Below are 113,669 nucleotides of genomic sequence, written 5' to 3'. Positions count from 1 at the left end.
CGGGGTACGAGGTGGAGCCGACCGCGACGGTCCCTCAGAAGGACCCGGACGCGCGGGACCGGGTGGACCTCGTCTGGCACGAAGAGGCGGACCGAGCGGGACTCTTCGACGAGAACGGGGAGTTCCTCCTCTTCTTCTGGGTCCCGGAGAACCCGGCCGGATGGCTCAGGGTCAGGGACACGACCGGCACCCGCCTCCCCTCCCGCATCGCCGCCGCGACCGGGAACCAGGAGTTCATCGCGGCCTCCCTGGACGGCAGGTCGATGTGCGCCGTCTCGGTCGAGGAGTACGACGACTGGATCATCACGCACTCCTTCGAAGCCGACCGGTAGGACCGGAGGGAGAAGCCATGACGAGCCGCTTCCAACGGGCCGGCCGGGCGCTCGGCCTCCTGGGCCCCCTGCGCGGACTCGTCACCCCGGAGGACGGCCCGGCCCGGCGTGGAGGAGCATCGTCACCATGACGGCCGTCCCGACCCTGCTGAATCCCGAGGACCTGATCCGCCTGTACGGAGAGGTCCCGCCCCTCGACACGTTCCGGCTGCGGGGTCTCAACCTGTCCTGGATGGGGCCGACGGTCACGCTGCGCGTGGACCTCTCGACCTTCCCGGCGACGGCTCCGCCGGAGTGGGAGGGCGCGGACGTCGACACCGTCCAGTGCCACTTCCAGTTCGTCGCGGTGGAGGACTTCGCCCTGGAGGACTGGGATCCGCCCGTACCTTGCGCGTCCTTCACGACGGAGCCCCTGGGCCGGGACCGGCGGATGCGGGTGCGGGTGCGGGGCGCGGGGGTGGACCTCGGCTTCACCAGCCACGAGTCGGTGAAGACGGGACACGTGAGCGCCTTCAGAATCGCGCCCGACGGCACGGACGGCGGGCCGCACCTCTTCCTGAGGAAGCTCGACAGGAAACGCTTCACAACCGTCCCGGGCCCAGAAGAGAAGACCTTCCATGAGCGCATCTGACTGGACGACCGTCGTCGGAGCGACGGACGACATGACGAAGGCGTACACGACGCCGCCCGGCCTGGACGAATGCGGTCTCTACTACGTGCAGATCGACGAAAGGGACGCGTCGGTGACCTTGATGTTCGAGACCATCGCCCTCCCCGAACAGCCGCCCCTCGCCTGGGTGGACAGGGCGTACAACACCGTCGAGTTCTACCTGACGTTCACGGGCGTGCGGGGACTGCGGGTCAGCGGCTGGGAGTTCAGCGCCCGCGACGCGGGAGTCGCCCTGGCCCCCGGGGAGGGCACGGACGTCCGGGTGACCGTCGAGGCGGAGGGCTCGTACCTCGACTTCACGGCGTCCGGCTCCACCCTGGCCCGTTTCCGCTCCTACCTCTCCGCGGGCACGAGCTGTGGCTGATCCCCAGGAGCAGGCCCCAACCGTGAGCGACGCCCTCGCGGCCCTGCACGAGATCGTCCCGCCACCGGACACACCCCACCGAAAGGACTGGGCCGGGATCGAGCGCGTCCTCGGGACCGGCCTTCCCTCCGACTACAAGGAACTCGTCCGCGTCTACGGGGGAGGCGACTGGGACGACTACCTGTACGTCCTCGAACCCGGCTGCCCCAACGCGCACTACGACCTCCTCGTCTGGGCGGAGCAGCAGGCCGAGGACCTCGAAGACCTGTGGGCGTACGAGGAGAAGCCGGCGGAGCTGGAGGGCGAGGGGGCCCGGGTCGTTCCGTGGGCGGTCACGGACAACGGGGAGTGCCTCTACTGGCTCGTCCTCCCCGGGCTCGATCCGGACCGGTGGACCGTCATGGTGAACGAGGCGCGGGGCGCCCGGTGGGAGCACTTCTCCGTGTCCTGCACCCGGTTCCTCGCGTCCGTCCTTTCCGGGGAGCTGCGCTCGGACGTCCTCTCCTCCTCGTTCCCCCGCGCCGTACACGAGTTCCGCCGGCTCGGCCCGGCATGACGGGGCGGAAGGAGCCACCGGCCGTGATCGGGGTGAGGTTCTCGGTGCGGCCGGGGCAGGGCGAGCCCGATGACTTCGACCTCGGGGACATCGTGTGCGAGGGGCGAAGCGGAACGGTGGTGTCGGCAGGTCACGTACCCGACCAGGGCGTGATGATCCACCTGTCGGTGGTCCTCCTGCTCGACAACCTCAGGCAGCTGCTCTTCGGCGAACGGCGGACCCTCTCGTACACGGGCATCGGCTCGTCGTTCCGGCTCGATTTCGAGCGAGACGGGAAAGGGTTCGTCTCGGTCTCGTCGAAGAGGACGGCGGTGGGCAGGGTCCGTGTCGAAGACCTCGCGCGGGCGGTTCTCCGCGCCGCCGAGGAATTTGCGGAGGAAGGCCTTTCGAGCCTCCCCGCGGACAGCGGGGCACGGCGCGACTACGTCACGGCGGTACGGGCTTTCCGTGCGGCAAGGGACATGGGGGCAACGGAAGCGTGAGCCACGACGACGGCCGGGGCGGATTCCCCCGCACCTCGCCGGAGGGCTTGGAGGGCCTGCTGTCGGGACGCGAGGCGGAGCGCTCGGTCGCGGACTTCGTGTCGCTGACGTCGTCGTACGACGTGATGGGCCGGCTGACGGCGCAGGAGGTCACGTAGGCTCGGGGCGGCGGCCGCCTCCAGCACCGGGCGTACGACTACCGCCCGGACGGCGGTCTGGCCGCCGTCACGGACGACCTGTCGGGGACGAGCCGCTTCGACCTGGACGGGGCCGGACGGGTCACGGCGGTACGGGCGGACCGGTACGCGTACGACGAGGCCGGCAACCAGACGGAGGCGGACTGGCCGTCCGGGCACCCGGCCCATGCGGCGACGGGCCCGCGCGCGTACGAGGGCACGCGGATCACCCGCGCGGGGGCGGTCCGCTACGAGCACGACGCCCAGGGCCGGATCGTCCTGCGTCGGAAGACCCGCATATCCCGGAAGCCGGACACCTGGCACTACACCTGGAACGCGGAGGACCGTCTGACGTCGGTGACGACGCCGGACGGCACGGTCTGGAGCTACGCGTACGACCCGCTGGGCCGCCGCACATCCAAGCAATCCCCTTCCGAGACGGTCCACTTCACCTGGGACGGCACGCCCCTCTGCGAGCAGACGACCGAGAACGTCGTCCTGACCTGGGACCACGCGGGCCTGCGGCCCCTCTCCCAGACGGAACGCCGCACGGACACGGACGACGAACGCTTCTTCGCCATCGTCACCGACCTGATCGGCACCCCGACGGAACTCGTCGACGAGTCGGGCACCCTGGCCTGGCGCACCCGCTCCACCCTCTGGGGCACGACGACCTGGACCCGAGACGCCACGACGTACACCCCGCTCCGCTTCCCGGGCCAGTACTTCGACCCGGAGTCGGGGCTGCACTACAACTACTTCCGGTATTACGACCCGGAGTCGGCGCGGTATCTGAGCCAGGATCCTTTGGGGTTGGGTCCGGCGCCGAACCCGGCTGCGTACATCCACAACCCGCATACATGGAGTGATCCACTAGGGCTGAAACCATGTCCGCCCAAGGGGGAACTCGACAATAAATTCGAGAGGAGGGAGGACGCAGAGCGGGCCGCCTTCGAAGCCGCCGGCGTTCCTTACGGGACCACCCCTGATGCCGCATGGACTGTCAACGGAGACGTCACCCATGCCCATGTGCCAGGATATTTCTATTCCTCGAACCCCACGCACTGGGGAAACTTTAGGCAATTCGAAACAAGCGAGGGCTCCCGAGTCATCGTAGAGCATACGCACGACGAAGCCGGTCTACATTTCCACGCAGGAAGGCCGAAGGGCGACCCAGCACAAAATGGAATCAACTTCGGGTGGGATAATTCACGCGGCGAGTTCTTTCGATATACCGAATCCTGGGAAAGGTACGATGCGATAGACAAACCCGGAGGCGATCATCATTTCTTCTACGAGGGGAAGCCGGGAAAGCCGTGAACCAGAACAATGGCGAAGAATACAAGGTCTCGGAATTGATTGACGCTCTTGCGCGACAAGGGCTGGACGAAGAGGCAGACATCCCCGGAGAGGCTCCTGCCCCCAAGAAAGCATCCCTCGCCGTTTCAGGGGGAAATGTGCAGCCCACAGTGACAGTCCCCCACAAAGTCCCGAATGCGAGGGACCGGGTGGACTCCCTCTGGCATGAAGAGGCGGATCGGCTAAGGATCTTCAATGAGCGTAGAGAATTCTTGCTGCTCGCCACATACCCCGGTTCCCTGACCAGGGGATGGATCAGAATGCGGGATTCGATCGGCACCCACCTCCCTTCCCGAATTGCCGCCGCAACCGGACATCGAGGTTTCATCGCAGTCTCTTTGGACGGAACGTCATTGTGTGCCGTCTCGGTTGAAGAGTACGAAGACTGGATCGTCACCCACTCCTTCCAGGACGCACGGAAGAAGAATGCCGACACGACACCGGGTGATTCGTAGAGCGGAAGAGGCTCCTTAACCGGTGGTGCGGAGAAGGTTTCGGCAGCGCTGGATCGTGTTCGCGTGACGGACCGAAGCAAGAAAGAGAAGAGGCCCGGGATCCGAAGATCCCGGGCCCCTTCGTCAGCGCGACGTACTACTTACCGCGCCGCATCCGGATGCACAGCCTCCGTCACCGGGCGGCCCTCCACCACCTTCGACTCCACCGGCTTCCGCAGCTGGATGTTCAGCTCGCGCAGGCGGGTCTCCTCCAGTTCCGTGGGGGCGCCCATCATGAGGTCCTGGGCGTTGCCGTTGAGGGGGAAGGCGATGGTCTCGCGGATGTTGGGCTCGTCCGCGAGGAGCATGACGATGCGGTCCACGCCCGGGGCGATGCCGCCGTGCGGCGGGGCGCCGAACTGGAAGGCGCGGAGCATGCCCGCGAACTCGGTCTCGACGGTCTCGCGGGAGTAGCCCGCGATCTCGAAGGCCTTGAACATGATGTCGGGCTCGTGGTTCCGGATCGCGCCGGAGGAGAGCTCGATGCCGTTGCAGACGATGTCGTACTGCCAGCCGAGGACGTCCAGCGGGTCCTGGGTCTCCAGGGCCTCCAGGCCGCCCTGCGGCATCGAGAACGGGTTGTGCGAGAAGTCGATCTTGCCGGTCTCCTCGTCCTTCTCGTACATCGGGAAGTCGACGATCCACGCGAAGCGGAAGACGTTCTCCTCGAACTGGCCGGCACGCTTGGCGGCCTCGACCCGGACCGGGCCCATGATCTTGGAGACCTCGTCGAACTCGCCGGCGCCGAAGAAGACGGCGTGGCCGGGCTCCAGGCCCAGGCGCTCGGTGAGGACCTTGACGTTCTCCTCGGTGAGGAACTTGGCGATCGGGCCGGTGAGGGCGTTGCCCTCGCCGACGCGGATCCAGGCCAGGCCCTTCGCGCCGAGCGAGATCGCGAAGTCGCCGAGGCCGTCGAAGAACTTGCGCGGCTGGTCGCCGGTGTTCGGGACGGCGAGCGCGCGGACGTGCTTGCCGGCGAACGCCTTGAACTCGGAGTGCGCGAACACGTCGGTGAGGTCGACCAGTTCGAGCGAGGTGCGCAGGTCCGGCTTGTCGTTGCCGTACTTCAGCATCGACTCGCGGAACGGGATCCGCGGGAACGGCGAGGTGACGTGGCGGCCGCCGCCGAACTCCTCGAAGAGCTCCGTCATGAGCTTCTCGATCGGCTGGAAGACGTCCTCCTGCTCGACGAAGCTCATCTCGACGTCGAGCTGGTAGAACTCGCCCGGCGAGCGGTCGGCGCGGGCGTCCTCGTCGCGGAAGCAGGGCGCGATCTGGAAGTAGCGGTCGAAGCCCGAGATCATGAGCAGCTGCTTGAACTGCTGCGGGGCCTGCGGCAGCGCGTAGAACTTGCCCGGGTTCAGACGGGACGGGACGACGAAGTCGCGGGCGCCCTCGGGGGAGGTCGCGGTGAGGATCGGGGTCGCCATCTCGTTGAAGCCGAGCGCCACCATCTTGGAGCGGATGGCGGCGATGACGGCCGAGCGCAGCATGATGTTGCGGTGCATGCGCTCGCGGCGCAGGTCGAGGAAGCGGTACTCCAGGCGCCGCTCCTCGTTGACGCCGTCGTCGGCGTTGATGGTGAAGGGGATCTGCTGGGCGGCGCCCAGGATCTCGACCTCCGCGACCTCGACCTCGACCTCGCCGGTGGGCAGCTCGGCGTTGACGTTCTCCGCGCCGCGCGAGACGACCTTGCCGTCGACGCGGACGACGGACTCCTTGGTCAGCTTGTCGAGCGCCTCGTACGCGGCGGTGCCGGGACGGGCGACGAGCTGCGTGATGCCGTAGTGGTCGCGCAGATCGATGAAGAGGATGCCGCCCAGGTCGCGCCGATTGTGCAGCCAGCCGCTCAGCCGGACGTCGGTGCCGACGTCAGAGGCGCGGAGCTCGCCGCAGGTGTGGGACCTGTACCGATGCATCGTCGTTCATCCAGTCTTCGGGATCGATGGTGAAGGGCTTGACGGTGTCAAGGTTTCCCAGCCTACCGGCCGGGCCGGGATCGCTCCCCGGACACCGTCGGTGGCGGCTCGCGGTCCGATATTCATAAAGTGGGGCAATGCGCACCGAGGACGTCCTGGCCGCGATCGCGACCGGCCTGTGGCGCTGGGACAACGCGTCCGGGACCGTGTCGCTCGACGCCGAGGCGGCCCGGCTGCTCGGGCTGCCCGCCGAGCCCGTGCGGCTCGGCGAGGCGGCCGTGCGGGCCCGTTTTCATCCGGTCGACTGGAACGAGATCGACGGGGTGGTGAACCTCGCCGTCGCCGAGGGCACCCTCGCCGAGTCCCGGCTGCGGATCATGGACGAGCACGGACGGGTGATCCGTACGGTACGGACCCGGTCCAAGCCACTGGTGGAGGGGAGCGGCCACCAGCTCGTCGGCACGCTCCAGGAGATCGCCGGGCAGGCACCGGGCGCCGCCTCCCGCACCCCGGTCACCGGCGACTGGCGCCGCTCCCGCGAGGCCTTCCTGCTCGACGCGGGCCGGGCGCTCGCCGAGGCGCGGTCGACGGCCGAGGTGCTGCGGGTGGCCGCCTCCCTGTCCATGCCGGGCTTCTCGCCGGACGGGCTCGCGGTCTTCGGGGTCGCGGGCGACCGGCTGACGATCATCGGGCACCACGGGCAGAGCCGGGACGACGAGGGCCCCTTCGCGTCGATGTCGCTCGACACCGACTACCCGGCGGCCGAGGTGGTCCGCACGGGTCGGGCGATCTACCTGCCGTCGCCCGAGGAGTACCTGCGCCGCTTCCCCGTCACCTGGCCGCTCGCCCAGCGCTTCGGGCGCCGCTCCTGGGCCTTCGTGCCGCTGGTCGTCGCCGGGCGCACGATGGGGGCCTGGATGGCGGCCTTCAAGCACCCGGTGGCCTTCACGCCCGACGAGCGCTCGGTCCTGACCACGGTGGCGCGGATGCTGGCGCAGGCCCTCGCACGCGCGGGCGTGGCCGAGTCGGAGCGCGAGCTGTCGCTCGGCCTCCAGCGGACGATGATGCCGGTCCTGGGGCCGGGGATCCCCGGGATCCGGGTGGCCGCGCGGTACGTGCCGACCGGCGGCGGGCTCCAGGTCGGCGGCGACTGGTACGACGTGATCCGGCTGCCCGGTGGCGCCTCGCGCCCCGACGGGGGCGGCGCGGGCCGGATCGCCCTGGTCATCGGGGACGTGCAGGGGCACGACGTGCGGGCGGCGGGCCTGATGGGGCAGCTGCGGATCGCCCTGCGCGCGTACGCCTCCGAGGGCCACCGGCCGGACGCGGTCCTCTCCCGGGCCTCGCGCTTCCTGTACGGGATCACGGACGGCGACGACGGGGAGAGCGAGAGCGGCCCCCGGTTCGCGACCTGTCTGTACCTGGAGGTCGACCTGGAGACGGGGACGGTGGAGATCGCGCGGGCGGGGCACCCGGATCCCGCGGTGCGGACGACCGACGGGACGGTGCTGCTGCGGCCCACGGCCGGCGGTCTGCCCCTCGGCGTCGAACCCGACACCGACTACCCCACCACCCGGATCGCGCTCGACCCCGGCGAGACCCTGATGATCTGCACCGACGGCCTCCTGGAGACCGGCGGGCACGATCTGGACACCGGCTGGGAGCGGGTCCGGAAGATCCTGGAGTCCCACGACGGCGAGGACCTGGAGGAGCTTGCCGACACCCTCGTGGAGGCCGTCCACGGCCCCGGCTCGCACCACACCACGGGCCCGCTCGCGGACCGGCGCGAGGACGACATCGCCGTCCTGCTGCTCTCCCGCCGCCCCGCCGGGGCCGTGCGGGAGGCCCCGCGCCGCACCCTGATGACGATCGCCCAGGCGGAGCCGGAGCGGATCGCGGAGGCGCGGGAGCAGGTGCGGCAGCTGCTGCACGACTGGACGGACGGGGACCAGCTCGACTCGGCGGTCCTGATGGTCTCCGAGATGGTCACCAACGTCCTCGTCCACACGGACGGCGACGCGCTCCTGGTCGCGGAGGTCGCCTGCGACGGGAAGTCCCGCCGGCTGCGCGTGGAGGTCTCCGACACCAGCGACGAGCTGCCGCACCGGCGCCGGCCGGGCGAGATGGCGTCGAGCGGGCGCGGCCTGGTCCTGATGGAGATGCTGGCGCACGCGTGGGGCGTCGACCCGCGCGGCGAGGGCAAGTCGATCTGGTTCGAGCTGAACGAGCCGGGGACGACGGAGGGCTGCTGCGGTTAGGGGCCGTCCGGCGGATCGTGGTCGGGCGAGGCCCGGGGCCGCCCGGCAGGTCGAGCGGGGTCCGGCTTTCCCGGCTCCGTCCCCGACCCGTACCGCCCCCGCAGCTCCCCCAGCACCCCCGTCGCGGCGGCCGTCAGGGGGACGGCCAGGAGCATGCCGAGGATGCCCGCGACGGAGGCGCCGGCCGTGATCGCGAGCATGACGGCCGCCGGGTGCATGTGGACGGTCCTGCTCTGCACCATGGGCTGGAGCAGGTGCCCCTCGATGACCTGGACGGCGAGGACGACGCCGAGCGCCCACAGGGCGATGACGAAGCCCCGGTCCGCGAGGGCGACGAGGACCGCGACCGCGCCGGAGAGGAAGGCGCCGAGGTAGGGGATGTACGCGGTGACGAAGACGAGCGCCGCGAGCCCGACCGCCCCGGGCACCCGCAGGATCAGGAGCCCGGTGCCGATGAGGGTCGCGTCGACGAGGGCGATGAAGGTCGTGCCGCGCATGAAGCCCTCGACGGCCTCGAAGGCGCGGCGGGCCATGGCCTCGACGACGTCGCCGGTGTCGCCGGGCACGAAGGAGCGCAGGGCGCCGGCGGCCCGGTCCGAGTCGCGCAGGAAGAAGAAGATCAGGATCAGGGCCAGGACGGCGGTGGCGATCAGGTGGCCGACGACGCTGATCCCGGAGATCACCCCGGAGGCGGCGGTCCCGCCGAACCGCTTGAGGAGGGTCTCGGCGTTCCCGCTGAGGTCTTCGAGGGAGGTCCCGACCGCGCCGAAGTGCTTCGCGATGTCCTCGGCGGCCTGCCGGAGCGAGGCGACGATCTGGTCGCCGGTGTCGACGAGGGCGGCGACGACGATGTATGTGGCGCCGCCGACGACCGCGAGGACGGCGGCGACGGTGAGCGCGGCGGCGAGGGACTTCCGGACCTTCATCCGCAGCAGGCGGCGGTAGAGGGGACCGAGGAGGGCGGTGCCGAGGATCGCGAGCAGGGCGGGCGTGACGGCCGTCTTGAGCTCGACGCACAGCCAGATCCCGACGGCGGCGACCCCGGCGACGAGCAGCAGGACGGCGCACCAGGCGGCGGTCCGGCGGGCGGGTTCGGGAAGGAGCGGTCGTCCGGTGGTCGTCTGCACCCGACCACCGGACCACGCCGCCCGGCGCGCCGTCGCGCGCTGACGGTCCGTACGGGTGACGGCTCGTCAGGGGAGCGGTACGGGGCCGGGGAGCGCGCCCCGGCCCCGTACCCCTTGTTTCTTACTCGCCCATCCCGTGGACCGCCGGGATCGTGCCGAGGCGGCCCGCCTGGAAGTCCTCGAAGGCCTGGCGCAGTTCGGCCTGGGTGTTCATGACGAACGGGCCGTAGTGGGCCATGGGCTCGCGGATCGGGCGTCCGCCGAGGAGGACGACCTCCAGGTCCGGGGTGTTGCCGTCCTGCTTCTCGTCGGCGCGGACGGTGAGGGCGCCTCCCTTGCCGTAGACGGCGGTCTGGCCGGTGTGGATCGGGCGCCGCTCGGCGCCGACGGTGCCGCGGCCGGCGAGCACGTACGCGAGGCCGTTGAAGTCCTCCCGCCAGGGGAGGGCGATCTCGGCGCCGGGGCGCAGGGTGGCGTGGATCATCGTGATCGGGGTGTGGGTGATGCCGGGGCCCTCGTGGCCGTCGAGCTCGCCCGCGATGACGCGGAGCAGCGCGCCGCCGTCGGGGGAGGTGAGCAGCTGGACCTGGCCGCCGCGGATGTCCTGGTAGCGGGGGGCCATCATCTTGTCGGAGGCCGGCAGGTTCACCCACAGCTGGAGGCCGTGGAAGAGGCCGCCGCTGACGACGAGGGACTCCGGCGGGGCCTCGATGTGGAGGAGGCCGGCGCCGGCGGTCATCCACTGGGTGTCGCCGTTGGTGATGGTGCCGCCGCCGCCCTGGGAGTCCTGGTGGTCGAAGGTGCCGTCGATGATGTAGGTGACGGTCTCGAAGCCGCGGTGGGGGTGCCAGGGCGTGCCCTTGGGCTCTCCGGGCGCGTACTCCACCTCGCCCATCTGGTCCATCATGATGAACGGGTCGAGGTACTGGTGGTTGATCCCCGCGAACGCCCGGCGGACCGGGAAGCCCTCTCCCTCGAAGCCGGAGGGGGCGGTGGTCACGGCGAGCACGGGACGGGCCGGGGCGTCGGCGGGGGCGGCGACGCGCGGCAGGGTGAGCGGGTTCTCGACAGTCACGGCGGGCATGGCGGGACCTCCTTGGGCGACCTTGCACGTCCACTTTAGTTGAACGATGAACTTCCTGCCACCCGGAACGCGGAACGCCCGGAAGGAATTCCCCCCCGGGCGCCCCGGCCACGCGCCGGCCGCGCTCAGCCGTACATCCGCCGCACTCAGCCGTACATCCGCCGCATCGCGAAGTCGACCATCTGCTCCACGGCCTTCGCGTCGAAGACCATGCGGTGGTCACCCTCCATGTCGAGCACGAAGCCGTAGCCGGTCGGGAGCAGGTCGATCACCTCGGCGCCGGTGATCACGAAGTACTTCGACTCCTTGCCCGCGTACCGCCGCAGCTCCTTGAGCGAGGTGAACATGGGGATGACCGGCTGCTGGGTGTTGTGCAGGGCCAGGAAGCCGGGGTTGTCGCCGCGCGGGCAGTAGACCTTGGAGGTCGCGAAGATCTGCTGGAAGTCCTCGGCGGCCAGGGTGCCGGTGGTGAAGGCGCGCACGGCGTCCGCGAGGGAGGGCGGCGAGGGCTCGGGGTAGAGCGGGGCCTGCTGCCCGTACCCGCCCTGCACGCCCCCCGGCATGCCGGCCTGCATCCCGCCCTGCTGGGGCGGGATGTACTGCTGCTGGGCGGCACTACCGTCCGCGTGCTGGCCGTATCCGTACATGGGGGCAGCCTATCGAGCGGCGGGGGGCCGCCGGGGGCCCGCGCCCCTTACCCGCCGGTACGTCCGAGGCGTGGGACGGGCGGGGCGGAAGGGGCCCGCGAGGCCCGTGGGGCACGGGAGGAGGGCGAGGCGCGTCACAGATGCGCGCCAGGGGTTGCCCTTATTACTGACGGGTAGCATCATGGTGGAGAGCGTTTTGCTACTCACTGGTACGTGTACGAGGAACCTCCCTCCCCGAGCCTTACGGAGCCGTCGCCATGGGGCACTACAAGTCGAATCTCCGCGACATCGAGTTCAACCTCTTCGAGGTCCTCGGCCGCGACAAGGTGTACGGCACCGGTCCGTTCGAGGAGATGGACGTCGAGACCGCCAAGAGCATCCTCGACGAGATCCGCCGCCTCGCCGAGAACGAGCTCGCGGAGTCCTTCGCCGACGCCGACCGCAACCCGCCGGTCTTCGACCCCGAGACCAACACCGCCCCGGTCCCGGCCACCTTCAAGAAGTCGTACGACGCCTTCATGGAGTCCGAGTACTGGCGCCTGGGCATCCCGGAGGAGATCGGCGGCACCGTCTCCCCGCGCTCCCTGATCTGGGCCTACGCGGAGCTGCTGCTCGGCTCGAACCCGGCCATCTGGATGTACTCCTCCGGCCCGGCGTTCGCCGGCATCCTCTACAACGAGGGCAACGAGGCGCAGAAGAAGGTCGCGCGGATCGCCGTCGAGAAGCGCTGGGGCTCCACCATGGTCCTCACCGAGCCCGACGCGGGCTCGGACGTCGGCGCCGGCCGCACCAAGGCGGTCCAGCAGGAGGACGGCTCCTGGCACATCGAGGGCGTCAAGCGCTTCATCACCTCCGGCGAGCACGACATGGAGGAGAACATCCTCCACTACGTCCTCGCCCGCCCCGAGGGCGCCGGCCCCGGCACCAAGGGCCTCTCCCTCTTCCTCGTCCCCAAGTACGAGTTCGACTGGGAGACCGGCGAGCTGGGCGCCCGCAACGGCGTGTACGCCACCAACGTCGAGCACAAGATGGGCCTCAAGGCCTCCAACACGTGCGAGATGACCTTCGGCGACCAGCACCCCGCCAAGGGCTGGCTGATCGGCGACAAGCACGACGGCATCCGCCAGATGTTCCTCATCATCGAGTTCGCCCGCATGATGGTCGGCACGAAGGCGATCTCCACCCTCTCCACGGGCTACCTCAACGCCCTGGAGTACGCCAAGGAGCGCGTCCAGGGCACCGACCTGGCCAACTTCATGGACAAGGCCGCGCCCAAGGTCACCATCACGCACCACCCCGACGTCCGCCGCTCGCTGATGACGCAGAAGGCGTACGCCGAGGGCATGCGCTCCCTCGTCCTCTACACGGCCTCCGTGCAGGACGAGATCGCGATCAAGGAGGCGGCCGGCGAGGACGCCAAGGCGCTGCACGGCCTCAACGACCTGCTGCTCCCGATCGTGAAGGGCTACGGCTCCGAGAAGGGCTACGAGCAGCTCGCGCAGTCGCTCCAGACCTTCGGCGGCTCCGGCTTCCTGCAGGAGTACCCGATCGAGCAGTACATCCGGGACGCCAAGATCGACACCCTCTACGAGGGCACCACGGCCATCCAGGGCCAGGACTTCTTCTTCCGGAAGATCGTGCGCGACCAGGGCGCGGCCCTGAACACGCTGTCCGAGGAGATCAAGAAGTTCCTCGCGGTCGGCACCGGCAGCGAGGAGCTGGCCGGCGCCCGCGACGCGCTCGCCAAGGCGGCCGTCGACCTGGAGGCCATCGTCGGCACGATGATCACCGACCTCACCGCCACCGGCGAGGACGTCAAGAACATCTACAAGGTCGGCCTGAACACCACCCGCCTGCTGCTCGCCTCCGGCGACGTCGTCGTCGGCTACCTGCTCCTCAAGAGCGCGGCCGTCGCCGCCGAGAAGCTGGCCGCCGGCGCCTCCGGCAAGGACGTGCCCTTCTACCAGGGCAAGATCGCGGCCGCGAAGTTCTTCGCCGCCAACGTCCTGCCGGGCGTCTCCGCCGAGCGCGCGCTCGCCGAGGCCGTCGAGGGCTCGCTGATGGACCTGGACGAGGCAGCGTTCTAGGACCGCTGTCCGCAGCGGCCGGGAACACCTCTCGTCCAACACAGGAACGGCTCGTCCCCGGGGAGGGGGGCGGGCCGTTCCGCCTTCCCGGGGACCTCGGCCTCCCCATCAGTCCCCTGCGTAAGGTGAACCCATGAGCAGCGCAGCTTCCCGTACCGCCGCGGGCCCCTTCGACCGCGGGCACACCGACGACCTCATGGCCTTCCTCTCGGCCTCCCCCTCGCCGTACCACGCGGTCGCGAACGCGGCCGAGCGGCTCGAGAAGGCCGGATTCCGGCGGGTCGAGGAGACCGCGGCCTGGGACGCGACCAGCGGCGGGAAGTACGTGGTCCGCGGCGGCGCGATCATCGCCTGGTACGTGCCGGAGGGCGCCGCCGCCCACACCCCGTACCGGATCGTCGGCGCCCACACCGACTCCCCCAACCTGCGCGTGAAGCCGCGCCCCGACATGGGCTCGCAGGGCTGGCGGCAGGTCGCCGTCGAGATCTACGGCGGCACCCTCCTCAACACCTGGCTCGACCGCGACCTCGGCCTCGCGGGCCGCCTCACCCTCCGCGACGGCAGCCACCGCCTGGTGAACGTCGACCGGCCGCTGCTGCGCGTCCCGCAGCTCGCCATCCACCTCGACCGGCAGGCCAACGACGGCCTCAAGCTCGACCGCCAGCGCCACATGCAGCCGGTCTGGGGCATCGGCGACGTCCACGAGGGCGACTTGATCTCCTTCGTCGCCGACGAGGCCGGCGTCGACGCCGAGGACGTCACCGGCTGGGACCTGATGGTCCACGCCGTGGAGGCCCCCGCCTACCTGGGCCGCGACCGCGAGCTGCTCGCCGGGCCGCGCATGGACAACCTGCTCTCCGTGCACGCCGGCACCGCCGCGCTCGCCTCCCTCGCGGGCCGCGACGACCTGCCGTACATCCCGGTCCTCGCCGCCTTCGACCACGAGGAGAACGGCTCCGAGGCCGACACCGGCGCCCAGGGCCCCCTGCTCGGCAACGTCCTGGAGCGCTCGGTGTACGCCCGGGGCGGCTCCTACGAGGACCGGGCGCGCGCCTTCGCCGGCACCGTCTGCCTCTCCTCCGACACCGGCCACGCGGTCCACCCCAACTACGCGGAGCGGCACGACCCGACGCACCACCCGCGCGTCAACGGCGGCCCGATCCTCAAGGTGAACGTCAACCAGCGCTACGCCACCGACGGCAGCGGCCGGGCCGTCTTCGCCGCCGCCTGTGAGAAGGCGGGCGTGCCCTGGCAGTCCTTCGTCTCCAACAACGACATGCCCTGCGGCACCACGATCGGCCCGATCACGGCCGCCCGCCACGGCATCAGCACCGTGGACATCGGCGTCGCGATCCTCTCCATGCACAGCGCCCGCGAACTGTGCGGCGCGGAGGACCCGTTCCTGCTTGCGAACGCGCTGGTGGCGTTCCTGGAGGGCTGAGCCCGGCACTGTCCGGCCGGGACCGGTCCGCGAAACATCCGCGAAAGGTCCCGCCCGGCAGGCTCGTCCCCATGCACCGTCATGAGGGTCCGCCGCCGAGGAAGTTCGTCCCGTTCGCCGTCGTCGGCGTGCTCGCCGCCCTGACCGGGACGGGGCTGCTCGTCGGCGCGTACAACGACCGGCCGCCGTGGGGCACGGACATCGCGTACGAGGGCGGGTACGTCCTGGCCTCGCGGATCCGCGGGTACGACGTGGACGGGTCGCGGACGAAGGCGCTGATCGCCGGGGGGTGCGTGCGGATGGAGCGGGACGGCACGGGCGGCGACCGGGCCGTCCACGACCCGGCCGCCTGGGTGGCGGGGTGCCTGGACGGGGCCTCGGGGCGCCCGTCCAGGAACCAGGGACTCGTGCGTTAGACCGTCAGGCCTGCTCGTCCATGCCCGCCAGGATCAGCGGCAGGCGGGAGACGCCCGCGTCCGTGACCTTCACCGGGACGCCCCAGTCCTGCTGGTGGACGTGGCAGGCCGGGTACTCGTTGGCCGGGTCGTCGTCGCAGGAGGCCGCCATCGCGGATACGTGCAGCACGCCTTCCGTGACCTCGGGGTTCAGATCCAGCTCGCGGAACAGGTCCGTGCCCGTGCCCTCGCCGCCGAGCAGCAGCTCCGGCGGGGTCGAGGAGACCAGGAGCCGGGTCGAGGGGCCGTAGCGCTCGTCCAGCTTCTGGCCGGTCGGGGCGCGGAAGACGACGTCGAGGCGGAGGCGGCCGGGGGCGACCTCGGTGGCCTCGCGCCGGGTGCGGTGGGCGACCGCCTCGACCCGGACGGCCTCCTCGGGCAGCCGCAGCCGGGTCAGCCGGTGCCGGGCGGACTCGACGACCACGATGTCCCCGTCCACCAGGACCGCGTCGCTCGGCTCGCGCAGATCGGTGGCGAGCGTGGTGACCTCGCCGGTGGCGGGGTCGTAGCGGCGCAGGGCGTGGTTGTACGTGTCGCTGACGGCGACCGAGCCGTCGGGCAGGGCGGTCACGCCCAGCGGGTGCTGGAAGAGCGCCTGGCCGGCGTCGCCGTCGCGGTGCCCGAAGTCGAAGAGCCCGGTGCCGACGGCGGTGCGCACGACGCCGTCCGTGCCGATCCAGCGCAGGGCGCTGGTCTCGGAGTCCGCGATCCACAGCCGGTCGTCGGTGGCCGCGAGGCCGGAGGGCTGCGCGAACCAGGCCTCGGCGGCGGGGCCGTCGACGAGCCCCTCGTTGGTGGTCCCGGCCGCGACCCCGACGGTCTTCGTCTCCGGGTCGTACGTCCACAGCTGGTGGACGCCGGCCATGGCGATCCACACCTTCCCCTGCCACCAGGCCACGTCCCACGGCGAGGACAGGTCGACCTCCAGGGCGGGCCCCGAGGTCGGGGACCCCTGCCACCACTGCTTGCCGGTGCCGGCGATCCGCTCGATCGCGCCGCTCTCCGGGTCGTACGTCCGCAGGGCGTGGTTCACCGTGTCCGCGACGACGACCTTGCCGTCGGGCAGCCGCACGAGGCCCTGCGGCTCGCGGAAGACGCCCTCGCCGATGCGGCGCACGACGGTCTCGCCGTCCGCCGCCAGCTCGACCAGCTGGTGCCGGGTGGTGTCGGAGACCAGGAAGTTCCCGGAGGGGAGGGTGATCGCCTTGCCGGGGAAGCGCAGGTCGGTGGCGACGGGCTCCGGCGCCACGTACGGCCCGTCGCCGCGCCGCAGCGTCCCCTTGGCCTCGTGCTCGGCCTCCAGCTCCTCCACGAGGGTCCGGATGGCGTTGGCGTGGCCCTCGCCCGCGTGCTGGGCGACGACGTACCCCTCGGGGTCGATCACCACGAGCGTCGGCCAGGCGCGCACGGCGTACTGCTTCCAGGTCGCGAGCTCCGGGTCGTCCAGTACGGGGTGGTGCACCTCGTACCGCTCGACGGCGTCCACCACGGCCTGGTGCTCGGCCTCGTGCACGAACTTCGGCGAGTGCACCCCGACGATCACCAGGGTGTCGCGGTGCTTCTCCTCCAGGTCGCGCAGCTCGTCGAGGACGTGCAGGCAGTTGACGCAGCAGAAGGTCCAGAAGTCGAGGAGGACGATCTTCCCCCGCAGGTCGGCGAGGGTCGGTTGTTCTCCGCCGGTGTTCAGCCAGCCGCCCTTGCCGATCAGCTCGGGGGCGCGGACACGGGCACGTCGGGGCGCGGAGGTGGGCGCGGGATCGTTCATGGTTCCAAGGGTGCCGTACGGGTGGAAAGTAGGGGTCGGGCGGGGGCGGAGGGCGTGTCCGGGGGCGGGTTCCGGGGCGGGGGCCGGTCAGCATGGCGGGCATGGCGGAGCACGTGGGCAGATCATCGGACTATTCCCGCTGTCGGGTGAGTGCCGGGTTACTCGTGGCGGTGCTGCTCGCGTCCGCCCTCCTGGAGGGTTCCGTGTGGGCCGGCGGGGTCGGGGACGGCGACCTGCGGCTGACCGTGACCGTGAACGGCCGGTCCGACAGCGACCGCCGGCCCCCGGAGGTACGGGTCGGGACGTGGGTCGTGAAGCGGTACCGGCTCCTGAACCTGAGCGAGGCGGACCTGCACCGGGTGCGGGTCCTCGACCCCGGCGCCCCCGCCGGGTCCGTGCGGTGTCCGGCGGCGCCGCTCCCCGCGGCCGAGGAGGTGGAGTGCACGGCCCGGTTCCGGGCCGTGGCGGGGAGACACGTGCATCCCGTACGGGCCGAGGGCGACGTCCCCTCGCTGCACACGCGGCTCACCGCGACCGCCCGCGCCGGGTACGTCGGGGTCGCCGGGGTTCTCCAGCTCACGGAGGAGGTGGTGGTCGCGACTCCGGGGGTGGGGTCGGGGCCGGGGACGGGGGCAGGTGTGGGGCCGGGTGCGGGGTCGGGGTCGGGGACGGGGGCAGGTGCGGGGCCGGGTGCGGGGACGGGGTCGGGGTCGGGTGCAGGGTCCAGTACGGGTGCGAGCGCGGGTTCGGGGTCGGGTGCCGGTGCCGGTGCGGGGTCGAGTGCGGGTGCAGGTGCGGGTGCAGGTGCGGGTGCCGGTGCCGGTGCGGGGTCGAGTACGGGCGTGGCCACCGTGACGTACACCGTCACCAACCAGGGGAACCTTCCCCTCTACGCCGTGCTGGTCGAGGACCCCGGGCTCGCCCTCGCGTCCGGCGCGCCCGACTGCGGGGGACAGGGCGGGACCGTGGCCGTCCTCGCCCCGGACACCTCGGCCCTGTGCCGGGCGACCGTACGGCTCCGCCCCGGGACCTACCGGAGCGCCGGCCGCGCCTCCGGGAGCGACCGGGCGACCACGTTCGGGGCGGGCGGCGAACGGGTCTCGGCACCGGTGCTCACGGCGGGGGCCTCGGCCGTCTTCGTGGTGAGGGAGGCGGCGGCGGTGAGGACGGGCGGGACTCCGGGAGCGGGCGGGACTCCGGGAGCGGGCGGGGCTCCGGCTCCGAGGGCTTCAGGGTCTTCGGGGGCGGCCGGGACTTCGGGGGCTGCCGGGACTTCGGCGACGGCCGGGACGGCTCCCGGCGCTCCCGGCGCTCCGGGGGCTCCAGGGGCCCTCGCGGGAGCGGGTTCGGGAGCAGGCGCGGGAGCAGGCGCAGGTGCAGGTGCGGCCGGAAGGCTCGCAATTCCCGCCGTTCCCGGCGCGGGTGCCGTTCCCGGAGCCGTACCCCCCGGAGCCGTACCGCCGGACGGCGTGCCCCCCGGAGCCGTACCGCCCTCCTCCGTCTCCCCCGGAGGAGCCGTGCCCCCCGTCCCCCCTCCCGGTCTCCGGCGGGCCGACGGGCTCGACGACGAGGGGTTCCTCGGGCGGGTGCGGCGGCGGGGGCGGGAGGCGGGGGAGTTCGGGGTGGCGACGACGTTGCTGTTGCTCCTGATCCCGGCGGCCGTCGCCGCCGCGCTCCTCGGCAGTAGGAGGAAGTGACCGTGGTCCTGCTCGAAACCCTCGTCGTCGTCCTCGGGGTCGCGCTCGTCTCCGCCCTCTGCGTGTTCGCCAAGACCAGGCTCTTCCCGGTCGGGGAGGACGAGGAGCCGCGCGAGGACGTGGCCGAGTACATCGCCATGATGGTGTCGGTCCTCTACGCCGTCGTCCTCGGCCTCTGCCTGGTCTCCGTCTGGGAGACGCGTTCGGCCGCCTCCGACCACGTGCAGGCCGAGGCGAGCGCCCTGCACCAGACGTACCTGCTCGCGGACGCGCTCCCGCTCGCCCAGCGGCAGCCGGTGCGCGACGCGGCCCGGACGTACGCGAGCCACGTCGTGGACGTCGAGTGGCCCGCGATGGCCGGCCGCGAACCGCTCGACGCCTCGGGCTGGACGCTGCTCGACCAGTTGCGGCGGGCGGGCGAGGTGACCCGCTCCGACCGGGTGTCCGAGCAGATCGCGGCCCAGGAGCTGCTGGCCCAGCTCGGTTACGTGGACGACGCGCGGCGCGGCCGGGAGGCGGCGGCGCAGGAGCGGCTCTCGCCCGTGCTGTGGACGGGGCTGCTGATCGGCGGCGTGCTGACGCTCGCGTTCATGTTCCTCTTCGGGATCAAGCGGAGCACGACCCACGTGGTGATGGTGATGGGCCTGTCCGGGTTCATCGCCTTCACGGTGCTGCTGATCCATCAGCTCGACTCGCCGTTCGGGGAGATGCTCGGGGCGAGTCCGGACGCGTTCACCCGCTACTTCGGGTGAGAAGCGGCTCCGACCGGGCAGGAGTAACCGGGTGAAATATCTCGTACGGGACAAGATCTTCGCGATCGGCGACGACTACTGGATCGAGGACGAGGACGGCCGCCACGCCTTCCTCGCCGACGGCAAGGCCATGCGGCTGCGCGACACCCTGGAGCTGAAGGACCCCGACGGGCAGGTCCTGATCACCCTGCGGCAGAAGATGTTCAGCCTGCGGGACGCGATGACGATCGAGCGGGACGACCGGCCGCTGGCGACCGTCCGGCGCAAGCGGCTCTCGCTGCTGCGCAACCACTACCGGGTGACGCTGGTCGAGGGCACGGAGCTGGACGTCAGCGGCCGGATCCTGGACCGGGAGTTCACCGTCGAGTACGAGGGCGAGCTCCTGGTCCACGTCTCCCGGCAGTGGTTCCGCGTCCGCGACACGTACGCGGTGAACGTGGTCCGGGAGGACGCCGACGCCGCCCTCATGGTCGCGGTGGCGGTGTGCGTGATCCGGATGGCGGAGCGGGAACGGGAGGACTGAGGGGCCGTCAGGCGGCCTTCTTCAGGACCTGGTCCAGCGCCTGCTCCAGGTCCGCCCACAGGTCCTCGACGTGCTCGATGCCGACCGAGATCCTGACCGTGCCGGCGCCGATGCCCGCCGCCGCGAGGGCCGCCTCGTCGAGCTGGTGGTGGGAGGTGGAGGCCGGGTGCATCACCAGCGTCTTCACGTCCCCCAGGGAGACGCTGAGCGAGACGAGCCGGACCGCCTCGACGAAGGCCCGGCCCGCCTCCCGGCCGCCCGCGAGGTCGACCGAGACGACCCCGCCGCCGCCGGCGGGCAGCAGGCGCGCGGCGACCTCCCGGTCCGGGTGGTCCGCGAGGGACGGGTGGCGGACGGCGGCGACCGCCGGGTGCGCGGCGAGGCGGGCCGCGAGCTCGGCGGCGTTCGCGCACTGGCGCTCCATGCGCAGGGAGAGGGTCTGCAGGCCGCGCAGGGTGAGCCAGGCGGCGAACGGGTCGGTGGAGGCGCCCTGTTCGACGGCGTGGCGGCGGACCCGCCCGTACAGCTCGCGGTCCTTGAAGACGGCGATCCCGCCGAGGACGTCCGCGTGCCCGGCGAGGTACTTGGTGGCGGAGTGGATCACGACGTCGGCGCCGTGGTCGAAGGGGCGGCAGAGCAGCGGGGAGGCGAAGGTGTTGTCGACGGCGACCGGGATCCCCGCCTCGGCGGCGACGGCGGCGAGGGCGGGCAGGTCGGAGACGCGGGTGGTGGGGTTGGCGATGGTCTCCAGGTAGAGCAGGCGGGTCTCGGGGCGCAGGGCCGCCCGCACCTCCTCCGGGTCCGTGCCGGAGACGTACGTGACGTCGACGCCCCAGCGGGCGGCGAGGTCGGTAAGGACCGCGTACGTGCCGCCGTACAGGCAGGTCTGGGCGACGACGTGGGCGCCGGAGCCGAGGAGGGAGAGGAGGACGGCGTTGACGGCGCCCATGCCGGAGGCGAAGGAGAGGCCGGAGGTGCCGCCTTCGAGGCGGGCGACGGCGTCCTCCAGGGTGCGGACGGTGGGGTTGCCGAGACGGGCGTAGAGGAAGGCGTCCGGGGAGGTGAAGCCCTCGGCGAGGGCGTCGGCGGAGTCGAACGCGAAGACGTGGCCCTGGTGGAGGGGGACGCCGAGGGGCCTGCTGCCGGTGAGCTCGACGTGGGGCGGGTGGACGGTGAGGGTCTCGGGGCGGGATTCGGTGCGGGGTTCGGGGCGGGTCATGAACCCAGTCTGGGAAGGGGCGGCTTGCCTTCCCAGGTCCAATCCCGGCAGATTGGTCCGGCGATGGAGCCAATCGATCCCCTTCTGCCTGCCGAGCCCCTTTCCCTTCCCCCTTCCGGGTCCCTTCCTCCCCCTTCCCTCGACGTCCTGGTCGCCCGGCTCGGGCGCTGGTCCGCCGGGCGCGGGCCGCTGTACCTCCTGCTCGCCGCCCGGCTGCGGCGGCTGATCGACGAGGGGGCGCTGCCGCCGGGCACGCTCCTGCCGCCGGACCGGCGGTTCGCGACGGCCCTGGCCGTGGGCCGTACGACGGTGGTCGCCGCCTACGACACGCTGCGGCAGGAGGGACGGCTCGTACGGCGGCAGGGCAGCGGCACGCGGGTGTCGCCGGCCGCGCTGATGGCGAAACGGCTCCGGGCGGCGGGGACGGGTGCGGGCGCGGGGGTGCCTCGGGTGCGGGAGACGTCGAACCCGCTCTTCCTGCACCTCCTGGAGGCGCCCGACGACGTGATCCTGCTGAGCTGCGCGGCCCCCGACCGGGCGCCGGACGAGCTGACGGAGGCGTACCGCTCCCTCGAACTGCCCGTCGGGGACCTCGGCTACCACCCGGCCGGGCTCGGGGTGCTGCGCGAGGCGGTCGCCGCACGGTACGCGGCGCGGGGCGTGCCGACCGGACCGGAGCAGGTCCTGGTGACCACCGGCGCCCAGCAGGGGCTGGCGCTGCTCACGCGACTGCTGCTCGCGCCCGGGGACGGGGTCCTGGTGGAGGCGCCGACGTATCCGGGGGCGCTCGACCTCTTCCGGGAGGCGGCGGCCGTGCCGCTGCCGGTGGCGGTGGGTCCGGACGGGGTCGACGTCGCGGAGGCGGTGCGGGTGATGGAGCGTCACCGCCCGGCCCTGGCCTATCTGGTGCCCCGTTTCCAGAACCCGACCGGGACCGTGCTCCCGCCGCTCGCCGGACGCCGGCTCGTCGAGGCGGCGAACGCGCTCGGGGTGCCGCTCGTCGACGACGAGGCCCTCGCCGACCTGGCCTTCGACGCCGGGGCGCCGTGGACGCCGCTCTCGGCGTACGGGGAGGTGGTCGCGGTCGGGTCGCTCAGCAAGGTGGTGTGGGGCGGGATCCGCATCGGCTGGGTGCGCGGCCCGGCCCCGCTGATCGCCCGGCTCGCCCGGCTGAAGGCCCTGCACGACCTGGGCAGCGACGTCCCGGCCCAGCTGGCGGCGGCCCGGCTCCTGGGCGGTTTCGGGCCGGTCCTCGCGGCGCGGACGCGGACGGTCCGGGCGGGCCACGCCCATCTGCGGGCCGAGCTGGCGCGGCTGCTGCCGTCCTGGTCCTCCGTCCCGGCGACGGGCGGCCAGACCCTGTGGGTGCGGCTCCCCCACGGCGACGGCGTCTCCTTCGCGCAGCTCGCCCTCCGGCACGGGGTCGCCGTCCTGCCCGGCGCCACCGCCGACGCCCTCGGCGGCAGCGTCCGCCACCTGCGGCTGCACTTCCTGGCGTCCCCGGAGGTGCTGACGGAGGCGGTGCGGAGACTGGCGGCGGCCTGGGCGGAGTACGCCCCGGGGCCGGAGCCGGCGCGGGCGGCCCTGCACGCGATCACGCTGTGACCGGCGGGCGGTGACGAGCACGGGTGTGTCCGGGCCAGTCCAGACCGGGCCCGGCCCGGCCCCGCGCCGGAGGCCCGCCCGCCCGCGCCCTCAGCCCGGCCCCGCGCCGGAGGCCCGCCCGCCCGCGCCCTCAGCCCCGCTTCGGCGTCTCGACGCCCAGGACCCGGTCCTTGAGGGCCGGGAAGTCCTCGCGGGTCGTGGCGACCCGGCCGGGGTCGAGCTCGACGCGCAGGACCTCCTCGCCGGGTCCGGCCTCCGCCAGGACCTCGCCCCAGGGGTCGACGACGATCGAGTGCCCGGCCTGCTCGACGCCCGCGTGGGTTCCGGCGGTGCCGCAGGCCAGGACGTACGCCTGGTTCTCGACCGCGCGGGCCCGGGCGAGGAGGGTCCAGTGGGCGCGGCGGCGGGCGGGCCAGCCGGCCGGGACGACGAAGGCCTGGGCGCCCGCGTCGACCAGGCCGCGGAAGAGCTCGGGGAAGCGCAGGTCGTAGCAGGTGCCGACGCCGACGGTGAGGTTCGGCAGGTCGACGGTGACCAGGTCCTCCCCGGCGGCCATGAGCACCGCCTCGCCCTTGTCGAAGCCGAAGCGGTGGATCTTCCGGTAGGAGGCGGCGAGTTCGCCGTCGGGGGAGAGGACGAGCGAGGTGTTGTAGAGGGCGCCGGCCTCCGTCTCGACGAAGGAGCCGGCGTGCAGCCAGACCCCGGCGTCCCGGGCAGCCCCGGCCATCACTTGGTGCGTGGGGCCGTTCAGCGGCTCGGACTCGGCGGCGAAGAGGTCGGACGCGAAGGCGCCGACGGTCCACAGCTCGGGGAGGACGACGAGGTCGGCGCGGCCGGATTCCTCCCGTACGAGGCGCGCCGCGCGGGCGCGGCGGGCGTCGACCGGTTCGTCCGGGTCTACCGCGATCTGGATCAGCGAGGCGCGCACAGTACCACCGTCCTGGCATTCGAGCCGTCAACACCGGCCTACGATCGTCACACGAAAGCACTGCCGGGGTGCCTTCGGGCAGCGTAACTTAGCGTCCGAGCCTCCCACCCAGTCGTGTTTTCAGCCCGCGCACCGAAGAACCGCCGAGGGGTCCCGTGACCGTCCATCCCAGCCTCCAGAACCACGCCGACGCCTGGACGCACGCCGTCGAGGCGATAGCCGAGCTGGTGCAGCCGCTCGTGGAGGGCGAGTGGAACCGGCCGACCCTGTGCCCAGGCTGGTCGGTGCGGGACATCGTGTCGCACGTCATCGGCATGGAGACGGAGATGCTCGGCGACCCCCGGCCGATCCACTCGCTGCCGCGCGACCTCTACCACGTGCGCAGCGACTTCGCGCGCTACATGGAGGTCCAGGTCGACGTGCGGCGCCACCACACGGCGCCGGAGATGACGTCGGAGCTGGAGTACGTCCTGATCCGCCGGGCGCGGCAGCTCCGCAACGAGAACCGCTCCCCCGAGCGCCTGATCCGCGCCCCGCTGGGCGCCGAGCAGACGCTCGAAGCGGCCTACCGGGAGCGGGCCTTCGACGTGTGGGTGCACGAGCAGGACCTGCGGGCGGCGCTCGGGGTGCCGGGGAACCTGGACTCGCCCGGGGCGCACGTGGCCCGGGACGTGCTCCTGGAGGCGCTGCCGAAGGTGGTCGCCAAGGACGCGGGCGCGCCGGCCTCCTCGGCGGTGGTGCTGGACGTGACCGGTCCGGTGGAGTTCCTGCGGACGGTGCGGGTGGACGCGGAGGGGCGCGGTTCGATCGACGGCGCGCCCTCGCTCGGTCCGGCGGTGTCGCTCGCGACGGACTGGGAGACGTACGTGCGGCTCGCCTGCGGCCGGGTCCGGGCGACCGACGTGGCCGACCGGGTCAAGGTGGAGGGCGACGAGCGGCTGGCGCGGGCGATCCTCGACAACTTCGCGGTGACGCCCCGCTGACCACGCGCTACACGGGTACGTGCACGGCCTCCACGCGGCTGGCGACGAGCCGTTCGCGTTCCCTGCGGTGGGTGCGGGCCTTGAGGCGCAGGATCTGCACGACGCCGAGGGCTTCGAGGACGAAGACCGAGGAGAACGCGATCCGGTAGTCGTCGCCGGTCGCGTCGAGCAGCACGCCGACGGCGAGGAGCGTCGTCATCGAGGCGACGAAACCACCCATGTTGACGATGCCGGAGGCGGTTCCCTGACGCTCCGGCGGGTTCGCCGGGCGGGCGAAGTCGAAGCCGATCATCGAGGCGGGTCCGCAGGCCCCGAGGACCAGGCAGAGGGTGACGAGCAGCCACATCGGGGCGTGGTCGCCGGGGTAGGCGAGGGTGGTCCCCCACAGCAGGGCGGTGGCCGCGACCGTGCCGAGGGCGAGCGGGGCGCGGGCCGCGTGGTGGCGGGCGATGATCTGCCCGTACGCGAGGCCGACGACCATGTTCGAGAGCACGACCAGGGTGAGCAGCGTCCCGGCGGTGGACCGCGACAGGCCCTGCGCCTCGACGAGGTACGGCAGCCCCCACAGGAGCAGGAACACCATGGCCGGGAACTGGGTGGTGAAGTGCACCCACATGCCGAGCCGGGTGCCGGGCTCGCGCCAGGACTCGGCGATCTGCCGGCGGACGTAGGCCGCGCCCGCGTGCTGGGCCGGCTGGGGCTCGTACCCCTCGGGGTGGTCCTTGAGGAAGAGCAGCAGCAGGACGAGGACGAGGACGCCGGCGAAGGAGCTGCCGACGAAGGTGGTGGTCCAGCCGAGGCCGTGCAGGGCGCGGGCGATGAAGACGGTGGAGACCAGGTTCCCGGCCATGCCGAAGAGGGCGGCGACCTGGCCGATGAGCGGGCCGCGCCGGGCGGGGAACCAGCGGCTGCCGAGCCGCAGGACGCTGATGAAGGTCATGGCGTCGCCGCAGCCGAGGAGCGCGCGGGAGGCGAGGGCCGTGCCGTACGACGGGGAGAGCGCGAAGCCGAGCTGGCCGGCGGTGAAGAGGACGACGCCGAGGACCAGGACCTTCTTGGTGCCGAGCCGGTCGACCATGAGGCCGACGGGTATCTGCATGCCGGCGTAGACGAGCAGCTGGAGTATGGAGAAGGTGGAGAGCGCGGAGGCGTTGACGTCGAAGCGGTCGGCGGCGTCGAGTCCGGCGACGCCGAGCGAGGTGCGGAAGATGACGGCGACGAAGTAGACGGCGACGCCGACGCCCCAGACGAGGGCGGCGCGGCGGCCGCCGGGCGGGTCTCCGGGGAGGGAGACGGCGGAGCCGTGTCCGTTGCGGTTGCTCACCGGTCCTCACCCCGGACCAGGACCTTGACCCAGCTGAGGTGCTGACGGACGCAGTGCGCGGCGCCCTCGGCGTCGCCGGCCTTGATGCGGTCGAGGATCTCGGCGTGCTCGGTGATGTTCTTGGCGACGCGGTCGGGCTGGGACTGCATCACGGCGACGCCCATGCGCAGTTGGCGGTCGCGGAGCTGGTCGTAGAGCCGGGCGAGGATCTGGTTGCCGGCGTACTGGACGATCTCGGCGTGGAAGCAGCGGTCGGTGACGGCGACCTCCGCGAGGTCCCCGGCCTCGGCCCGCCGCTTCTGCTCCTCCAGGAGCTCTTCGAGGCGGGCGATCAGGGCGGCGGGGGCGGGCACGGCCCGGCGGACGGCGAACTCCTCGACGAGGAGCCGGGTCTCGACGACGTCGGCGATCTCCTGCGCGGAGACGGCGAGGACGAGGGCGCCCTTCTTCGGGTAGAGCTTGAGCAGCCCTTCCATCTCCAGCTTGAGCAGCGCCTCGCGGACGGGGGTCCGCGACACCCCCACGGCCGTGGCGAGTTCACCCTCGGTCAGGAGGGTGCCCCCTTCGTAGCGCCGGTCGAGCACGGCCTGCTTGACGTGCATGTAGACGCGGTCGGCGGCAGGGGGAGCTGAAGGCATGAACACAGCATAGATACAACAGGGGTGCAACAGAGGGCCCCGTCCACATCGTGGACGGGGCCCTCCGGCCGTTTTCGCCGGTTTCACGTGAAACCGTGCGCGTCGGGCGTTACGCCCGGGCGATCACGCCGGGCGTCACGCCCAGGTGATCAACCGCTTCGGCTGCTCCAGGATCGCGGCGACGTCCGCCAGGAACTTGGAGCCCAGCTCGCCGTCGACCAGGCGGTGATCGAAGGAGAGGGCCAGGGTGGTGACCTGACGCGGCTTCACCTTGCCCTTGTGGACCCACGGCTGGAGCTTGATCGCACCGACCGCGAGGATCGCGGACTCGCCGGGGTTGAGGATGGGCGTACCGGTGTCGACGCCGAAGACGCCGACGTTGGTGATGGTGAAGGTGCCGCCCTGCATCGCCGCCGGGGTCGTCTTCCCCTCGCGGGCCGTGGCGACCAGCTCGCTCAGGGACTTCGAGAGCTCGGGCAGGGTCCGGTCGTGCGCGTCCTTGATGTTCGGCACGATCAGACCGCGCGGGGTGGCCGCGGCGATGCCCAGGTTCACGTAGTGCTTGAGGACGATCTCCTGCGCCGCCTCGTCCCAGGCCGCGTTGATCTCCGGGTTGCGCCGGACCGCGACCAGGACCGCCTTGGCGATGAGGAGCAGCGGGTTGATCCGCAGGCCCGCCATGTCCTTGTCGGTCTTGAGCTCCTCGACCAGCTTCATCGTGCGCGTGATGTCGAAGGTCACGAACTCGGTGACGTGCGGGGCGGTGAAGGCCGAGCCGACCATCGCCGCCGCCGTGGCCTTCCGCACGCCCTTGATCGGGACACGGGTCTCCCGGGCGCCGGACGTCTCCGTGGTGGGCGCGGCGGCCGGGACCGCGGCAGGAGCCGGGGCCTGGACCGGGGCCGGAGCCTGGGCCGGGGCCTGGACGGCCGGCGCGGGCGCCGGGGCGGCGGCCGCGTGGACGTCCTCGCGGGTGATGATGCCGTCCGGGCCGGTCGGGACGACCGTCGTCAGGTCGACGCCGAGGTCCTTGGCGAGCTTCCGGACCGGCGGCTTGGCCAGCGGCCGGCCTGCCCCCGACGCGTGCCCGTTGAGCTGCTCGGGCACGGAGACGGCGGCGGGCGCCTGCTGCGCGGGAGCGGTCGGGGCCGCGTCCCCGGACGCCTTGCGGGGACGGCGCTTGGTGGAGCTGGCGGCCACGCCGTAGCCGACGAGGACCGGCTGGCGGCCCTGCGGCTCGTCCTCCTCGGCCACCGGCTCCGCCGGTACGGCCTGGGCCGCGACGGACTCGGTCACCGGGGCCGCCGGGGCGGCGGGCGCGTCGCCGCCGACGTTCACCGAGATGATGACCTGGCCGACGTCGACCGTCGTGCCCTCGGGGAAGCACAGCTCGTGGACCGTGCCGTCGAACGGGCTCGGCAGCTCGACGGCCGCCTTCGCCGTCTCGACCTCGCACACGACCTGTCCGTCGGTGACGGTGTCACCGGGCTGGACGTACCACTTGAGGATCTCGGCCTCGGTGAGGCCCTCGCCCACGTCGGGCATCTTGAATTCGCGGATCGTCACGGTGCTCTCCTCAGTACGCCAGCGAGCGGTCGACGGCGTCGAGCACGCGGTCGAGACCCGGCAGGTACTCCTCCTCCAGGCGCGCCGGCGGGTACGGCGCGTGGTAGCCGCCGACCCGCAGGACGGGGGCCTCCAGGTGGTAGAAGCAGCGCTCGGTGATGCGGGCGGCGATCTCCGCGCCCGAACCGAAGAACACCGGGGCCTCGTGGACGACGACCAGGCGGCGGGTCTTCTCGACCGAGGCCTGGACGGTGTCGAAGTCGATCGGGGAGATCGAGCGCAGGTCCACGACCTCGATCGACCGGCCCTCCTCGGCGGCGGCCGCGGCCGCCTCCAGACAGGTCTTCACCATCGGGCCGTAGGCGAGGAGGGTGAGGTCCGTGCCCTCGCGGGCGACCCGGGCCTTGTGCAGCTCGCCGGGGATGGCCTCGGTGTCGACCTCGCCCTTGTCCCAGTAGCGGCGCTTGGGCTCGAAGAAGACGACCGGGTCGTCGCTCTGGATCGCCTGCTGGAGCATCCAGTAGGCGTCGGAGGGGGTCGCCGGGGTGACCACCTTGAGGCCCGCGACGTGCGCGAAGAGCGACTCGGGGGACTCGGAGTGGTGCTCGACGGCACCGATGCCGCCGCCGTACGGGATGCGGATGACGACCGGCACCTTCACCGTGCCGAGCGAGCGGGCCCGCATCTTCGCGAGCTGCGTGACGATCTGGTCGTACGCGGGGAAGACGAAGCCGTCGAACTGGATCTCCACGACCGGCCGGTAGCCGCGCAGCGCGAGGCCGATCGCGGTGCCCACGATGCCGGACTCGGCGAGCGGGGTGTCGACGACCCGGTCCTCGCCGAAGTCCTTCTGCAGGCCGTCGGTGATCCGGAAGACGCCGCCGAGCTTGCCGACGTCCAGGCCCATGACGACGACCTTGGGGTCGGTCTCCAGGGCCGTGCGCAGCGACTCGTTGAGCGCCTTCGCGAGGGGAAGCTTCTGAACAGCCATGATTACTCGGCCTCTCCGTTCGCGAAGGACGCCTGGTAGGCGGCGAACTGCGCGCGCTCCTCGTCGACGAGCGCGTGCCCGTCCGCGTACACGTTGTCGAACATCGCCATGTGCTCCGGCACGGGCATGGCGCGGACGACCTCGCGGACGTGCTTGCCGAGGGTCTCGCTCTCCGCCTCCAGCTCCTCGAAGAAGGCCGCGTCGGCGTGGCCCTCGTTCTCGAGGTAGGCCCTGAGGCGCAGGATCGGGTCCTTGGCCTCCCACTCCTCGCGCTCCGCGTCGCGGCGGTAGCGGGTCGGGTCGTCGGAGGTGGTGTGGGCGGCCATCCGGTAGGTGAACGCCTCGATCAGCGTCGGGCCCTCGCCGCGGCGGGCGCGCTCCAGGGCGGAGCGGGTGACCGCGAGGCAGGCCAGGACGTCGTTGCCGTCGACCCGGACGCCGGGGAAGCCGAAGCCCTGGGCGCGCTGGTAGAGCGGGACGCGGGTCTGCTTCTCGATGGGCTCGGAGATGGCCCACTGGTTGTTCTGGCAGAAGAAGACGACCGGGGCGTTGTAGACCGCGGAGAAGACGAACGACTCGTTGACGTCGCCCTGGCTGGAGGCGCCGTCGCCGAAGTACGCGATCACGGCGGAGTCCGCGCCGTCCTTGGCGATGCCCATGGCGTAGCCGGTGGCGTGCAGGGTCTGCGAGCCGAGGACGATCGTGTACAGGTGGAAATTGTTGCTGTTGGGGTCCCAGCCGCCGTTGTTCACGCCGCGGAACATGCCGAGGAGGTTCGTCGGGTCGACCCCGCGGCACCAGGCGACGCCGTGCTCGCGGTAGGTCGGGAAGACGTAGTCGTCGTCGCGCAGGGCGCGGCCCGAACCGATCTGGGCGGCCTCCTGGCCGAGCAGCGAGGCCCACAGGCCCAGCTCGCCCTGGCGCTGGAGGGAGGTGGCCTCGGAGTCGAAGCGACGGGTGAGGACCATGTCGCGGTAGAGGCCGCGCAGCTCCTCGGCGCTCAGGTCGATGTCGTAGTCGGGGTGCTGGACGCGCTCCCCTTCGGGCGTCAGGAGTTGGACGAGCTCGGGCTCCGTCGCTCCCGCCGCGGCGCGCGTGCTCGTCTTCTTGGTGGTGCTCTGGCTCGCGCTTGCGGTGCGCTTGGTGCCGCTGCTGCGTCGCGTCGTCTTGCGCGCGGCAGTGCTCTCCACGGTCACGTGCGTGCTCCTCCGTCGGTCCGGCCCCCGGGTTCGCCGGTGAGGCCAGTGCGGCTCTCCGCCTTATCCGTACCCTTCGCACGGGGTGGGTGCGACGCGGCCGGGGTCGGGCGTGACAAGTGCCCCGGCGAGCGCCCTGTCATAGGCACGTTACCCACAGCGCCGCATTCCCGCGAAACCCTTCTTGACCTGCGATTTTGCTTGGATTTCCAAGTAAATCGAGAAAAGTGGGAACAGCGGCTGGTCAGCGCGTCGGCAACGGCCTGGAGGGCCGCCGGAACAAGCGGCACGTTATCCCGCGCACCCCGGGCGCGGGAAGAGCCAATATGTGAGACTGACCGGGTGCGCGAAGAAGGAAAAATCCGGGTATTCCTGCTGGACGACCACGAAGTCGTCCGGCGCGGCGTCCACGAGCTGCTCTCCGTGGAGGACGACATCGAGGTGGTCGGCGAGGCCGGCACGGCGGCGGACGCGCTGGTCAGGATCCCCGCGTCCCGTCCGGACGTCGCGGTGCTCGACGTGCGTCTCCCGGACGGCAGCGGCGTCGAGGTGTGCCGGGAGGTCCGCTCCCGGGACGAGGGCGTCAAGTGCCTGATGCTGACCTCGTTCGCGGACGACGAGGCCCTCTTCGACGCGATCATGGCCGGGGCCTCGGGCTACGTCCTCAAGGCCATCCGGGGGAACGAGCTCCTGAACGCGGTGCGGGACGTGGCGGCCGGCAAGTCGCTGCTCGACCCGGTGGCGACCGCCCGGGTCCTGGAGCGGCTGCGCGACGGGAACACCCCCAGGAGTGACGACAAGCTCGCCGCCCTGACGGACCAGGAACGCAGGATCCTGGACCTGATCGGCGAGGGCCTGACCAACCGGGCCATCGGCGAGCGGCTCCACCTCGCGGAGAAGACCATCAAGAACTACGTCTCCAGCCTGCTGTCGAAGCTGGGCATGGAGCGGCGCTCGCAGGCGGCGGCGTACGTGGCGCGGAGGCAGGCCGAGAGGCGCTGAACCGGTCCGCTTCGGGACCTACGTCCCGCCCCGAGGGGGGCGGGGGCCCCTTTTCGGACACCCGGTGGTGACGGAGAGTGGAAGACATGTCCACCGACGAGATCCGCGCCATCGAGCTGCTGAACCGCGTGTCGTACGGCCGGGTGGCGACGAGCATGCGGGCGATGCCCTTCGTCGCCCCGGCCCGCCACGTCGTGGTGGACGGCCGGGTCCTGCTCCGGATGCACGAGGGGCTCGGCTACCACCGCGCCTGCAACGGCGGCGTCGTCGCGTACGGGGCGGACAACTTCGGCACGGGGGCCGAGCACGTCTGGTCCGTGCAGTTCTGCGGCACCGCGCGGGTCGTCGAGCCGACCGGGGAGGAGCGCGCGGCCTTCGGTCCCGAACCGGAGCTGGTGGACGGCGAGCCCTTCGTCGCGGTCTACCTGCGGATCGAACCCCGGTTCGCGACGGTGCACGCGCTCGACTACGCGAGCGAGGCCCCGGAGACCCTGCCGACGGCCCGTTCCGTACGGCGACACCTTCACCACGTAGCGTGATCTAACATCTGGCGGGTGCCGCGCTCATCTGAAACCCTCTCCCCGCCGACCGGCGCACCGCCACCGCCCGCCCGCCCGGCCACCGCCCCGCCGCCCCGGCCCGCCGGCGTCCGACCTACCGGTGTCCGACCCGTCGGCGCCCGGCTCATCGACGTCCGACCCGCCGCCGTCCGTCCCGTCGGCGTCCCGCCCGTCGACGCCCTGCTGCGCCGGCACCGGCACGCCGGGGAGCCGCTGGCCTGCGTGCCGGTCACCGAGGGGCTGCTCAACCGCGGTTTCCGCCTCACCACCACCCGCGGCACCTACTTCCTCAAGCAGCACCTGGACGCCGCCACCGCCGACCGGGCCACGGTCACCCGCCAGCACCGCGCCACCCAGCGGCTGCACGCCCTCGGCCTGCCCGTCGCCCCGCCGCTCGCCGACGCCCGGGGCCGTACGGTCGCCGTCGTCGGCGGCCACTGCTACGCCCTGCACCCCTGGGTCGAGGGCCGCCACCGGCACGGCGGCCAGCTCTCCACCGGCGGCTGCCGCCGCCTCGGCACCCTCCTCGGGCAGGTCCACACCGCGCTCGACCGGGTGATGGGCGCCCCGGGGCCCGACGGCCCCGGCGGGACGGACGCGGAGGCGTGCGCGAGCGCGGACCCCCAGGACACCTTCCGGGCCATCGACGAGCTGATCCGGCTCGTCCGCGCGCACCGCCCCCGCGACAGCTTCGACGCGCTCGCCGAGCACCGGCTCAGGGAGCGCCGCGGGCTGCTCGCCCAGCACGCCCACCACCGGCCCCCGGCCGCCTCGGCCGCCGGCTGGGTGCACGGCGACTTCCACCCGCTGAACCTGCTCTACCGGGGCGCGGAGCCCGCCGCGATCGTCGACTGGGACCGGCTCGGGCTCCGCCCGAGGGCCGAGGAGGCGGTCAGGGCCGCCGCCATCTTCTTCGTACGGCCGGAGGGCGAGCTGGCCCTGGGAAAGGTACGGGCCTACGCGCGCGCGTACCGGCGGGCGACGGGCGCCGACGGCGCCGAGCTGGCGGCGGCGGCGCACCGGGTGTGGTGGGAGCGGCTCAACGACTTCTGGACCCTGCGCTGGCGCTACCAGCTGCACGACCGGAGGGCCGACGCGCAGTTCCCCGCGGTGTCGGCCCTGGCGGTCTGGTGGACCCGCGAGTACGAGGCGGTGCGGGAGGCCTTCGCGGGGTGAGGCCGGCGCTCGCCGGGCCCCGTGGTGGGTCCGGCGGGCCCCGGAGGCCTTCACGGGGTGGGGCCCGGCGCTTTCGCCGAGCCCCATCCGTCAGTACGCCTGGCCCCGTCAGCCTGCCGAGCCAACCTGTCGGCCTCTCGGGCCCCGTCAGCCCACCGAGCCCACCCGTCAGCCTGTCTCGGACCCCGTCAGCCGGAGGTGCCGGTGGTGGCCGTCGGCTGCGTGCCCGTGCCGCCGTCGCCGCCGCCGTCGCCGCCGCCGTCGCCGCCCCCGGAGGGGTTGCCGTCGGTCGGCTCGGAGGTCGCCGTGCCCGTGGGACGGGTCGTCGGCTCGCCCGTCTTCGTGGGCGTGTCCGTGGGCTCGACCGGCGGCGTGGTGGTCGGCTCGGTCGGCGTCTCGGTGGTCGGCCGGCCCGTGGGCCAGTTCGGCTGCCGCGTCGGCTGCTCGGTCCACGGCTCCCGCGTCGAACCGCCGGTGGACGTGCCCGGGTCCTGCGTCTGGTCCTGGGAAGGCTCCTCCGAGGGCGTGGGCTCCTCCGAGGCCTTCGTCGACGGCGAGGTGCTGACGGTCGGCGTCTTGTTCTCCGTACCGCCGCCGCCGTTCCCGCCCGCCTTGCTGAGGGCGAACGCGACTCCGGCGACCACCGCGACCACCGCGAGCGCGGCGAAGAGCCACATCTTGCCGCGGCCGCCGCCACCGCTCTGCGACCCGTACGAGCCGCCCTGGCCGTAGCCCCCGCCGCCCGCACCGCCGTCGTAACCGCCGTCGTCGGGGTTCATCGGCGGGAGGATCGGGCGCTGCGCGGTCTCCCCGTGCGTCGGGTGACCCATCGCGGTCGTCGCGGCCACGCCGCCGGCCGGGGTCCGCCCGCCGTCGTGCACCTCGATCGGACCGGTGTTCCACGTGCCGGTGTAGCCGCCCTGCTGCTGGAGCATCTGGAGGGCGTACTGGATGAGCCCGCGCATCTCCTCGGCGCTCTGGAACCGGTCGTCCGGCTCCTTCGCGAGCGAGCGCATCACCAGGCCGTCCAGCTCCGGCGGCACGGACCCGGTCACGTCGGACGGCGGGACCGGCGCGTCCTGGACGTGCTGGTAGACGACGGACAGCGGGGTCTCGCCGGTGAAGGGGGGCCGCAGCGCGAGGAGTTCGTAGAGGAGGCAGCCCGTCGCGTACAGGTCGGAGCGGTGGTCGACGGCCTTGCCGAGCGCCTGCTCGGGGGAGAGGTACTGCGGCGTGCCCATGACCATGCCGGTCTGGGTCATCGTCGACTGCGCGCCGTGCAGGGCGCGGGCGATGCCGAAGTCCATGACCTTGACGGCGCCGCCGTGGGTGATGATCACGTTCGCCGGCTTGATGTCGCGGTGCACGATGCCGTGCTGGTGCGAGTAGGCCAGCGCCTCCAGGACCCCGGAGACGATGATCAGGGCCTGCTCGGGGCCGGGCGCCTCGGCGCTCAGCAGCAGGTCGCGGATGGTGCGGCCCTCGACCAGCTCCATCACGATGTACGGCACGGGGCGGCCGCCCACCAGGTCCTCGCCGGAGTCGTACACGGCGACGATCGCGTGGTGGTTGAGGCCCGCGACGGACTGCGCCTCGCGCGTGAAGCGGGCCTTGGAGACCGGGTCCTCGGCGAGGTCGGCGCGCAGCAGCTTGACGGCCACGGTGCGGCCGAGCCGTACGTCCTCCGCCGCGAACACCTCGGCCATGCCGCCGCGTCCCAGACGGTGCGTCAGCCGGTAGCGGCCGTCGCCGACGACGCCGCCGACGCCCCAGGATTCCGCGGACGCGTCCGGCACACCGCCACCTGCTCCGGATTCGGGTGCCATCAGTCCTCGCCGTCGTCTGTCGTGCCGTGTCCAGTCGTCACGCTACAGGCTCCGTACGACATCACGGTCCGAGATGGACCGGCCATCCAATCCCGTTCACGTACACCTGTGCAAATTCGACGCTTTCCCGCACCGGTTCGGAAACGCTTCCTGTGCGGAGGGTCACGTAACGGGCACCCGGCTTGACGGGTCACCGCCCTGGGGCAGACTTGGCCGGGAAATCCATGTCGACGTCGCCACGCGCGCGTGTAGGGGGAGCACAGATGAGCCAGGACGGCGGACAGGGCCGCTACGCGGGCGGTTCGGTCGCGGGCGGCCGGTACCAGCTGCGCGATCTTCTCGGCGAGGGCGGCATGGCGTCGGTGTACCTGGCGTACGACACCGCCCTCGACCGGCAGGTCGCCATCAAGACGCTGCACACGGAGCTCGGCCGGGAGCAGTCCTTCCGCGAGCGGTTCCGGCGCGAGGCGCAGGCCGTGGCGAAGCTCTCCCACACCAACATCGTCTCGGTCTTCGACACCGGCGAGGACACCCTCGACGGCGCCGTCATGCCGTACATCGTCATGGAGTACGTGGAGGGGCAGCCGCTCGGCTCGGTCCTCGCGGCGGACGTGCGGCAGTACGGCGCGATGCCGGCCGACAAGGCGCTGAAGGTCACGGCCGACGTGCTCGCCGCCCTGGAGGTCAGCCACGAGATGGGCCTGGTCCACCGGGACATCAAGCCGGGCAACGTGATGACAACCAAGCGCGGCGTGGTCAAGGTCATGGACTTCGGCATCGCGCGGGCCATGCAGTCGGGGGTGACCTCGATGACCCAGACCGGCATGGTCGTCGGCACCCCCCAGTACCTCTCCCCCGAGCAGGCCCTCGGCCGCGCGGTGGACGCCCGCTCCGACCTCTACTCGGTCGGCATCATGCTCTTCCAGCTCCTCACGGGCCGGCTCCCCTTCGACGCCGACTCCCCGCTCGCCATCGCGTACGCACACGTGCAGGAGGAACCGGTCGCCCCGTCCTCCGTCAACCGTTCGGTGACGCCGGCGATGGACGCGCTCGTCGCCCGCGCGCTCCGGAAGAACCCGAACGAGCGGTTCCCGAGCGCGGCGGCCATGCGCGACGAGTGCCTGCGGGTCCTGTCGGCCGGGCAGACCGGCGCCCCCGTGATCGTCGCGGGCGGCCCCGTCAGCAGCGGCGCGGGCGTCGGCTCGGCGGTCTTCCCGCCGGTCGGCCAGACCCCGCCGCCCGGCCCGTACTCCACGCCGCACGGCGTGCAGCAGCCGTACGCGCCGACGCCGCAGCCGGGCCCGTACGGCCCCGCGACCCCCGCGCCCGCCCCGTCGTACGGCTACCCGCAGCAGGCCCCGACGCCCGCCCCGTACGCCCACCAGGCCCCGACCCCCGCGCCGTACGCCCAGACGCACGCGCCCGCCCCGGCGGGCGGCGGCTCCCGGCGGAACACCCCGGTGGTCGTCGGTGCGATCGCGGTCGCCGTGATCGCGATCGGCGGCCTGGTCCTGGCGCTCAACCTGGACAAGGGCGACAAGAAGGACCCGCAGGCGGGGAGGACCGGCGGCACCGGCACCCAGCAGAGCCAGTCGGCGGCGCCGGGCCACAAGGGCCCCGACCTGACCAAGACCATCGACGTGAAGAAGTGCACCCAGCCGAGGGAGTCGAGCGAGGACCCCGAGAAGTTCGAGGTGCCCAACTTCAAGTACCGGAACATCCAGTCGGTGAAGGACTGCGTCCAGGCCGCCGGATGGAAGATCAAGGTCCAGACCCCGGTGGACGAGGCGACGTACGGCGAGGGCACGGTCCTGGAGCAGTACCCGCCGGCCGGTACGGACATCGACGCCAAGGACGCGGAGTTCACCCTCCAGATCTCGACGGGCAACCCGCCGCAGTAGGTCCCGGGGTTCCGGGGGTCTCGTGGGATCCGTGTGACCCGGGGTCTCGTGGGATCCGTGTGACCCGGGGTCTCGTGGGCCCCATGGATCCCGGAGGCCCCGGAGGTCCCGGAGGTCCCGGAGGCTTCGCCGCGGCGGACCCCCGGGGATTCCCGCCGCGGTAGGCCCCCCCGGGGGCTCCCGTCTCCTCCTCCGGGCGCGTACCGGATGCCGGAATCGTCCCGACATGTGACGCTGAGCCGAAGACCTCGGCGGCTCGGTACGGGAGGGGGTCACCCGGTGACTCCAGTACTCCGCGGGGCGCGGGCCCGAGCCCTGCGCCCCGCACTCATCTGCGCGTTCACCTGCGCCTGCGCCCTGTACGCCGCCCCCCTCGCGCATCCGGAGGGGCCACCCGCCGCCACGGCGGGGGCCACGGGCCCGGCGCCCACCGGCACCACCCCGGCCTCCTCCACCCCCTCCGCCCCCTCCTCGGCGTCCCCGCCGGGCGTACCCTCCGCGACCGCTCCGCCGTCGGCCCCCGCGTCCGGCTCCGCCTCCGTGTCCACGCCCGCGCCCGCATCGGCGTCCGCCTCCGCTCCCGTCTCCGCTTCGGCGCCCGTCTCCGCCTCCGCCTCCGGTCCCGCCTCCGTCCCCCCGGGGCGCGTCGGAGCCGTGGTCCCGCCCGCTCCCGCGCCCGCCGGTGCCGGAGCGGCCTCCCCGGTCGCGCAGACCGGGCCCTCCGGCGTCCCCGCGCCGGAGCCCTCCGCCTCCCTCGCGGGCCGGCCCGCCGCCGAGGGCAGGCTCCGGCCGGGCCGCACCGAGACCGCCCCGACGCCCCCGGAAAGCTCCTCGCGTACCGAAACCGCTACGGAATCGGAGCCGTGGGAGGACGCGGAGGAGGAGGGCGGAGCGGTACGCGAGGAGGAGCCCGCGCCGCCCGAGGCCGCGCCCGCCAGCCTGTCCGACGTCGCGCCCGGGATGGACGACGAGGCCGCCTCCGACCTCGTCCACCAGCGGATTCCCGTGCTCACCCTGGGAGTGGGGCTGGCTCTGATGGGGCTCGGGATCGGGTTCCTGGGGCTTCGGATGCGCCGCCGCTGAGCCGGTGCGGAGGGCCGGGGTCCTCCTTGAGTGGGACCTCCCGCTTCCGCCTCAGGTCGGTTGTCCGCGACGGCATACCCGGTATACATACTGAGTATGTCCATCCGACACGGGCTCCTCGCCCTCCTCGAACGCGGTCCGCGCTACGGCTCCCAGCTCCGTACGGAGTTCGAGTCCCGCACCGGTTCCACCTGGCCGCTCAACGTCGGCCAGGTCTACACGACCCTCAACCGCCTGGAGCGCGACGGGATGGTCGCGCAGGGCGGCGAGGACGAGGCCGGGCACACGCTCTACGCGATCACCGACAGCGGGCGCACCGAGCTGAGGACCTGGTTCGAGAAGCCGGTGGACCGCACCAGCCCCGCCCGTGACGAGCTGGCGATCAAGCTCGCCATGGCGGTGGGCGCGCCCAGCGTCGACATCCGCGACGTCATCCAGTCCCAGCGCCGCCACACCGTGCAGGCGATGCAGGACTACACCCGGCTCAAGGCCCAGGCGCTCCTGGCCGTCGAGGGCGGCGGGAGCCGGGAGCGGGACGACGTGGCCTGGCTGCTCGTCCTGGAGCAGCTGATCTTCCAGACGGAGGCCGAGGCGCGCTGGCTGGACCACTGCGAGTCCCGGCTGATCCGCCTCTCGGCGACCGCGCGCTCGGCACCGGACGCCGAAGCCCCGGTCCCGGCGCCCGCCCCGGCCCCCGCCGCGCGGTCGGGCGCCCGGACCACCCGCTCGTGACCCCGGCCCGTCCGGGCCACCCGCGCCCGGCCCCGGGACGGCAGAACACCCGTCCGTGACTCCGGAGCCCCGAACGCCCGTCCGTGACTCCGGGGCGCCGCACACCAGCCCCTGGCTCCGGAGGCGCGCCGACCGCTCGCCCGCGCCCCTTCGTACGTCCGGCGCATCCGTACTTCCGTCCTTCCGACGCATCCGCACTTCCGACGCACCACCTTCCACCGCACGCTCCGTACCCGGCCGACCGCCCGGTGCGCCCAAGGGGGGAACCCTTCCATGTCCGCACAGCAGCCCGTGCTGCAACTGAAGAACCTGACCCGGGTCCACGGCTCGGGTGCCACCGAGGTGCACGCCCTGCGCGGCATCGACCTCGCCGTGTACCCCGGTGAGCTCGTCGCCGTCATGGGCCCGTCCGGCTCCGGCAAGTCCACCCTGCTCACCATCGCGGGCGGCCTGGACTCCCCCACCTCGGGCGAGGTGATCGTCGAGGACACCGACATCACCAAGGTCGGCATCAAGCAGCTCGCGGCCCTGCGCCGCCGCAGCATCGGCTACGTCTTCCAGGACTACAACCTCATCCCGGCCCTCACCGCCGCCGAGAACGTCGCCCTGCCCCGCGAGCTGGACGGGACCTCCGCCCGCAAGGCGCGCGTCGAGGCCCTCGCCGCCCTGGAGGAGATGGCGCTCGGCCACCTCGCCGACCGCTTCCCCGACGAGATGTCCGGCGGTCAGCAGCAGCGCGTGGCCATCGCCCGCGCCCTGGTCGGCGACCGGCGCCTGGTCCTCGCCGACGAGCCGACCGGCGCCCTCGACTCCGAGACCGGCGAGTCCGTCCTCGCCCTGCTCCGCTCCCGCTGCGACGCGGGCGCCGCCGGCGTCCTCGTCACCCACGAGCCCCGGTTCGCCGCCTGGGCCGACCGCGTCGTCTTCCTGCGGGACGGCGCCATCGTCGACCAGACCGTGCGCAGCGAGGCCGACTCCCTCCTCTCGGGCCGGGTGGCGGAAGCGTGAAGACCTGGTTCCACTCCTGGCGGGCCGCGATCCGCATCGCCCGCCGCGACGCCTGGCGCGCCAAGGGCCGCAGCGCCCTCGTCCTCGCGATGATCGCCCTGCCCATCCTGGGCGTCAGCGCCTTCGACCTGACCTTCCGCAGCGCGGAGCTGTCCCCCGCCGAGAAGGCGGACCGGACGATCGGCGCGGCCGACGCCCGCTTCCGGGACGCCGACATGGCCGGCGTGCCGATCCTCCAGGACCCGGCCGGTGAGATGAGCGCGCCGGCCAGGAAGGAGGACGACGAGCGGTGGCCGTCGGGCGGCACCGACGTCGGCAAGGCCTTCCCCGCGGGCGCCACCGTCCTCACGGACCGCGTCGGGTCGGCCAAGCTGACCACGTCCCACGGCCTGCTCATGACCGAGGTGCGCGAGCTGAAGGCGTCCGACCCGGTAGCCCGCGGCATCATGCCGCTCCTGGAGGGTCGCTACCCGGAGAAGAGCGACGAGGTCATGGCGACCTCGCACTTCCTGGAGACCAGCGGTCTGTCGATCGGCTCGACCCTTTCCGCTCGCAACTTCGAGCGTCCGTATCGGATCGTCGGCTCCTACGAACTTCCCGACTCGCTCAAGGCCGATCAGGTCAACGCGCTCCCCGGCGCCTTCCTCGCCCCGTACGCGACGGCCGTCGAGAAGGCCGGTCTGACGACCCCCGGCTCCTCCGTCTCGTACCTGGTGCGGAAGTCCGGTGGTTTCACGTGGAACGCCGTCCAGGAGATCAACACCAAGGGCGTCCTGGTCACCTCGCGCGCCGTGATCCTCGCCCCGCCCGCCGACGCCGACGTGCCGCTCTACCAGAAGGAGGGCTGGGGCAACTACGAGGCGGGACCCGCGGACCGGGCCGCCGAACTCGCCGCCGTCGCGACCGTCGTGGGCCTGGCGATGCTGGAGATCTGCCTCCTCGCCGGACCCGCCTTCGCGGTCGGCGCCCGCCGCTCGCGCCGCCAGCTCGGTCTGGTCGGTGCCAACGGCGGTGCCCGCAGCCACATCCGGGCGATCGTGCTGAGCGGCGGCCTGGTCATCGGCGTCGCGGCGGCCGTCGTCGGCACCGTGCTCGCCGTGGCCCTGACCCTGGCGCTCCAGCCGCTCCTCGAACAGGTGATGGGCCAGCGGTTCGGCTCCTTCGACGTCCGGCCGCTCGAACTCCTCGCCATCGCGCTGGTCGCGGTCCTGACCGGTCTGCTCGCCGCGATCGTCCCGGCCGTCACCGCCTCCCGGCAGAGCGTCCTCTCCTCGCTCACCGGCCGGCGCGGTGTCCGCCGCGGCAGCCGCGTGCTGCCGGTGATCGGTCTCGTGGCCCTCCTGCTCGGCGGGTCCGTCGCCCTCTTCGGCTCCCTCGTCACCGAGCAGGTCGCCGTGGTGGCGGCCGGCTCCGCCCTCGCCGAGCTGGGCGTCGTCGCGATGACCCCGGCCCTGGTGGGCCTGTTCGGACGCACCGGACGCTGGATGCCGCTCTCCCCGCGCCTCGCGCTGCGGGACGCCGTCCGCAACCGGGGCCGTACGGCTCCGGCCGTCGCCGCCGTGCTCGCCGCCGTCGCGGGAACGGTCGCCGTCTCCACGTACATGGCCAGCAGGGAGGCCGAGAACAGGGCCTCGTACGAGCCCAAGCTGCCGTACGGCGTCGCCGCCGCCTTCGTCCGCGAAGAGGGCGGCCGGGACGTCCCGGCGGTCCGCGAGGCCGTCCAGCGGTACCTTCCCGTCGAGCTGCGCGCCGACGTCGACCGCGTCTCGGTCGGCAAGCCCGGCTGTGCCCCGTGGAGCAACGACGCGGGCTGCGGCCGCTTCGAGGTCGTCGTGCCCCCGGCGAACGAGTGCCCGCTGTACGTGTCGGTCCCGGGCGGCGGCGACCCCGCGGAGAGGTTCACGCCCGACCAGCGGCGGAAGATCCTCACCGAGGACTGGCGCTGCAAGGAGTCCTTCCACAGCGGGATCTACGTCGACGGCGGTCTGGTCGTCGGTGACGCCAAGCTCCTCAAGGTGCTCGGCGTCGACGACCCCGGGGCCGAGAAGGCCCTCGCCGACGGCAAGGTCGTCACCTTCGACCGCGCCCAGATCGACAAGAACGGCACCATCGGTCTCAAGCAGGTCACCGACACCACCGCCGCCGACAAGGCCATGGAGGAAGGCCGTCCCGTGCCCGGCAAGGTCAGCTCCGTGCCCGCCTACCTGGTGCCCGGCGGCAAGAACTCCTACGGGCTCCAGGCCGTGATGACCCCGGCCGCGGCCAAGACCGCCGGCCTCTCCACCGTGCCGCTGGGCGTGTACGCCGCCACCGACCGGCTCCCGGACGGCGAGCAGCGACAGAAGCTCGACGGCGAGATCGCCAAGCTCGGCAGCGACGTCGATCTGCACGTGGAGGAAGGTTTCGTCAACGAGTACGGCATCGTCCTGCTCTCGCTGGCGATCTTCGCGGGCCTGGTCACCATCGGCGCCGCCGGCATCGCCACCGGGCTCGCCCAGGCCGACGCCGAGGCCGACCTGAAGACGCTGGCCGCCGTGGGCGCCCCGCCCCGGGTCCGCCGCACGCTCAGCGGTTTCCAGTGCGGGGTCGTCGCCGCGATGGGCGTGGTCCTCGGCTCGGCCGCCGGACTGCTGCCCGCCGTGGGGCTCCGGCTCACCGAGGAGCGCGACCAGCTCCGCTACCACGAGCAGAGCATCGCCGAGGGCTGGACCGGCACCGACACGGCGCCGCCGGACCTGCCGATCGTCGTCCCGTGGGAGACGCTGGCCGTCCTGCTCGTCGCCGTGCCGCTGGGCGCCGCCCTGCTCGCCGCCCTCGTGACCCGCTCGCGCGGCGCGCTGGCCCGGCGCGCGGCGACCTGACGCTCTTCGTCTCCCATCTGTGCCCCTGTACGAGGGTGGATCACCCTCGTACAGGGGCACACCCTGTGCTGAAGCACGTGTACGAGAGAATGGCGGCATGGAGATGCCGAGGAATGACAGGTCGCAGGAGAGCCCCCAGGTCCTCATCGTGGGACAGGACGGGATGGCGCTCGGCGGCACTCAGGGCGACGACGAATCCCGCGAGGTCCCGGTGACGGAAATGGTCGAGCAGCCTGCGAAGGTCATGCGGATCGGCAGCATGATCAAGCAGCTCCTGGAAGAAGTACGCGCGGCTCCTCTGGACGAGGCCAGCCGGGTCAGGCTCAAGGACATCCACGCCAGCTCCGTGAAGGAGCTGGAGGACGGGCTCGCGCCCGAACTGGTCGAGGAACTCGAGCGGCTCTCCCTGCCGTTCACGGACGAGGCGATCCCCTCCGAGGCGGAGCTGCGCATCGCGCAGGCGCAGCTGGTGGGCTGGCTGGAGGGCCTCTTCCACGGCATCCAGACGGCGCTGTTCGCCCAGCAGATGGCGGCCCGCGCCCAGCTGGAGCAGATGCGCCGGGCCCTGCCGCCGGGCGCCGGTCACGACGATGACGACGACCACGGCCCGGGCCACGCGGTCCGCTCGGGGCCGTACCTGTAGGACGGCGGCCGTACGGGTTCGTGGGGCGTTCGTACGCGGTCCTGGACGGTCTTGCGCGGTCGTACGCGCAGGGGCCCGGCACACGGTGTGTGTGCCGGGCCCCTGCGCGTATCGGGTCAGGCGCCGGGAGCGAGGAGCAGGACCTTGCCGACGTGGTCGCCGGCCTCCAGCGCCCGGTGCGCGTCGGCGGCCTCCGGCAGCGGCACCGTGCGGTCGACGACCGGCCGGACCGTGCCCGCCTCGATCAGCGGCCAGACGTGCTCCCGGACGGCGGCGACGATCGCCGCCTTCTCCTGCGGCGGACGGGACCGCAGCGTGGTCGCCATGACGGCACCGCGCTTCGCGAGCAGCGCCCCGAGGTTCAGCTCGCCCTTCACCCCGCCCTGGAGGCCGATGATCACCAGGCGTCCGTTCACGGCGAGCGCCTTCACGTTCCGTTCCAGGTACTTGGCGCCGACGATGTCCAGGATGACGTCCGCCCCGGCCCCGCCCGTCGCCCCGGCCAGCTCCTCGACGAAGTCCTGCTCGCGGTAGTCGATGAGGACGTCCGCGCCCAGCTCGGCGCAGCGCGCCAGCTTCCCGGGGCTTCCGGCGGTGACCACGACCCGGGCCCCGACCGCCTTCGCGAGCTGGATCGCCATCGTGCCGATCCCGCTCGCGCCGCCGTGCACGAGGAGCGTCTCGCCCGGCCGCAGATGGGCAATCATGAAGACGTTGGACCAGACGGTGCACGCCACCTCGGGGAGCGCGGCGGCCGTGGCCAGGTCGAGGCCCTTGGGCACCGGCAGGAGCTGACCTGCCGGGACCACGACCTTCTCCGCGTAGCCGCCACCGGTGAGCAGCGCGCACACCTCGTCGCCGACGGCCCAACCGGATGCTCCGGGGCCGAGCGCGGCGATCCGGCCCGAACATTCCAGGCCGGGGTACGGGGAGCTGCCCGGCGGCGGGTCGTAGAAGCCCTGGCGCTGGAGCAGGTCGGCGCGGTTGACCGCGCTCGCCGCCACCTCGACGAGCACCTCGCCCTCGCCGGGTACGGGATCGGGCACCTCGGACCAGACCAGGGCCTCGGGTCCGCCGGGTTCCGGAATCGTGATCGCATGCATGGCGGCGAGGCTACTCCGGCGATCACCGCCGGGGCGGGTTCGCCGTGGTGGATCGCCGCCGGGCGGGCCAGGGCCTGCCCGACCCTGATCCGCCGGACAGGCCCTAGTCCTCCGGCGGGGTGGAGAGCCGGGTCACCGGTGTGGCGCGCACGATGGTGATCACGCGGTCGGTGGGCTGGAGCGGGTTGGCCGCGGGGTCGTCGTAGCTGAGCAGGCGGTGGCCCCGGAGCACGCTCACCACCAGGTCCTCGGTCTCCCGGGGGCCCTTGCCCACCTCGCTCTTGGTCACGGGGCGGTCGACCAGGTCGAGGCCGGAGCCCTGCTGGATCAGGTCCTCCATCACCGTGCCGGCGCTGGGGCTCAGGACCGAGAGGCCGAGCAGGCGTCCGGCGGCGCTGGCGCTGGTGATGACCGCGTCCGCGCCGGACTGACGCAGCAGCGGCGCGTTCTCCTCCTCGCGGACGGCGGCGACGATCTTCGCGCCCCGGTTGAGCTGGCGCGCGGTCAGGGTGACCAGGACGGCCGTGTCGTCGCGCTGGGTGGCGATGACGATCTGCCGGGCCCGCTGCACCTCGGCGCGGAGCAGTACGGCACTGCGGGTCGCGTCGCCGATGACGCCGACGAAACCGTCCGCGTTCGCCGTCTCGATCACCTTGCTGGAGGGATCGACGATGACGATCTGCTCCTTGCTGAGCCCGGTCGCGCAGAGGGTCTGGATCGCGGACCGCCCCTTCGTGCCGAACCCGACGATGACGGTGTGGTCGCGCAAGGTGGACCTCCAGCGATTCAGCCGGAACTCCTCCCGGGTCCGCTCGGTGAGGACCTCCAGGGTGGTGCCGACCAGGATGATCAGAAACAGCACGCGCAGGGGCGTGACCAGCAGAATGTTGACGAGCCGCGCCGAGTCGCTGTACGGGACGATGTCGCCGTACCCGGTGGTGGAGAGCGTCACGGTCGCGTAGTAGGCGCAGTCGAGGAAGTCGAGCGTCTCGTCGGCGTTGTCGTGGTAGCCGTCCCGGTCGAAGTAGACGAGGAAGATCGTCACGACGAGGACGCCGAGCGCCATGAGCAGCCGCTTGCCGACCTGGCGGAGCGGCCGCTCCACCTCCCGGCGGGGCAGGGTGACCCGCGGGCCGGAGATCTTCTCCTCCGCCTGGCGGGCCATCACGTCACGACTGGGAAGTTTCACGTGAAACACGCTCCTTGGGCCGGTACGGCCCCCGCCGTCGGCGGCCAGGGAAGATCGAGGACGTCCAGTTCCTGTCCGGGCCGTGCCCCGCCGGGCGGGACGACGGCCAGGCCGTCCGCGGCGGCGATGCCACGGAGCATGGCCGGACCGCTGTAGCGCAGCGGAACGGCCGACCCGCTGCGGCGGACGACCGGGACGAGTCGTGTGTCATGGGGGTGCCCGTGCACCTCGTCCCGAACGGGCACACGGTACGGCACGGGGGTGCGGGCCTCTGATCCGGCCCCGTCCTCGGGGCGGCTCCCGCCCTCGGCGAGGGGGCCGGTCTCCGTGGGAGGTCCGGGCTCGGTCAGGGCGTCGAGCAGCGGGGCGGCGAGGGTGAGGAGCCCGGAGACGGCCGCGAGCGGGTTGCCGGGCAGGCCGACGAGATGGCGCACGTGGAGCGGGCGGGCGGGGTCGGCGCCGAGGCGGGCGAGGAGCATGGGGTGCCCCGGCCGCACTTTCACCCCGTCGATCAGGAGCGTGGCACCGGCCTTGTCGAGCACGCGGTGGACGTGGTCCACGGGCCCGGCGGCGGTTCCCCCGGTGGTGACGACCAGATCGGCGGCGGAGCCGGTGACGGCCGCGTACAGCGCTTCGGCGTCGTCGCCGATCCTGCGGGTGGCGAGGACGTCCGCGCCGAGCGCCGCCAGCCAGGGACCGAGCATCGGGCCGAGGGCGTCCCGGATGAGCCCTTCGCGGGGGAGACCGGAGGTGAGGAGCTCGTCGCCGAGGACCAGGACCTCCACGCGGGGGCGGGGCAGCACGGGGAGTTCGTCGTATCCGGCGGCCGCGGCGAGACCGAGGACGGCGGGGGTCACGGGGGTGCCGGCGGGCAGCAGCGCGTCGCCGGTGCGGCACTCCTGGCCCCGGGAACGGATGTCCTGCCCGGCGACGACCTCGCGCAGGGCGTGCAGCAGGGCGTGGTGCCCACCACCCGAGTGCTCGGTGCGGAAGGGCTCCGTGCGGGGAGGTTCGGTGCCGGAGGGCCTGGCGCGGGGAGGTTCGGTGTCGGAGGCCCCCGTGCGGGGAGGTTCGGTGCGGGCGTGCTCCGTGCGGGAGTGCTCGCTCCGGAGGACGGCCGTGGTCCCGGACGGGACGGGGGCGCCGGTGGCGATCCGTACCGCCTCGCCGCCGGCCAGGGCGGCGGCCGGGGCGTGTCCGGCGAGGACCGCGGTCTCCTCGCGCACGCGCCAGGGTCCGGGGCCCGCGACCGCCCAGCCGTCCATGGCGGAGGTGTCGAAGGAGGGCAGGTCGGCGAGGGCGGTGAGCGGTTCCGTCAGGACCTGGCCGAGCGCCTTCGCCGGCGGGAGCGCCGACGGCTCCCGGCCGGCCCGGGCCGCGATCCCGGCCCGGCGCGCGGCGGCCCGCGCCTCGGGCCAGGCGGTGGCCCGGTGCGGGTGCCCGGCTCCGGCGCCACCGGCGGGGCTGGGCGCGTCGTCAGCGGGTCCGGGGGAGCCGGGCGCGTCACCGGCGGGTCCGGGGGCCACGGGAGCGGGCTCCTTCAGGCTCATCCGGCCCCGTCCTGCTCGGCTTCCCAGCGCAGGGCGAGCGCCGCGGCCTTGCGGGCGGCCTCCGCGACCGCCTCCGGACCGCCCTCGCTCGCGCGCGCCGCCGCGTACCCCACCAGGAAGGTGGTCAGGGGCGCGGCGGGGCGGGCCACGTTGTGGGCGGCGTCGCGGGCCAGATCGAGCAGTACGCCGGTGTCGACGTCCAGCTCGATGCCCAGTTCGTCCTTGACTGCGGTGATCCATTCATCCAGCACGCTCCCATGCTCCCTGATGCGGGCGCGGGCCGTGGCGATGTCCTCCCAGGTGTCGCAGTCGAAGGAGGCGAGGGGGCCCGCGGGGAGCCGGGCGAGCCGGAGCGCGTGCGTGAGGCGGCGCAGGGGGAGACGGGCGAGACCGCCGTGCTCGTGCGCGAGCCGGTCCAGTTCGCGCCGCAGCGGACCGGACCGGTACGCGGCGACGAGCGGCTGGTCGCGCCCCTCGGCGTCGGTGAGGAGCACGGCCTCGGTCCCGGGATCCTCGTCCAGCGCGCCGAGGAGGCTCCGTACGGTGGCGCCGTCCAGGAAGGGCAGGTCGGCGGAGAGGACGAGCAGGACGGCGGCCTCCGTCTTCCGCGCCCCCGCGTCGAGGGCCGCCACCGGGCCGCCGCCGGGCGGCTCCTCCCTGGTCCAGCGGACGGGGCGGCCGGTCGGCCGGGGGGAGCCGACGACCACGGTCCGGCCGGCGTCGGAGCAGGCCGCGAGCACCCGGTCGAGGAGGGTCCGGCCGCCGACCCTTACCCCGGGCTTGTCGGTGCCGCCGAGGCGCCGGGCGGCGCCCCCGGCGAGCACGACGGCGTCGTATGCGGTGGTCACCCCAGCAGTATGGGCCGCCGGGGGCCACGGACGCCCGGCCCGTCCCACGGGGAGGGACGGGCCGGGCGGCGACGGGTGCCGTCAGACCGTGCGGAGCAGCACCGCCGGCTGTTCGACGCAGTCCGCCACGTACCGCAGGAAGCCGCCCGCCGTGCCGCCGTCGCAGACGCGGTGGTCGAAGGTGAGCGAGAGCTGCACCACCTGACGGACGGCCAGTTCGCCCCGGTGCACCCAGGGTTTGGGGATGATCCGGCCGACGCCGAGCATCGCGGCCTCGGGGTGGTTGATGATCGGCGTGGAGCCGTCGACCCCGAACACCCCGTAGTTGTTCAGGGTGAACGTGCCTCCCGTCAGGTCGGCCGGGGTGAGCGCGGACTGCCGGGCGGCCTCGGTCAGGCGCCCGAACTCCTCCGTCAGCGCCTCGGCCGTCCGCCTCCCCGCGTCCTTGACCACGGGGACGACCAGGCCGCGCGGGGTCTGGGCGGCGAACCCGAGGTGCACGTCCGGCATTCGGACGATCTCCCGGGCGGCGGTGTCGACCGTGGAGTTGAGCTCGGGGAACCGGGCCAGGGCGTGGACGCAGATCCGGGCGAGGAGCGCGAGCAGCGAGATCTTCGGCCCGCCCGCCGCGTTCATCGCCGCCCGCGCGGCCATCAGCTCGGTCGCGTCGGCGTCGACCCAGCAGGTCGCGTCGGGGATCTCCGTACGGCTGCGGGACAGCTTGTCCGCCACCGCGCCGCGCACCCCGCGCAGCGGGACCCGCTCGCCCGCCACCGTGACGGGGGCGACGGACGCCGTGGGGGAAGGAACGGGCGTCGGCGCGGTGACCTGCCGGTCCACGGCCGTCGTGAGGGCCAGCTCCACGTCGGCCCGCAGGATCAGCCCCTCGGGCCCCGAACCGCGCACCTGCCGCAGATCGAGCCCCCCGTCCCTGGCCAGCTTCCGTACGAGCGGCGAGATGACGGGCACGGGCCCCTGATGGACGGGGACGGGCACCGGCACTTTCTCAAGGGTTTCGGGCGTCGCGGCCGGGGCCGTCTGCCGCACCCGGCGGCGCCGGGCGGCGGGCCCGGCGGTGCCGTACCCGACGAGGACGTTGCCGGAGTACTCGGAGGAGACGGCCGACTCGGCGGCGTCCCCGGAGCCCTCCTCCGCGGCGGGAGCGGCCGTGGGCCCCGCCCCTTCCGTACCGCCCACGGCGACCGTCAGGAGCGGTGCGCCGACGGGCAGTTCGGTGCCCTCCTCGCCGTACCGCGCGGTGACGACGCCGCCGTACGGGCAGGGCACCTCGACCATGGCCTTGGCCGTCTCGACCTCGACGACCGGCTGGTCGACGGCGACGACGTCGCCGACGGCGACCAGCCAGCGCACGATCTCGGCCTCGGTGAGTCCCTCGCCGAGGTCGGGCAGCTTGAATTCGAGGACCTGGGCCATCAGTTGCCCGCCTCCCACTGGAGCCGGGCCACCGCGTCCAGGACCCGGTCCACGCCGGGCAGGTGGTGCCGCTCCAGCATCGGCGGCGGGTACGGGATGTCGAAGCCCGCGACCCGCAGCACCGGCGCCTCCAGGTGGTGGAAGCAGCGCTCGGTCACCCGGGCGGCGATCTCCGCGCCGGGGCCGCCGAAGCCGGTCGACTCGTGGACCACGACCGCGCGTCCGGTGCGCCGCACCGAGGCGCAGACGGTCTCGTCGTCGAACGGCACGAGCGAGCGCAGGTCGACGACTTCGAGGTCCCAGCCCTCCGCCTGCGCGGCCTCGGCGGCCTCCAGGCAGACCGGCACCGAGGGGCCGTAGGTGATCAGGGTGGCGCCGGTGCCCTGGCGCCGCACGACGGCCCTGCCGATCGGCTCGACGGGCGCGGGCGCCTCGGGGGACCAGTCGGACTTGGACCAGTAGAGCCGCTTGGGCTCCAGGAAGACCACCGGGTCGTCGGAGGCGATGGCCGCGCGCAGCAGGCCGTAGGCGTCCTCGACGGTGGCCGGGGTGACGACGTGCAGGCCCGGGGTGGCCGTGTAGTAGGCCTCGGAGGAGTCGCTGTGGTGCTCGACGCCGCCGATCCCGCCGCCGTACGGCACCCGGATGACGATCGGCATCGGCATCGCGCCGCGCGTGCGGTTGCGCATGCGGGCCACGTGGGAGATCAGCTGCTCGAACGCCGGGTAGGCGAAGGCGTCGAACTGCATCTCCACGACCGGCCGCAGGCCGTACATGGCCATGCCGACGGCCGCGCCGAGGATGCCGGCCTCGGCCAGCGGGGTGTCCGTGCAGCGGTCCTCGCCGAACTCCTTCGCGAGCCCGTCGGTGACCCGGAAGACCCCGCCGAGGGTGCCGACGTCCTCGCCCATCACGTGGACGGTCGGGTCCTCGGCCATGGCGTCGCGCATGGCGCGCTGGAGCGCCTGCGCCATCGTGGCGGGCTTGGCCTTCCCGGCCCTCCCGCCGGCCCCGGACGCCTTGGGGCCGGTCGTCGCGGTCGTCATCACGCCTCACCCTCGGCTTCGAGCTCGGCGCGGAGCTGCGCCGCCTGTTCGCGCAGTTGCGTGGTCTGCTCCGCGTACACGTGGGCGAACAGGTCCATCGGGTCGAGCACCGGGTCGGCGTTCATCCGTTCGCGCAGGTCGGCGGCCATCGTCTCGGCGGCCTCGGCCGCGGCACGCCTGCCGTCCTCGTCGAGCAGGCCGCGCCCGGTCAGTTCCCGTTCGAGGATCAGGACGGGGTCGTGCGCCCGCCAGGTCTCGACCTCGGCCGCCTCCCGGTAGCGGGTGGCGTCGTCGGCGTTGGTGTGGGCGTCGATCCGGTAGGTGACGGCCTCGACGAGGGTCGGTCCGCCGCCGCGCCGCGCGCGTGCCACGGCCTCGCCGAGCACCTGGTGGACGGCGACCACGTCGTTGCCGTCGACCAGCCGGCCCGGCATGCCGTATCCGACGGCCTTGTGGGCGAGGGAGGGGGCGGCGGTCTGCTTGGCGAGCGGAACGGAGATCGCGAAGCCGTTGTTCTGGACGAGGAAGACCACGGGGGCCTGCCAGACGGCCGCGAAGTTCAGCGCCTCGTGGAAGTCGCCCTCGCTGGTGCCGCCGTCGCCGACCATGGCGAGGGCGACGACGTCGTCGCCCTTGAGGCGGGCGGCGTGGGCGAGGCCCACCGCGTGCGGGAGCTGGGTGGCCAGGGGCGTGCAGAGCGGCGCGATCCGGTGCTCGTGCGGGTCGTAGCCGGTGTGCCAGTCGCCGCGCAGCAGGGTCAGGGCCTGGACGGGGTCGAGGCCGCGGGCCACGGCCGCCAGGGTGTCGCGGTACGAGGGGAAGAGCCAGTCCCGGTCCTCCAGGACGGCCGCGGCGGCGATCTCGCACGCCTCCTGGCCGGTGGTGGACGGGTACACGGCGAGCCGGCCCTGCTTGGTGAGGGCGGTGGCCTGCGTGTTGTAGCGGCGGCCGCGGACCAGCTCCGCGTAGAGCCTCAGCAGCAGCGCGGGATCGGCGTCGGCCACGGCGTCCGTGCCCAGCACGCGCAGCGGCTCGGCCTCCGGCAGCAGCGGCGCGGGGTCGGTGCGCGGCTGCCAGGCCGGCGGGGTGGTCCGGTGGGCGGGGGCGGCACCGGGCGGCTCTTGGACTGTCGAACTGCGCTGTTGCAACGAGTCCACCTCCTCGTGGGAGCGGGCATAAGACCCGAAGGCGGGTGGCGCGAGTGTGGCGCGCCTCACCTACCGATTGTTCGGTCGTGGAGGCATTTTGGCTACAGGCACCTCCAGCCTGTGGACAAACGGTTCTCCACAGCCTGGGATAAGGGCAGGTCGTCCATCGGAGAGAGGCGGGGGCACATGGCGGATGAACAAATGGCCGACGAGTGGGAGCAGGTCGTGTCCCCGGCTCCCGCGACGGAGCCGCCGGGCCCGCCCGCGCGCCCGCTGGACGCCGTCGACCGCGACATCCTGCGGATACTCCAAACGGACGGCCGTGCCTCGATCCGCTCCGTGGCCGACCGGGTGCACGTCTCCCGGGCCAACGCCTACGCGCGGATCAACCGGCTCATCGACGACGGGGTGATCCGGGGCTTCAGCGCCCGCGTGAACCACGAGCGGGCCGGCCACGGCGCCTCCGCCTACATCACGCTCAAGATCGTCCAGAACTCCTGGCGGACCGTGCGGGAACAGCTCCAGGCCCTGCCGGGGGCCGCGCACATCGCGCTGGTCAGCGGCGATTTCGACGTGCTGCTCCTGGTGCACACCCCGGACAACCGGACCCTGCGCGAGCTGGTGCTCACCAAGCTCCAGTCGATCCCGGAGGTGCTCTCGACCCGGACCCTGCTGGTCTTCGAGGAGACGGACCTCGACCCGGACCACTGAGGCGCCGCCCGGGCCACTGAGGCGCCGCCCGGGCCGACCGCCGTCAGCCGGCCGTCAGCCGGCCGTCAGCCGGCCGTCCGCAGCCCGTCGAAGGCCAGGTGGACGACGGTCCCGGCGATCCGCTGCCGCTCCGCCGCCGTGTCCGGGTGCGGCCGGTACCACTCCACCAGCGAGTTGATCATGCCGAAGAGCAGCCGGGTCGCGAGCCGGATGTCCACGTCGGCCCGCAGGTCGCCCTCGGCGACCGCCGCCTTCAGGAGGTCGGCCACCCGGTGGTCGAACTCGCGGCGCCGCTCCATCGCCCACCGCTCGGTGGCCGTGTTGCCGCGCACCCGGAGGAGGAGCGTCACGTACGGCAGCTCCTCGATCAGCACCTCGACCGTGCGGCGCGTGACGTACTCGACCCGCTCGACGGCCCGGCCCTGCCCGGCCCCCGGCTCGTCGAGGACCGCGAACAGGCCGTCGAGCGCCCGGCTGACCGCCCGCCGGAGCAGCTCCTCCTTGCCGGACACGTGGTGGTAGATCGACGACTTGGAGATGCCCGCCGCCTTCGACAGGTGCTCCATGGACGTGCCGTCGTAACCGCGCTCGTTGAAGACCCGCACCGCGACCGAGAGCAGCGTCTCGGGGGTGTACGTGTCGCGCTTCGCCGTGGTCATCGGGCGTCACGTCCTTCCTCGGCATATCCCCGGCGGGCGGTGCCCAGGCTCGGCGCGTACCGCCCCGTCGGGTAGCGCTCGTGCAGCGACAGGAGCAGTCCCCGTACGCGCGCGTGCCCCACCTTTCCGGCCCACTCCAGCGGCCCCAGCGGATAGTTCACGCCGAGCCGCATCGCCGTGTCGACGTCCTCGGCGGTGGCGACCCCCCGGTCGACCGCGTCGGCCGCCAGGTCGGCCAGCATCGCGACCGTACGGGCGACGATCATGCCGGGTACGTCGCCGATGACGGAGACCTGCTTGCCGAGGGCCTGGAAGAGGCCGACGGCCTCGGCGAGGGACTCGGGCGGGGTGTCCTCGCCGGTCGACAGCACGATCCGGGTCGCGCGCGCGTAGTCAAGGGCGAGGTCGAAGTAGATGATCTCCTCGCCGGGGTACTCGAAGGCGGTCTCGCCGTCGGCCAGGCCGAGCCGGGCGCCGCCGGGGAGCTGGATGTACCCGCTGCCGCTCTTGCGCCGGACCTTGATCCCCGCCTCCTCGAAGAGCTTCACCAGCGGCTCGGCGGGCTCCAGGTCGCCCCGGACGGTGATCTTCTCCGGCGCCTTCGCCGGCGGGGCCGTGTGCGGCTCGGGCCGCTCGGCGCCCTCCGCGTACGAGAACCAGCCGTGGCCCGTCTTCCGGCCCAGGCGCCCCGACTCGACGAGCCGGCGCTGCGCGAGCGACGGGGTGAACTTGGGGTCCTGGTGGAAGGAGTCCCAGACGGAGCGGGTGACGGCCTCGTTCACGTCCTGGCCGATCAGGTCGGTCAGCTCGAACGGGCCCATGCGGAAGCCGCCGCTCTCGCGCAGGGCCGCGTCGATGGTGGCCGGGTCGGCGCCGCCCTCCTCGTACACGCGCAGCGCCTCGGCGTAGAAGGGGCGCGCGACCCGGTTCACGATGAAGCCGGGGGTGTCCGCGCAGCGCACCGGCGTCTTGCCCCAGCCCTTCACCGTCCCGTACGCGCGCGTGGCGGTGTCCGGGTCGGTGGCGAAGCCGCTGACGACCTCGACGAGCGGGAGCAGCGGCGCCGGGTTGAAGAAGTGCAGTCCGACGAACCGGCCGGGCAGCCGCAGGCCCCCGGCGATGGCGGTAACGGAGAGCGACGAGGTGTTGGTGGCGAGGACGGCGTCGTCGCCGACGACCTCCTCCAGGTCGGCGAAGAGCCGCCGCTTGACCGCCAGGTCCTCGACGATCGCCTCGACGACGAGGCCCGCGTCCGCGAGCTCGGCGAGCTCCCCGGCCGCGTGCAGCCGTCCGACGGCCGCCTCGCGCGCGCCGGCGTCCAGACGGCCCTTCTCCACGAGCCGGTCGAGGCGGGCGGCGAGGGCGGCGACGGCCTCCCCGGCCCGGCCGGGGGCGCTGTCGTAGAGGCGCACGGGGTGGCCGGCGACCAGCGCGACCTGGGCGATGCCCTGGCCCATGGTCCCGGTGCCGACGACGGCGACGACGCGGTCCCGGGCGACGGGCTCCGCGGCGTCGGCACGAGCCGTCTCCGCGGCTCCGCTCCGGCCCGTCCCCCCGTCCCCGGTCCGGTCCGTCTCCACGGCTTCAACGCGTTCCTGCTCCACGGCGGCGGCCTTGTTGGCGGTCACGTCGTCGCTCCCCCTGACGGTCACGTCGGCACTCATGGGAGTGATCCTCCCCGATGGGTTTTCCACAGGATCGTCGGACCCCCCTTGTCCCGACCGATCGTTCGGTTACTCTAACTCCGTACGTGTCTCCCTGCCCAGCTCGACGAGGAGTTGGTCCATCCATGGCCACCGCTCAGCCGACCACCGACCGTCTGGCCGAGAAGCACCGGTCCACGCTCGACCAGGCGCTCGACACCATCCGCACCCGCGCCTACTGGTCGCCGCACCCCGAGCACCCGAAGGCCTACGGGGCGGACGGCTCGCTCGACGCGGCGGCCGGCCTCGCCGCGTACCAGTCCCTGCTGAACGGCCGCTTCGAGCTGGACCAGCCCGGCACGGACGGCTGGACCGGCGGCGAGGTCTCGCCGTACGGCCCGGAGCTCGGCGTCGAGTACCCGCACGCGGACGTCGACGTCCTGCTGCCCGCCATGCGCGAGGGGACGGGCGCCTGGCGCGACGCCGGGCCCGAGACGCGCGCCCTGGTCTGCCTGGAGATCCTCGCCCGGATCTCCGCCCGCACCCACGAGTTCGCCCACGCCGTCATGCACACCAGCGGCCAGGCGTTCATGATGGCGTTCCAGGCCGGCGGCCCGCACGCCCAGGACCGGGGCCTGGAGGCCGTGGCGTACGCGTACGCGGAGCAGACCCGCACCCCCGCCGGGCGGGCCGGCTGGTCCAAGCCCCAGGGCAAGCGCGACCCCCTGGAGCTGAGCAAGGAGTTCACCCCGGTCGGCCGCGGCGTCGCCCTGGTGATCGGCTGCAACACCTTCCCCACCTGGAACGGCTACCCGGGCCTGTTCGCCTCCCTCGCCACCGGCAACCCGGTCCTGGTCAAGCCCCACCCGCGCGCGGTCCTGCCGCTCGCGCTCACCGTCCGGATCGCCCGCGAGGTCCTCGCCGAGACGGGCTTCGACCCCAACCTGGTGGCGCTCGCCGTCGAGCGTCCCGGCGAGGGCATCGCCAAGACCCTGGCCGTGCGCCCCGAGGTCCGGATCATCGACTACACCGGCTCGACCGCCTTCGGCGACTGGCTGGAGGCCAACGCCCGCCAGGCCCAGGTCTACACCGAGAAGGCCGGGGTCAACACGGTCGTGGTGGACTCCACCGACGACTACCGGGGCATGCTCGGCAACCTGGCCTTCTCGCTGTCCCTCTACAGCGGCCAGATGTGCACCACCCCGCAGAACCTGCTGATCCCCCGCGACGGCATCGCCACCGACCAGGGCCCCAGGTCGTACGACGAGGTCGTGGCCGACCTCGCGGCGGCGGTCGACGGCCTCCTCGGCGACGACGCCCGGGCCAACGGCCTGCTGGGCGCCCTGGTCAACCCGGACGTGAAGGCGCGCCTGGAGGCCGCCGCCGAGCTCGGCGAGGTGGCGCTGGCCTCCCGCGAGGTGGTCAATCCGGAGTTCCCCGACGCCGTGGTCCGCACCCCGGTGATCGTGAAGCTGGACGGCGCCAAGCCGGAGGCCCGGGACGCGTACTTCTCCGAGTGCTTCGGCCCGGTCTCCTTCGCCGTCGCGGTGGACTCCACCGACGACGCCCTGGAGCTGCTGCGGCGCACGGTCCGCGAGAAGGGCGCGATGACGGTCGGCGCGTACACGGCCTCGGAGGAGGTCGAGCGCGCGGTGGAGGAGGTCTGCCTGGAGGAGTCGGCCCAGCTGTCGCTGAACCTGACGGGCGGGGTGTACGTGAACCAGACGGCCGCGTTCTCCGACTTCCACGGCTCCGGCGGCAACCCGGCGGCGAACGCCGCCCTGTGCGACGGCGCCTTCGTCTCCAACCGCTTCCGGGTGGTGGAGGTCCGCCGCCAGGCCTGACCTCCCGCGTGCGGCGGGGCCCGCGCGGGCCCCGCCGGACAAGGCCCTAAGGGGTCTCGATCTCCGCGTACCGCTGGATCCACGCGTGCATGGCGATGGCGGCGGCCGCTCCCGCGTTGATCGACCGGGTGGAGCCGAACTGGGCGATCGAGCAGACCGTCTCCACGTGGGCGCGGGCCTCCTCGGTGAGCCCGGGGCCCTCCTGCCCGAAGAGCAGCACGCAGCGGCGGGGGAGCACGGTCCGTTCGAGGGGCACGGCGCCGGGCAGGTTGTCGATGCCGATGACGGGCAGGCCCTCGGCCGCCGCCCACGAGGTCAGCGACTCGGTGTCCGGGTGGTGGCGGACGTGCTGGTAGCGGTCGGTGACCATGGCGCCGCGCCGGTTCCAGCGGCGCCGGCCCACGATGTGGACCTCCTTGGCCAGGAAGGCGTTGGCGGTCCGCACCACCGAGCCGATGTTGAAGTCGTGGCCCCAGTTCTCCACCGCCACGTGGAAGTCGTGGCGCCGGGTGTCCAGGTCGGCGACGACCGCCTCGCGCGTCCAGTACCGGTAGCGGTCGACGACGTTGCGCCGGTCGCCGCCGGCGAGCAGTTCGGGGTCGTACCGCTCGCCCTCGGGCCACGGCTCCGGGTGCGGCCCGACGCCGACCTCGGTACCGAACCCCTCGTCGTACTGGACGGGCTCCGGCTCGGGTCCGGCGGTCTCCTGCCCGGTCCCGGGCGTCTCTTCGGTGGTGCTCACCCGACGAGGGTACGGGGGGCGCCCTCCCCGTCCGCACGGCGTTCCCCGTCCGCACGGCGCTGCTCGGGCAGCGTCCCCGCCGGCGTCCGCCGCAGCAGCCGGTCCCTCACCCGCGTCACCCGTGTGCCCAGGGCCACCAGGAAGACCGTCGGCAGGAACACCGCGTCGGCGGAGATCATCGCCATCGAGAAGATCGGCAGGCCGAGGAGCAGGGCGATCCCGGCGTGCTCCAGCATCATCGCGACGAGGAGGACGTTCTTGACCTTGCGGTTGAAGAGCGTGAAGGGGAAGGCGACCTGCACGATCACCGTGCCGTAGGTCAGCACCATCACCATGATCCCGCCGGCGGCGAGCAGCTCGGAGAGGGCGGGCCAGGGCGTGAAGTAGTCGAGGTGGAGCGGGTAGAACAGCGCGGTGCCGTCCTGCCAGCGCGAGCCCTGGATCTTGTACCAGCCGGCCGTGGCGTAGATCAGGCAGACCTCCGCCATGAGCACCAGCAGGGTGGCGTTGTGCGCGAGGTTGGCGAGGGCGTCGAGCAGGGTGCGGGGCTCCCCCGGGGCGTACCGGCGGACCAGCCACCACAGCGCGTTCCCCAGCCAGAGCACCCACAGCAGCAGCAGCGTCCACCACTCGCCGCTGACGTCGGAGAACCAGGTGGCGGCCACGAGGAAGCCGCCGAGCACGGTCCACAGCAGCGGGCCGGTGAGGTCGCGGCGCGGGGGCTCCCCGGCGCGGGCGGCGCGGTCCTCGCGGGCCGCCCGCCGGGCGTCGAGGGACCACACCTGGGAGCAGCGGGTCAGGACGAGGTAGATCGCGGCGAGGTGGAGGACGTTGTCGCCGCCGTCGCCCACGAAGACGGCGCGGTTCTGGAGCGAAAGGACCCCGACCATGAAGACCACGGAGACGGCCCGGGTGCGCCAGCCCACCAGGAGGAGGGCGGTGGAGAGCACCGCGAGTCCGTAGACGATCTCGAACCAGATCCGGCCGTCCGACCACATGAGCACGGTGAAGGCCCGGTTGTCGGCGATCAGCCGCTCGGCCATCCCCCACGACCAGGGGCTTTCGGAGCCGTAGAGCTGGTGGCGGTGCGGCAGCTCGCGCAGCAGGAAGAGCAGCCAGGTCAGCGAGAAGCCGATCCGTACGATCGCGCTCTGGTACGGGCCGAGGGAGCGGCCGGTGACGTTCTGGACGGCGCGGGCGAGCCGGCGGTCGAAGGGCTCACGGGCACGCGCACGCGTGGGCGCGGACGTCGGCGTCGGGACCGGGGCGCTCATCGGGCCTCCTCCGTGCGGTGCGGGGCCGCGTCCGCGCTCTTCCGGTCGGCACCGGTGTCGGCGGACCGGTCGGCGTCGGTGATCCGCCACCACGGGAGGTCGCGGTAGGTGGGGGACGTCTTCGGCTTCTCGGTGCCCCACCGCGGCGCGGGGACCGGCCGGTTGACGGCGCGGAGCTGGACGCGCCGCACGTCGGAGCCGGCGAGGGCGGGCAGGGCGTCGAGCCGCTGCACCGCGATCCGGCGCATGTACTGCTCCGAGAGGCGGCCGCGCAGCCCGTTGGGGCGGTGGTCGTCGGAGTGCGAGTTGAAGTAGAAGTCCACGGCCCTGCGGAGCTGGTTCTGCTGGGTGTGGCTCGGCATCGGGTTGTGGCGGATGGCCTCGATGTCCTGGACCGTGAGGTCGATCCAGCCGGTGGTCCGGCGGGTACCGTCGGCGGCGGTGATCTCGGCGCGGGCCTCGACGGAGACGTTCTGCTGGAGCGGGTTGGGCGCGAAGAGCTTCCAGTTCTGCTCGAACTCGGGGTAGATCCAGTCGTCGACGGCCTGGCCGTTCTGCTTGGTCAGCGTGTTGGACGGCGCCACGTGCAGGAAGACCATCGCCAGGTGGACGCAGGCGAAGACGCCGACGACGGCGAGCGCGACGGCGACGACGACCTGGTACGGCAGGGACAGGGCCATGATCCCGCCGCCCGTCCCACCCGTACTGCCTACCCCGCCCGTACTACCCGTCCCGCCCGTACTGCTCGCCCCGCCCGTTCCGCCCGTATCGGCTGCTCCGGCGGCCTGCGGGGACGCGGGGTCCGGGTGCGCGGGCGGCGGTTCCTCCGGGGGCGTCCGCCGGTCGTCCCCCACCTCGACCGCGTCCTTTTCGACGTACGCGTCCATCCCGCCCCGATCCCGATCGGCCCACCTCGGTTATCCACAGGGTTGACACCATACGGGCCGCCGTCTCACCATTGAAGCCAATGAACCGAACGATCGGTCGGTAGGGGATCTGATGACCGCAGTGACGGCAGGAACGGCAGGGACCGCGAGCACGGCGGGCGGCGCGGGCACGACCGGCGCGGCGGACGCGGCCGCGGTGGAGGCGGCCGCCCACGAGGCCGTGTTCGACGCCGCCGTCGCCGCCGACGAGCGCATCGAGCCGCGCGACTGGATGCCCGAGGCCTACCGCGCCTCGCTCGTCCGGCAGATCGCGCAGCACGCCCACTCCGAGATCATCGGCATGCAGCCCGAGGCGAACTGGATCACCCGCGCGCCCTCGCTGCGCCGCAAGGCGATCCTGATGGCCAAGGTGCAGGACGAGGCCGGCCACGGCCTCTACCTGTACAGCGCGGCGGAGACCCTCGGCACCAGCCGGGACGAGCTGCTCGACAAGCTCCACTCCGGCCGCCAGAAGTATTCCTCGATCTTCAACTACCCCACGCTGACCTGGGCCGACGTCGGCGCGATCGGCTGGCTGGTGGACGGCGCCGCGATCACCAACCAGGTCCCCCTGTGCCGCTGCTCCTACGGCCCGTACGCCCGCGCGATGGTCCGGGTCTGCAAGGAGGAGTCCTTCCACCAGCGGCAGGGGTACGAGGCGCTGCTCGCCCTGTCGAACGGCACCGAGGCCCAGCACGCCATGGCGCAGGACGCGGTGAACCGCTGGTGGTGGCCCTCGCTGATGATGTTCGGCCCGCCGGACGACGAGTCGACCCACACCGCCCAGGCGATGGCCTGGAAGATCAAGCGCCACTCCAACGACGAGCTGCGGCAGCGCTTCGTCGACATCGCCGCACCGCAGGCCGACGCGCTCGGCCTCACCCTCCCCGACCCGGACCTGCGGTGGAACGAGGAGCGCGGGCACTACGACTTCGGGCCGATCGACTGGACCGAGTTCTGGGACGTCCTCAAGGGGAACGGCCCCTGCAACGACCAGCGGCTGAGCAGGCGGCGCCAGGCCCACGAGGACGGCGCCTGGGTCAGGGAAGCGGCGGCGGCCTACGCGGACAAGCACACCGGCGGGAACAACGGGAAGGCACAGGCATGACGAGCGACGGTTGGCCGCTGTGGGAGGTGTTCGTGCGCTCGCGCCGCGGACTGTCCCACACCCACGCGGGCAGTCTCCACGCGCCCGACGCGGAGATGGCCCTGCGCAACGCCCGCGACCTGTACACCCGCAGGAGCGAGGGCGTCTCGATCTGGGTCGTGCCCTCCGCGGCGATCACCGCCTCCTCGCCCGACGAGAAGGACCCCTTCTTCGACCCGGCGGCGGACAAGCCCTACCGCCACCCGACGTTCTACGAGATCCCGGAGGGGGTGAAGCACCTGTGAGCACCCCCGACATCCGCGAGGGCGCCGGCACCCGCGAAGGCGCCGCCGCCGTGCCCATCGGCGCGGCCCTCGCCCTCGGCGACGACGCCCTGGTCCTCTCCCACCGCCTGGGGGAGTGGGCCGGCTCCGCCCCCGTCCTGGAGGAGGAGGTCGCCCTGGCCAACATCGCGCTCGACCTGCTCGGCCAGGCCCGCGTCCTGCTCTCCCTCGTCGGCGACGAGGACGAACTGGCCTACCTCAGGGAGGAGCGCTCCTTCCGGAACGTCCAGCTCGTCGAGCAGCCGAACGGCGACTTCGCCCACACCATCGCCCGGCAGCTCTACTTCTCCACCTACCAGCACCTGCTGTACGGGCGGCTGGCCTCCGGCGACGGGCCCTTCGCCGGCCTCGCGGCGAAGGCCGTCAAGGAGGTCGCCTACCACCGGGACCACGCCGAGCACTGGACGCTGCGCCTCGGCGACGGCACCCCCGAGAGCCACGGGCGGATGAGCCGGGCCTGCGAGGCCCTGTGGCGGTACACCGGCGAGCTGTTCCAGCCGGTCGAGGGGCTCGACGTGGACCACACGGCCCTGGAGAGCACCTGGCTGGAGTCGGTGACGGACGTCCTCGGCAGGGCCACGCTCGACGTGCCCTCCGGGCCGCGCACCGGCGCCTGGAGCGCGGGCGCGGGCCGGCAGGGCCTGCACACCGAGTCCTTCGGGCGGATGCTGGCCGAGATGCAGCACCTGCACCGCAGCCACCCGGGGGCGTCGTGGTGACCATGACGGCCCTGGAGGAGGAGCTGAGCCGGGTCGCCGGCTCCGTCCCCGACCCGGAGCTGCCCGTCCTCACCCTGGAGGAGCTGGGCGTGATGCGGGGCGTCCACGTCACCGGCCCCGGCCGGGTCGAGGTCACCCTCACCCCTACGTACACGGGCTGCCCCGCGATCGAGGCCATGTCCTCGGACATCGAGCGCGCGCTCCACGACCACGGGGTCCCGGAGGTCTCCGTCGTCACGGTCCTCACCCCCGCCTGGTCCACCGACGACATCAGCGAGGAGGGGCGGCGCAAGCTCACCGAGTTCGGCATCGCCCCGCCGCGCCCGCAGGGCCCGGCCGGCGGCCCGGTGCCACTGACGCTGGCGATCCGCTGCCCGCACTGCGGCTCCACCGACACCGAGCTCCTGAGCCGCTTCTCCTCCACCGCGTGCAAGGCCCTGCGCCGCTGCACCGCCTGCCTCGAACCGTTCGACCACTTCAAGGAGCTGTAGATGGTGTCCTCAGGCGCGGGACGGGCCGGGTTCCATCCGCTCGCGGTGAGCGAGGTCGAGCGGCTCACGGACGACTCCGTGGCCGTCACCTTCGCGGTCCCGCCCGAGCTCCACGAGACGTACCGGCACCTGCCCGGCCAGCACCTCGCGCTGCGGCGCACCGGCGAGCGGGGCGAGGAGGTCCGGCGCACGTACTCGATCTGCGCCCCCGCCGCCCCGGCCGGCGAGCCGCCCGTCCTGCGCGTCGGCATCCGGCTCGTGGACGGCGGCGCGTTCTCGACGTACGCGCTCAAGGAACTGGCCGTGGGCGACCTCGTCGAGGTCATGGAGCCGACGGGCCGCTTCACGCTCGCCCCGCGCCCCGGCTACTTCGCGTCCGTCGTCGGCGGCAGCGGCATCACCCCGGTGCTCTCGATGGCGGCCACCCTGCTCGCCCGCGAACCGGGGGCCCGGTTCTGCCTGGTCCGGAGCGACCGCACCGCCGCGTCCACGATGTTCCTGGACGAGGTGGCCGACCTCAAGGACCGCTACCCCGGGCGCTTCCAGCTCGTCACCGTGCTCTCCCGGGAGGAGCAGCAGGCGGGTCTTCCGTCGGGCCGGCTCGACCGCGAGCGGCTCGCCGGGCTGCTTCCCGCGCTGCTGCCGGTCGGCGATGTCGACGGCTGGTTCCTGTGCGGCCCGTTCGGGCTCGTGCAGGGCGCCGAGCGGGCGCTGCGCGACCTGGGTGTCGACCGGAGCCGGGTCCACCAGGAGATCTTCCACGTCGACGACGGCTCCGCGCCCGCGGCCGCCCCGGCGGCCGACGCCCCCGCGCACGCCACCCTGACCGCGACCCTGCACGGCCGGTCCGGCACCTGGCCGGTGGAGCGGGGCGAGACCCTCCTGGACACCGTGCTCCGCGCCCGCGCGGACGCCCCGTACGCCTGCAAGGGCGGGGTGTGCGGCACCTGCCGGGCCTTCGTGGTCGGCGGTGAGGTGCGGATGGACCGCAACTTCGCCCTGGAGCCGGACGAGACGGAGGCAGGTTACGTCCTGGCCTGCCAGTCCCGCCCCACCACCGCCGACGTGGAGCTGGACTTCGACCGCTGACGGGGCCGGCCCGGAGGGAACGGGAGAACGGCGCGGGGGCCGGGAGGGATCAGAGGACGAACGCCTGGGCGCCGTTATCCGTCACCATCGGACGCCCGGCGCCGTCCCAGGCGATCATCCCGCCGTCGATGTTCACCGCGTCGAAGCCCTGCTGGACCAGGTACTGCGTGACCTGCGCCGACCGGCCGCCCACCCGGCACATCACATAGGCCCGGCCGTGCTCGGCCAGGGACTCCGTGACCTCGCCGAAGCGGGCCACGAAGTCGCTCATCGGCACGTGCACCGCGCCCTCGACGTGACCGGCCGCCCACTCGTTGTCCTCCCTGACGTCCAGCACCAGGGCATCGGCCGGCACGGAAGCCGCGTCCACCGAGGGCAGCGGGGAGAAATTCATGGGACCGGCCTTCTCTCGTCAGAACCGCCCGAAGGGGCTCGGGCGCACGGAAAAACCTACTGCACCAGACCGGACAGCTCGGTCTCCCGCTCGGAGACCTGCGCGAGCAGCTGCTCCGCGATCTCTTCCAGGAGCCGGTCCGGGTCGTCCGGCGCCATCCGCAGCATCGCGCCGATCGCGCTCTCCTCCAGCTCGCGCGCCAGCGCCGACAGCATGTCCTTGCGCTCCGCCAGCCACTCCAGGCGCGCGTACAGCTCCTCGCTCTCGCTGAGCCGCTCCTCGGCCGGTGCCGGACCGGCCTCCCACTCGGCGGACAGCTCGCGCAGCAGCCCCTCGTCGCCGCGGGCGTAGGCGGCGTTCACCCGGGTGATGAACTCCTCGCGCCGCTTCCGCTCGCCCTCCTCGCGGGCCAGGTCGGGGTGGGCCCTGCGGGCCAGCTCGCGGTAGAGCCTGCGGGCCTCCTCGCTGGGCCTGACCCGCTTCGGCGGCTGGACCGGCCGCTCGGTGAGCATGGCCGCCGCCTCGGGGGAGAGGCCGTCGGTGTCGATCCAGTCGTGGAACAGCTCCTCCACCCCGGGCATCGGCATGACGGTCGCCCGGGCCTCCTGGGCCCGCCGCAGGTCCTCGGGATCGCCGGTGCGCGCCGCACGGGCCTCGGCGATCAGCGCCTCCAGCTCGTCGAGCCGCGCGTACATCGGGCCGAGCTTCTGGTGGTGCAGCCGGGAGAAGTTCTCCACCTCGACCCGGAAGGTCTCGACGGCGATCTCGAACTCGATCAGCGCCTGCTCGGCCACCCGCACGGCACGTTCGAGCCGCGCCTCGGGCCGCTCGTCGCCCCCGGCTTCCGCTCCCTGCTCCAGGCCCTGGTCCACGTCGCTGTCCTCGCTCCGGCTCGTCACCCTCCCAGCGTAAGGGGCCGGAGCACCGGCCCCCGCGCGGGAGTCAGACGCCGAGCTCGGCCGCCACGCGCCCGGAACGGACGGCGGAGAGCAGGTCGGCGTGATCGGCCGTGGTGCGGTCCGCGTACGCGACGGAGAAGGAGGCGACGGCCTCGTCCAGCTCCTCGTTCTTGCCGCAGTATCCGGCTATCAGGCGCGGGTCGGCGCTGTGGGCGTGGGCGCGGGCGAGCAGGGCGCCGGTCATCCGCCCGTAGTCGTCGACCTGGTCGGCGCCGAGCGCGGCGGGATCGACGCTGCCCTTGCGGTTGCGGAACTGACGCACCTGGAACGGGCGCCCCTCGACCGTGGTCCAGCCGAGCAGGATGTCGCTGACGACCTGCATCCGCTTCTGCCCGATCACCACGCGCCTCCCCTCGTGGCCCGCGTCCCCCACCGGGAAGCCGGCGGCCGGGAGGTGGGGGAGCAGGGCCGAGGGCCTGGCCTCCTTGACCTGGAGCACCAGCGGCTCGCCCCGGTGGTCGAGGAGCAGGACGACATAGGAGCGGGTGCCGACGCTGCCGGTGCCGACCACCCGGAAGGCCACGTCGTGGACGGCGTACCGCGCGAGGAGCGGCAGCCGGTCCTCGGACACGGTCTCCAGATAGGTCCCGAGGGAGGCGGCCACCAGGGCCGCCTCGGCGTCCGGGACCCTCCGCAGCACCGGAGGGGCGTCGACGAACCTGCGGCCGCCGCCCTCGGCGTCCGCCACGGCCTCGGTCGACCGGGCGGCGAACCGGGCGCTGGTGTTGTTGCGGGCCTTGGTGGAGACCTTCTCCAGGATGCCGAGGAGATCGTGTGCGTCGGCGTGGGAGACGAGTTCCTCGTCGGCGATCGCGTTCCAGGCGTCGGCGGCGGGGAGCCGGGCGAGCAGGCGCATGGTGCGCCGGTAGGCGCCGACGGCGTCGAAGGCGGCGGCCCGGCAGACCTCCTCGCTCGCGCCGACCTCCCGTCCGGCGAGCACGAGGGAGGTGGCGAGCCGCTTGAGGTCCCACTCCCAGGGGCCGACGACGGTCTCGTCGAAGTCGTTGAGGTCCATGACGAGCCGGCCGCGCGCGTCCCCGTAGAGGCCGAAGTTGGCGGCGTGCGCGTCGCCGCATATCTGCGCGGCGATCCCGGTGACGGGGGTCCCGACGAGGTCCTGGGCCATCAGTCCGGCGGATCCGCGCAGGAAGGCGAACGGGCTCGCCGCCATCCTGCCGACCCGTATCGGCGTGAGCCCGGGGACCCGGCCGAAGTTCGACTCCTCGACGGCGCGGACGGCGTCCGGACGGTCGGCGACGACGTCCTGCCGGACGTGCGAGGAGCGGGGGACCCGCTCGCGCAGCGCCCTGCCCCGCTCCTTGAGGGAGGAACCGGTCCCCGCGGCCGCCCGGCGCGCGAATCCCGGCACGTGCGGGACGCGCTCCACGTCCGGCGCCACCCCGCCCGTACCGCGCTGTTCCGGCACGACAGCCGTGATCACGTCCATGGGACGCCCTCCCCCGATGCGATGCTCGTCCTCGTTCGGCCCTGACGGTACCCCCGCCGCCGATCGGCCGTCTCCCCCTGTGGACGAGCACCTGTGGACAACTCCCCGACGTGGGGACCGGGCGGGACTCAGACCGCGACGGCCTCCTCCATCTCCTCCTCTGCCTCGGCCTTCTCCTCCTCGGAGGACCCGACGACGGACCCACCTGAGGACCCGCCAGCGGACGCGGCAGAAGGCCCGGCGGAAGACCCGGTGGAAGACCCGGCGACGGACGCCCCCGCGGCCTGCTTCGCGCGCCGCGCCTCCGCGAGGCCCGCGACGGTCACGAGGGCGGCGCCGACGAGGAACCAGAGGGCGAGGACGAGGACGTTCCCGCCGAGGGCGTGGCCGTCGAAGTACACGTGGGAGCGCACGCCCTCGACGAAGCCCGCGCCGTTCCAGAAGGCGTGCAGGGCGCCGAAGAAGCCGGGCTGGAGCTCGGGCCGGTAAATGCCCCCGGAGCTCGTGAAGTTGAGCATGACGAAGAGGACCATCACGCCGAGCGTGGTCCAGCGGCGCAGGAAGGTGTGCAGACCGACGCCGACCAGCAGGATGCCCGCCGCGTACAGCCAGGACATCGCCCAGACCCCGCCGAGCCCCCGGTCGACCAGGTGGAAGACCGGCCCGGCGAAGAGGGTGCCGATCAGGCTGACGACGAACGACATGCCGGCGGCGAGAAGGACCCTGATCCGCATGGGCAGGACGGCTCCGGCGCCGCCGATGACGGCGACCGAGGCGTACGCGCCGATGCTGAGGGCGACCAGGAGGAAGAAGACGCCCTGGCCGGTGGGGTCGCCGGAGGCGGTGGGGGCGACGTCGGTGACCTCGAGCGGGGCGCCCTGCGCGGCGGCGACCTTGGTGAACACCTTCTCGACGGCCATGGCGCTGGTGTCGGAGGAGCCCGAGGCGACGAGGAGTTCGGGCTTCTCGCCCGGCACGTAGGCGCCGAAGCTGTGCTGCTCGCGAAGCGCGGTGACGGCCGTCTCCCGGTCGGCGACGGTACGGACGTCGAGGGCGCCCGCTCCCTTGTCCTGGAGCGACTGGGCGAGGACCTGGGTCGTGGGCCCCGAGCCGACGACGTCGACGCGCAGATCGTGGGGTTCGGGGGCGTGGAAGGCGCCGAGATAGGCGAGTCCCATGCCGACGCACATCAGCAGGGGGGTGAGCAGATGACCGAGGACGTGCTTCAACGCTCCCCTGGTGTTCGGTCCTGCGGACACCGAGACCTCCATGGTTGGCTTTTACAACTAAGGAACCGTTGTACTATACAACCGAAAGGCCGTGGTGGGCGAACAGCGCCCGCACGACGACGAGGGAGCCCCCATGACCGGCGGCGTGGAACCACCCCGTAAGGCGTCCCTGGACGTCATCCAGCGCGAGCTGACGGCCTTCGCCCGCCGGGCCCGTGCCGCGGCGGCCCGGGTCCATCCCGAGCTCCCGCTCGTCTCGTACACGCTCCTCGCCCACATCGAAGAGCGGCACGGCTGCCGCGCCACCGATCTCGCGGCCCACTACCTGCTGGACAAGTCGACGGTCAGCCGCCAGCTCGCGGGCCTGGAGAAGCTCGGCTTCGTGGAGCGCCGCCCGGCCCCCGACGACCACCGCGTGCAGGTCCTGCACGCCACGGAGGCGGGCACGAAGGTCCTCGCCTCGGCCCGGACGAACCGCCAGGCGGCCTACCAGGAGCGCCTCAAGGACTGGTCCGCCGAGGACCTGGCCCACTTCGCCGCGTACCTCCTGCGCTACAACGACGCCGGCGCGAGCGGCCTCCCGGACCACCCCGCGAGCTGACCCGGGCCCCACGCCCCCGCGCCCCAGACCCCGCGCCGCCCCGTCCCCGCCCGGTTCCTGCCCCGTCCCCAGCCCCAGCCCCAGGTTCCAGACCCGATCCAGGTTCCAGACCCAGCCCAGGTTCCAGATCCGGCCCACGTTCCAGACCCGGTCCCGGTCCCGGTCCCGGCCGACCCCGTCGCCCCCCCCTACAGCCCCGCGTCCCGCGCGAGCAGCGCCGCCTGGACCCGGTTCTCGCAGTCCAGCTTGGCCAGGATCCGGCTCACGTACGTCTTCACCGTGCCCTCGCTCATGTGCAGCCGCTTCCCCGCGTCCGCGTTGGAGAGCCCCTCCCCGAGCAGCGCCAGGACGTCCCGCTCCTTCTCGCTCAGCGCCGCCACCCGCCCCCGGGCCTCCTCGGCGCGGGCCGCCTCCCGCCCCTTGGCGAGCCGCTCCACCACGTGCCGGGTCGCCGCGGGCGACAGGTACGCGTCGCCCGCCGCAGCGGCCCGCACCGCCCCGATCAGCTCCGCGGGCGCCGTGTCCTTCAGCAGGAACCCGGCACCCCCGTGCTCCAGCGCCCGCAGGACGTTCTCCCGCTCGCCGAAGGTCGTCAGGATGATGACCCGGGCCGCGGGCGCCGCCCGCCGCAGCTCCGGCAGCGCCGAGAGCCCGTCGAGGACCGGCATCTGGATGTCGAGCAGCACCACGTCGGCGGCGTGCGCCCGTGCCGCCTCGACCGCCGCCCGCCCGTCGGCCGCCTCCCCGACGACCTGGATCCCGGGGTCCGAGATGAGGATCATCCGGATCCCGGCCCTGATCAGCGGCTCGTCGTCGGCGATCACGACCCTGATGGGCTGCCCTGCCACAGCTTCTCCCCCACGGCTCCGGTACGAGCGGCCGCGCTACCGCTGCTCGGCCATGTACGACTTCTTCTCGATCAGCTTGCCGTCCTTGAAGCAGAACCGGAAAACGGGCTCCTCGTCCCAGCTCTCGCTCGTCTCCGAGGACAGCAGCATCAGGCACTCGGATCCTTCCGGCCGCGCGGGCCCCGAGCCCTGGAGGCCGACCGTGGCTATCGAGTCGCCGGAGGGCAGTTGGGCACGGACCTCCTGCTCGCTCGCCCCGACCTTCACCGCCTCGTACTCCGCGGGCTCGATCATCCCCTTCTCCAGCGACCCGATCAGGAAGTAGAGGCCGAAGCCCCCCGCCACCAGAAGCAGGACGAGCGCCCCGAACGCGATCCCGCATCCCAGCGCGACCCCCCTGCCCGTGCTCGCGCCCCTGCCCCCACGCATCGCCATCGCCAACTCCCGCTCGGTGAAAGTCCAGTCGGCCGGTCCGGCCACTACCGGACGACCGTCTCCCACCAGCGGTTCCGTGGTCTGCTGCCGGAAGTCGTCGGCCGCATCGACCAAAGGCACCGCCTCCGCGACCGGCGCCGCCCCGTACGGCAGCATCCCGGCCACCCGGAACCCGCCGCCGTCGGCCGGCCCCGCGTGGCACATGCCGCCCACCAGCCGGGCCCGCTCGACGAGGCCGGTCAGCCCCTGACCACCGCTCACCATGTCCTCGGCGGGCCCGTCCGCCGGCTCCTCGTTGACGACCTCCACCACGAAGGCGTCCGGCTCGTACCGCAGTTCGACGCCGATCGGCGCTCCCGGGGCGTACTTGTAGGCGTTGGTCAGGGCCTCCTGCGCGATCCGGTACGCGGCGTGGTCGGCCGCCGGCGCGAGCGGCCGCTCCTCCCCCGTCCGCCGCAGCCCGACCTCGGTGCCGGCCGCACGGGCCGCCGCCACGAGCCCCTCGATGCCGGCGATCCCCCGGGCCGCCCTCCCCGTCTCGTCCCCGGCGGGCGCGGGCGCCGCCGCGGTCCCGTTCGCCGCCCCGACCCCGTCGCGGAGTATCCCGACGACCTCCCGCAGCTCGTGCATCGCGGTCACCGAGGCGTTCCGCAGGACGCCGACCACCTCGCGCTGCCGCTCGCTCAGCTCCCGGTCCACCTCCAGGGCTCCCGTGTGCACGGCGATCAGGGCCAGTTGGTGACCGAGGCTGTCGTGCATGTCCTGGGCGATGCGCTGCCGTTCCCGCAGCCGCGCCTGCCAGACCACCATGGTCCGCTCGCGCAGCAGTTGGGCGTTGCGCTCCTGGAGCGCGTGCAGCAGGGTCCGCCGCTGGGTCCAGTAGCGGTGGGCGAGCCCGGGGGCCAGGGTGGTCCCCAGGTAATAGAGGGTCGCCATGAAGACGACGGTGAAGAGCCGCTGCCGGTCCCAGGTGTCCAGGAGCGTCCCCCCGACGTCGAGGACGAAGGCGGCGATGAACGCGGCCAGCGCCCGTCCGGCGCTCGCGATGTACCGGCCGGCCGACCAGCCGGCCACGATCAGCAGCGGGCCGAACCCGGCGACGAAGGGGGAGAGCGCCGCCGTCAGGACGAGCACGCTCGCGGGGAGCCGCCGTCGCAGCAGCGACAGCACGGCGGCACCGGCGGCGACCGCCGCCAACCGCCACCCCTCGCCGCCCAGCAGCTCCTCGGTCCCGGCGGCGAGCAGCCCCACGACCACGGCGAGCGCCACCTCACCGGTGGTCCTGCGTCCCGACCACTGTCCGGGCACCGCGAACCAGGCCCACCCGGCGGCGAGTGCGGCCCCGATCCCGTACGAACCCCGGTCCCCCGACTTCGACAAAGCGTCCACGCCCGCACCCTAGGCACCGGTCCCACCGCCGGCCTTCCCCCTTTCGTCGCACTCGCCCACGACGAAGGTCTCGCACCCGGCACGAAGAGCGGGTGCGAGCGGACGAGAACGAGGGCAAGGAAGACGGAAGAAGAGGAGGAGGACCACCTGTGGAGTACCTCACACCACCCGTCCGGCAGGTGCCGGGAAAAGCGAGAAGGCCGACACCATCTTCATGGTGCCGACCTTCTCATCGGTACATCTGGAGCGATGCTCCTGGTGCGCGAGGGGGGAGTTGAACCCCCACGCCCTTTCGGGCACTGGAACCTGAATCCAGCGCGTCTGCCTATTCCGCCACCCGCGCATTGGGTGTGCTCCGGACTCTCTCACTTTTCGGTGGGAGCGCCTGGCGACATCAGAAGATTAGCACGTCGCAGACCGTGGATTCACATCCGTTGTTTCGGCTCCACTCGCGGAGACCAAGGTGTCCAGGGTGAGGGAGTGACAGGAGGACGGACGGGGGTAGGCCGGAGCGGAGAGGACGGAGGGAGGAGGGGAGGGGAGGGCCGAGCGGTCGGACGAGGAGGGACCGCCGGAGAGGACGGACGGGGGAAGAGCGGGAGAAGCCGGGGAAGAGGAAGAGCGGTGGGAGCGGGGAAGAGGACGGGCGGGGGAAGCGGGAGCGGGGAGGGGAACGCGGGAGGAACGGGGACGGACCGCCCGGACCCCGGACCGCGCCCCACTTCCACAGCCGGGTGCGGGACACTGTCCACAGGCCGCCTCTACGATCCGTGGGGGCAACCTGTGAGAGGTGACACTCGTCCACAGGGCAGAGAAGGGGAACCAGCCGATTTCCCGACGCGTGGATACGATCAGTAAGCAGTACCAGGACGGCAACGACGGAGGAGGTGCCCCATGGGAGTCCTGAAGCGTTTCGAGCAGCGTCTCGAAGGTCTGGTCAACGGCACCTTCGCCAAGGTCTTCAAGTCCGAGGTCCAGCCTGTCGAGATCGCCGGCGCTCTCCAGCGCGAGTGCGACAACAACGCGCAGATCTGGAACCGCGAGCGGACCGTCGTGCCCAACGACTTCATCGTCGAGCTGAGCACGCCGGACTACGAGCGTCTCAGCCCCTACTCGGGCCAGCTCGGCGACGAGCTCGCCGGCCTGGTCAGGGACTACGCCAAGCAGCAGCGGTACACCTTCATGGGGCCGATCAAGGTCCACCTGGAGAAGGCCGAGGACCTCGACACCGGCCTGTACCGCGTCCGCAGCCGCACGCTGGCGTCGAGTACGTCACAGTCCCAGCCGCCCGCGGCCGGACAGCAGCAGGGCCGCGACGGCTATGGGTACCCCCCGGCCGGCGCCCCGCCCATGCCCGCCTCCCCGCCCCCCGGCGCGCCCGGCCACCGGCCGTCGGCCGCCGCGGGACGTCCCGGCGCCATGCCCGGTCCCGCCACCCACGGCGGGGCGGGCACCCAGGTGCGCCGCTGGATCGAGATCAACGGCACCCGCCACCAGATCTCGCGCCCGACCCTGGTCCTCGGCCGCAGCACCGACGCGGACGTGAGGATCGACGATCCCGGCGTCTCCCGCCGGCACTGCGAGATCCGGACCGGAACGCCCCCGACGATCCAGGATCTCGGATCCACCAACGGCATCGTGGTGGACGGGCAGCACACCACCCGCGCTACGCTCCGCGACGGCTCGCGGATCGTCGTGGGCAGCACCACCATCGTTTACCGGCAAGCCGAAGGGTGAAGCGGGGGCAATGTCAGAGCTGACCCTTACGGTCATGCGGTTGGGTTTCCTGGCCGTTCTGTGGCTGTTCGTCATCGTGGCCGTGCAGGTCATCCGCAGCGACCTCTTCGGTACGCGGGTCACCCAGCGCGGTTCGCGGCGCCAGGAGGCGCGGCCCCAACAGGCCGCGCGCCAGGCCGCCGCGCCCCCGCAGCAGCGCGGCCAGCAGCAGAGCACGGGCGGTCGCCAGCGCCGTGGCGCCCCGACCAAGCTCGTCGTCTCCGAGGGCACCCTCACCGGCACGACCGTCGCCCTCCAGGGCCAGACGATCACGCTGGGCCGGGCCCACGATTCGACGATCGTCCTCGACGACGACTACGCCTCCAGCAGGCACGCCCGGATCTACCCGGACCGGGACGGCCAGTGGATCGTCGAGGACCTCGGGTCCACCAACGGCACGTACCTCGACCGGTCCCGTCTGACCACCGCCACGCCGATTCCGCTGGGCGCGCCGATCCGCATCGGCAAGACCGTCATCGAGCTGCGGAAGTAGTGGCTGCATCATGAAGAGGCGCGAGCGGAGCGAGCGAGCCGGGACGGTCCCCGTCGCGGGACGTGCCGCACTCGCGGCCGGAGTGGCCGGAGCGGTTGAAGCGTCCGGAGCGACTGAAGTGACCGGAGCGACCGGAGGGTGGGCAGTGTGGGTCGAGACCGGCTGTACCCCGATGCAGCGTCGACAGGGCAGGTGCGCATGACTCTGTCGCTGCGATTCGCCGCGGGCTCGCACAAGGGCATGATCCGCGAGGGCAACGAGGACTCCGGCTACGCCGGTCCCCGGCTGCTCGCCATCGCCGACGGCATGGGCGGCCAGGCCGCCGGTGAGGTCGCCTCCTCCGAGGTGATCTCCACCCTCGTCACGCTCGACGACGACGTCCCCGGCTCCGACATCCTCACCTCGCTCGGCACGGCGGTGCAGCGCGCCAACGACCAGCTGCGGATGATGGTCGAGGAGGACCCGCAGCTGGAGGGCATGGGCACCACGCTCACCGCCCTCCTGTGGACCGGCCAGCGGCTCGGTCTGGTGCACGTCGGCGACTCGCGCGCCTACCTGCTCCGCGACGGCGTCCTCACCCAGATCACCCAGGACCACACCTGGGTCCAGCGGCTCGTCGACGAGGGCCGGATCACCGAGGAAGAGGCCACCACCCACCCGCAGCGCTCGCTCCTCATGCGCGCGCTCGGCAGCGGCGACCACGTCGAGCCCGACCTCTCCATCCGCGAGGTCCGGGCCGGCGACCGCTATCTGATCTGCTCCGACGGCCTGTCCGGCGTGGTCTCGCACCAGACCCTCGAGGACACCCTCGCCAGCTACCAGGGCCCGCAGGAGACCGTGCAGGAGCTGATCCAGCTCGCGCTGCGCGGCGGCGGTCCCGACAACATCACGGTGATCGTCGCCGACGTCCTCGACGTCGACGGCGGCGACACCCTCGCCGGTCACCTCAGCGACACCCCGGTCATCGTGGGCGCGGTCGCCGAGAACCAGGCCCAGCTCAACGACGGCGGGGCCATGCAGACCCCGGCCGGCCGCGCCTCCGGGCTCGGCCGCCACGCCTCCCACCGGCAGCCCCCGGCCGGAGGCTTCGGTCCGCCCGGCAGCGGCGACGACCACGGTTACGGCTACGACGGGATGCCCCCGGAGGGCTCCTTCGAGTCGTACACCGAGGACGACTTCGTCAAGCCGCGCAAGGGCCGCAAGTGGCTCAAGCGCTCCTTCTTCCTCCTCCTGGTCCTCGCCCTCCTCGGCGGCGGCCTCTACGGCGGCTGGCGCTGGACGCAGACCCAGTACTTCGTGGGGTCCAAGGACCAGCACGTGGCGCTCTACCAGGGCATCAGCCAGGACCTGGCGTGGGTCTCGCTGTCGAAGGTCGAGAAGGACCACCCCGAGATCGAACTCAAGTACCTCCCCGCCTACCAGCGGAAGCAGGTCGAGGACACGATCGCGGGCGGCAGCCTCGTCAAGGCCCGGACGAAGGTCTCCGAGCTGGCCGTGCAGGCCTCCGCGTGCAAGAAGACCGAGGAGCGCCGCGCCGCCGCCGAGAAGGCCGCCGACCAGGCCAGCAAGCCGCCGGCCCAGAAGCCCGACGGCACCGCCCCCGACCCCAAGCCCACCACAGCCACTCCGTCCCCGGGTCCCACCCTCACGGGGGAGGAGCAGAAGCTGGCCTCGAACTGCGGCAAGCAGTAAGCACCCGTAGGGGGCCTTCACCACCATGAGCGTTGTCACCAATACGACCACCATCGGCGCGATCGAGGCGCCGAGCCGCCGCAACACCGAGCTGGCGCTGCTCGCGTTCGCCGTCATCATCCCGGTGTTCGCGTACCTCAACGTCGGTCTGGCCATCGACGGCAAGGTCCCGGCCGGCATGCTCGGGTACGGACTCGGCCTCGCCCTCCTCGCGGGCGTCGCGCACCTGGTGGTGAGGAAGTGGGCGCCGTACGCGGACCCGCTGCTGCTGCCCCTCGCGACGCTGCTGAACGGCATGGGCCTGGTGCTGATCTGGCGGCTCGACCAGTCGCCGCGGCTGATCGCCACCTCGATGCGGCGGTACGGCAGCTTCAGCCCGGACGCCCCCAGCCAGATGATGTACTCGGCGATCGGCATCGCCATGTTCGTGGGCGTGCTGCTGCTGCTCAAGGACCACCGGGTCCTCCAGCGCTACACGTACATCTCCATGGTCGTGTCCCTCGTCCTGCTGCTGCTGCCGCTCGTGCCGGGCCTCGGCATGGACAGCTTCGGCGCCAAGATCTGGATCCGGGTCGCCGGCTTCTCGATCCAGCCGGGCGAGTTCGCGAAGATCGTCCTCGCGGTCTTCTTCTCCGGCTACCTCATGGTGAAGCGCGACGCGCTCGCCCTGGCCAGCCGCCGCTTCATGGGGCTCTACCTGCCCCGCGGCCGCGACCTCGGGCCGATCCTGACGATCTGGGCGGTCAGCCTCCTCATCCTGGTCTTCGAGAACGACCTCGGCACCTCGCTGCTGTTCTTCGGCATGTTCGTGATCATGCTGTACGTGGCGACGGAGCGGACCAGCTGGATCGTCATGGGCCTCCTGATGTCCGTCGCGGGCGCGGTGGGCGTGGCGTCCTTCGCGAGCCACGTGCAGGCCCGTGTCGACGCCTGGGCCGACCCCTTCGGCTGTGCCACGGAAGGCGTCGCCGCCTGTCAGCAGATGACCCAGGTGCTGATGTCCTTCGGCTCCGGCGGCATCCTCGGCACCGGCCTCGGCCAGGGCAACTCCGACCTGATCGGCTTCGCGGCCAACTCCGACTTCATCTTCGCCACGGTCGGCGAGGAGCTGGGCCTCACCGGTGTGATGGTCTTCCTGCTCTTCTACGGCCTGATCGTCGAGCGCGGCATCCGTACCGCCCTCGCCGCCCGCGACCCCTTCGGCAAGCTGCTCGCGATGGGCCTCTCCGGCGCCTTCGCGCTCCAGATCTTCGTGGTCGCCGGCGGTGTGATGGGCCTCATCCCGCTCACCGGCATGACCATGCCGTTCCTCGCGTACGGCGGTTCCTCCGTGATCGCCAACTGGGCCCTGATCGGCATCCTGATCCGGATCAGCGACACCGCGCGCCGTCCCGCGCCCGCGCCCGCCCCGTCCCCCGACGCCGAGATGACCCAGGTGGTCCGTCCGTGAACAAGCCGCTGCGCCGGGTCGCGATCTTCTGCGGCCTGCTCGTCCTCGCCCTGCTCGTGCGGGACAACTGGATCCAGTTCGTCCGCGCCGACGAACTGAGCACCCACGCCTCCAACCGGCGCGTCCAGATCGAGCGGTACGCCAACGAGCGCGGCAACATCATCGTCGACGGCAAGCCGATCACCGGCTCCGTCGACTCCAAGGACGAGTACTACAAGTACAAGCGGACCTATCTCGACGGCCCCATGTGGGCCCCGGTCACCGGCTTCGCCTCGCAGGCCTACGACGCCACCCAGATCGAGAAGCTCGAGGACGGCATCCTCACCGGCAACGACGACCGGCTCTTCTTCGACCGCACCCTCGCCATGTTCACCGGCGAGAAGAGGAAGGGCGGCGACGTCGTCACCACCCTGAACGGCGCCGCGCAGAAGGCCGCCTTCGAGGGCCTCGGGAACAACACCGGCGCCGTCGTCGCCATCGAGCCGAAGACCGGCAAGATCCTGGCGATGGCCTCCACGCCCTCCTACGACCCCTCCTCCATCGCCGGCTACTCCGGCAAGGACGAGAAGGCGTGGATCGCCCTTGAGAAGGACAAGAACAAGCCGAAGCTGAACAGGGCGCTCCGCGAGATCTACCCGCCCGGTTCCGTCTTCAAGGTCGTCACCGCCGCCGCCGCGCTGGAGGCCGGCAAGGTCACCGACATCAACGCGCCGACCGAGACCCCCGAGGGCTGGAAGATCCCCCTCTCCACCAAGGAGATGGTCAACCACGCCAGCGGCTGCGCGAACGCCAGCCTGAACCGGGCGCTGGAGATCTCCTGCAACTCGGTCTTCGCGAAGCTCGGCGACGACGTCGGCCGCGACAAGATGGTCGAGACGGCCGAGAAGTTCGGCTTCAACGCCGAGCAGTACACCCCGGTCCGCTCCGTCGCCTCCGTCTACGACAAGAGGGCCGACCGGGGCGGCAACGCGCTCTCCTCCATCGGCCAGTTCAACACCGCGACCACCCCGCTCCAGATGGCGATGGTCACGGCGGCGATCGCCAACGACGGCAAGCTGATGAAGCCGTACATGATCGACGAGCTGCGCGCGCCCAACGTCGACCTGGTCAAGAAGAACGAGCCCGAGGAGATGAGCCGCCCGGTCTCGCAGGAGACCGCCCAGAAGCTCCAGCAGATGATGGAGAACGTCGTCTCCAACGGCACCGGCGGCAACGCCGACCTGAAGACGGACGGCGTGAAGGTCGGCGGCAAGACGGGCACGGCCCAGCACGGCGAGAAGAACGCCAAGCGTCCCTACGCCTGGTTCATCTCGTACGCGAAGACCTCCGAGGGCTCCCCGGTCGCGGTCGCCGTCATCGTGGAGGACTCGGCGGGCACGAACCGCGAGGACATCAGCGGTGGCGGTCTGGCCGCCCCGATCGCGAAGGCCGTGATGAAGGCGGTCCTGAAGACCCGGGGCTGACCCCCGAACCCGGCGGGAACCCCGTAAGGACCCCGTAAGGGCCCGACACGGGCCAGGTACCGGTCGGGTATCAGCTACCGGCCCCGGGCGGAACGCCTGCCCGGGGCCGGTAGCGTATGCGCGAACAGCACACACCGCCGGACCACCCATGGGTGCGGTCGGGACAGACGGAGAGGGCTGGATTAGCTATGGAAGAGCCGCGTCGCCTCGGCGGCCGGTACGAGCTGGGCTCGGTGCTCGGCCGTGGTGGCATGGCCGAGGTGTACCTCGCCCAGGACACCCGGCTCGGCCGCACCGTCGCCGTGAAGACGCTGCGGGCCGACCTGGCCCGTGACCCGTCCTTCCAGGCCCGGTTCCGCCGTGAGGCACAGTCCGCCGCCTCGCTGAACCATCCGGCGATCGTCGCGGTCTACGACACCGGCGAGGACTACGTCGACGGGGTCTCCATCCCGTACATCGTGATGGAGTACGTCGACGGGTCGACCCTGCGTGAGCTGCTGCACTCCGGGCGCAAGCTGCTGCCCGAGCGCACCCTCGAGATGACGGTCGGCATCCTCCAGGCGCTGGAGTACTCGCACCGCGCCGGCATCGTGCACCGCGACATCAAGCCGGCGAACGTCATGCTGACGCGCACCGGCCAGGTCAAGGTCATGGACTTCGGCATCGCGCGCGCCATGGGCGACGCGGGCATGACCATGACGCAGACCGCCGCGGTGATCGGCACGGCCCAGTACCTCTCCCCGGAGCAGGCCAAGGGCGAGCAGGTCGACGCCCGCTCCGACCTGTACTCCACCGGCTGCCTGCTCTACGAGCTGCTCACCGTCCGTCCCCCGTTCATCGGCGACTCCCCGGTCGCGGTCGCGTACCAGCACGTCCGCGAGGAGCCGCAGCCGCCGAGCAACTTCGACCCCGAGATCACGCCCGAGATGGACGCCATCGTCCTCAAGGCGCTGGTCAAGGACCCCGACTACCGCTACCAGTCCGCCGACGAGATGCGCGCGGACATCGAGGCCTGCCTCGACGGCCAGCCGGTCGCGGCCGCCGCCGCGATGGGCATGGCGGCCGCGCCCGCGTACGGCGGGGGCTACGGCGGCTACCCGCCGGAGGACCAGCCGACCACGGCCCTGCGCCAGGCCGATCCGGGCGGCCAGACCGCCATGCTCCCGCCGGTCAACCCGAACGACGGCGGCTACGGCTACGACGACCGCCCGGACCGCCGTCGCGGGAGCGGTGGCCAGAAGAAGTCGAACACCTCGACGATCCTGCTGGCCCTCGCCGGCGTCCTGGTGCTCATCGGCGCGATCTTCATCGGCGTCGCGGTCTTCGACAAGAAGGACGGCGCGCAGCCGGTCACGGTGCCGAACCTGGTCGGCGAGAAGCTGGACGTCGCGACGAACCGCGCCGCCAACGTGAACCTGAAGGTCGAGCAGGCGGGCACGGAGCGCTGCGAGCAGCCCGCCGGCGCCGTCTGCCGTCAGGACCCGGTCGCGGACAACGTGACGAAGCTGGAGCCCGACAGCACGATCAAGGTGTTCCTCTCCGAGGGCGCACCGCTCGTGGAGGTCCCGGACGTCCAGGAGCAGTCCCAGGAGCGGGCCACGAAGTCCCTGGAGGACAAGGGCTTCAAGGTCAAGGTCGAGGAGGAGGAGTCCGACGAGGACCCCGGCTCGGTCCTGCGCCAGAACCCGGGCGGCGGCACCAAGGCGGAGAAGAACTCCGAGGTGACGATCACCATCGCGAAGAAGAAGCTGTCCCAGCTTCCCAACGTGAAGGACCGCGCCTACGACCAGGCCGTCCAGCAGCTGAACACGGTCGGCTTCACCAACGTGGTCAGGGAGGACGTCGACTCCGACAAGCCCGCGGGCACCGTCGTCGACCAGACCCCGCAGGGCGACTCGAACCAGCCGAAGGACGTCCAGGTCACGCTGAAGGTCTCCAAGGGCCCGCAGCAGACGCAGGTCACGATCCCGGACGGCCTCGCGAACCGCCCCTTCAAGGACGTCAAGGCGCAGCTCGAGGGCATGGGCCTGACGGTCGTCCAGAAGGGTTCGGACAAGGAGGACGCGCTGGTGGTCGCCACGAACCCGGGCGCGAACACCCCGGTCAACACCGGCTCCTCGGTGGACGTCTTCACCATGGGCGGCGGCTTCCCCAGCAACCCCGGTGACGGCAACAACGGGGACGACCACGGCGGCAACAACAACGGTGGCGGCGGCCTGTTCGGCTGATCACCGCCCGCCCGTACGACGGGAGAGCCCCGGCATCCGGAAGGACGGATGCCGGGGCTCTCCCGTTGCCGGGGCCGGACGCTCAGCGCAGCTCCGCCGGGGGCGTCCGGTCGCCGTCGACCCGTTCCGTGCGCTCCAGCTCGCCCCAGACGATGTAGCGGTAGTCCGAGGTGTACATGGGCGTGCAGGTGGTCAGCGTGATGTACCGGCCCGGCGCGGACCTGCCGGACTCCTTCGGGACGGGCTGGAGGACGTCCACGTTGTACTTCGTGGTCTCGGGCAGGGTCTTGTAGACCTTGTAGACGTACCAGGTGTCCTTGGACTCGAAGACGATCGCGTCCCCGGTCCTCACCTTGTGGATGTTGTGGAACTTCGCCCCGTGCCCGTCCCGGTGCGCGGCCAGCGTGAAGTTGCCCCGCTCCTCCTGCGGGAGCGCGGACTTGATCGGGTCGGTGTAGTAGCCGGCCACGCCGTTGTTGAGGACGTCGGGATCGGTGCCCCGCTTCACCAGGACCTCGCCGCCGCCCATCGCCGGCACGTGCAGGAAGCCGATGCCGTCGCGGGTGTCGAGCGCGCCCGGGGCGTCGTCGGCCCAGTGGTCGCGGACCTGGGCACCGTCCTGGTCGGCGGCGCGGTCGGCGAGGACGTTGGTCCACCACAGCGAGTAGACGACGAAGAGACCGAGCACCAGGCCGGCTGTGATGAGGAGTTCGCCGAGGACACTGATGATCCCGGCGATCCGGTTGCGCGCTCGTGCCACTAGGTCGTCCCGTCGTCCCGTCCGGAGGTGTGGGGTCTCAGCCTACGAGCGCTTCGGGCTTTCCCTTGCTGCGCGGACGCTCCTCCAGGAGCCTGCCCCACACGATCATGCGGTACGTGCTGGTGAACTCGGGCGTGCAGGTGGTCAGCGTGATGTACCGGCCGGGCTCGGTGAAGCCCGAACCCTTCGGGACGGGTTGGATCACGGACACATTGGAGGGCGGGGTCTGCGGCAGGATGCTCGCCATCTCGTACGTGTAGTACGCGTTCCGGGTCTCGACGACGATCGGGTCGCCGGGCTTCAGCCGGTTGATGTACCGGAAGGGCTCGCCGTGCGTGTTGCGGTGGCCGGCCACCGCGAAGTTGCCCTGCTCGTCGGAGGGCATGGCCGTCTTGAGGCCGCCCTCGGCGTAGTGGCCGACCATGCCCTTGTCGAGGACCTTGGTCTTGTCGATGCCCTCGGCGATGGGGACGACGACGTCCAGTTTGGGGATGTACATGATGGCGAAGCCCTCGCCCGGCTCGAAGGCGCCCGGCTGGTCCTCGCCCCCGCCCTTGGCCCAGGTGTCCTCGATCCGCTCCTTGGCCTGGTTCGTCTCCTGGCCGGCCAGGACGTTCGTCCACCAGAGCTGGTAGGTGACGAAGAGCAGCATGACGACGCCGAGGGTGATGAAGAGCTCGCCGACGATCCGGCTGGCGACGACGCCGACGCTCTCCTTGGCCTCGCGGGCGGCCCGTCGGGCCTCGACCCGGGAGAGGGGCGCGGCCGGCTTCGCGGCGGCGGGCGGGGTGGCGGGGCGGCGGCCCTTCCCCCGGCCGCCCTTGGCGGCACGGCGCCGCTCGGCCCGCCCGGGCCCGGGAGGCTGCCCGTCCGCCGCCCCCGAGGGCTTCGAGGGCCCTTCGACGACCGGCAGGACCGCCGTCTCGTCCGGCGGGGCCGCCGGCCCCTCCTCGGCGCCGTACGGCCCGTAGAGGGGCTCGTAGGGGCCCTCGGAGGAGGTGTCCCCCCGGGCGGAGGCCCGCTCCTGCGGGTACGACCGGGGCTGCGCGTAGGAATTGTCCGGTACGTACGGATCGGCGGCGGGCGCGTAGGGGTCGGCGGGCGCATACGCGTACGGGTCGGCTTGCCCATGCGCACCGGGCCGCCCGTGCGGCTCCGCCTCCGGCGCGTACCCGCCCTCCGGTACGTAACCGCCCCCCGGCACGTATCCGCCCTCCGGTACGTACCCGTCCCCCGCCGCGTACCCGCCCTCCGGTACGCGTCCGTCCCCCGGTTTCGGCTCCTGCCCCGGCTCGTGCCTCGCCCGGAACCACGGCGAGCCCGTCGTCACGCGACGGCCTTGCCCACCACCGGCGCGAGCCCCGCCGACCGGTCGACCGCTCCCTTGTCGCCGCACTCCTCCAGCCAGTTGGCGAGCATCCGGTGACCGTGCTCGGTGAGCACGGACTCGGGATGGAACTGCACGCCCTCGACCGGGAGTTCGCGGTGCCTGAGGCCCATGATGATGCCGTCCTCGGTCCGCGCGGTGACTTCGAGCTCGGCGGGCAGGGCGGAGGGCTCGGCGGCCAGCGAGTGGTAGCGGGTCGCCGTGAACGGCGAGGGCAGACCGGCGAAGACGCCCCGGCCCCCGTGCGTGACGGGCGAGGTCTTGCCGTGCAGCAGCTCGGGCGCCCGGTCGACGACGCCGCCGTACGCCACGGCCATCGACTGCATGCCGAGGCAGACGCCGAAGACGGGCACGCCGGTCTCCGCGCAGTGCCGGACCATGTCGACGCAGACCCCGGCCTGCTCGGGCGCGCCGGGCCCGGGCGACAGGAGGACGCCGTCGAAGCCGTCCTGGGCGTGGCTCAGCTCGACCTCGTCGTTGCGGAGGACTTCGCACTCGGCGCCGAGCTGGTAGAGGTACTGAACGAGGTTGAAGACGAAGCTGTCGTAGTTGTCGACGACGAGAATTCGCGCGCTCACTGGCCGTCCACCGTCACATCGTTGAACGGAAGCAGCGGCTCCGCCCAGGGGAACACGTACTGGAAGAGGACGTAGACGACCGCGAGGGCCAGCACGATCGAGATCAGCGCCCGCACCCACGCGTTGCCCGGCAGATGCCGCCAGATCCAGCCGTACATGACGTCGACCGCCCCTTCCGTTCGTTACGGGCACCAGAGTACGGGGCGCGGGGGTCGGGAGGGGTTGACTGTCCAAAGCCTGTGGACAACGCGCCGCGGCCGGGAATCGTCGTCCACAGCCCGTGGACGGGCCCACGGGCGGGATCCGGTCAGCCCACCGGCTTCGCGTAGTGGAGGTCCACCGTGCCCGAGTAGCCGGGGAGGGTCACCGACCGGTGCTCGTCGACCTTCCAGCCGAGCCCGTACGCCTTGACGTAGAGCTGGTAGTTCCGGATCGCCGGGGAGTCGGCCAGCGCCCTGCTCAGCCGCCCCCGGTCACCCACGGCGGTGATCTTGTACGGCGGCGAGTAGACGCGGCCCTGGAGGATCAGGGTGTTGCCGACGCAGCGCACGGCGCTGGTGGAGATGAGCCGCTGGTCCATGACCCGGATGCCCTCGGCGCCGCCCTGCCAGAGGGCGTTGACGACGGCCTGGAGGTCCTGCTGGTGGATGACCAGGTCGTTGGCCTGCGGCTCGGGGTAGCCGGGGGCGGACCGGGCGTTCGGCGGGGCGTCGTCGAGGGTGACGGTGAGGCCGGAGCCGGAGACCTCGGTGGTGCCGGCCGCCGCTTCGAGCGCTTCGAGCTTCTCGTCCTCCGCGCGCGTGGAGCCGTCGTCGCGGGCGGCGAGGGAGTCCACCTTGGAGCGGAGGGCGGCGGCGGTCTCGTCGAGTCCGGCGTTCTTGTGGCTGCGCTCCTCGATCAGGTCGGAGAGCCTGAGGAGGGAGGCGTCCGTGCGGAGGTTGGTGCCCTTGGCCGTGTTGAAGCTCGTGACGAAGATCAGTCCGGCGAGGGCGAAAACGGCAAGGGTGAGCAGCCGGACGGGGCGCCACCTCGCGGTGCGGCCCGGCCCTTCGGGAGTGTCGGCGGAATTGCTCAACGTACCCTGATCCCCTTCGGTGCCGCGGAACCACTACGCTAACGGACGCCTGGGGGACGCAGACGTCCTCCTTCGTCACATCCCGGCGCCAGCCACAGTTCCCTGCGCGGTCACGCAGCGCATCGACAGGAGAGTCCCTCGTGCCGAAGTCACGTATCCGCAAGAAGGCCGACTTCACGCCTCCGCCCGCCAAGCAGGCCACCAACATCAAGCTGACCAACCGCAGCTGGGTGGCGCCGGTGATGCTGGCGCTGTTCGCCATCGGACTGGTCTGGATCGTGGTCTTCTACGTCACCGACGGCACGATGCCGATCGAGTCGATCCGGAACTGGAACATCGTGGTGGGCTTCGGCTTCATCGCGGCCGGTTTCGGCGTCTCCACGCAGTGGAAGTAGCGACGGCCCGGTCGTCCACGGTGGCGACCTAGCGCCCGTGCCGGGTGCCCGTCAAGCTCTCCCCTGAGTTTATCCACAGCGTTGTGCACAGCACTGGATAACTTACGAAGATCTGTGGATAACTCACGCCGGGGTTGACGCCGGTATGACCGCGATCACCCTCGGCACGATGCGTCGCGCCCCTCACCTCCCTGGGAAATCCCCAGGTCAGAGGTGAGGGGCGCGTTCTTTCTCCACGGAGCGGGAGGAGTTCGCCACACACTGTGGATAACTCTGGGGAAAGCTCACACAGAAGCTCATCCACAGCCCTGTGCGCTCAGGCGAGCGCGGCCGATCGGAAGAGCACGATCCCCAGGTCGAGCAGGAGAACCAGTCCACAGGCTGTGTACTGCACCAGGTTCCGGCGGGCCCGGGGCGCGTGCAGCAGCGCGTACGTCACCAGGGCGCCGCCGACCAGACCGCCGATGTGGGCCTCCCAGGAGATCCCCGGACGGGTGAAGGTCAGTAGCAGGGACAGCGCGACGAAGAGGACGACCGGCCGCATGTCGTGCCGCCGGCGGCGGGCGAGGACGACCCAGGCGCCGATCAGCCCGAAGACGATCCCGGAGGCACCGAGCGAGAACTGGTTCTGCGGGGAGAGCAGATAGGCGAGCGCCGAACCGGAGAGCCCGGAGAGCAGGACCAGGGCCGTGTACCGGATCCGGCCCAGTTCGGGTTCGACGATCCCGCCGATCACCCAGAGCCCCAGCATGTTGAAGAGGAAGTGCGGGATCTCCTGGTGCAGGAAGGCCGAGGTCAGCAGCCGGTACCACTCGCCGTCCGCGACCCCGATCAGCTCGCCGGTCGGGAGGAAGGCGTACCCGATGAGCCCCAGGTCGTCGACGAGCCGGTCGCCCACCGCCTGGACGGCGATGAAGAGCGCCAGGTTGATCGCGATGACGATCTTGGTGACGAAACGTTCGTCCGTGGCCACCCGGCCGCCCGCGAGCGTCCGGGGCCGGTTGGCGTCGGGGGCGTGCCCGGTGCCCGAACCGCCGCGTACGCAGTCGGGGCACTGGAAGCCGACGGAGGCGGAGACCATGCACTGCGGACAGATGGGCCTGTCGCAGCGGACGCAGCGGATGCCGGTCTCGGTCTCCGGGTGGCGGTAACAGCGCGGCAGACCGGGCTGCGCGTCCATGGGAGGTCCCGTCCCTTCCGGCTCAGCGCTTCTCGATCACCACGGACTCGACGACCACGTCCCGGAGCGGACGCTCGGTGTGCGGATCGGTCCCGGCCTCCGCGATCGCGTCCACGACCTTCCGGCTCTCCTTGTCCACGACCTCGCCGAAGATCGTGTGCTTGCGGTTCAGCCAGGTCGCGGGGGCGACGGTGACGAAGAACTGCGAGCCGTTGGTCCCCGGGCCGGCGTTGGCCATGGCGAGCAGGTAGGGGCGGTCGAAGAAGAGCTCCGGGTGGAACTCGTCGGCGAACTCGTAGCCGGGACCGCCCGTGCCGTTCCCCAGGGGGTCGCCGCCCTGGATCATGAAGCCCTTGATGACGCGGTGGAAGACCGTCCCGTCGTAGAGGGGGTCCTCGGAGACCGCGCCGGTGGCGGGGTGCGTCCACGCGCGCTCGCCCGACGCGAGTTCGACGAAGTTGCGCACCGTCTTCGGCGCGTGGAACGGCATCAGCCGCACCTCGATGTCGCCCAGACTCGTCTTGAGGATCGCGTACAGCTGCTCGGCCACGGTCGCCTTCCGTCCACATCGGGGCGCGTCATGTCACGCCTGACTCTGCAGTGAACGATCCTCGCATGCCCCGGATGCCCGCCCCACATGCCGGACCTGGCTCCGACGGGCATGATTCCGAAGAGGATGGAAAGGCGAAAACCTGACATCGCCACCGAGGAGGAGGAATCCCGTGACCCGCATGGACAGCGTGCGCGCCGCCACAGGTTCGGCGAAGGAGAGCGTTCTGCACGCCGCGGAAGTGGTGGCGCCGTACGCGGAAACGGCCCGGGACCAGGCCACACAGTATGCGAACGAGGCGCGGGAGCTGATCGCGCCGAAGCTTTCGAAGGCCGCTCAGCAGGCCCGGACGCAGGCTCGTACGCAGTACGACGCGTACGTCGCACCGCGGGTACCGCCGCGGGTCGACGCGGCCGCACACCGTGCGGCGGTCAAGACCCGCCGGGCCGCCCGTCAGGCAGCCGACTACACCGCTCCGCGCGTCGAGAGCGCGGTCGCCGCGACCGGTCCCGTCCTGGAGGAGGCCGGTGCGCGTTCCACGGCCGCCTGGGCCGCGCTGCGCGGTCAGGTGACGCCGAAGGAGATTCGGAAGATCGTGAGGAAGCACGAGCGCCGGGCCAGGGCCGGGCGCCTCGCCAAGGGACTCGTCGTCCTCGGCGTGGTGGCCGGCGGCGTGTTCGCCGCCTGGAAGTGGTGGGACAAGCAGTCGAACCCCGACTGGCTGGTCGAGCCGCCCGCCGCCACCGAGGTGGACGAGGAGGTCACCGTGCTGACGTCCGTCGACGGCAGTGGGGCCACCCTCGATCCGGAGGTGGAGGCCAAGGAGGCCGAGGCCGAGGCGGAGGCCGCCGAACTGGACGCCACGGAGGCCGCCGAGCGCCGCGACGAGGGCCGCTGACCGGACGGGGGCTTCGTACGGGGTCCTGCCGGGCTCTGCCGCGCGGTTCCGGAGCCTGCCGGGTGCGGTTGGGTAGCGCCGGAGTCTGCCGGGTGCGGTTGGGTAGTGCCGGGTTCCACCCGGCCCTGCCATGCGGTGCCTGACCCTGTCGGGGCCTGGCGGGTGCTGCCGGATCCTGTCGGGTCCGGCCGTACGGTGCCGGGTGCCGCCAGGTGGTCCAGGTGCTTCGGACGTTTTGGATAACGCCGGTTCCTACTACTTGGTGCCGAATGGGCACTGCGTGGTGCCGAATGAGCACCAGTGGGGTGCGGGGAGTGCACGTCGTGGTCTCCCCGCGCCCTACGCCGCCGTGGCGAGCGCCAGCTCCGTCAGCGCGACCGGGTCGCTCTCGACGGCGGCGGGCACGGCCGAGCGCTGGCGCGCGGTGGGGGAGGAACCGTGGGCCTCGGCGGCGATGCGCTGCTTGATGGTGGGCGGCAGGGAGCGGTCCCCCGCGAGCAGCGGCCACCGGTGTGCCCGCTGTGCCGGTACGGAGGCGGACGCGCGCTCCCCCGCGGCGGAGGCGGTCGTGGCGGCGGCGGGAGCCACCGGCTCCTCGGGCTGCTGCACGGCGGGCTGCTGGGCCGCGGCGGCGGTGCCCGCCAGGCCGACGGAGGCGAGCAGGGCGAAGAGGACGGAGATGAAGGCGGCCCAGAACTGCTTGACCTTGGCGGTGGCCATGGCCCCTCGCTTTCGTGGTGTTCTCGGATGGTTCATTTCGAGTTGCGCGCTTTACATACCTTCCTCATGATGTGGCTGCGCCCCGGAATGGCACGGAGCGACGCCGCTCGTGCGCAGTTCTTCGGATGAACACCACTCGTACGGATCAGCGGGCGGTGTCCGCCCACCGCACGGCGGGGCCGGTCGCCGCACCCGCGACCAGGAAGACACCGCCCAGGAGCAGCCACCCGGGCGCGCCCCAGCCGATGAGCAGGGTCGTGACGAGCAGGGGTCCGAGGGTGCGGGCGACGGGGACCCCGGAGCCGTAGAAGCCCTGGTACTGGCCGATCCGGTCGGCGGGGGCCAGCGCGAAGCCGATCTGCCACGAGCCCGCGGAGTGCCGCATCTCGGCGAGGACCTGGAGCACGGCCCCGAGGACGAGCACCGCCACCGCGACCCCCGCCCCGGCGCCACGGCCGGCCTCCGACGTCCCCGAGAACGCGAAGACCGCGCACGCGGCGCACATGACCGCCCCCGACCACCGCACCGCACGCGCGGCCGTGGCGAGGTCCGTCACGGACCGGGCGGCACGGACCTGGAAGAGCGTCACCACGGCGGTGTTGAGGACGAAGAGCGCCGACACGGTCCAGCCGGGAGCCGCCGTCCGCTCCACGATCCACAGCGGCAGGGCGAGGCTGAGGAGCGGCATCCGCAGCAGCATCAGGGCGTTGAGGAGGGCGAGCAGCGCGTACGGCCGGTCCCGCAGCACCGCGAGCCCCGGCCCGCCGCCCGAGGACCCCGGGGCGGGCGCCACCGCGGGCAGCCGGCCCAGGACGAGCGCGCAGACCAGGAAGGCGGCGGCGTCCAGGGCGAACACGGCGAGGTACGCGCTCCGCGTCCCCGCGTGCAGCGCGAGCCCGCCGAGCGCGGCCCCCACGGCGAGCCCGCCGTTGAGGACGGCCTGGAGCCGGGCGAGCGCCCGCGTCCGCGCGGCCGGCCCGACGAGCCCGGCGAGCAGGGCCTGCCGGGCCGCGGCGAGCCCGCTCTGCGCCGTGGCGTACGCGACGGCCGCGCAGAGGAACGGCACGAAGGAGCGCAGGACGAGGAAGGACGCGACGGACGCGGCGGTGGCCAGGGCGAGCAGTACGGCGGTCCCGCGCGGCCCCCGCCGGTCGGCCAGGTGCCCCAGCGGCACCCCGGCGACCGACCCCACGGCCCAGGCGACCGCGAGCCCGGCCCCGATCTGCGGCGCGGAGAGCCCGACGATCCGCGTGAAGTAGAGCGCCGAGGAGACGTAGAAGGCCCCGTCCCCGACCGCGTTGACGAACTGCGCGACCACCAGCGCACGGGGCACCCGCCCGCCGGCCTCCCCACGCGCCTCCCCGCCGACTTCCCCGTCGGCCTCCCCGCGCGCGTGCCCGCCGGCCTCCCCACGCGCGTGCCCACGGATTTCGAGCGCGTACGGCTCGGGCTCGTCCGTCCGTCCCCCCGCGTTCCCTCTGTTCGCCATGGACACGACGCTAGAACCGAGTGGCCCACCGCTCCTGGTCCATTCGCGCCTCCGGAGCCTGGGCCACTTGGGCCCCTGCTCACCCAGCGCCACGCCCCCGGACCCCGGTCCCGGCCGCCGCCCCCGTACCGGAGGAGACGCGAAAGACCCCCCTGGCCCGCGCTTCCGCAGGTCAGGGGGGTCAGTCCGGAGTGGAGCCTAGGGGAGTCGAACCCCTGACATCTGCCATGCAAAGACAGCGCTCTACCAACTGAGCTAAGGCCCCGGAACGAGGACAGCGTACCGGGTCACCCCCCATGTCCGGCAAAAGGATTGGGACTCCCGGTCCGCGACCACGCTCCGTAAGATGCTGCCCGAGGTTCGCAGTGGCGAACCGCAGGGATGGGGAGAAGTGATGGACGCAGCGCAGCAGGAAGCCACGGCCAGAGCCAGAGAGCTTCAGCGCAGTTGGTACGGGGAGCCGTTGGGGGCGCTCTTCCGTCGGCTGATCGACGATCTCGGGCTCAACCAGGCCAGGCTCGCGGCCGTGCTCGGGCTCTCCGCGCCCATGCTGTCCCAGCTGATGAGCGGCCAGCGGGCGAAGATCGGCAACCCGGCCGTCGTCCAGCGCGTCCAGGCGCTCCAGGAGCTCGCCGTGCAGGTCGCCGACGGCAGCGTCAGCGCCGCCGAGGCCACCGACCGCATGGAGGAGGTCAAGAAGTCGCAGGGCGGCTCCGTCCTCACCGGCTCGGGCCAGACCGGAGCCGGAGCCGGCGCCGGCTCCGGCGCCCCGACCGTGCGCCGGGTGGTCCGCGAGATCCAGTCCCTGCTGCGCTCCGTCGCGGCCGCGGGCGACATCATCGACGCCGCCGACTCGCTCGCCCCGGCCCACCCGGAACTGGCAGAGTTCCTCAGGGTGTACGGCGCCGGGCGGACCGCGGAGGCGGTCGCCCACTACGAGTCGCACCAGAACTGAGGGGCCCGGCGGCCGGCCGGACCCGCGGAGAGACGACGCAACGGGGAGCGGGCGCAGCGCGATGGGTGAGGTCTTCGCCGGACGGTACGAGCTGATCGACCCGATCGGACGGGGCGGGGCGGGCGCGGTGTGGCGGGCCTGGGACCACCGGCGCCGCCGCTACGTGGCGGCCAAGGTGCTCCTGCAGAGCGACGCCCACACCCTGCTCCGCTTCGTCCGCGAGCAGGCGCTGCGGATCGACCACCCGCACGTCCTCGCCCCGGCCAGCTGGGCCGCCGACGACGACAAGGTCCTGTTCACCATGGACCTGGTGGCCGGCGGCTCGCTCGCCCACGTCATCGGGGACTACGGCCCGCTGCCGCCCCGCTTCGTCTGCGTCCTCCTCGACCAGCTGCTCTCGGGCCTGGCCACGGTGCACGCCGAGGGGGTCGTCCACCGGGACATCAAGCCGGCCAACATCCTCCTCGACGTCACCGGGACCGGACGGCCGCACCTGCGCCTCTCCGACTTCGGCATCTCCATGCGCAAGGGCGAGCCCCGGCTCACGGAGACCGACTACGTCGTGGGGACGCCCGGCTACTTCGCGCCCGAACAGCTCCTCGGCGCCGAACCGGACTTCACCGCCGACCTGTTCGCCGTCGGCCTGGTCGCGCTCTACCTGCTCCAGGGCCGCAAGCCGGACTCCCAGGCCCTGGTCGAGCACTTCCTCGCGTACGGCACCCCGAGCGCCCCCGAGGGCATCCCGGAGCCCCTGTGGCAGGTGCTCGCGGGACTGCTCCAGCCCGACCCGCAGGCCCGCTTCCGGACGGCCACGGGGGCGCGCAAGGCGCTGAGCGCCGCCGTCGAGATGCTGCCCGAGCCGGCCGCCGACGAGGAGCCGGTCGAGATCTTCGACCAACTCGGCCCCCTGCCCCCGGGCTTCGGCCCCGAAGGCCCCACGAGCACCACCGGCACCAAGAGCCCCACAAACCCTACGAGCGCCACAAACCCCACGATCCCCACGAGCGCCAAGAACCCCACCAGCCCCCCGCATCCCGCGACCTCCCCGGCCCACCACCCGGCACAGGACGGCCAGGGCGACCAGGCCCCCGCTGCGGCCCCCGCCGCGACCGCCGCCCCGGGCCCGCCCACGGCCACCGACCCCGGGCACCCCCTCCCCGCGCCCGTACCGGCCCGGGAACAGCCCGCCGGCCCCCCGCATCCCGTACCACCACAGCAGCAGCCCCCACACCCTGCCGCTCCGGCCACCACCCCGGCCGCCCCGGTCACAACCCCCGCCGCCCCGGCCACTCCGCCCCACCCCTCCGAGACCGGCAGCTTCCACCTGCCCCCGCCGGCCGCGTACCCGGGCCCCGCCTTCAACCAGGGGATCACCCCGGCGGGGCCGTACGGGCAGGCCCCCACGAACCCGTACACCGCCCACCCCGTCCAGGCCCCCGGCCCCTACGGGTACCCGCAACCGGTGACGGCCCCCGTGCCCGCCCCCGTACGCCGTCCGGGACCGCCCCCGAAGGTCGCGGTCCCGGTGCTCCTGCTCGCGCTCGTCTGCCTCGCGGTCGGCTTCTGGGCCCTCACTCAGGTCTGAGGCGTCACGCCGTCCGCCTCCGCGCCACCAGCGTCCACGCGCCGAGGCCGAGCAGCAGCACCGTCCCGGTGCCGATCCCGGCCGTGGCGACCAGCCGCATGGAGTCGCTGCGCTCCGCCTCCTCGGCCGACCTCTTGTCGTCGGGGGTCACGGCGAACGGGCCGGGGCCCCCGTCGTACCCGGGACCGGCCTTCGCCGCGTTCAGCACGTTCACCCGCAACGTCAGCGGCACCGGCCCGTCGCCGTACTCCTCGGCGATCTCCGGGTTGAGCGTGGCGGACAGGTAGTACCAGCCGGCGAACCGCATCCCGCTCGTGGCCTCGGTGTACGAGGTGCGGTTCTCGTGCGCCACCGGCCGCTGCGGGCCGAGCGCCAGCGTCGCCTGCTTCCCGCTGTAGCCGACGGTCTCGGCGTCGACGTGGCCGAGCGCCGGGTTCTCGAGGGAGAGCACCAGCGCGTTGGAGACGTAGTCGTCGCCCTCGACGCTGCTGCCCAGCTCGGCGGTGGCGAAGAGCTGCTGCCCCCAGTCGAGGGGGACCCGGTAGAAGAGGGTCTGCCCCGGCCGGATGTCGGACCGCCACTCGCCCTGCGTGAGCGAGGCCGCGTCGTAGACCCCCGAGCCGCCCTGCCGGGGCTTCGGTTCGCCCGTCAGGGGCGCGGGCGTGGCGGACGGCCAGGCCTCCGGAAGCTCGGTCGGCCCCGCCTTCTTCAGGAGCGGCTCGGCCAGGTGCCGGATCTCGACGTCCCAGTCGGACTGGTCGGAGCCCGTCTTCGTGGTGCGCTCGACGAGCACGTAGTAGTTGCCCGGCTGCCGGCAGCTGGAGCTGTCCGGGTTGACCGTGCGGCGGGCGTAGGCGGCGAGGGGGCGGGTGTACCGGGCCGAGGAGAAGCCCGCCTGCTGGTAGCCGCACTCCGTGCCGGAGTTGTCCTGGATGCTGACCTTGAAGCCGTCGCCGTACTCGACCTTGCCGCCCGGCTTGGGGACGGCGACCACGGAGACGTACGTGTTCCGCTTTCCGTCGAGGACGATCCGGTAGTAGACCTTGCCGTTCTTCCGGAGCGTGTCGCGGTAGGTCCGCCCGGTCTTCAGCTCCTGCGCGTCGGAGCTGGAGGCGGCGCCCCGGACCCGCTGGGCGGTGGAGTCGAAGGTGTACGGCGGGAGCGCCTCCCCGCCGGCGGCCCGGACCTGGGTCCGGGGCTGAGCCTGTGCCTGGGCGGGCGTCCCCGCCACCGTTCCCACCGCCGCGGCGGCCGCGATCAGGGCCCCCGCCCTCCTGCCGATGCCGGCCCGCTTCTTCACGCGCTCCCCCTCATCGCTTCCTCTTCGCTTGAGCAAGCAACATATTCGCCCGGGCAAACCGCCGACAGGGCCCGGTGGGACCGGGACGGCCCCGGAACAGAGCGAAGCCCCGGCCCGCACAAGTGCGGCCGGGGCTTCACCCACAGACGGTCTTCGTCTCAGACACCCGAACCTGCGGGCACGGAGTCGGTCGCCTCCGTCCACAGATCCTGCTCGGCGCGATCCGCCTGGATCTGGCGGTACACGAGGAGCCCGCCGATGGCGGCCAGTGCGACCAGGAGAAGCTTCTTCACCGCGCGACCTCGTCTTTCGTTGACGTAGGAGACTTCTGACGCCCACTCTACACATCGACCGATACCGATCGGTGACCTGTGCGAGTTTCAAACCCACGACGTCCCCGATTCACTCCGGGGCAAAGAGAATCGGCCCGGACGGTTGAACCGTCCGGGCCGATCTAAAATGTGGGGCTAACAGGATTTGAACCTGTGGCCTCATCCTTATCAGGGATGCGCTCTAACCAACTGAGCTATAGCCCCGCCGCGCTTTGCGGTGTGTGTCCCGCGCGCTGACTCCTGAAGATTAGCGCACGTGGGGGCCAGTCCCAAAATCCGTTCCCGGGAGTGGCCCCGCGCGTCCCGCTCGGCCGCTACTCGTCCTCGGCCAGCGTCAGCTCGACGCCGCCCACGAAGCCGGCCGACAGGTTGTAGATGAACGCGCCGAGCGTCGCCAGGGCGGTCATCAGGACCACGTCGATCACGGCGATCACCGAGGTGAACATCAGCACCCGCGGCAGCGACAGGAACGACTGCAGGTCGAAGCCGTTGGACTCGTTCGAGCCCGTGGCCTCGCTGATCGTCCCGCCGACCGTCGAGAAGACGCCCATGGCGTCCATGACCATCCACAGCACGGCCGCGGCCACGACCGTGCAGATGCCGAGCGCGATGGAGAGCAGGAAGCTCACCTTCATCACCGACCACGGATCGGCCTTCGCCACCCGCAGCCGGGCCTTGCGCGTCCGGGGCGTCGTGCGGGCGCCCGTCCGGGGCCGGCGCACGGCCCCGGACTTGCTGCCGCCCGCCGTGCCGCCCGTCGTCGGGGCGCCGTAGGCCTGCGGCGGGTGGTACGGCCCGCCGGCCTGCCCACCGGGCCGCTCGCCGGGCAGCGGCCCGTTGTAGCTGTCGTACGAGGGCTGCTGCCCCCGAGTGTCCGTCACCGCAACCCCCTGGGAGTCCGTGGCGGAACCACGGGCGCCGCTCGCGCCGGCACCTGCAGAAGAAGCTCCGGCGGCCGCCGATCCGGCGCCCGTGGCTCCACTCACGCTCTTACTCCTCGTGCTCCCCGGCCGAGGACTCCGTGCCCTCGGCTGTCCCGCCCTCGACCACCTCGGTCTCGGACACCTCGACGACGCCCTCGGCCTCGTCGGCGTCGTCGACCTCGTCGTCGCCGCCGGCCTCGGCGTTCCGCGCGATGCCGACGACGGCGTCGCGCTTGCCCAGGTTGATCAGCTGGACGCCCATGGTGTCACGGCCGGTCTCCCTGACTTCGTTGACTCGCGTACGAATCACACCGCCGGACAGCGTGATGGCGAGGATCTCGTCCGTCTCCTCGACCACCAGCGCGCCCACGAGCGAGCCGCGGTCCTCCACGATCTTGGCGGCCTTGATGCCGAGGCCGCCACGGCCCTGGACGCGGTATTCGTCGACGGGGGTGCGCTTCGCGTACCCGCCGTCGGTCGCGGTGAAGACGAACGTACCCGTCCGGACGACATTCATCGAGAGCAGTTCGTCGTCCTCGCGGAAACTCATGCCCTTGACACCCGAAGTGGCGCGTCCCATCGGACGCAGCGCGTCGTCCGTGGCGGTGAAGCGGATCGACTGCGCCTTCTTGCTGATGAGCAGCAGGTCGTCCTCGGCGGAGACCAGCTCGGCGCCGATCAGCTCGTCGTCCTCGCCGTTGTCGAGCTCGCGCAGGTTGATCGCGATGACACCGCCGGAGCGGGGCGAGTCGTAGTCCTTCAGCGCGGTCTTCTTCACCAGGCCGGCCTTGGTGGCGAGCACCAGGTACGGCGCGACGCCGTAGTCGCGGACCGCCAGGATCTGGGCGATCTGCTCGTCCGGCTGGAAGGCGAGGAGGTTGGCCACGTGCTGGCCGCGGGCGTCCCGGCCGGCGTCCGGCAGCTCGTACGCCTTGGCCCGGTAGACCCGGCCCTTGTTGGTGAAGAAGAGCAGCCAGTGGTGGGTGGTGGAGACGAAGAAGTGGTCGACGATGTCGTCCTGCTTCAGCTTCGTGCCCCGCACGCCCTTGCCGCCGCGCTTCTGCGAGCGGTAGTCCTCGGTCTTCGTCCGCTTCACGTAGCCACCGCGCGTGATGGTGACGACGATGTCCTCCTCGGCGATCAGGTCCTCGATGGACATGTCGCCGTCGAAGGGCACGAGCTTGGAGCGGCGGTCGTCGCCGAAGCGCTCGACGAGCGCGGCCAGCTCCTCGCTGACGATCGTCCGCTGCTTCTCGGGCGAGGCCAGGATCGCGTTGTACTCGTTGATCTTCGCCTGGAGCTCGTCGTGCTCGGCGACGATCTTCTGGCGCTCCAGGGCGGCGAGCCGGCGGAGCTGCATCTCCAGGATCGCGTTGGCCTGGATCTCGTCGATGCTCAGCAGGTCCATCAGGCCGCCGCGGGCGACCTCGACCGTGTCGCTGCGCCGGATCAGCGCGATGACCTCGTCGATCGCGTCCAGGGCCTTGAGCAGGCCGCGCAGGATGTGGGCGCGCTCCTCGGCCTTGCGCAGCCGGAAGCGGGTCCGGCGGACGATGACCTCGATCTGGTGCGTCACCCAGTGGCGGATGAACGCGTCCAGGGAGAGGGTGCGCGGCACGCCGTCGACGAGCGCCAGCATGTTGGCGCCGAAGTTCGTCTGGAGGTCGGTGTGCTTGTACAGGTTGTTCAGGACGACCTTGGCGACGGCGTCGCGCTTGAGCACGATGACCAGGCGCTGGCCGGTCCGGGACGAGGTCTCGTCGCGGACGTCGGCGATGCCGCCGATCTTGCCGTCCTTCACCAGGTCGGCGATCTTCTGCGCGAGGTTGTCCGGGTTGGTCTGGTACGGCAGCTCGGTGACCACCAGGCACTGGCGGTTCTGGATCTCCTCGACCTCGACGACCGCGCGCATCGTGATGGAGCCGCGACCGGTGCGGTACGCCTCCTCGATGCCCTTGCGGCCGACGACGAGCGCGCCGGTGGGGAAGTCCGGTCCCTTGATCCGCTCGACGAGCGCGTCGAGCAGCTCCTCGTGGCCGGCCTCGGGGTTGGCCAGGTACCACTGGGCGCCCTCGGCGACCTCGCGCAGGTTGTGCGGCGGGATGTTGGTCGCCATGCCGACGGCGATGCCGGCCGAGCCGTTGACGAGCAGGTTCGGGAACCGGGCCGGCAGGACCGTCGGCTCCTGGTTGCGGCCGTCGTAGTTGTCCTGGAAGTCGACGGTCTCCTCGTCGATGTCCCGGACCATCTCCATCGACAGCGGCGCCATCTTGCACTCGGTGTAGCGCATGGCGGCGGCCGGGTCGTTGCCCGGGGAGCCGAAGTTGCCGTTGGAGTCGACGAGCGGCAGCCGCATCGACCAGGGCTGGGCGAGGCGGACGAGCGCGTCGTAGATCGAGGTGTCGCCGTGCGGGTGGTACGTGCCCATGACGTCACCGACGACGCGGGCGCACTTGTAGAAGCCCTTCTCCGGCCGGTAGCCGCCGTCGTACATCGCGTAGAGCACGCGCCGGTGGACGGGCTTGAGGCCGTCCCGTACGTCGGGCAGCGCGCGGGACACGATGACGGACATCGCGTAGTCGAGGTACGAGCGCTGCATCTCGGTCTCGAGCCCGACGGGCTCGATCCGCAGCACGGGCTCCTGCTCTTCGGTGGTGCCGGAGGTGTTTTCGTCGGCCATTGCTGGTCGTCAGTCCTTTCGTACGGTCAGCGGGGACCGACTCAGATGTCGAGGAAGCGGACGTCCTTGGCGTTCCGCTGGATGAACGAGCGGCGTGCCTCGACGTCCTCGCCCATCAGCACCGAGAACAGGTCGTCGGCCTGGGCCGCGTCGTCCAGGGTCACCTGGCCGAGCACGCGGTGGTCGACGTCCATGGTGGTGACGCGCAGCTCCTCGGCGTTCATCTCGCCGAGACCCTTGAAGCGCTGGATCGAGTCCTCGCGGATCCGCTTGCCGTTCTGCTTGCCGAGCTCGACGAGCGCGTCCCGCTCCCGGTCCGAGTAGGCGTACTCGAAGTCGTCCCGGCCCCACTTGATCTTGTAGAGCGGCGGGCGGGAGAGGTAGACGTGGCCGGCCTCGACCAGCGGGCGCATGAAGCGGAAGAGGAAGGTCAGCAGCAGGGTGTTGATGTGCTGGCCGTCGACGTCGGCGTCCGCCATCAGGATGATCTTGTGATAGCGGAGCTTCTCGATGTCGAAGTCCTCGTGGACGCCGGTGCCGAAGGCGGAGATCAGCGCCTGGACCTCGGTGTTCTGCAGGATCTTGTCGATGCGGGCCTTCTCGACGTTCAGGATCTTGCCGCGGATCGGCAGGATGGCCTGGTACATCGGGTTGCGGCCGGACTTGGCCGAGCCGCCGGCGGAGTCGCCCTCGACGATGAAGATCTCGCACTTGGACGGGTCGTTCGACTGGCAGTCGGAGAGCTTGCCCGGCAGGGACGCCGACTCCAGGAGGCCCTTGCGGCGGGTCAGGTCGCGCGCCTTGCGGGCGGCCACGCGCGCGGTGGCGGCCTGGATGCCCTTGCGGATGATGTCCGCGGCCTCGTTCGGGTTGCGGTCGAACCAGTCCGTCAGGTGCTCGTGGACGACCTTCTGCACGAAGGTCTTCGCCTCGGTGTTGCCGAGCTTGGTCTTCGTCTGACCCTCGAACTGCGGCTCGCCGAGCTTGACCGAGATGATCGCGGTCAGACCCTCGCGGATGTCGTCGCCCGTGAGGTTGTCGTCCTTCTCGCGGAGCAGCTTCTTGTCGCGCGCGTACTTGTTGACCAGCGTGGTCAGCGCGGCGCGGAAGCCCTCCTCGTGCGTACCGCCCTCGTGGGTGTGGATCGTGTTCGCGAAGGAGTACACGCCCTCGCTGTACGAGGAGTTCCACTGCATCGCGATCTCGACCGAGAGCATGCGCTCCTTGTCCTCGGCCTCGATGTCGATGACGGTGGGGTTGATCAGCTCGCCCTTGCGCGAGTTGAGGTACTTCACGAAGTCGACGATGCCGCCCTCGTAGTGGTACGTCACCGTGCGGGCGGCCGGCTCGGCGGCGGCCTCGGCGTCCGGGTCGTCGGCGCCGACCGTGGCCTTCGCGGACTCGCGCTCGTCGGTGAGCGTGATGGTGAGGCCCTTGTTGAGGAAGGCCATCTCCTGGAAGCGGCGCGAGAGCGTCTCGAAGGAGTACTCGGTGGTCTCGAAGATGTCCGGGTCGGACCAGAAGGTCACCGACGTGCCGGTCTCGTCGGTCGCCTCATGCTGGGCGAGCGGGGCCGTCGGGACGCCCATCTTGTAGTCCTGCGTCCAGCGGTGGCCGTCCGTCCTGATCTCGACGGAGACCTTGGTGGACAGGGCGTTCACGACGGAGACGCCGACGCCGTGCAGACCGCCGGAGACGGCGTAGCCGCCGCCGCCGAACTTGCCGCCCGCGTGCAGCACGGTCAGGACGACCTCGACGGCCGGCTTGCCCTCGGAGGCGACGATGCCCACGGGGATGCCTCGGCCGTTGTCGACGACGCGGACGCCGCCGTCGGGCAGGATCGTCACGTCGATGGTGTCGGCGTGGCCGGCCAGGGCTTCGTCGACCGAGTTGTCGACGACCTCCTGCACCATGTGGTGCAGACCGCGCTCACCGGTCGAGCCGATGTACATGCCAGGGCGCTTGCGCACGGCATCCAGGCCTTCGAGGACCTGAATGTTGCTGGCGGTGTACTGGTTGTTCTCGTTGGGGTTGCCGGAATCGGCCACGAAGCGCCCTTTCTGGCACAGCACAGGCCGTTCTCCGGGCATACGGGAGCGGCTGCGTCGTTCGACATGTTCCGCAGGGTGGCGGGATTGTCTCCAGTCTACCGGTAGCTCTGACACTCATGGGGGTTTGCCGGTACCTGAGTCCGCATGTGCCGCCCTGAGCGGGAGCGAGACGACTCCCCATATCCGGACAGGGGCTCCAGGGCCCCCTGACGGCCACCTAGCGCTTCGGGCCGTAGCGCGGCGTGGGCGCGGGGTGACCGACGTTGTCAAGGAGCGCTCCCCCTTGTACCCGCACCACGAGAACGAGGCCCCGAAGGGCCCCGCGCGCAGAGGGAGCACCGGCCCCCGAGAACCCGGGCAGCCCGGCGCCTAGCCGTACGTGTCGCCGGGCCCCGTCGACCCCGGCGCCCGCAGCGGCCCGTACCCCCGCCGCGGCGCCCCCGGCCCCAGGACCTTGATCAGCCGCACCGTCCCGTGCCCCAGGTCCTCGTTGAGCCGCGCGACGAGCGTCGGCGCGAGGAGCCGCAGCTGCGTGGCCCAGGCGGTCGAGTCGCACTGCACGGTCAGCACCCGCGCGTCCGGCTCGTCGTCGAACCGCACCGGCACGCAGTGCTTCGCCAGATCCTCGCCGACGATCTGCGGCCAGCGGCCCATGACCCCGCCGACCGCCGCCGGCGTCTCCCAGCCCCGCTCGGTGATCAGCCGGTTGATCGCGGCGCCGAGCGCCATCGGGTCGCGCCCGTCGGCACGCGCGCCGGAGCGCAGCCCGCCGCCGCGCCGGGCCTGCTTCTTCTGCTGCGCGGCCGCGCCCCGCGCCCTCGCCTGCTCCTTGGCGGCGCGCAGCGCGACCCGGGCGAGGTCGACGCCCGAGGGCTCGGGCACCGCGGTCCCGGGGGCCGCGGCACCGTCCACAGGCTGGGGAAGGTCTTCCTCGCTCATGCGCGCTCCACGGTCATACGCGTTCCACCGTTCCCCCGGCCACCGCGTACCGCGCCCCGGCCAGGACGCCCGGCACGTCGTCGTCCACGGCGGCCGTCACCAGGACCTGCTCGCCGTGCGCCACCAGCTCCGCGAGCCGCTCGCGCCGGCGCGCGTCCAGCTCGGCGAAGACGTCGTCGAGCACGAGGACCGGCTCGTTGCCCTCGGCCCGCAGCAGGTCGTACGAGGCCAGCCGCAGCGCGAGCGCGTACGACCAGGACTCGCCGTGGCTCGCGTACCCCTTCGCCGGCAGGTCCCCGAGCTTGAGCAGCAGCTCGTCCCGGTGCGGTCCGACGAGCGTGACGCCCCGCTCGACCTCCTGCTTGCGCACCTCGGCGAGGGCGGCGAGCACCTGCTCGTACAGCTCCTCGCGGGTGCTCCCGGGGCCCGGCGCGGAGGGCCGGTACTCCAGGAGGATCGGTCCGCCGCCGGGCGCGAGCTGTTCGTACGCCTTGTCCGCGAGCGGCTGCAGCACGCCGATGAGGTCGAGCCGCTGGGCGAGCAGCTCGGCGCCCGCCCGCGCCAGGTGCTGGTCCCAGACGTCCAGGGTCGACAGGTCCATGCCCCGGCCGCCGTGCCGCCGGGCCATCGCGGCCGACTTCAGGAGCGTGTTGCGCTGCTTGAGCACGCGCTCGTAGTCGGAGCGCACGCCCGCCATGCGCGGCGAGCGCGCCGTGATCAGCTCGTCGAGGAAGCGCCGGCGCTCGCCGGGGTCGCCCTTCACCAGGGCGAGGTCCTCGGGGGCGAACAGCACGGTCCGCACGATTCCGAGCACGTCACGCGGTCTGACCTGCGAGGACCTGTTGATGCGGGCGCGGTTGGCCCGGCCCGGGTTGAGCTCCAGCTCGATCAGCTGGGAGCGCTCGCCCTGGGTGACGGCGGCCCGGATCACCGCGCGCTCCGCCCCCATCCGGACGAGCGGGGCGTCGGAGGCGACGCGGTGGCTGCCGAGGGACGCGAGGTAGCCGACGGCCTCGACCAGATTGGTCTTGCCCTGGCCGTTCGCGCCCACGAAAGCGGTGACGCCCGGGTCGAGCGGGACCTCGACCCGGGCGTAGGAGCGGAAGTCGGCCAGCGACAGATGCGTGACGTGCATGGTTGGGCGCCGACCTTCCCCGGCTGCTGTGCACCGCCGGGTGCACAGCCTGTGGATTACTTCTTCTTCTCGACCGCGTGGCCGCCGAACTGGTTGCGCAGCGCGGCGATCATCTTCATCTGCGGGGAGTCGTCCTGGCGCGAGGCGAACCGCGCGAACAGGGACGCGGTGATCGCGGGCAGCGGCACGGCGTTGTCGATGGCGGCCTCGACGGTCCACCGGCCCTCGCCGGAGTCCTCCGCGTAGCCCCGCAGCGCGTCCAGGTGCTCGTCCTCGTCCAGGGCGTTGACGGCCAGGTCGAGCAGCCAGGAGCGGATGACCGTGCCCTCCTGCCAGGAGCGGAAGACCTCGCGCACGTCGGTGACGGAGTCGACCTTCTCCAGGAGCTCCCAGCCCTCGGCGTAGGCCTGCATCATCGCGTACTCGATGCCGTTGTGGACCATCTTCGCGAAGTGGCCGGCGCCGACCTTGCCCGCGTGGACCGAGCCGAAGTCGCCCTCGGGCTTGAGCGCGTCGAAGACCGGCTGGACCTTCGCCACGTTCTCGGCGTCGCCGCCGTACATCAGCGCGTAGCCGTTCTCCAGGCCCCAAACGCCGCCGGAGACGCCGCAGTCGACGAAGCCGATGCCCTTGGCGGCCAGCTCCTCGGCGTGCTTCTCGTCGTCCGTCCAGCGCGAGTTCCCGCCGTCCACGACGACGTCGCCGGGGGAGAGCAGGGCGGCCAGCTCGTCGATGGTGGACTGGGTCGCGGCACCGGCCGGGACCATGACCCACACGACGCGCGGACCCTTGAGCTTGCCCACAAGCTCTTCGAGGCTGTGGACGTCGGCGAGGTCCGGGTTGCGGTCGTATCCGATGACGGTGTGGCCTGCGCGGCGGATGCGCTCGCGCATGTTGCCGCCCATCTTGCCGAGACCGACGAGACCGAGCTCCATCAGAGATTCCTTAAGCGTCGTGTGCGGTTCGTACCCGCGTCCGAGCCTACGCCCGGACGCGGGTGCACACCTGTGGGGTCGGCCGCTCAGGCGAAGCCCCCACGAAGGCCGCGGAGCAAGCGGATCAGCCGCTGAGGCACACCGGCATGCCGCGGTCTCCCGGGGGACGCCCCCCGGACCCCGGCAGGCCCCACCGGGCATCAGCCGCTGAGGCGCACCGGCATGATCAGGTACTTGTAGGCCTCGTCCGCCTCGGCGTCCACGGCGGGCTTGCCGCTGAGCAGCGCCGGCTTGGTGGAGGTCGTGAAGGAGAGCTGGGCGACCGGGGAGTCGATCGCGCTCAGGCCGTCGAGCAGGAAGGTCGGGTTGAAGGCGATCGAGATGTCGTCGCCCTCCAGCTGCGCGTCGACCCTCTCCACAGCCTGTGCGTCGTCGCTGGAGCCCGCCTCCAGGATCAGCACGCCCTGCTCGAAGCTCAGCCGGACCGGGGTGTTGCGCTCGGCCACCAGGGCCACGCGCTTGACGGCCTCGACGAAGGGGGCGGTCTCGATCACCGCGACCGAGTTGAACTCGGTGGGGAAGAGCGTCCGGTACTTCGGCAGGTCGCCTTCGAGCAGCCGGGTGGTGGTGCGGCGGCCCGCGCCCTCGAAGCCGATGAGGCCCTCGCCCTTGCCGGAGCCGGAGAGCGCCAGGGTGACCGTGTCGCCGCTGGTGAGCGCCTTGGCGGTGTCCAGGAGGGTCTTCGCGGGCACCAGGGCGACCGCGGAGGCGTCCGGGGACTCCGGCTTCCACAGGAACTCGCGGACCGCGAAGCGGTAGCGGTCGGTGGAGGCCAGGGTGACCGTGTCGCCCTCGATCTCGATGCGCACGCCGGTGAGGACGGGGAGCGTGTCGTCGCGGCCGGCGGCGATGGCCACCTGCGCGGCGGCGGAGGCGAAGACCTCGCCGGGGACGGTGCCCGTCGCGGTGGGCATCTCCGGCAGCGCCGGGTACTCCTCCACAGGCAGGGTGTGGAGGGTGAAGCGGGAGGAGCCGCAGACCACGGTCGCCCGTACACCGTCTGTGGAGATCTCCACGGGACGGTTGGGGAGGGCGCGGCAGATGTCGGCGAGCAGGCGGCCGGAGACGAGGACGGTGCCGTCCTCCTCGACCTCCGCCTCGACCGAGACCCGCGCGGAGACCTCGTAGTCGAAGCTCGAGAAGCTCAGGGCGCCGTCCTCGGCCTTCAGCAGAAGGCCCGCGAGTACGGGCGCCGGCGGACGGGCCGGGAGGCTGCGGGCCACCCAGGCCACCGCCTCCGCGAGTACATCGCGCTCCACCCGGATCTTCACCGGAACCGCCTCCTGCTGTTGCTGGCTCTTCGTCGACTGCGGGAACCAGTCTGACGTACGCCGCCGACACTCGGTGCTGCTCGGGGTCAAGTCGGGACGAGGGGCGGTCGGAGCTCCGGCGCCGAGTTGTGCACAGGCCCCGCTTCAAAGCGGATTCCGAGCTAACTCTAGGTGGGAGTAGTAGTAGGGCCTGTGGAAACCGTGGATAACCCCGTCCACGCAGGTCAGACCCAGTTTTTTATCCACTGCGCCTGTGGGTGGAACCGGTGGAAAACCAGGGGTCTCTGTGGACACCCGAAAGTTCTGCACACCCCATACACAGGACACAGGGAGTTCTCCCCAGCGCTGTCCCCAGCTTTACCCAGGTTCCCCACAGCCCAATCGTCTCCCTTGGTGTGACGGCTTTCACTCGACGAGGTGAGGACGGGTGTTTCGTTGCCGAACAGTGGACAGCGCTGTGGAGAAGCTGTGGGCAACCGACCACTCCCTGTGGGCAGCCAGTGGACAACCTTCGAGGCCTCCTGTGGACGAAGGTTCTGTCCACAGTCTGTGGATAACGTTTGCCAACAATTCCCCAGGGACCTGATCTGGGGCGATGCCCTGTCACCAGGCAGCCCTGTGGACAAAATCCGGATAACTTCGCAGTCCCCACCCTGTGGACGGGTGATCATCCCGCAATCTGTGGAGAACCCGCCAGCGGAACGCCGCAATCGAACAGCTCCGCCTCGCCGCCGACCTGCCGTCGGCCCGTCCCCAGCCTGTGACCGGCCCGTGCCCGCCCCCCGACCGGCCCGCCCCGCCCGCTCGGAGCCCCCGAAACGCGCCCCCGGGATGCCTCCGGGGATGCCGCCGGGGAACGTCCTCCTGGGAACACCCCCCCCGGAAATGGCCCCGGAAACGCCGACGGGCGCCCCGGGAGGAGTCCCGGGGCGCCCGTCGGAGGTCGGAGGCGGTGTCGGCCGCCGTCGAGGGTGTCAGCCGTTCTTGATGCGGTTGGTCAGCTCGGTGACCTGGTTGTAGATGGAGCGCCGCTCCGCCATCAGGGCGCGGATCTTCCGGTCCGCGTGCATCACCGTCGTGTGGTCGCGGCCGCCGAACTGCGCGCCGATCTTCGGCAGCGACAGGTCCGTGAGCTCGCGGCACAGGTACATGGCGATCTGGCGGGCCGTCACCAGGACGCGGCTGCGGGAGGATCCGCAGAGGTCCTCCACCGTCAGGCCGAAGTAGTCCGCGGTGGCCGCCATGATCGCGGGAGCGGTGATCTCCGGCGCGCTGTCCTCGCCGCCGGGGATCAGGTCCTTGAGGACGACCTCGGTGAGCCCGAGGTCCACCGGCTGCCGGTTGAGGCTCGCGAAGGCCGTCACCCGGATCAGCGCGCCCTCCAGCTCGCGGATGTTCCGCGAGATCCGGGAGGCGATGAACTCCAGTACCTCCGGCGGGGCGTTGAGCTGCTCCTGCACCGCCTTCTTGCGGAGGATCGCGATGCGCGTCTCCAGCTCCGGCGGCTGCACGTCGGTGGTGAGGCCCCACTCGAAGCGGTTGCGGAGCCGGTCCTCCAGGGTCACCAGCTGCCGGGGCGGCCGGTCGGAGGAGAGCACGATCTGCTTGTTCGCGTTGTGGAGGGTGTTGAAGGTGTGGAAGAACTCCTCCTGCGTCGACTCCTTGCTCGCCAGGAACTGGATGTCGTCGACGAGCAGGATGTCCACGTCGCGGTAGCGCTTGCGGAAGGTGTCGCCCTTGCCGTCACGGATCGAGTTGATGAACTCGTTGGTGAACTCCTCGGAGCTCACGTACCGCACGCGCGTGCCCGGGTAGAGGCTCCGCGCGTAGTGTCCGATCGCGTGCAGCAGATGGGTCTTGCCGAGCCCCGACTCCCCGTAGATGAAGAGGGGGTTGTACGCCTTCGCCGGCGCCTCGGCCACCGCGACCGCGGCCGCGTGCGCGAACCGGTTCGAGGAACCGATCACGAAGGTGTCGAAGAGGTACCGGGGGTTCAGGCGCGCGTGCTGCTCGCCGGGGGCGCCGGAGCCCTGCCCGGAGGAACCGGAGGACGAGGAGCCGTGGACGCCCCCGGGGACGGGGCCGCCGCCCGGCCGGGGGCCGGGACGCGCGGCGTGGCCCGGCGGGTCGGGCAGCTCGGCGCGCTCGGGCCGCTGCTGCTCGTAGCCGTGGGAGGGCTCGTCGTAGCGCGTCTGCCGGGACTGCTCGGGCCCGGTGTACGGCGCGCGCTCCTGGTAGCCGCCGAGCCGCGGCTGCTGCCAGGAGAGGTCCTCCTGGGTGCGCGGCCAGGAGCCGGGGTCCGGCCGCTGCGGCTGCTGGTAGTCCGGGTAGGCCGGGCGCGCGGTCGGCAGCCCGTCGTCGGACATGGGCCGGTGCCCGTAGCCGTCGTACTTGTCGTACGAGTCGGACCGGTCGCGCTCGTCGTAGCGGGGCTGCGGCTGCGGCACGGTGGGCACGGGCGGCGCCGGCTCGCCGACGGAGTCGTCGACGGTGATCGCGATCCGGATCGGCCGGCCGCACTCGCGGCTGAGGGTCTCGCTGATCAGCGGGGCGAGCCGGCCCTCCAGGACCCGCTTCCCCCACTCGTTGGGCACGGCCAGGAGGGCTGTGTCGGCGACCAGGGCGAGCGGCTGGCAGCGCTCGATCCACTGCTTGTCCTTGGGCTCGATCCCCTGCTGGCCCTCGGCGAGGAGCTGTTCGAGGACCCGCGGCCACACTGCGGCAAGATCGGCAGGTACGTCAGCCACAGGGCACGCTTTCTCGCAGGTCCCACGAAGGTGTGGTTCTCGGGGACGGTGGATCGAAGTCCGGAAGACCGGTCCGTTGAGGACAGGTGAGGACAGAACGGAAAAGATTGTGGAGTCCGCCCACGGTAGTCGGGCGGACTGACGTGGTTCAAGTTGTTGTCCACAGCCTGTGCACAATGGGGGGTGACGACAGGTCGGTTTGACCGGATGGCGTAGCCGCGCGTACCGTAACCAGGTCGAGTTGTCGATGGCTGCTGCCGCCTGCCTCCGATGGGCAAAGATCACTCTCCGTGATCACGAAGCGGTGCACTCGGGCGTATTGCGAGCTACTCGTGGGCGCACGGTGACAGCCAGGCGATGTCCCGCCACCACCCGAATCATTTCTGGAGCCCCCGAGTGAGCAAGCGCACCTTCCAGCCGAACAACCGTCGTCGCGCCAAGACCCACGGCTTCCGCCTGCGGATGCGTACGCGCGCCGGCCGCGCCATCCTTGCGAACCGCCGTTCCAAGGGTCGCTCGGCGCTGTCCGCCTGATCCACTTAAACAGGTCATGACGTGCTGCCTACCGAGAATCGGCTGAGGCGGCGCGAGGACTTCGCAACCGCGGTACGCCGAGGGCGCCGGGCCGGTCGCCCGCTCCTCGTCGTCCACCTACACAGCGGTGCAACGGACCCGCACGCGCCTGGGGAGAGCGCTTCCCCGACGCGTGCGGGTTTCGTCGTGAGCAAGGCCGTGGGCGGTGCGGTCGTACGCAACCAGGTGAAGCGTCGTCTGCGTCACCTCGTCCGCGACCGCCTCTCCGCCCTGCCCCCCGGTAGCCTGGTGGTGGTACGGGCGTTGCCCGGAGCCGGCGACGCCGATCACGCACAGCTGGCCCGAGACCTGGACGCCGCTCTTCGGCGGCTCCTGGGAGGGGGCACGCGATGAAGTACCCGCTGCTGGCTCTCATCAAGCTGTACCAGTGGACGATCAGCCCCCTGCTGGGCCCCGTCTGCCGGTACTACCCGTCGTGTTCCCACTACGGATTCACGGCCATCGACCGGCATGGCGCGATCAAGGGCACGGCCCTGACCGCCTGGCGCATCCTGCGGTGCAACCCGTGGTCGCCCGGCGGTGTGGACCACGTCCCCCCGCGGAAGCGCCCCCGCTGGCACGAAATGCTGAGGAACGCGTTGCGCGGCGACAAGGGCGGGTCCACCGCCGAGACGAGCCCGGCCGCAGAGACCTCGCCCAATGCTCAAGGAGCCTGATTAGTGGACACGATTGCCAGTCTGTTCAGCTTCATCACCTGGCCCGTTTCCTGGGTCATCGTCCAGTTCCACAAGGTGTACGGAGCGATCTTCGGCCCCGACACCGGGTGGGCCTGGGGTCTGTCCATCGTGTCCCTCGTGGTCCTGATCCGCATCTGTCTGATCCCGCTCTTCGTGAAGCAGATCAAGTCGACGCGGAACATGCAGGCGCTCCAGCCGAAGATGAAGGCGATCCAGGAGCGCTACAAGAGCGACAAGCAGCGTCAGTCCGAAGAGATGATGAAGCTGTACAAGGAGACGGGCACCAACCCGCTCTCCTCGTGCCTTCCCATCCTGGCCCAGTCGCCGTTCTTCTTCGCCCTCTACCACGTGCTGTCCAACATCGCGTCGGGCAAGGAGATCGGCGTCATGAACCAGGCGCTGGTCGACAGCGCCCGGCAGGCCCACATCTTCGGCGCCCCGATCGCGGCGAAGTTCATGGACAGCCCGGAGAAGGTCGAGGCCCTCAACGCCTCGCTGACCGACGTCCGCATCGTCACCGCGATCATGATCATCATGATGTCGGCCTCGCAGTTCTTCACCCAGCGCCAGCTGATGATGAAGAACGTCGACCTCTCGGTGAAGACCCCGTACATGCAGCAGCAGAAGATGCTCATGTACATCTTCCCGGTGATCTTCGCCGTCATGGGCATCAACTTCCCCGTCGGCGTCCTCGTCTACTGGCTGACCACCAACGTGTGGACCATGGGCCAGCAGATGTACGTGATCAACCAGAACCCGACGCCGGGCAGCAAGGCCCAGGACGCCTACCTCCAGCGCCTGCTCAAGAGCATCACCCACCACGGCGAGGTCCGCGGCCGTCGCCGGAAGAGCGTCGTCAAGGTCGTCGTCGCCAAGGGCAGCGACCGCAACGAGAACGAGCGCCGCTTCTTCGGAGGCCTCGCCAAGGCGGGCTTCGCCGCCCAGGCCGACGGCACCGTGATCAAGGGCGACACCATCGCGGCCGAGGCCGAGGGCGGTGCCGCCGCCAAGCGCCAGCAGCCCAAGCGCCAGACCAAGGCCCAGCGCCAGGCCGCCGCGGCCCAGCCGGCCACGGCCAAGGACATCGACGAGGTCTCCGAGCCCGTCGCCGAGAAGGCCTCCCCCTCGCTGGAGAAGAAGCCCCAGGGTCCGGCCAAGACCGGTGCCTCCGACGTCACCGCCGCGAAGGACGAGGCCCAGGGCGACAAGCCCGCGCGTCCGAGCCGTGCCAACTCCGGCAACTCCCGCCAGCAGGGCAAGGCCGGTCAGCGCAAGGGCCAGCAGCGGCCCAAGCACCCCTCCTCCAAGAAGTAAGCCTCCCCCGACGCAAGAAGGAGCCCGTCCGTGACGGAAGGCACCACCTCCGCCGCCGCCGAGGGTGGCGACACCCTGACCCGCCTGGAGCAGGAGGGTGAGATCGCGGCCGACTACCTCGAAGGCCTGCTCGACATCGCCGATCTCGACGGCGACATCGACATGGACGTCGAGGCGGACCGGGCGGCGGTCTCGATCATCAGCGACTCCCACAGCCGTGACCTCCAGAAGCTGGTGGGCCGCGACGGCGAGGTCCTGGAGGCGCTCCAGGAGCTGACCCGCCTGGCCGTGCACCGGGAGACCGGGGACCGCAGCCGCCTGATGCTCGACATCGCCGGCTTCCGTGCCAAGAAGCGCACCGAGCTCGCCGAGCTGGGCGCCAAGGCCGCGGCCGAGGTGAAGGCCGGCGGCCAGCCGGTCAAGCTCGACCCGATGACGCCGTTCGAGCGCAAGGTCGTGCACGACGCGATCGCCGCCGCCGGTCTGCGCAGCGAGTCCGAGGGCGAGGAGCCGCAGCGCTTCGTCGTCGTGCTCCCGGCCTGACCCCTCACGTAGTCTCGGCCCCGTCTGTTCACAGGCGGGGCCGATCTTTGTCAGCCCGATAGTTCAGCCACCACCACAGTGCGCTCGCACGTCATGCGTGCGGTACGGAAGGACGGTTCCCGTGACGGAGGCAGCGGAGCTCCCCGAGGCGCCGGAGCAGGCACGGACAGTCTTCGGCGAGTACTTCCCGGAGGCCGTGCGGTACGCCGAGCTCCTCGCGGACGCGGGGGTGAAGCGCGGTCTGATCGGCCCGCGCGAGGTCCCGAGGCTCTGGGAACGCCACCTGCTGAACTGCGCCGTCCTCTCGGAGGTCGTCCCCGAGGGCGTCACGGTCTGCGACGTCGGCTCGGGTGCCGGTCTGCCCGGCATCCCGCTGGCCCTGGTCCGGCCGGACCTGAAGATCACGCTCCTGGAACCGCTGCTGCGCCGGACGAACTTCCTCCAGGAGGTCGTCGAGCTGCTCGGTCTCGACCACGTCACCGTGGTCCGGGGGCGCGCGGAGGAGATGCTCGGCAAGATCACGCCCGTACACGTGGTGACCGCGCGCGCGGTGGCTCCGCTGGACCGGCTGGCCGGCTGGGGCGTTCCTCTGCTGCGTCCGTACGGAGAGATGCTGGCGCTCAAGGGCGACACCGCGCAGGAGGAGATCGACGGTTCTCGTGCCGCCCTCTCCCGGCTCGGCGTGGTGGAGACCTCGGTGCTGCACGTGGGCGAGGGGATCGTCGATCCGATGTCCACGGTCGTCCGGGTGGAGGTCGGCGAGAGCCCCGGCGGTGTGCGGTTCGCGGCCAAGCGGGCCAAGGCCGCCCGTACGAGCAAGACCCGCCGACGCCGCTGACGGGACCCCGACGGCAGGGCCGGCTGACACCGCCGGGCGTCGCATACGTCCGATTTCGGAGTGTCGGCCGGTCCCGGCGGGATGGCACGGGCATGGTGTTTCACGTGAAACATCGCTCACTGCTGCAGGGGATCATCAGCCGTGGTCGGGCAGCCGCCACGCCCCGGGACCGTAGGCCCCGCGTGAATCCACCCGCGAGGGTTACGGAGATGTCCACAGAGGCGGATTCATCCACAGAACCCCCGACCTCGCTGGTTCGCGACCCCGAAAGCATGGCAGGCTCTCCTCATTGCGAGCCCGAAGTCGAGGAGAGTGAATCCTTGCGGTCCGACGCCAACATCGCGGGACCGATGACCGATCCGGTCCCCGGCCCCCGAACCGAATCGGTGGGAGGCGATGTTTCACGTGAAACATCGCCCTCCATGGAAACGCCGCCCCCCATGGACGACACCCCCATCGGTCGTGCTGCCCAGCTGGCAGTGGAGGCCCTGGGGCGTGCCGGTGAGGGGCTTCCCCGCCCGGCCCAGACTCGCGTCATGGTGGTCGCCAACCAGAAGGGTGGCGTGGGCAAGACGACCACGACGGTCAATCTCGCCGCGTCCCTGGCCCTGCACGGCGCCCGCGTCCTGGTCATCGACCTGGACCCACAGGGCAACGCCTCCACGGCGCTCGGCATCGACCACCACGCCAGCGTCCCCTCGATCTACGACGTCCTGGTGGACAGCCGGCCGCTCTCCGAAGTGGTGCAGCCCGTCATGGACGTGGAAGGCCTCTTCTGCGCCCCCGCCACCATCGATCTCGCCGGTGCGGAGATCGAGCTGGTGTCGCTGGTGGCGCGTGAGAGCCGTCTCCAGCGGGCGATCCAGGCCTATGAGCAGCCGCTGGACTACATCCTGATCGACTGCCCGCCCTCGCTCGGTCTCCTCTCGGTCAACGCCCTGGTGGCGGGGGCCGAGGTGCTGATCCCGATCCAGTGCGAGTACTACGCCCTGGAAGGCCTCGGGCAGCTCCTGAAGAACGTCGACCTGGTCCGTGGGCACCTGAACCCCACGCTCCACGTCTCGACCATCCTGCTCACCATGTACGACGGCCGCACGAGGCTCGCCTCCCAGGTCGCCGAAGAGGTGCGCACCCACTTCGGCGAGGAGGTGCTGCGGACCAGCATCCCCCGTTCCGTCCGCATCTCGGAGGCGCCGAGCTACGGCCAGACGGTGATCACGTACGATCCGGGCTCCAGCGGTGCTCTGTCGTACATCGAAGCGGCCCGTGAGATCGCCCTTCGGGGCGTCACCGTGAACTATGACGCCCAGCACGCACGTGTGGGGCACCAGAACCATCAGCGCAGCATGTCGGAGGGAATTCAGTGAGTGAGCGACGTAGGGGATTGGGGCCGCGTGGGCTCGGTTCGCTGATCCCGCAGAGCGCTCCGTCTCCCGAGTCGGCGGTGGCATGGGCCGAGGCAGTGAAGACGGCCGAGCCGAAGGCCCCCGCCGGGGCGTACTTCACCGAGATCCCGATCGACGCCATCGTGCCCAACCGGCACCAGCCGCGACAGATCTTCGACGAGGACGCCCTCGCGGAGCTGGTCACCTCCGTCAAGGAGGTCGGTCTGCTCCAGCCCGTGGTCGTCCGCAAGGTCGACGGCGACCGCTATGAGCTCGTCATGGGTGAGCGTCGTCTGCGGGCCTCCACGACGGCGGGTCTGGAGCGGATCCCGGCGATCGTCCGGGAGACCGACGACGAGAAGATGCTCCTGGACGCGCTCCTGGAGAACCTCCACCGGGCGCAGCTGAACGCGATCGAAGAGGCGCACGCCTACGAGCAGCTGCTCAAGGACTTCGGCTGCACTCATGACCAGCTCGCGGACCGGATCGGACGCTCCCGCCCGCAGATCTCCAACACGCTGCGGCTGCTGCGCCTCTCTCCCCCGGTGCAGCGCCGGGTCGCCGCCGGGGTGCTCTCCGCCGGCCACGCACGGGCCCTGCTCGGTGTGGAGGACATGGAGAGCCAGGACAAGCTGGCGGCCCGGATCGTCTCCGAGGGCCTCTCGGTGCGCTCCGTCGAGGAGATCGTGAGCCTCATGGGCTCCGAGGAGTCCGCCGGTGCGGTCAAGCCGAAGAAGCCGCGTGCCGGTGCCCGCGTCTCGCCCGCTCTCACGGACCTGGCCACCCGGCTCTCGGACCGCTTCGAGACCCGGGTGAAGGTCGACCTGGGGCAGAAGAAGGGCAAGATCGTCGTCGAGTTCGCCTCCATGGACGATCTGGAGCGGATCCTCTCGACCCTGGCCCCGGGCGAGGGCCGGGTCCTGGACCAGAAGAGCGTCGAACAGGGCGCCAAGGGCTGACCCCCTCGCGCACCCGCTTCACCGAGGTCACGCGAGGGCGGGCCACGATCCGGTTCCACCGGGCCGTGGCCCGCCCTTTGCCTGTGGGCGGTGTCCTCCCAATCGTCCGATCGATACGATTCCGAGAGGCACATGCGTACGCGAAGGCGAGGGAAGTGAGGAACAGCCGTGGGGCGTCGGCTCGTACCGCTCACGCTGGACAACCTTCCGGACCTCCCCACACGATGTCGCTCCTGCGTCTTCTGGGAGCTCGACCCGGTCAGCGGTGAGGCCGCCGTGAAGGCGGGACGCGCGGAGCCGGAGAAGGAGTCCTGGATCTCGGCCGTGCTCCTGGAGTGGGGCTCCTGCGGTCGGGTGGTCTATGTCGACGAGGTGCCGGTCGGATACGTCCTCTACGCTCCTCCGGCCTATGTGCCGCGGTCGACGGCCTTTCCGACGAGTCCCGTGGCGGCTGACGCCGTCCAGCTGATGACGGCGTGGATCATGCCGGGTTATCAGGGCCAGGGGTTGGGGCGCGTGATGGTGCAGACCGTGGCCAAGGACGTGCTGAGGCGGGGCTTCAAGGCGATCGAGGCGTTCGGGGACGCCCGCTGGAAGGAGCCGGCCTGTGTGCTGCCGGCCGATCATCTGCTCGCGGTGGGCTTCAAGACCGTCCGGCCGCACCACGCCTTTCCCCGGCTGAGGCTGGATCTCAGGACGACGCTCTCCTGGAAGGAGGACGTCGAGATGGCCCTGGACCGCCTGCTCGGAGCCGTACAGAAGGAACCGGCCCTACGGCCCCTCTAGGTTCCGGATACGAGAACGGCCCGCCCCGGTGAGGGAGCGGACCGCTGCTGTTCCGTGTGCGTGTTTCACGTGAAACAGCGAAGGAGCGTCAGGCCTTGGTCGGCTCGACGAAGCCCTCCAGGTCGCGCAGGATGGCCGCCTTCGGCTTGGCGCCGACGATGGTCTTCACGACCTCGCCACCCTGGTAGACGTTCAGCGTCGGGATGGACATGACGCCGTACTTGGCGGCCGTGGCGGGGTTCTGGTCGATGTTGAGCTTCACGATCTCGATCTCACCGTGCTCGGCGGCGATCGCCTCAAGGGAAGGGGCGATCTGGCGGCACGGGCCGCACCACTCGGCCCAGAAGTCCACCAGAACGGGCTTGCCGCTCTTGAGGACCTTCTCTTCGAAGTTGGCGTCGGTCACGGACTCCAGGGCCATAGGGGCCTCCTTGAACTCGTGGGGTGTAGGGGGAATGGGCAGAGGTCAGGCCACGGGGGTCTCGGCCAGCTTCTCGGGCTCGGCCACCTTCTCGGTGTCGGCGAGGGCGGCCAGGAAGCGCTCGGCGTCGAGCGCGGCGGAGCAGCCGGTACCGGCGGCCGTGATGGCCTGGCGGTAGGTGTGGTCGACGACGTCACCGGCACCGAAGACACCCGGGAGGTTCGTGCGCGTCGACGGGGCGGCGACCTCGAGGTAGCCCTCGTCGTCCAGGTCCAGCTGGCCCTTGAAGAGCTCGGTCCGCGGGTCGTGGCCCACGGCGATGAAGAGGCCGGTGACCGGGAGCTCGCGGGTCACGCCGGTCTTCGTGTCGCGCAGGGTCACGCCGCTGAGCTTCTGGTCGCCGTGGATCGTGGTGACCTCGCTGTCCCAGGCGAAGGAGATCTTCGGGTCGGCGAAGGCGCGGTCCTGCATGGCCTTCGAGGCGCGCAGGGTGTCGCGGCGGTGGACGATGGTGACGGACTTGGCG

Annotated in this window: 103 protein-coding genes, 3 tRNA genes and 1 pseudogene (2 of these 107 cut by a window edge); 52 read left to right on the top strand and 55 right to left on the bottom strand. The window is 72.0% G+C overall.

The genetic code is table 11. The annotated features are described in order from the left end of the window. The 7 genes and pseudogenes from ACWGSR_RS04105 to ACWGSR_RS04075 all read left to right on the top strand — a co-directional run. Window positions 1-332, top strand: partial view of a hypothetical protein gene (locus ACWGSR_RS04105; protein WP_453563345.1) — the 3' portion only. It extends 136 nt beyond the left edge of the window; 332 of the gene's 468 nt are visible here — the last part of the coding sequence; its start codon lies off the left edge, out of view; the stop codon is at window positions 330-332. Between the two features lie 127 nt (window positions 333-459). Further along, window positions 460-963: an Imm50 family immunity protein gene (locus ACWGSR_RS04100; RefSeq protein ID WP_453563343.1), complete on the top strand. Its 504-nt coding sequence runs from the start codon at window positions 460-462 to the stop codon at window positions 961-963. Next, the gene (locus tag ACWGSR_RS04095; protein ID WP_453563341.1) at window positions 950-1,366 is read left to right on the top strand and encodes an Imm50 family immunity protein; all 417 of its coding nucleotides are present in this window, start codon (window positions 950-952) and stop codon (window positions 1,364-1,366) included. Before ACWGSR_RS04100 ends, ACWGSR_RS04095 begins: the two co-directional genes overlap by 14 nt. Window positions 1,367-1,388: 22 nt before the next feature. After that, window positions 1,389-1,922: an SMI1/KNR4 family protein gene (locus ACWGSR_RS04090; protein WP_453563339.1), complete on the top strand. Its 534-nt coding sequence runs from the start codon at window positions 1,389-1,391 to the stop codon at window positions 1,920-1,922. Window positions 1,923-1,945: 23 nt separating this feature from the next. Continuing rightward, the gene (locus tag ACWGSR_RS04085; RefSeq protein ID WP_453563337.1) at window positions 1,946-2,404 is read left to right on the top strand and encodes a hypothetical protein; all 459 of its coding nucleotides are present in this window, start codon (window positions 1,946-1,948) and stop codon (window positions 2,402-2,404) included. A 62-nt stretch (window positions 2,405-2,466) separates the two neighbouring features. Further along, window positions 2,467-3,900, top strand: a pseudogene (locus ACWGSR_RS04080) (RHS repeat-associated core domain-containing protein); the annotation flags it as partial. Then, entirely contained in the window at window positions 3,897-4,394 is a 498-nt protein-coding gene (locus ACWGSR_RS04075) for a hypothetical protein (RefSeq protein ID WP_453563336.1), read from the top strand. The pseudogene ACWGSR_RS04080 and the gene ACWGSR_RS04075, both read left to right, overlap by 4 nt. A 140-nt stretch (window positions 4,395-4,534) precedes the next feature. Here ACWGSR_RS04075 and aspS read toward each other — a convergent pair whose 3' ends face one another. Continuing rightward, window positions 4,535-6,352 carry an aspartate--tRNA ligase gene (gene aspS / locus ACWGSR_RS04070; protein ID WP_453563335.1) on the bottom strand — a complete coding sequence of 606 codons (1,818 nt, stop codon included), beginning with the start codon at window positions 6,350-6,352 and terminating at the stop codon, window positions 4,535-4,537. Window positions 6,353-6,489: 137 nt separating this feature from the next. Between aspS and ACWGSR_RS04065 the strand changes: the two genes are divergently transcribed. Then, window positions 6,490-8,610, top strand: a complete 2,121-nt coding sequence (locus ACWGSR_RS04065) for an ATP-binding SpoIIE family protein phosphatase (RefSeq protein ID WP_376231773.1) — start codon at window positions 6,490-6,492, stop codon at window positions 8,608-8,610. On the opposite strand, the gene ACWGSR_RS04060 is transcribed toward ACWGSR_RS04065, so the two are convergent. From ACWGSR_RS04060 to ACWGSR_RS04050, 3 genes are all read right to left on the bottom strand, one after another. After that, window positions 8,607-9,737: an AI-2E family transporter gene (locus tag ACWGSR_RS04060; protein ID WP_453563334.1), complete on the bottom strand. Its 1,131-nt coding sequence runs from the start codon at window positions 9,735-9,737 to the stop codon at window positions 8,607-8,609. The two genes, ACWGSR_RS04065 and ACWGSR_RS04060, sit on opposite strands and share 4 nt — an antisense overlap. Window positions 9,738-9,858: 121 nt before the next feature. Then, the gene (locus tag ACWGSR_RS04055; RefSeq protein WP_453563332.1) at window positions 9,859-10,821 is read right to left on the bottom strand and encodes a pirin family protein; all 963 of its coding nucleotides are present in this window, start codon (window positions 10,819-10,821) and stop codon (window positions 9,859-9,861) included. A 146-nt stretch (window positions 10,822-10,967) separates the two neighbouring features. Further along, entirely contained in the window at window positions 10,968-11,468 is a 501-nt protein-coding gene (locus tag ACWGSR_RS04050) for an SseB family protein (protein WP_376231769.1), read from the bottom strand. A gap of 257 nt (window positions 11,469-11,725) precedes the next feature. On the opposite strand from ACWGSR_RS04050, the gene ACWGSR_RS04045 reads away from it, so the two are divergent. From ACWGSR_RS04045 to ACWGSR_RS04035, 3 genes are all read left to right on the top strand, one after another. Further along, window positions 11,726-13,555 carry an acyl-CoA dehydrogenase gene (locus ACWGSR_RS04045; RefSeq protein WP_453563330.1) on the top strand — a complete coding sequence of 610 codons (1,830 nt, stop codon included), beginning with the start codon at window positions 11,726-11,728 and terminating at the stop codon, window positions 13,553-13,555. A 133-nt stretch (window positions 13,556-13,688) separates the two neighbouring features. Further along, window positions 13,689-14,996, top strand: a complete 1,308-nt coding sequence (locus ACWGSR_RS04040) for a M18 family aminopeptidase (RefSeq protein ID WP_376231767.1) — start codon at window positions 13,689-13,691, stop codon at window positions 14,994-14,996. Window positions 14,997-15,067: 71 nt separating this feature from the next. After that, entirely contained in the window at window positions 15,068-15,412 is a 345-nt protein-coding gene (locus tag ACWGSR_RS04035; RefSeq protein ID WP_376231765.1) for a hypothetical protein, read from the top strand. A gap of 4 nt (window positions 15,413-15,416) precedes the next feature. Here ACWGSR_RS04035 and ACWGSR_RS04030 read toward each other — a convergent pair whose 3' ends face one another. Next, complete coding sequence (locus tag ACWGSR_RS04030) at window positions 15,417-17,216, bottom strand: NHL domain-containing thioredoxin family protein (RefSeq protein ID WP_376231763.1); 1,800 nt, start codon at window positions 17,214-17,216, stop codon at window positions 15,417-15,419. A 1,517-nt stretch (window positions 17,217-18,733) separates the two neighbouring features. Between ACWGSR_RS04030 and ACWGSR_RS04025 the strand changes: the two genes are divergently transcribed. The 3 genes from ACWGSR_RS04025 to ACWGSR_RS04015 are packed head-to-tail and all read left to right on the top strand — an operon-like array spanning window position 18,734 to window position 20,188. Further along, on the top strand, window positions 18,734-18,913 hold the full coding sequence (locus ACWGSR_RS04025; RefSeq protein ID WP_453563328.1) for a hypothetical protein: 180 nt from the start codon (window positions 18,734-18,736) through the stop codon (window positions 18,911-18,913). A gap of 2 nt (window positions 18,914-18,915) precedes the next feature. Continuing rightward, a complete protein-coding gene (locus tag ACWGSR_RS04020; RefSeq protein WP_376231759.1) occupies window positions 18,916-19,665 on the top strand; it encodes a bestrophin-like domain in 750 nt (249 codons plus the stop codon). A gap of 31 nt (window positions 19,666-19,696) precedes the next feature. After that, the gene (locus tag ACWGSR_RS04015) at window positions 19,697-20,188 is read left to right on the top strand and encodes an LURP-one-related/scramblase family protein (protein ID WP_376231757.1); all 492 of its coding nucleotides are present in this window, start codon (window positions 19,697-19,699) and stop codon (window positions 20,186-20,188) included. A 7-nt stretch (window positions 20,189-20,195) separates the two neighbouring features. On the opposite strand, the gene ACWGSR_RS04010 is transcribed toward ACWGSR_RS04015, so the two are convergent. Further along, window positions 20,196-21,407, bottom strand: a complete 1,212-nt coding sequence (locus ACWGSR_RS04010) for a trans-sulfuration enzyme family protein (RefSeq protein WP_453563326.1) — start codon at window positions 21,405-21,407, stop codon at window positions 20,196-20,198. Between the two features lie 63 nt (window positions 21,408-21,470). Between ACWGSR_RS04010 and ACWGSR_RS04005 the strand changes: the two genes are divergently transcribed. After that, complete coding sequence (locus ACWGSR_RS04005; protein ID WP_453563325.1) at window positions 21,471-23,012, top strand: aminotransferase-like domain-containing protein; 1,542 nt, start codon at window positions 21,471-21,473, stop codon at window positions 23,010-23,012. Window positions 23,013-23,142: 130 nt separating this feature from the next. Here ACWGSR_RS04005 and ACWGSR_RS04000 read toward each other — a convergent pair whose 3' ends face one another. Next, entirely contained in the window at window positions 23,143-23,940 is a 798-nt protein-coding gene (locus ACWGSR_RS04000) for a carbon-nitrogen family hydrolase (RefSeq protein ID WP_376231751.1), read from the bottom strand. Between the two features lie 155 nt (window positions 23,941-24,095). Between ACWGSR_RS04000 and ACWGSR_RS03995 the strand changes: the two genes are divergently transcribed. Further along, entirely contained in the window at window positions 24,096-24,923 is an 828-nt protein-coding gene (locus ACWGSR_RS03995) for a maleylpyruvate isomerase family mycothiol-dependent enzyme (RefSeq protein ID WP_453563323.1), read from the top strand. A gap of 7 nt (window positions 24,924-24,930) precedes the next feature. Here the strand turns inward: ACWGSR_RS03995 and ACWGSR_RS03990 are convergent, their stop codons facing one another. The 5 genes from ACWGSR_RS03990 to pdhA (ACWGSR_RS03970) all read right to left on the bottom strand — a co-directional run bounded on the left by ACWGSR_RS03990 (window position 24,931) and on the right by pdhA (ACWGSR_RS03970) (window position 30,638). After that, window positions 24,931-26,247: an MFS transporter gene (locus ACWGSR_RS03990; protein WP_453563322.1), complete on the bottom strand. Its 1,317-nt coding sequence runs from the start codon at window positions 26,245-26,247 to the stop codon at window positions 24,931-24,933. After that, entirely contained in the window at window positions 26,244-26,885 is a 642-nt protein-coding gene (locus ACWGSR_RS03985) for a GntR family transcriptional regulator (RefSeq protein ID WP_376231744.1), read from the bottom strand. The genes ACWGSR_RS03990 and ACWGSR_RS03985 overlap by 4 nt, the downstream gene beginning before the upstream one ends. 135 nt (window positions 26,886-27,020) lie before the next feature. After that, window positions 27,021-28,430 carry a dihydrolipoamide acetyltransferase family protein gene (locus tag ACWGSR_RS03980; protein ID WP_453563651.1) on the bottom strand — a complete coding sequence of 470 codons (1,410 nt, stop codon included), beginning with the start codon at window positions 28,428-28,430 and terminating at the stop codon, window positions 27,021-27,023. 31 nt (window positions 28,431-28,461) lie between these two features. Further along, window positions 28,462-29,442 carry an alpha-ketoacid dehydrogenase subunit beta gene (locus ACWGSR_RS03975; RefSeq protein WP_376231743.1) on the bottom strand — a complete coding sequence of 327 codons (981 nt, stop codon included), beginning with the start codon at window positions 29,440-29,442 and terminating at the stop codon, window positions 28,462-28,464. Between the two features lie 2 nt (window positions 29,443-29,444). Next, entirely contained in the window at window positions 29,445-30,638 is a 1,194-nt protein-coding gene (gene pdhA / locus ACWGSR_RS03970) for a pyruvate dehydrogenase (acetyl-transferring) E1 component subunit alpha (RefSeq protein ID WP_376231740.1), read from the bottom strand. Between the two features lie 342 nt (window positions 30,639-30,980). Here pdhA (ACWGSR_RS03970) and ACWGSR_RS03965 point away from each other — a divergent pair, with 342 nt between their 5' ends. The 3 genes from ACWGSR_RS03965 to ACWGSR_RS03955 all read left to right on the top strand — a co-directional run bounded on the left by ACWGSR_RS03965 (window position 30,981) and on the right by ACWGSR_RS03955 (window position 33,376). After that, a complete protein-coding gene (locus tag ACWGSR_RS03965) occupies window positions 30,981-31,640 on the top strand; it encodes a response regulator (RefSeq protein ID WP_376231738.1) in 660 nt (219 codons plus the stop codon). 86 nt (window positions 31,641-31,726) lie between these two features. Further along, on the top strand, window positions 31,727-32,179 hold the full coding sequence (locus ACWGSR_RS03960; RefSeq protein ID WP_376231737.1) for a pyridoxamine 5'-phosphate oxidase family protein: 453 nt from the start codon (window positions 31,727-31,729) through the stop codon (window positions 32,177-32,179). Window positions 32,180-32,326: 147 nt separating this feature from the next. Further along, window positions 32,327-33,376 (top strand): phosphotransferase, encoded by a 1,050-nt coding sequence (locus tag ACWGSR_RS03955; protein ID WP_453563648.1) that lies wholly within the window; start codon window positions 32,327-32,329, stop codon window positions 33,374-33,376. Window positions 33,377-33,564: 188 nt separating this feature from the next. Here the strand turns inward: ACWGSR_RS03955 and ACWGSR_RS03950 are convergent, their stop codons facing one another. Further along, the gene (locus tag ACWGSR_RS03950; protein ID WP_453563319.1) at window positions 33,565-35,202 is read right to left on the bottom strand and encodes a protein kinase domain-containing protein; all 1,638 of its coding nucleotides are present in this window, start codon (window positions 35,200-35,202) and stop codon (window positions 33,565-33,567) included. Between the two features lie 263 nt (window positions 35,203-35,465). On the opposite strand from ACWGSR_RS03950, the gene ACWGSR_RS03945 reads away from it, so the two are divergent. The 6 genes from ACWGSR_RS03945 to ACWGSR_RS03920 all read left to right on the top strand — a co-directional run bounded on the left by ACWGSR_RS03945 (window position 35,466) and on the right by ACWGSR_RS03920 (window position 43,430). Beyond that, window positions 35,466-37,103 carry a protein kinase domain-containing protein gene (locus tag ACWGSR_RS03945; protein ID WP_453563317.1) on the top strand — a complete coding sequence of 546 codons (1,638 nt, stop codon included), beginning with the start codon at window positions 35,466-35,468 and terminating at the stop codon, window positions 37,101-37,103. Window positions 37,104-37,382: 279 nt separating this feature from the next. After that, a complete protein-coding gene (locus ACWGSR_RS03940; RefSeq protein ID WP_376231730.1) occupies window positions 37,383-38,186 on the top strand; it encodes a hypothetical protein in 804 nt (267 codons plus the stop codon). Window positions 38,187-38,282: 96 nt separating this feature from the next. Next, window positions 38,283-38,918, top strand: coding sequence for a PadR family transcriptional regulator (locus tag ACWGSR_RS03935; RefSeq protein ID WP_453563316.1), 636 nt, complete (start codon window positions 38,283-38,285; stop codon window positions 38,916-38,918). A 273-nt stretch (window positions 38,919-39,191) separates the two neighbouring features. Continuing rightward, window positions 39,192-39,926, top strand: coding sequence for an ABC transporter ATP-binding protein (locus ACWGSR_RS03930; RefSeq protein WP_366373285.1), 735 nt, complete (start codon window positions 39,192-39,194; stop codon window positions 39,924-39,926). Next, a complete protein-coding gene (locus ACWGSR_RS03925; RefSeq protein ID WP_453563315.1) occupies window positions 39,923-42,787 on the top strand; it encodes an ABC transporter permease in 2,865 nt (954 codons plus the stop codon). Before ACWGSR_RS03930 ends, ACWGSR_RS03925 begins: the two co-directional genes overlap by 4 nt. Before the next feature lie 97 nt (window positions 42,788-42,884). After that, a complete protein-coding gene (locus ACWGSR_RS03920) occupies window positions 42,885-43,430 on the top strand; it encodes a bacterial proteasome activator family protein (RefSeq protein ID WP_030206591.1) in 546 nt (181 codons plus the stop codon). 116 nt (window positions 43,431-43,546) lie between these two features. Here the strand turns inward: ACWGSR_RS03920 and ACWGSR_RS03915 are convergent, their stop codons facing one another. The 7 genes from ACWGSR_RS03915 to pdhA (ACWGSR_RS03885) all read right to left on the bottom strand — a co-directional run bounded on the left by ACWGSR_RS03915 (window position 43,547) and on the right by pdhA (ACWGSR_RS03885) (window position 51,757). Next, window positions 43,547-44,533 (bottom strand): NAD(P)H-quinone oxidoreductase, encoded by a 987-nt coding sequence (locus ACWGSR_RS03915; protein WP_453563314.1) that lies wholly within the window; start codon window positions 44,531-44,533, stop codon window positions 43,547-43,549. Window positions 44,534-44,636: 103 nt separating this feature from the next. Then, a complete protein-coding gene (locus ACWGSR_RS03910) occupies window positions 44,637-45,722 on the bottom strand; it encodes a potassium channel family protein (protein WP_376231723.1) in 1,086 nt (361 codons plus the stop codon). Then, a complete protein-coding gene (locus tag ACWGSR_RS03905) occupies window positions 45,719-47,272 on the bottom strand; it encodes a molybdopterin molybdotransferase MoeA (protein ID WP_453563312.1) in 1,554 nt (517 codons plus the stop codon). Before ACWGSR_RS03905 ends, ACWGSR_RS03910 begins: the two co-directional genes overlap by 4 nt. Further along, entirely contained in the window at window positions 47,269-48,120 is an 852-nt protein-coding gene (locus ACWGSR_RS03900) for an NTP transferase domain-containing protein (protein WP_376231718.1), read from the bottom strand. The genes ACWGSR_RS03905 and ACWGSR_RS03900 overlap by 4 nt, the downstream gene beginning before the upstream one ends. 81 nt (window positions 48,121-48,201) lie before the next feature. Beyond that, window positions 48,202-49,554 carry a dihydrolipoamide acetyltransferase family protein gene (locus ACWGSR_RS03895; protein WP_453563311.1) on the bottom strand — a complete coding sequence of 451 codons (1,353 nt, stop codon included), beginning with the start codon at window positions 49,552-49,554 and terminating at the stop codon, window positions 48,202-48,204. Next, window positions 49,554-50,600: an alpha-ketoacid dehydrogenase subunit beta gene (locus ACWGSR_RS03890; RefSeq protein WP_453563310.1), complete on the bottom strand. Its 1,047-nt coding sequence runs from the start codon at window positions 50,598-50,600 to the stop codon at window positions 49,554-49,556. Before ACWGSR_RS03890 ends, ACWGSR_RS03895 begins: the two co-directional genes overlap by 1 nt. Then, window positions 50,600-51,757: a pyruvate dehydrogenase (acetyl-transferring) E1 component subunit alpha gene (gene pdhA / locus ACWGSR_RS03885; protein ID WP_376231839.1), complete on the bottom strand. Its 1,158-nt coding sequence runs from the start codon at window positions 51,755-51,757 to the stop codon at window positions 50,600-50,602. The genes ACWGSR_RS03890 and pdhA (ACWGSR_RS03885) overlap by 1 nt, the downstream gene beginning before the upstream one ends. Window positions 51,758-51,949: 192 nt before the next feature. On the opposite strand from pdhA (ACWGSR_RS03885), the gene ACWGSR_RS03880 reads away from it, so the two are divergent. Beyond that, complete coding sequence (locus ACWGSR_RS03880; RefSeq protein WP_376231838.1) at window positions 51,950-52,459, top strand: Lrp/AsnC family transcriptional regulator; 510 nt, start codon at window positions 51,950-51,952, stop codon at window positions 52,457-52,459. Window positions 52,460-52,524: 65 nt separating this feature from the next. Here ACWGSR_RS03880 and ACWGSR_RS03875 read toward each other — a convergent pair whose 3' ends face one another. Beyond that, on the bottom strand, window positions 52,525-53,118 hold the full coding sequence (locus ACWGSR_RS03875; RefSeq protein ID WP_062753828.1) for a TetR/AcrR family transcriptional regulator: 594 nt from the start codon (window positions 53,116-53,118) through the stop codon (window positions 52,525-52,527). Next, window positions 53,115-54,782 (bottom strand): 3-hydroxyacyl-CoA dehydrogenase, encoded by a 1,668-nt coding sequence (locus ACWGSR_RS03870; RefSeq protein ID WP_453563309.1) that lies wholly within the window; start codon window positions 54,780-54,782, stop codon window positions 53,115-53,117. Before ACWGSR_RS03870 ends, ACWGSR_RS03875 begins: the two co-directional genes overlap by 4 nt. 125 nt (window positions 54,783-54,907) lie before the next feature. Here ACWGSR_RS03870 and paaN point away from each other — a divergent pair, with 125 nt between their 5' ends. Continuing rightward, complete coding sequence (gene paaN, locus ACWGSR_RS03865; protein WP_376231709.1) at window positions 54,908-56,605, top strand: phenylacetic acid degradation protein PaaN; 1,698 nt, start codon at window positions 54,908-54,910, stop codon at window positions 56,603-56,605. Window positions 56,606-56,651: 46 nt separating this feature from the next. Here paaN and ACWGSR_RS03860 read toward each other — a convergent pair whose 3' ends face one another. Genes ACWGSR_RS03860 through ACWGSR_RS03850 form a run of 3 tightly spaced genes read right to left on the bottom strand, consistent with a single transcriptional unit; the run spans window position 56,652 to window position 59,508 of the window. Beyond that, window positions 56,652-57,347: a TrmH family RNA methyltransferase gene (locus tag ACWGSR_RS03860; protein ID WP_376231706.1), complete on the bottom strand. Its 696-nt coding sequence runs from the start codon at window positions 57,345-57,347 to the stop codon at window positions 56,652-56,654. Beyond that, window positions 57,344-58,621, bottom strand: coding sequence for an HTTM domain-containing protein (locus tag ACWGSR_RS03855; protein ID WP_376231703.1), 1,278 nt, complete (start codon window positions 58,619-58,621; stop codon window positions 57,344-57,346). Before ACWGSR_RS03855 ends, ACWGSR_RS03860 begins: the two co-directional genes overlap by 4 nt. Then, window positions 58,618-59,508, bottom strand: a complete 891-nt coding sequence (locus ACWGSR_RS03850; protein WP_453563307.1) for a DUF5819 family protein — start codon at window positions 59,506-59,508, stop codon at window positions 58,618-58,620. The genes ACWGSR_RS03855 and ACWGSR_RS03850 overlap by 4 nt, the downstream gene beginning before the upstream one ends. 112 nt (window positions 59,509-59,620) lie before the next feature. Here ACWGSR_RS03850 and paaA point away from each other — a divergent pair, with 112 nt between their 5' ends. From paaA to ACWGSR_RS03825, 5 genes are read left to right on the top strand one after another with little or no spacing between them, the layout of a single operon-like run. After that, window positions 59,621-60,655, top strand: coding sequence for a 1,2-phenylacetyl-CoA epoxidase subunit PaaA (gene paaA, locus ACWGSR_RS03845; protein ID WP_453563306.1), 1,035 nt, complete (start codon window positions 59,621-59,623; stop codon window positions 60,653-60,655). Continuing rightward, window positions 60,652-60,939 carry a 1,2-phenylacetyl-CoA epoxidase subunit PaaB gene (gene paaB, locus ACWGSR_RS03840; RefSeq protein ID WP_030206642.1) on the top strand — a complete coding sequence of 96 codons (288 nt, stop codon included), beginning with the start codon at window positions 60,652-60,654 and terminating at the stop codon, window positions 60,937-60,939. Before paaA ends, paaB begins: the two co-directional genes overlap by 4 nt. Before the next feature lie 50 nt (window positions 60,940-60,989). Further along, complete coding sequence (gene paaC, locus ACWGSR_RS03835) at window positions 60,990-61,697, top strand: 1,2-phenylacetyl-CoA epoxidase subunit PaaC (protein WP_453563645.1); 708 nt, start codon at window positions 60,990-60,992, stop codon at window positions 61,695-61,697. Further along, complete coding sequence (gene paaD / locus ACWGSR_RS03830; protein ID WP_376231696.1) at window positions 61,691-62,188, top strand: 1,2-phenylacetyl-CoA epoxidase subunit PaaD; 498 nt, start codon at window positions 61,691-61,693, stop codon at window positions 62,186-62,188. The genes paaC and paaD overlap by 7 nt, the downstream gene beginning before the upstream one ends. After that, a complete protein-coding gene (locus ACWGSR_RS03825) occupies window positions 62,189-63,277 on the top strand; it encodes a 2Fe-2S iron-sulfur cluster-binding protein (protein WP_453563303.1) in 1,089 nt (362 codons plus the stop codon). It begins immediately after the preceding gene. A gap of 49 nt (window positions 63,278-63,326) precedes the next feature. Here ACWGSR_RS03825 and ACWGSR_RS03820 read toward each other — a convergent pair whose 3' ends face one another. From ACWGSR_RS03820 to ACWGSR_RS03805, 4 genes are all read right to left on the bottom strand, one after another. Further along, complete coding sequence (locus ACWGSR_RS03820; protein WP_376231691.1) at window positions 63,327-63,671, bottom strand: rhodanese-like domain-containing protein; 345 nt, start codon at window positions 63,669-63,671, stop codon at window positions 63,327-63,329. 56 nt (window positions 63,672-63,727) lie between these two features. Beyond that, window positions 63,728-64,543, bottom strand: coding sequence for a hypothetical protein (locus tag ACWGSR_RS03815; protein WP_376231835.1), 816 nt, complete (start codon window positions 64,541-64,543; stop codon window positions 63,728-63,730). A gap of 70 nt (window positions 64,544-64,613) precedes the next feature. After that, window positions 64,614-66,077, bottom strand: a complete 1,464-nt coding sequence (locus tag ACWGSR_RS03810) for a DUF2252 domain-containing protein (protein ID WP_453563302.1) — start codon at window positions 66,075-66,077, stop codon at window positions 64,614-64,616. Window positions 66,078-66,205: 128 nt separating this feature from the next. Continuing rightward, a complete protein-coding gene (locus ACWGSR_RS03805; protein ID WP_453563300.1) occupies window positions 66,206-67,348 on the bottom strand; it encodes a hypothetical protein in 1,143 nt (380 codons plus the stop codon). A gap of 91 nt (window positions 67,349-67,439) precedes the next feature. Between ACWGSR_RS03805 and ACWGSR_RS03800 the strand changes: the two genes are divergently transcribed. After that, on the top strand, window positions 67,440-67,907 hold the full coding sequence (locus ACWGSR_RS03800; protein ID WP_453563298.1) for a MarR family winged helix-turn-helix transcriptional regulator: 468 nt from the start codon (window positions 67,440-67,442) through the stop codon (window positions 67,905-67,907). A 188-nt stretch (window positions 67,908-68,095) separates the two neighbouring features. Here the strand turns inward: ACWGSR_RS03800 and ACWGSR_RS03795 are convergent, their stop codons facing one another. The 3 genes from ACWGSR_RS03795 to ACWGSR_RS03785 all read right to left on the bottom strand — a co-directional run bounded on the left by ACWGSR_RS03795 (window position 68,096) and on the right by ACWGSR_RS03785 (window position 70,922). After that, window positions 68,096-68,755 carry a response regulator transcription factor gene (locus tag ACWGSR_RS03795; RefSeq protein WP_376231681.1) on the bottom strand — a complete coding sequence of 220 codons (660 nt, stop codon included), beginning with the start codon at window positions 68,753-68,755 and terminating at the stop codon, window positions 68,096-68,098. A gap of 36 nt (window positions 68,756-68,791) precedes the next feature. Further along, window positions 68,792-70,579 (bottom strand): sensor histidine kinase, encoded by a 1,788-nt coding sequence (locus ACWGSR_RS03790; RefSeq protein WP_453563297.1) that lies wholly within the window; start codon window positions 70,577-70,579, stop codon window positions 68,792-68,794. 256 nt (window positions 70,580-70,835) lie between these two features. Continuing rightward, window positions 70,836-70,922, bottom strand: a tRNA-Leu gene (locus ACWGSR_RS03785). A gap of 551 nt (window positions 70,923-71,473) precedes the next feature. Here ACWGSR_RS03785 and ACWGSR_RS03780 point away from each other — a divergent pair. The 6 genes from ACWGSR_RS03780 to pknB all read left to right on the top strand — a co-directional run bounded on the left by ACWGSR_RS03780 (window position 71,474) and on the right by pknB (window position 79,681). Continuing rightward, on the top strand, window positions 71,474-72,316 hold the full coding sequence (locus ACWGSR_RS03780; protein ID WP_376231674.1) for an FhaA domain-containing protein: 843 nt from the start codon (window positions 71,474-71,476) through the stop codon (window positions 72,314-72,316). A 10-nt stretch (window positions 72,317-72,326) separates the two neighbouring features. Beyond that, window positions 72,327-72,848, top strand: coding sequence for an FHA domain-containing protein FhaB/FipA (locus ACWGSR_RS03775; RefSeq protein WP_366373242.1), 522 nt, complete (start codon window positions 72,327-72,329; stop codon window positions 72,846-72,848). Window positions 72,849-73,046: 198 nt separating this feature from the next. Beyond that, complete coding sequence (locus tag ACWGSR_RS03770) at window positions 73,047-74,540, top strand: Stp1/IreP family PP2C-type Ser/Thr phosphatase (RefSeq protein WP_453563294.1); 1,494 nt, start codon at window positions 73,047-73,049, stop codon at window positions 74,538-74,540. A 25-nt stretch (window positions 74,541-74,565) separates the two neighbouring features. Next, entirely contained in the window at window positions 74,566-75,990 is a 1,425-nt protein-coding gene (locus tag ACWGSR_RS03765; protein WP_376231669.1) for an FtsW/RodA/SpoVE family cell cycle protein, read from the top strand. Continuing rightward, window positions 75,987-77,453 (top strand): peptidoglycan D,D-transpeptidase FtsI family protein, encoded by a 1,467-nt coding sequence (locus ACWGSR_RS03760; protein WP_376231667.1) that lies wholly within the window; start codon window positions 75,987-75,989, stop codon window positions 77,451-77,453. The genes ACWGSR_RS03765 and ACWGSR_RS03760 overlap by 4 nt, the downstream gene beginning before the upstream one ends. A 188-nt stretch (window positions 77,454-77,641) precedes the next feature. Further along, entirely contained in the window at window positions 77,642-79,681 is a 2,040-nt protein-coding gene (gene pknB / locus ACWGSR_RS03755; protein WP_376231665.1) for a Stk1 family PASTA domain-containing Ser/Thr kinase, read from the top strand. An 82-nt stretch (window positions 79,682-79,763) separates the two neighbouring features. Here pknB and ACWGSR_RS03750 read toward each other — a convergent pair whose 3' ends face one another. From ACWGSR_RS03750 to ACWGSR_RS03730, 5 genes are all read right to left on the bottom strand, one after another. Continuing rightward, entirely contained in the window at window positions 79,764-80,441 is a 678-nt protein-coding gene (locus ACWGSR_RS03750) for a class E sortase (protein WP_376231662.1), read from the bottom strand. Between the two features lie 37 nt (window positions 80,442-80,478). Continuing rightward, window positions 80,479-81,771: a class E sortase gene (locus tag ACWGSR_RS03745; protein ID WP_453563292.1), complete on the bottom strand. Its 1,293-nt coding sequence runs from the start codon at window positions 81,769-81,771 to the stop codon at window positions 80,479-80,481. After that, a complete protein-coding gene (locus ACWGSR_RS03740; RefSeq protein ID WP_366373230.1) occupies window positions 81,768-82,406 on the bottom strand; it encodes an aminodeoxychorismate/anthranilate synthase component II in 639 nt (212 codons plus the stop codon). Before ACWGSR_RS03740 ends, ACWGSR_RS03745 begins: the two co-directional genes overlap by 4 nt. Further along, window positions 82,403-82,564: a hypothetical protein gene (locus ACWGSR_RS03735; protein ID WP_148003371.1), complete on the bottom strand. Its 162-nt coding sequence runs from the start codon at window positions 82,562-82,564 to the stop codon at window positions 82,403-82,405. Before ACWGSR_RS03735 ends, ACWGSR_RS03740 begins: the two co-directional genes overlap by 4 nt. Before the next feature lie 149 nt (window positions 82,565-82,713). Beyond that, the gene (locus ACWGSR_RS03730) at window positions 82,714-83,481 is read right to left on the bottom strand and encodes a DUF881 domain-containing protein (protein ID WP_453563291.1); all 768 of its coding nucleotides are present in this window, start codon (window positions 83,479-83,481) and stop codon (window positions 82,714-82,716) included. Between the two features lie 140 nt (window positions 83,482-83,621). Here ACWGSR_RS03730 and crgA point away from each other — a divergent pair, with 140 nt between their 5' ends. Continuing rightward, complete coding sequence (gene crgA, locus ACWGSR_RS03725; RefSeq protein ID WP_062753782.1) at window positions 83,622-83,876, top strand: cell division protein CrgA; 255 nt, start codon at window positions 83,622-83,624, stop codon at window positions 83,874-83,876. 316 nt (window positions 83,877-84,192) lie between these two features. Here crgA and ACWGSR_RS03720 read toward each other — a convergent pair whose 3' ends face one another. Both ACWGSR_RS03720 and ACWGSR_RS03715 read right to left on the bottom strand, forming a co-directional pair. After that, window positions 84,193-85,056: a rhomboid family intramembrane serine protease gene (locus ACWGSR_RS03720; protein ID WP_453563289.1), complete on the bottom strand. Its 864-nt coding sequence runs from the start codon at window positions 85,054-85,056 to the stop codon at window positions 84,193-84,195. A gap of 22 nt (window positions 85,057-85,078) precedes the next feature. Beyond that, window positions 85,079-85,606 (bottom strand): peptidylprolyl isomerase, encoded by a 528-nt coding sequence (locus tag ACWGSR_RS03715; RefSeq protein ID WP_376231652.1) that lies wholly within the window; start codon window positions 85,604-85,606, stop codon window positions 85,079-85,081. 172 nt (window positions 85,607-85,778) lie between these two features. On the opposite strand from ACWGSR_RS03715, the gene ACWGSR_RS03710 reads away from it, so the two are divergent. Next, a complete protein-coding gene (locus ACWGSR_RS03710) occupies window positions 85,779-86,504 on the top strand; it encodes a DUF5324 family protein (protein ID WP_376231650.1) in 726 nt (241 codons plus the stop codon). A gap of 339 nt (window positions 86,505-86,843) precedes the next feature. Here the strand turns inward: ACWGSR_RS03710 and ACWGSR_RS03705 are convergent, their stop codons facing one another. From ACWGSR_RS03705 to ACWGSR_RS03695, 3 genes are all read right to left on the bottom strand, one after another. Beyond that, window positions 86,844-87,224 (bottom strand): DUF6344 domain-containing protein, encoded by a 381-nt coding sequence (locus ACWGSR_RS03705; protein ID WP_376231648.1) that lies wholly within the window; start codon window positions 87,222-87,224, stop codon window positions 86,844-86,846. A 145-nt stretch (window positions 87,225-87,369) separates the two neighbouring features. Next, window positions 87,370-88,713 carry an MFS transporter gene (locus ACWGSR_RS03700; protein WP_453563287.1) on the bottom strand — a complete coding sequence of 448 codons (1,344 nt, stop codon included), beginning with the start codon at window positions 88,711-88,713 and terminating at the stop codon, window positions 87,370-87,372. A 192-nt stretch (window positions 88,714-88,905) separates the two neighbouring features. Beyond that, window positions 88,906-88,978, bottom strand: a tRNA-Ala gene (locus ACWGSR_RS03695). Between the two features lie 129 nt (window positions 88,979-89,107). On the opposite strand from ACWGSR_RS03695, the gene ACWGSR_RS03690 reads away from it, so the two are divergent. Then, window positions 89,108-89,668: a helix-turn-helix domain-containing protein gene (locus ACWGSR_RS03690; protein ID WP_376231643.1), complete on the top strand. Its 561-nt coding sequence runs from the start codon at window positions 89,108-89,110 to the stop codon at window positions 89,666-89,668. A gap of 61 nt (window positions 89,669-89,729) precedes the next feature. Beyond that, entirely contained in the window at window positions 89,730-91,253 is a 1,524-nt protein-coding gene (locus tag ACWGSR_RS03685) for a protein kinase domain-containing protein (RefSeq protein ID WP_453563286.1), read from the top strand. Between the two features lie 4 nt (window positions 91,254-91,257). On the opposite strand, the gene ACWGSR_RS03680 is transcribed toward ACWGSR_RS03685, so the two are convergent. From ACWGSR_RS03680 to dnaA, 11 genes are all read right to left on the bottom strand, one after another. Next, entirely contained in the window at window positions 91,258-92,553 is a 1,296-nt protein-coding gene (locus ACWGSR_RS03680) for a hypothetical protein (protein WP_453563285.1), read from the bottom strand. Window positions 92,554-92,711: 158 nt separating this feature from the next. Next, complete coding sequence (locus ACWGSR_RS03675) at window positions 92,712-92,846, bottom strand: DLW-39 family protein (protein ID WP_003958712.1); 135 nt, start codon at window positions 92,844-92,846, stop codon at window positions 92,712-92,714. Window positions 92,847-93,015: 169 nt separating this feature from the next. Next, window positions 93,016-93,089: transfer RNA gene (locus tag ACWGSR_RS03670), tRNA-Ile, on the bottom strand. Between the two features lie 110 nt (window positions 93,090-93,199). Next, entirely contained in the window at window positions 93,200-93,766 is a 567-nt protein-coding gene (locus ACWGSR_RS03665; protein WP_453563283.1) for a DUF3566 domain-containing protein, read from the bottom strand. Window positions 93,767-93,875: 109 nt separating this feature from the next. Further along, the gene (gene gyrA, locus ACWGSR_RS03660) at window positions 93,876-96,488 is read right to left on the bottom strand and encodes a DNA gyrase subunit A (protein ID WP_376231633.1); all 2,613 of its coding nucleotides are present in this window, start codon (window positions 96,486-96,488) and stop codon (window positions 93,876-93,878) included. A gap of 41 nt (window positions 96,489-96,529) precedes the next feature. Further along, the gene (gyrB, locus tag ACWGSR_RS03655; protein WP_366373217.1) at window positions 96,530-98,560 is read right to left on the bottom strand and encodes a DNA topoisomerase (ATP-hydrolyzing) subunit B; all 2,031 of its coding nucleotides are present in this window, start codon (window positions 98,558-98,560) and stop codon (window positions 96,530-96,532) included. Between the two features lie 348 nt (window positions 98,561-98,908). Beyond that, window positions 98,909-99,478, bottom strand: coding sequence for a DUF721 domain-containing protein (locus ACWGSR_RS03650; protein ID WP_376231630.1), 570 nt, complete (start codon window positions 99,476-99,478; stop codon window positions 98,909-98,911). A gap of 13 nt (window positions 99,479-99,491) precedes the next feature. Continuing rightward, window positions 99,492-100,613 carry a DNA replication/repair protein RecF gene (gene recF, locus ACWGSR_RS03645; RefSeq protein ID WP_376231627.1) on the bottom strand — a complete coding sequence of 374 codons (1,122 nt, stop codon included), beginning with the start codon at window positions 100,611-100,613 and terminating at the stop codon, window positions 99,492-99,494. 56 nt (window positions 100,614-100,669) lie between these two features. Continuing rightward, complete coding sequence (gene gnd / locus ACWGSR_RS03640; protein ID WP_453563282.1) at window positions 100,670-101,548, bottom strand: phosphogluconate dehydrogenase (NAD(+)-dependent, decarboxylating); 879 nt, start codon at window positions 101,546-101,548, stop codon at window positions 100,670-100,672. Window positions 101,549-101,748: 200 nt separating this feature from the next. Beyond that, complete coding sequence (gene dnaN / locus ACWGSR_RS03635; protein WP_030205035.1) at window positions 101,749-102,879, bottom strand: DNA polymerase III subunit beta; 1,131 nt, start codon at window positions 102,877-102,879, stop codon at window positions 101,749-101,751. A gap of 974 nt (window positions 102,880-103,853) precedes the next feature. Continuing rightward, entirely contained in the window at window positions 103,854-105,626 is a 1,773-nt protein-coding gene (gene dnaA, locus ACWGSR_RS03630) for a chromosomal replication initiator protein DnaA (protein ID WP_453563281.1), read from the bottom strand. Window positions 105,627-106,022: 396 nt separating this feature from the next. On the opposite strand from dnaA, the gene rpmH reads away from it, so the two are divergent. The 9 genes from rpmH to ACWGSR_RS03585 all read left to right on the top strand — a co-directional run bounded on the left by rpmH (window position 106,023) and on the right by ACWGSR_RS03585 (window position 112,722). Further along, window positions 106,023-106,160, top strand: a complete 138-nt coding sequence (rpmH, locus tag ACWGSR_RS03625) for a 50S ribosomal protein L34 (protein WP_007265229.1) — start codon at window positions 106,023-106,025, stop codon at window positions 106,158-106,160. A 21-nt stretch (window positions 106,161-106,181) separates the two neighbouring features. Then, entirely contained in the window at window positions 106,182-106,553 is a 372-nt protein-coding gene (gene rnpA, locus ACWGSR_RS03620) for a ribonuclease P protein component (protein WP_376230925.1), read from the top strand. Then, entirely contained in the window at window positions 106,550-106,876 is a 327-nt protein-coding gene (gene yidD, locus ACWGSR_RS03615) for a membrane protein insertion efficiency factor YidD (RefSeq protein WP_015034858.1), read from the top strand. The genes rnpA and yidD overlap by 4 nt, the downstream gene beginning before the upstream one ends. Window positions 106,877-106,879: 3 nt before the next feature. Beyond that, window positions 106,880-108,211 (top strand): membrane protein insertase YidC, encoded by a 1,332-nt coding sequence (gene yidC / locus ACWGSR_RS03610; protein WP_453563279.1) that lies wholly within the window; start codon window positions 106,880-106,882, stop codon window positions 108,209-108,211. Window positions 108,212-108,241: 30 nt separating this feature from the next. Next, entirely contained in the window at window positions 108,242-108,754 is a 513-nt protein-coding gene (locus ACWGSR_RS03605; protein WP_366373210.1) for a Jag family protein, read from the top strand. Window positions 108,755-108,875: 121 nt separating this feature from the next. Then, window positions 108,876-109,592, top strand: coding sequence for a 16S rRNA (guanine(527)-N(7))-methyltransferase RsmG (gene rsmG / locus ACWGSR_RS03600; protein ID WP_401548400.1), 717 nt, complete (start codon window positions 108,876-108,878; stop codon window positions 109,590-109,592). A 272-nt stretch (window positions 109,593-109,864) separates the two neighbouring features. Then, entirely contained in the window at window positions 109,865-110,959 is a 1,095-nt protein-coding gene (locus ACWGSR_RS03595; protein WP_453563642.1) for a ParA family protein, read from the top strand. Beyond that, entirely contained in the window at window positions 110,956-111,936 is a 981-nt protein-coding gene (locus ACWGSR_RS03590; protein WP_453563276.1) for a ParB/RepB/Spo0J family partition protein, read from the top strand. Before ACWGSR_RS03595 ends, ACWGSR_RS03590 begins: the two co-directional genes overlap by 4 nt. Window positions 111,937-112,104: 168 nt before the next feature. Then, entirely contained in the window at window positions 112,105-112,722 is a 618-nt protein-coding gene (locus ACWGSR_RS03585; RefSeq protein WP_376230929.1) for a GNAT family N-acetyltransferase, read from the top strand. An 88-nt stretch (window positions 112,723-112,810) separates the two neighbouring features. Here the strand turns inward: ACWGSR_RS03585 and trxA are convergent, their stop codons facing one another. Then, window positions 112,811-113,143, bottom strand: a complete 333-nt coding sequence (trxA, locus tag ACWGSR_RS03580) for a thioredoxin (protein ID WP_376230930.1) — start codon at window positions 113,141-113,143, stop codon at window positions 112,811-112,813. A 45-nt stretch (window positions 113,144-113,188) separates the two neighbouring features. Then, window positions 113,189-113,669, bottom strand: the final stretch of a protein-coding gene (gene trxB, locus ACWGSR_RS03575; protein ID WP_453563274.1) for a thioredoxin-disulfide reductase. The gene runs 503 nt beyond the window's last position; 481 of the gene's 984 nt are visible here — the last part of the coding sequence; its start codon lies off the right edge, out of view; its stop codon occupies window positions 113,189-113,191.

This window comes from Streptomyces sp. NPDC055632, from assembly GCF_053618675.1.
Note: the sequence above shows the minus strand (reverse complement) of the source record. Positions and strands in the feature narration are given on the sequence as shown.

Bases quoted from the DNA above. Each gene is read 5' to 3' on its own strand.
- ACWGSR_RS04100 (WP_453563343.1), top strand. From the start codon at position 460: ATGACGGCCGTCCCGACCCTGCTGAATCCCGAGGACCTGATCCGCCTG.
- ACWGSR_RS04095 (WP_453563341.1), top strand. From the start codon at position 950: ATGAGCGCATCTGACTGGACGACCGTCGTCGGAGCGACGGACGACATG.
- aspS (WP_453563335.1), bottom strand. From the start codon at position 6,352: ATGCATCGGTACAGGTCCCACACCTGCGGCGAGCTCCGCGCCTCTGAC.
- ACWGSR_RS04065 (WP_376231773.1), top strand. From the start codon at position 6,490: ATGCGCACCGAGGACGTCCTGGCCGCGATCGCGACCGGCCTGTGGCGC.
- ACWGSR_RS04055 (WP_453563332.1), bottom strand. From the start codon at position 10,821: ATGCCCGCCGTGACTGTCGAGAACCCGCTCACCCTGCCGCGCGTCGCC.
- ACWGSR_RS04050 (WP_376231769.1), bottom strand. From the start codon at position 11,468: ATGTACGGATACGGCCAGCACGCGGACGGTAGTGCCGCCCAGCAGCAG.
- ACWGSR_RS04045 (WP_453563330.1), top strand. From the start codon at position 11,726: ATGGGGCACTACAAGTCGAATCTCCGCGACATCGAGTTCAACCTCTTC.
- ACWGSR_RS04040 (WP_376231767.1), top strand. From the start codon at position 13,689: ATGAGCAGCGCAGCTTCCCGTACCGCCGCGGGCCCCTTCGACCGCGGG.
- ACWGSR_RS04035 (WP_376231765.1), top strand. From the start codon at position 15,068: ATGCACCGTCATGAGGGTCCGCCGCCGAGGAAGTTCGTCCCGTTCGCC.
- ACWGSR_RS04030 (WP_376231763.1), bottom strand. From the start codon at position 17,216: ATGAACGATCCCGCGCCCACCTCCGCGCCCCGACGTGCCCGTGTCCGC.
- ACWGSR_RS04010 (WP_453563326.1), bottom strand. From the start codon at position 21,407: ATGACCCGCCCCGAACCCCGCACCGAATCCCGCCCCGAGACCCTCACC.
- ACWGSR_RS04005 (WP_453563325.1), top strand. From the start codon at position 21,471: ATGGAGCCAATCGATCCCCTTCTGCCTGCCGAGCCCCTTTCCCTTCCC.
- ACWGSR_RS03985 (WP_376231744.1), bottom strand. From the start codon at position 26,885: ATGCCTTCAGCTCCCCCTGCCGCCGACCGCGTCTACATGCACGTCAAG.
- ACWGSR_RS03980 (WP_453563651.1), bottom strand. From the start codon at position 28,430: ATGCCCGACGTGGGCGAGGGCCTCACCGAGGCCGAGATCCTCAAGTGG.
- ACWGSR_RS03975 (WP_376231743.1), bottom strand. From the start codon at position 29,442: ATGGCTGTTCAGAAGCTTCCCCTCGCGAAGGCGCTCAACGAGTCGCTG.
- ACWGSR_RS03960 (WP_376231737.1), top strand. From the start codon at position 31,727: ATGTCCACCGACGAGATCCGCGCCATCGAGCTGCTGAACCGCGTGTCG.
- ACWGSR_RS03950 (WP_453563319.1), bottom strand. From the start codon at position 35,202: ATGGCACCCGAATCCGGAGCAGGTGGCGGTGTGCCGGACGCGTCCGCG.
- ACWGSR_RS03945 (WP_453563317.1), top strand. From the start codon at position 35,466: ATGAGCCAGGACGGCGGACAGGGCCGCTACGCGGGCGGTTCGGTCGCG.
- ACWGSR_RS03935 (WP_453563316.1), top strand. From the start codon at position 38,283: ATGTCCATCCGACACGGGCTCCTCGCCCTCCTCGAACGCGGTCCGCGC.
- ACWGSR_RS03930 (WP_366373285.1), top strand. From the start codon at position 39,192: ATGTCCGCACAGCAGCCCGTGCTGCAACTGAAGAACCTGACCCGGGTC.
- ACWGSR_RS03920 (WP_030206591.1), top strand. From the start codon at position 42,885: ATGGAGATGCCGAGGAATGACAGGTCGCAGGAGAGCCCCCAGGTCCTC.
- ACWGSR_RS03915 (WP_453563314.1), bottom strand. From the start codon at position 44,533: ATGCATGCGATCACGATTCCGGAACCCGGCGGACCCGAGGCCCTGGTC.
- ACWGSR_RS03905 (WP_453563312.1), bottom strand. From the start codon at position 47,272: ATGAGCCTGAAGGAGCCCGCTCCCGTGGCCCCCGGACCCGCCGGTGAC.
- ACWGSR_RS03895 (WP_453563311.1), bottom strand. From the start codon at position 49,554: ATGGCCCAGGTCCTCGAATTCAAGCTGCCCGACCTCGGCGAGGGACTC.
- ACWGSR_RS03890 (WP_453563310.1), bottom strand. From the start codon at position 50,600: ATGACGACCGCGACGACCGGCCCCAAGGCGTCCGGGGCCGGCGGGAGG.
- ACWGSR_RS03880 (WP_376231838.1), top strand. From the start codon at position 51,950: ATGGCCGACGAGTGGGAGCAGGTCGTGTCCCCGGCTCCCGCGACGGAG.
- ACWGSR_RS03875 (WP_062753828.1), bottom strand. From the start codon at position 53,118: ATGACCACGGCGAAGCGCGACACGTACACCCCCGAGACGCTGCTCTCG.
- ACWGSR_RS03870 (WP_453563309.1), bottom strand. From the start codon at position 54,782: ATGAGTGCCGACGTGACCGTCAGGGGGAGCGACGACGTGACCGCCAAC.
- paaN (WP_376231709.1), top strand. From the start codon at position 54,908: ATGGCCACCGCTCAGCCGACCACCGACCGTCTGGCCGAGAAGCACCGG.
- ACWGSR_RS03855 (WP_376231703.1), bottom strand. From the start codon at position 58,621: ATGAGCGCCCCGGTCCCGACGCCGACGTCCGCGCCCACGCGTGCGCGT.
- ACWGSR_RS03850 (WP_453563307.1), bottom strand. From the start codon at position 59,508: ATGGACGCGTACGTCGAAAAGGACGCGGTCGAGGTGGGGGACGACCGG.
- paaA (WP_453563306.1), top strand. From the start codon at position 59,621: ATGACCGCAGTGACGGCAGGAACGGCAGGGACCGCGAGCACGGCGGGC.
- paaB (WP_030206642.1), top strand. From the start codon at position 60,652: ATGACGAGCGACGGTTGGCCGCTGTGGGAGGTGTTCGTGCGCTCGCGC.
- ACWGSR_RS03825 (WP_453563303.1), top strand. From the start codon at position 62,189: ATGGTGTCCTCAGGCGCGGGACGGGCCGGGTTCCATCCGCTCGCGGTG.
- ACWGSR_RS03820 (WP_376231691.1), bottom strand. From the start codon at position 63,671: ATGAATTTCTCCCCGCTGCCCTCGGTGGACGCGGCTTCCGTGCCGGCC.
- ACWGSR_RS03810 (WP_453563302.1), bottom strand. From the start codon at position 66,077: ATGGACGTGATCACGGCTGTCGTGCCGGAACAGCGCGGTACGGGCGGG.
- ACWGSR_RS03805 (WP_453563300.1), bottom strand. From the start codon at position 67,348: ATGGAGGTCTCGGTGTCCGCAGGACCGAACACCAGGGGAGCGTTGAAG.
- ACWGSR_RS03800 (WP_453563298.1), top strand. From the start codon at position 67,440: ATGACCGGCGGCGTGGAACCACCCCGTAAGGCGTCCCTGGACGTCATC.
- ACWGSR_RS03780 (WP_376231674.1), top strand. From the start codon at position 71,474: ATGGGAGTCCTGAAGCGTTTCGAGCAGCGTCTCGAAGGTCTGGTCAAC.
- ACWGSR_RS03775 (WP_366373242.1), top strand. From the start codon at position 72,327: ATGTCAGAGCTGACCCTTACGGTCATGCGGTTGGGTTTCCTGGCCGTT.
- ACWGSR_RS03770 (WP_453563294.1), top strand. From the start codon at position 73,047: ATGACTCTGTCGCTGCGATTCGCCGCGGGCTCGCACAAGGGCATGATC.
- ACWGSR_RS03765 (WP_376231669.1), top strand. From the start codon at position 74,566: ATGAGCGTTGTCACCAATACGACCACCATCGGCGCGATCGAGGCGCCG.
- pknB (WP_376231665.1), top strand. From the start codon at position 77,642: ATGGAAGAGCCGCGTCGCCTCGGCGGCCGGTACGAGCTGGGCTCGGTG.
- ACWGSR_RS03735 (WP_148003371.1), bottom strand. From the start codon at position 82,564: ATGTACGGCTGGATCTGGCGGCATCTGCCGGGCAACGCGTGGGTGCGG.
- ACWGSR_RS03720 (WP_453563289.1), bottom strand. From the start codon at position 85,056: ATGGACGCGCAGCCCGGTCTGCCGCGCTGTTACCGCCACCCGGAGACC.
- ACWGSR_RS03705 (WP_376231648.1), bottom strand. From the start codon at position 87,224: ATGGCCACCGCCAAGGTCAAGCAGTTCTGGGCCGCCTTCATCTCCGTC.
- ACWGSR_RS03700 (WP_453563287.1), bottom strand. From the start codon at position 88,713: ATGGCGAACAGAGGGAACGCGGGGGGACGGACGGACGAGCCCGAGCCG.
- ACWGSR_RS03690 (WP_376231643.1), top strand. From the start codon at position 89,108: ATGGACGCAGCGCAGCAGGAAGCCACGGCCAGAGCCAGAGAGCTTCAG.
- ACWGSR_RS03685 (WP_453563286.1), top strand. From the start codon at position 89,730: ATGGGTGAGGTCTTCGCCGGACGGTACGAGCTGATCGACCCGATCGGA.
- gyrA (WP_376231633.1), bottom strand. From the start codon at position 96,488: ATGGCCGACGAAAACACCTCCGGCACCACCGAAGAGCAGGAGCCCGTG.
- ACWGSR_RS03650 (WP_376231630.1), bottom strand. From the start codon at position 99,478: ATGAGCGAGGAAGACCTTCCCCAGCCTGTGGACGGTGCCGCGGCCCCC.
- recF (WP_376231627.1), bottom strand. From the start codon at position 100,613: ATGCACGTCACGCATCTGTCGCTGGCCGACTTCCGCTCCTACGCCCGG.
- gnd (WP_453563282.1), bottom strand. From the start codon at position 101,548: ATGGAGCTCGGTCTCGTCGGTCTCGGCAAGATGGGCGGCAACATGCGC.
- yidD (WP_015034858.1), top strand. From the start codon at position 106,550: ATGAAGTACCCGCTGCTGGCTCTCATCAAGCTGTACCAGTGGACGATC.
- ACWGSR_RS03595 (WP_453563642.1), top strand. From the start codon at position 109,865: ATGGCAGGCTCTCCTCATTGCGAGCCCGAAGTCGAGGAGAGTGAATCC.
- trxA (WP_376230930.1), bottom strand. From the start codon at position 113,143: ATGGCCCTGGAGTCCGTGACCGACGCCAACTTCGAAGAGAAGGTCCTC.